General features: G+C 62.4%; 107 protein-coding genes (2 of these 107 only partly in view). 33 read left to right on the top strand and 74 right to left on the bottom strand.

All coding sequences use genetic code 11. The features are described 5' to 3' along the window. The 7 genes from ACIOJF_RS12920 to argC form a co-directional block, all read right to left on the bottom strand. A protein-coding gene (locus ACIOJF_RS12920; RefSeq protein ID WP_402741701.1) for an HNH endonuclease signature motif containing protein crosses the window boundary here: on the bottom strand, positions 1–1643 show its 5' portion. The gene continues 211 nt to the left of window position 1, outside the view; only the first 1643 of its 1854 coding nucleotides appear in the window; the start codon lies at positions 1641–1643; its stop codon lies off the left edge, out of view. Positions 1644–1742: 99 nt separating this feature from the next. Further along, complete coding sequence (locus ACIOJF_RS12915) at positions 1743–2246, bottom strand: arginine repressor (protein WP_105658129.1); 504 nt, start codon at positions 2244–2246, stop codon at positions 1743–1745. A gap of 1 nt (position 2247) precedes the next feature. Then, positions 2248–3207 (bottom strand): ornithine carbamoyltransferase, encoded by a 960-nt coding sequence (gene argF / locus ACIOJF_RS12910; protein WP_105658130.1) that lies wholly within the window; start codon positions 3205–3207, stop codon positions 2248–2250. A gap of 52 nt (positions 3208–3259) precedes the next feature. Continuing rightward, entirely contained in the window at positions 3260–4519 is a 1260-nt protein-coding gene (locus ACIOJF_RS12905; protein WP_402735609.1) for an acetylornithine transaminase, read from the bottom strand. Then, positions 4516–5451 (bottom strand): acetylglutamate kinase, encoded by a 936-nt coding sequence (gene argB / locus ACIOJF_RS12900; protein ID WP_105658132.1) that lies wholly within the window; start codon positions 5449–5451, stop codon positions 4516–4518. The genes ACIOJF_RS12905 and argB overlap by 4 nt, the downstream gene beginning before the upstream one ends. Before the next feature lie 21 nt (positions 5452–5472). Further along, a complete protein-coding gene (gene argJ / locus ACIOJF_RS12895; RefSeq protein ID WP_402735608.1) occupies positions 5473–6687 on the bottom strand; it encodes a bifunctional glutamate N-acetyltransferase/amino-acid acetyltransferase ArgJ in 1215 nt (404 codons plus the stop codon). Beyond that, positions 6684–7715 carry an N-acetyl-gamma-glutamyl-phosphate reductase gene (gene argC, locus ACIOJF_RS12890; protein WP_133832936.1) on the bottom strand — a complete coding sequence of 344 codons (1032 nt, stop codon included), beginning with the start codon at positions 7713–7715 and terminating at the stop codon, positions 6684–6686. The genes argJ and argC overlap by 4 nt, the downstream gene beginning before the upstream one ends. Before the next feature lie 181 nt (positions 7716–7896). Between argC and ACIOJF_RS12885 the strand changes: the two genes are divergently transcribed. The 4 genes from ACIOJF_RS12885 (at position 7897) to ppk2 (ending at position 15420) form a co-directional block, all read left to right on the top strand. Continuing rightward, positions 7897–8865: a quinone oxidoreductase family protein gene (locus tag ACIOJF_RS12885; RefSeq protein ID WP_402735607.1), complete on the top strand. Its 969-nt coding sequence runs from the start codon at positions 7897–7899 to the stop codon at positions 8863–8865. Positions 8866–9141: 276 nt separating this feature from the next. After that, the gene (locus ACIOJF_RS12880) at positions 9142–13077 is read left to right on the top strand and encodes a Pls/PosA family non-ribosomal peptide synthetase (protein WP_402735606.1); all 3936 of its coding nucleotides are present in this window, start codon (positions 9142–9144) and stop codon (positions 13075–13077) included. A gap of 13 nt (positions 13078–13090) precedes the next feature. After that, positions 13091–14392, top strand: a complete 1302-nt coding sequence (locus tag ACIOJF_RS12875) for a M1 family metallopeptidase (RefSeq protein WP_402735605.1) — start codon at positions 13091–13093, stop codon at positions 14390–14392. 131 nt (positions 14393–14523) lie between these two features. Then, on the top strand, positions 14524–15420 hold the full coding sequence (gene ppk2 / locus ACIOJF_RS12870; protein ID WP_105658137.1) for a polyphosphate kinase 2: 897 nt from the start codon (positions 14524–14526) through the stop codon (positions 15418–15420). Positions 15421–15442: 22 nt separating this feature from the next. Here the strand turns inward: ppk2 and ACIOJF_RS12865 are convergent, their stop codons facing one another. Both ACIOJF_RS12865 and ACIOJF_RS12860 read right to left on the bottom strand, forming a co-directional pair. Then, positions 15443–16123 carry a 4'-phosphopantetheinyl transferase gene (locus ACIOJF_RS12865; protein WP_402735604.1) on the bottom strand — a complete coding sequence of 227 codons (681 nt, stop codon included), beginning with the start codon at positions 16121–16123 and terminating at the stop codon, positions 15443–15445. Next, positions 16123–17637 (bottom strand): DUF5129 domain-containing protein, encoded by a 1515-nt coding sequence (locus ACIOJF_RS12860; protein WP_402741700.1) that lies wholly within the window; start codon positions 17635–17637, stop codon positions 16123–16125. Before ACIOJF_RS12860 ends, ACIOJF_RS12865 begins: the two co-directional genes overlap by 1 nt. A 294-nt stretch (positions 17638–17931) precedes the next feature. On the opposite strand from ACIOJF_RS12860, the gene ACIOJF_RS12855 reads away from it, so the two are divergent. Next, positions 17932–18453 carry a phosphoribosyltransferase gene (locus ACIOJF_RS12855; RefSeq protein ID WP_105658140.1) on the top strand — a complete coding sequence of 174 codons (522 nt, stop codon included), beginning with the start codon at positions 17932–17934 and terminating at the stop codon, positions 18451–18453. A 207-nt stretch (positions 18454–18660) separates the two neighbouring features. Continuing rightward, entirely contained in the window at positions 18661–19143 is a 483-nt protein-coding gene (locus ACIOJF_RS12850) for a GNAT family N-acetyltransferase (protein ID WP_402735602.1), read from the top strand. On the opposite strand, the gene ACIOJF_RS12845 is transcribed toward ACIOJF_RS12850, so the two are convergent. The 9 genes from ACIOJF_RS12845 to infC form a co-directional block, all read right to left on the bottom strand. After that, complete coding sequence (locus tag ACIOJF_RS12845) at positions 19140–19349, bottom strand: hypothetical protein (RefSeq protein ID WP_105658142.1); 210 nt, start codon at positions 19347–19349, stop codon at positions 19140–19142. The two genes, ACIOJF_RS12850 and ACIOJF_RS12845, sit on opposite strands and share 4 nt — an antisense overlap. Before the next feature lie 153 nt (positions 19350–19502). Beyond that, a complete protein-coding gene (gene pheT, locus ACIOJF_RS12840) occupies positions 19503–22046 on the bottom strand; it encodes a phenylalanine--tRNA ligase subunit beta (RefSeq protein ID WP_402735601.1) in 2544 nt (847 codons plus the stop codon). A gap of 3 nt (positions 22047–22049) precedes the next feature. Continuing rightward, positions 22050–23129: a phenylalanine--tRNA ligase subunit alpha gene (gene pheS, locus ACIOJF_RS12835; RefSeq protein ID WP_105661889.1), complete on the bottom strand. Its 1080-nt coding sequence runs from the start codon at positions 23127–23129 to the stop codon at positions 22050–22052. 142 nt (positions 23130–23271) lie between these two features. Next, positions 23272–23913: an LppM family (lipo)protein gene (locus ACIOJF_RS12830; RefSeq protein WP_388023849.1), complete on the bottom strand. Its 642-nt coding sequence runs from the start codon at positions 23911–23913 to the stop codon at positions 23272–23274. Positions 23914–23985: 72 nt separating this feature from the next. Then, positions 23986–24426 (bottom strand): (deoxy)nucleoside triphosphate pyrophosphohydrolase, encoded by a 441-nt coding sequence (locus ACIOJF_RS12825; protein WP_402735599.1) that lies wholly within the window; start codon positions 24424–24426, stop codon positions 23986–23988. Next, on the bottom strand, positions 24416–25330 hold the full coding sequence (locus ACIOJF_RS12820; protein ID WP_105658147.1) for an RNA methyltransferase: 915 nt from the start codon (positions 25328–25330) through the stop codon (positions 24416–24418). The genes ACIOJF_RS12825 and ACIOJF_RS12820 overlap by 11 nt, the downstream gene beginning before the upstream one ends. A 111-nt stretch (positions 25331–25441) precedes the next feature. Continuing rightward, positions 25442–26092 (bottom strand): 50S ribosomal protein L20, encoded by a 651-nt coding sequence (gene rplT, locus ACIOJF_RS12815; protein WP_105658148.1) that lies wholly within the window; start codon positions 26090–26092, stop codon positions 25442–25444. A gap of 104 nt (positions 26093–26196) precedes the next feature. Further along, positions 26197–26391 carry a 50S ribosomal protein L35 gene (gene rpmI, locus ACIOJF_RS12810; protein WP_013348480.1) on the bottom strand — a complete coding sequence of 65 codons (195 nt, stop codon included), beginning with the start codon at positions 26389–26391 and terminating at the stop codon, positions 26197–26199. A gap of 165 nt (positions 26392–26556) precedes the next feature. Then, on the bottom strand, positions 26557–27207 hold the full coding sequence (infC, locus tag ACIOJF_RS12805; protein WP_388023856.1) for a translation initiation factor IF-3: 651 nt from the start codon (positions 27205–27207) through the stop codon (positions 26557–26559). Between the two features lie 330 nt (positions 27208–27537). On the opposite strand from infC, the gene ACIOJF_RS12800 reads away from it, so the two are divergent. Both ACIOJF_RS12800 and ACIOJF_RS12795 read left to right on the top strand, forming a co-directional pair. Further along, the gene (locus ACIOJF_RS12800; protein ID WP_013348478.1) at positions 27538–27903 is read left to right on the top strand and encodes a DUF1844 domain-containing protein; all 366 of its coding nucleotides are present in this window, start codon (positions 27538–27540) and stop codon (positions 27901–27903) included. Between the two features lie 97 nt (positions 27904–28000). Continuing rightward, positions 28001–28552 (top strand): GNAT family N-acetyltransferase, encoded by a 552-nt coding sequence (locus tag ACIOJF_RS12795; RefSeq protein ID WP_402735598.1) that lies wholly within the window; start codon positions 28001–28003, stop codon positions 28550–28552. Here the strand turns inward: ACIOJF_RS12795 and ACIOJF_RS12790 are convergent. The 8 genes from ACIOJF_RS12790 to ACIOJF_RS12755 form a co-directional block, all read right to left on the bottom strand. After that, a complete protein-coding gene (locus tag ACIOJF_RS12790; RefSeq protein WP_105658151.1) occupies positions 28549–29886 on the bottom strand; it encodes an MFS transporter in 1338 nt (445 codons plus the stop codon). The two genes, ACIOJF_RS12795 and ACIOJF_RS12790, sit on opposite strands and share 4 nt — an antisense overlap. A gap of 41 nt (positions 29887–29927) precedes the next feature. Next, positions 29928–30809: an SseB family protein gene (locus ACIOJF_RS12785; protein WP_402735596.1), complete on the bottom strand. Its 882-nt coding sequence runs from the start codon at positions 30807–30809 to the stop codon at positions 29928–29930. Positions 30810–31030: 221 nt separating this feature from the next. Beyond that, on the bottom strand, positions 31031–31768 hold the full coding sequence (gene priA / locus ACIOJF_RS12780) for a bifunctional 1-(5-phosphoribosyl)-5-((5-phosphoribosylamino)methylideneamino)imidazole-4-carboxamide isomerase/phosphoribosylanthranilate isomerase PriA (RefSeq protein ID WP_105658153.1): 738 nt from the start codon (positions 31766–31768) through the stop codon (positions 31031–31033). A 27-nt stretch (positions 31769–31795) separates the two neighbouring features. After that, positions 31796–31945, bottom strand: coding sequence for a hypothetical protein (locus ACIOJF_RS12775; protein ID WP_166650645.1), 150 nt, complete (start codon positions 31943–31945; stop codon positions 31796–31798). A 2-nt stretch (positions 31946–31947) separates the two neighbouring features. Next, positions 31948–32583, bottom strand: a complete 636-nt coding sequence (gene hisH / locus ACIOJF_RS12770; protein WP_105658154.1) for an imidazole glycerol phosphate synthase subunit HisH — start codon at positions 32581–32583, stop codon at positions 31948–31950. Beyond that, complete coding sequence (gene hisB, locus ACIOJF_RS12765) at positions 32584–33204, bottom strand: imidazoleglycerol-phosphate dehydratase HisB (RefSeq protein WP_013348471.1); 621 nt, start codon at positions 33202–33204, stop codon at positions 32584–32586. Positions 33205–33226: 22 nt separating this feature from the next. Beyond that, positions 33227–34333, bottom strand: coding sequence for a histidinol-phosphate transaminase (locus ACIOJF_RS12760; RefSeq protein WP_402735595.1), 1107 nt, complete (start codon positions 34331–34333; stop codon positions 33227–33229). Positions 34334–34414: 81 nt separating this feature from the next. Continuing rightward, complete coding sequence (locus ACIOJF_RS12755) at positions 34415–34768, bottom strand: LysM peptidoglycan-binding domain-containing protein (protein WP_105658156.1); 354 nt, start codon at positions 34766–34768, stop codon at positions 34415–34417. Between the two features lie 258 nt (positions 34769–35026). On the opposite strand from ACIOJF_RS12755, the gene lexA reads away from it, so the two are divergent. Then, on the top strand, positions 35027–35746 hold the full coding sequence (gene lexA, locus ACIOJF_RS12750; protein WP_105658157.1) for a transcriptional repressor LexA: 720 nt from the start codon (positions 35027–35029) through the stop codon (positions 35744–35746). A 56-nt stretch (positions 35747–35802) separates the two neighbouring features. Here the strand turns inward: lexA and ACIOJF_RS12745 are convergent, their stop codons facing one another. The 3 genes from ACIOJF_RS12745 to hflX form a co-directional block, all read right to left on the bottom strand. Continuing rightward, positions 35803–36882 (bottom strand): glycoside hydrolase family 76 protein, encoded by a 1080-nt coding sequence (locus tag ACIOJF_RS12745; RefSeq protein ID WP_402735594.1) that lies wholly within the window; start codon positions 36880–36882, stop codon positions 35803–35805. Positions 36883–36987: 105 nt separating this feature from the next. After that, on the bottom strand, positions 36988–38985 hold the full coding sequence (locus ACIOJF_RS12740; protein ID WP_105658159.1) for an ATP-dependent DNA helicase: 1998 nt from the start codon (positions 38983–38985) through the stop codon (positions 36988–36990). Continuing rightward, positions 38978–40639: a GTPase HflX gene (hflX, locus tag ACIOJF_RS12735; RefSeq protein ID WP_388023879.1), complete on the bottom strand. Its 1662-nt coding sequence runs from the start codon at positions 40637–40639 to the stop codon at positions 38978–38980. Before hflX ends, ACIOJF_RS12740 begins: the two co-directional genes overlap by 8 nt. A gap of 326 nt (positions 40640–40965) precedes the next feature. Here hflX and ACIOJF_RS12730 point away from each other — a divergent pair, with 326 nt between their 5' ends. Beyond that, entirely contained in the window at positions 40966–41571 is a 606-nt protein-coding gene (locus tag ACIOJF_RS12730; RefSeq protein WP_332487909.1) for a methyltransferase, read from the top strand. 68 nt (positions 41572–41639) lie between these two features. Here the strand turns inward: ACIOJF_RS12730 and dapF are convergent, their stop codons facing one another. From dapF to miaB, 3 genes are read right to left on the bottom strand one after another with little or no spacing between them, the layout of a single operon-like run. Then, positions 41640–42575 carry a diaminopimelate epimerase gene (dapF, locus tag ACIOJF_RS12725; protein ID WP_133832953.1) on the bottom strand — a complete coding sequence of 312 codons (936 nt, stop codon included), beginning with the start codon at positions 42573–42575 and terminating at the stop codon, positions 41640–41642. A gap of 32 nt (positions 42576–42607) precedes the next feature. Next, a complete protein-coding gene (gene miaA / locus ACIOJF_RS12720) occupies positions 42608–43510 on the bottom strand; it encodes a tRNA (adenosine(37)-N6)-dimethylallyltransferase MiaA (RefSeq protein WP_105658163.1) in 903 nt (300 codons plus the stop codon). A 4-nt stretch (positions 43511–43514) separates the two neighbouring features. Beyond that, positions 43515–45044 (bottom strand): tRNA (N6-isopentenyl adenosine(37)-C2)-methylthiotransferase MiaB, encoded by a 1530-nt coding sequence (gene miaB, locus ACIOJF_RS12715; protein ID WP_332728295.1) that lies wholly within the window; start codon positions 45042–45044, stop codon positions 43515–43517. Between the two features lie 159 nt (positions 45045–45203). Here miaB and ACIOJF_RS12710 point away from each other — a divergent pair, with 159 nt between their 5' ends. Continuing rightward, positions 45204–45527 (top strand): hypothetical protein, encoded by a 324-nt coding sequence (locus ACIOJF_RS12710; protein ID WP_332487905.1) that lies wholly within the window; start codon positions 45204–45206, stop codon positions 45525–45527. Here ACIOJF_RS12710 and ACIOJF_RS12705 read toward each other — a convergent pair. The 21 genes from ACIOJF_RS12705 to ACIOJF_RS12605 form a co-directional block, all read right to left on the bottom strand. Further along, positions 45521–46309, bottom strand: a complete 789-nt coding sequence (locus ACIOJF_RS12705; RefSeq protein WP_402741699.1) for a regulatory protein RecX — start codon at positions 46307–46309, stop codon at positions 45521–45523. The genes ACIOJF_RS12710 and ACIOJF_RS12705 overlap by 7 nt on opposite strands. 98 nt (positions 46310–46407) lie before the next feature. Beyond that, positions 46408–47460, bottom strand: a complete 1053-nt coding sequence (gene recA / locus ACIOJF_RS12700) for a recombinase RecA (protein ID WP_105658167.1) — start codon at positions 47458–47460, stop codon at positions 46408–46410. Positions 47461–47701: 241 nt separating this feature from the next. Then, positions 47702–47926, bottom strand: a complete 225-nt coding sequence (locus tag ACIOJF_RS12695) for a DUF3046 domain-containing protein (protein ID WP_105658168.1) — start codon at positions 47924–47926, stop codon at positions 47702–47704. A 111-nt stretch (positions 47927–48037) separates the two neighbouring features. Continuing rightward, positions 48038–48451, bottom strand: a complete 414-nt coding sequence (locus tag ACIOJF_RS12690; protein WP_105658240.1) for a helix-turn-helix domain-containing protein — start codon at positions 48449–48451, stop codon at positions 48038–48040. Positions 48452–48647: 196 nt separating this feature from the next. Next, positions 48648–49130 carry a CinA family protein gene (locus ACIOJF_RS12685; RefSeq protein ID WP_105661877.1) on the bottom strand — a complete coding sequence of 161 codons (483 nt, stop codon included), beginning with the start codon at positions 49128–49130 and terminating at the stop codon, positions 48648–48650. 10 nt (positions 49131–49140) lie between these two features. Further along, the gene (gene pgsA, locus ACIOJF_RS12680) at positions 49141–49743 is read right to left on the bottom strand and encodes a CDP-diacylglycerol--glycerol-3-phosphate 3-phosphatidyltransferase (protein WP_402735590.1); all 603 of its coding nucleotides are present in this window, start codon (positions 49741–49743) and stop codon (positions 49141–49143) included. 5 nt (positions 49744–49748) lie between these two features. After that, positions 49749–52739 carry a DNA translocase FtsK 4TM domain-containing protein gene (locus tag ACIOJF_RS12675; protein ID WP_402741698.1) on the bottom strand — a complete coding sequence of 997 codons (2991 nt, stop codon included), beginning with the start codon at positions 52737–52739 and terminating at the stop codon, positions 49749–49751. Between the two features lie 97 nt (positions 52740–52836). After that, positions 52837–53088, bottom strand: a complete 252-nt coding sequence (locus ACIOJF_RS12670) for a hypothetical protein (protein WP_105658172.1) — start codon at positions 53086–53088, stop codon at positions 52837–52839. A gap of 135 nt (positions 53089–53223) precedes the next feature. Next, on the bottom strand, positions 53224–53685 hold the full coding sequence (locus ACIOJF_RS12665) for a hypothetical protein (RefSeq protein WP_402741697.1): 462 nt from the start codon (positions 53683–53685) through the stop codon (positions 53224–53226). 94 nt (positions 53686–53779) lie between these two features. Next, positions 53780–55183, bottom strand: coding sequence for a mycothione reductase (gene mtr, locus ACIOJF_RS12660; protein WP_402741696.1), 1404 nt, complete (start codon positions 55181–55183; stop codon positions 53780–53782). Positions 55184–55261: 78 nt separating this feature from the next. After that, complete coding sequence (locus tag ACIOJF_RS12655; protein WP_402741695.1) at positions 55262–56059, bottom strand: ABC transporter ATP-binding protein; 798 nt, start codon at positions 56057–56059, stop codon at positions 55262–55264. A 30-nt stretch (positions 56060–56089) separates the two neighbouring features. Then, positions 56090–57196 carry a FecCD family ABC transporter permease gene (locus tag ACIOJF_RS12650; RefSeq protein WP_402741694.1) on the bottom strand — a complete coding sequence of 369 codons (1107 nt, stop codon included), beginning with the start codon at positions 57194–57196 and terminating at the stop codon, positions 56090–56092. After that, positions 57193–58446, bottom strand: a complete 1254-nt coding sequence (locus ACIOJF_RS12645) for an MFS transporter (protein ID WP_402741693.1) — start codon at positions 58444–58446, stop codon at positions 57193–57195. The genes ACIOJF_RS12650 and ACIOJF_RS12645 overlap by 4 nt, the downstream gene beginning before the upstream one ends. Further along, the gene (locus tag ACIOJF_RS12640) at positions 58443–59738 is read right to left on the bottom strand and encodes an opine metallophore biosynthesis dehydrogenase (protein ID WP_402735583.1); all 1296 of its coding nucleotides are present in this window, start codon (positions 59736–59738) and stop codon (positions 58443–58445) included. The genes ACIOJF_RS12645 and ACIOJF_RS12640 overlap by 4 nt, the downstream gene beginning before the upstream one ends. Positions 59739–59741: 3 nt before the next feature. Then, positions 59742–60575, bottom strand: a complete 834-nt coding sequence (locus ACIOJF_RS12635) for a class I SAM-dependent methyltransferase (protein ID WP_105658179.1) — start codon at positions 60573–60575, stop codon at positions 59742–59744. Then, on the bottom strand, positions 60568–61482 hold the full coding sequence (locus tag ACIOJF_RS12630) for a hypothetical protein (protein ID WP_402735582.1): 915 nt from the start codon (positions 61480–61482) through the stop codon (positions 60568–60570). The genes ACIOJF_RS12635 and ACIOJF_RS12630 overlap by 8 nt, the downstream gene beginning before the upstream one ends. Beyond that, positions 61482–62501 carry an ABC transporter substrate-binding protein gene (locus tag ACIOJF_RS12625; protein ID WP_332594695.1) on the bottom strand — a complete coding sequence of 340 codons (1020 nt, stop codon included), beginning with the start codon at positions 62499–62501 and terminating at the stop codon, positions 61482–61484. Before ACIOJF_RS12625 ends, ACIOJF_RS12630 begins: the two co-directional genes overlap by 1 nt. A 236-nt stretch (positions 62502–62737) precedes the next feature. Continuing rightward, a complete protein-coding gene (locus ACIOJF_RS12620) occupies positions 62738–63640 on the bottom strand; it encodes an ABC transporter substrate-binding protein (protein ID WP_402735581.1) in 903 nt (300 codons plus the stop codon). After that, entirely contained in the window at positions 63637–64374 is a 738-nt protein-coding gene (locus ACIOJF_RS12615; protein ID WP_402735580.1) for an ABC transporter permease, read from the bottom strand. Before ACIOJF_RS12615 ends, ACIOJF_RS12620 begins: the two co-directional genes overlap by 4 nt. Then, positions 64371–65057, bottom strand: a complete 687-nt coding sequence (locus ACIOJF_RS12610) for an ABC transporter permease subunit (RefSeq protein WP_332731422.1) — start codon at positions 65055–65057, stop codon at positions 64371–64373. The genes ACIOJF_RS12615 and ACIOJF_RS12610 overlap by 4 nt, the downstream gene beginning before the upstream one ends. After that, positions 65054–65881: an ABC transporter ATP-binding protein gene (locus ACIOJF_RS12605; protein WP_105658185.1), complete on the bottom strand. Its 828-nt coding sequence runs from the start codon at positions 65879–65881 to the stop codon at positions 65054–65056. The genes ACIOJF_RS12610 and ACIOJF_RS12605 overlap by 4 nt, the downstream gene beginning before the upstream one ends. A 221-nt stretch (positions 65882–66102) precedes the next feature. On the opposite strand from ACIOJF_RS12605, the gene ACIOJF_RS12600 reads away from it, so the two are divergent. Next, positions 66103–66393 carry a hypothetical protein gene (locus ACIOJF_RS12600; protein ID WP_402735579.1) on the top strand — a complete coding sequence of 97 codons (291 nt, stop codon included), beginning with the start codon at positions 66103–66105 and terminating at the stop codon, positions 66391–66393. Positions 66394–66483: 90 nt separating this feature from the next. Here ACIOJF_RS12600 and ACIOJF_RS12595 read toward each other — a convergent pair whose 3' ends face one another. Then, positions 66484–68190 carry a ribonuclease J gene (locus ACIOJF_RS12595; protein ID WP_105658187.1) on the bottom strand — a complete coding sequence of 569 codons (1707 nt, stop codon included), beginning with the start codon at positions 68188–68190 and terminating at the stop codon, positions 66484–66486. A 19-nt stretch (positions 68191–68209) separates the two neighbouring features. Beyond that, positions 68210–69121, bottom strand: a complete 912-nt coding sequence (dapA, locus tag ACIOJF_RS12590) for a 4-hydroxy-tetrahydrodipicolinate synthase (protein ID WP_400342829.1) — start codon at positions 69119–69121, stop codon at positions 68210–68212. Positions 69122–69188: 67 nt separating this feature from the next. On the opposite strand from dapA, the gene ACIOJF_RS12585 reads away from it, so the two are divergent. Continuing rightward, on the top strand, positions 69189–70361 hold the full coding sequence (locus ACIOJF_RS12585) for a heparan-alpha-glucosaminide N-acetyltransferase domain-containing protein (RefSeq protein WP_402741692.1): 1173 nt from the start codon (positions 69189–69191) through the stop codon (positions 70359–70361). A gap of 57 nt (positions 70362–70418) precedes the next feature. On the opposite strand, the gene ACIOJF_RS12580 is transcribed toward ACIOJF_RS12585, so the two are convergent. Further along, positions 70419–70871, bottom strand: a complete 453-nt coding sequence (locus ACIOJF_RS12580) for a tetratricopeptide repeat protein (RefSeq protein WP_105661863.1) — start codon at positions 70869–70871, stop codon at positions 70419–70421. Beyond that, the gene (gene dapB, locus ACIOJF_RS12575) at positions 70868–71626 is read right to left on the bottom strand and encodes a 4-hydroxy-tetrahydrodipicolinate reductase (protein ID WP_402741691.1); all 759 of its coding nucleotides are present in this window, start codon (positions 71624–71626) and stop codon (positions 70868–70870) included. The genes ACIOJF_RS12580 and dapB overlap by 4 nt, the downstream gene beginning before the upstream one ends. Positions 71627–71821: 195 nt before the next feature. Here dapB and ACIOJF_RS12570 point away from each other — a divergent pair, with 195 nt between their 5' ends. Together ACIOJF_RS12570 and ACIOJF_RS12565 are read left to right on the top strand one after the other, a co-directional pair. Next, positions 71822–72232, top strand: coding sequence for a hypothetical protein (locus ACIOJF_RS12570; RefSeq protein ID WP_105658192.1), 411 nt, complete (start codon positions 71822–71824; stop codon positions 72230–72232). Positions 72233–72347: 115 nt separating this feature from the next. Next, positions 72348–73058, top strand: a complete 711-nt coding sequence (locus tag ACIOJF_RS12565) for an alpha/beta fold hydrolase (RefSeq protein WP_181149035.1) — start codon at positions 72348–72350, stop codon at positions 73056–73058. Positions 73059–73128: 70 nt separating this feature from the next. Here the strand turns inward: ACIOJF_RS12565 and ACIOJF_RS12560 are convergent, their stop codons facing one another. The 3 genes from ACIOJF_RS12560 to ACIOJF_RS12550 all read right to left on the bottom strand — a co-directional run bounded on the left by ACIOJF_RS12560 (position 73129) and on the right by ACIOJF_RS12550 (position 75691). Next, the gene (locus ACIOJF_RS12560; protein WP_332487865.1) at positions 73129–74499 is read right to left on the bottom strand and encodes a pitrilysin family protein; all 1371 of its coding nucleotides are present in this window, start codon (positions 74497–74499) and stop codon (positions 73129–73131) included. A 177-nt stretch (positions 74500–74676) separates the two neighbouring features. Continuing rightward, positions 74677–75171 carry a hypothetical protein gene (locus tag ACIOJF_RS12555; RefSeq protein ID WP_146112930.1) on the bottom strand — a complete coding sequence of 165 codons (495 nt, stop codon included), beginning with the start codon at positions 75169–75171 and terminating at the stop codon, positions 74677–74679. A gap of 28 nt (positions 75172–75199) precedes the next feature. Beyond that, positions 75200–75691, bottom strand: coding sequence for an S-ribosylhomocysteine lyase (locus tag ACIOJF_RS12550; RefSeq protein WP_105661860.1), 492 nt, complete (start codon positions 75689–75691; stop codon positions 75200–75202). 121 nt (positions 75692–75812) lie between these two features. Between ACIOJF_RS12550 and ACIOJF_RS12545 the strand changes: the two genes are divergently transcribed. Both ACIOJF_RS12545 and ACIOJF_RS12540 read left to right on the top strand, forming a co-directional pair. Next, on the top strand, positions 75813–76373 hold the full coding sequence (locus ACIOJF_RS12545) for a purine-nucleoside phosphorylase (protein ID WP_402741690.1): 561 nt from the start codon (positions 75813–75815) through the stop codon (positions 76371–76373). Positions 76374–76447: 74 nt separating this feature from the next. Continuing rightward, a complete protein-coding gene (locus tag ACIOJF_RS12540; RefSeq protein WP_105661858.1) occupies positions 76448–77320 on the top strand; it encodes a PaaX family transcriptional regulator C-terminal domain-containing protein in 873 nt (290 codons plus the stop codon). 73 nt (positions 77321–77393) lie between these two features. Here ACIOJF_RS12540 and ACIOJF_RS12535 read toward each other — a convergent pair whose 3' ends face one another. Then, the gene (locus tag ACIOJF_RS12535) at positions 77394–77813 is read right to left on the bottom strand and encodes a RidA family protein (protein WP_105661857.1); all 420 of its coding nucleotides are present in this window, start codon (positions 77811–77813) and stop codon (positions 77394–77396) included. A 145-nt stretch (positions 77814–77958) separates the two neighbouring features. Between ACIOJF_RS12535 and ACIOJF_RS12530 the strand changes: the two genes are divergently transcribed. From ACIOJF_RS12530 to ACIOJF_RS12505, 6 genes are all read left to right on the top strand, one after another. Further along, positions 77959–78819, top strand: coding sequence for a fumarylacetoacetate hydrolase family protein (locus ACIOJF_RS12530; protein WP_105661856.1), 861 nt, complete (start codon positions 77959–77961; stop codon positions 78817–78819). Positions 78820–78860: 41 nt separating this feature from the next. Beyond that, on the top strand, positions 78861–79343 hold the full coding sequence (locus tag ACIOJF_RS12525) for a cupin domain-containing protein (protein ID WP_105661924.1): 483 nt from the start codon (positions 78861–78863) through the stop codon (positions 79341–79343). Then, a complete protein-coding gene (locus ACIOJF_RS12520) occupies positions 79340–80230 on the top strand; it encodes an acyl-CoA thioesterase II (protein ID WP_105661855.1) in 891 nt (296 codons plus the stop codon). Before ACIOJF_RS12525 ends, ACIOJF_RS12520 begins: the two co-directional genes overlap by 4 nt. A gap of 34 nt (positions 80231–80264) precedes the next feature. Then, positions 80265–81896 (top strand): AMP-binding protein, encoded by a 1632-nt coding sequence (locus ACIOJF_RS12515; protein WP_402735576.1) that lies wholly within the window; start codon positions 80265–80267, stop codon positions 81894–81896. A gap of 63 nt (positions 81897–81959) precedes the next feature. Further along, entirely contained in the window at positions 81960–84356 is a 2397-nt protein-coding gene (locus tag ACIOJF_RS12510) for a bifunctional salicylyl-CoA 5-hydroxylase/oxidoreductase (RefSeq protein WP_402735575.1), read from the top strand. A 256-nt stretch (positions 84357–84612) separates the two neighbouring features. Continuing rightward, complete coding sequence (locus tag ACIOJF_RS12505) at positions 84613–85950, top strand: amino acid permease (RefSeq protein WP_402735617.1); 1338 nt, start codon at positions 84613–84615, stop codon at positions 85948–85950. On the opposite strand, the gene ACIOJF_RS12500 is transcribed toward ACIOJF_RS12505, so the two are convergent. The 3 genes from ACIOJF_RS12500 to ACIOJF_RS12490 form a co-directional block, all read right to left on the bottom strand. After that, positions 85947–87599, bottom strand: coding sequence for a thiamine pyrophosphate-binding protein (locus ACIOJF_RS12500; protein ID WP_332595227.1), 1653 nt, complete (start codon positions 87597–87599; stop codon positions 85947–85949). The two genes, ACIOJF_RS12505 and ACIOJF_RS12500, sit on opposite strands and share 4 nt — an antisense overlap. Beyond that, positions 87596–88411 carry a cyclase family protein gene (locus ACIOJF_RS12495; RefSeq protein ID WP_332727755.1) on the bottom strand — a complete coding sequence of 272 codons (816 nt, stop codon included), beginning with the start codon at positions 88409–88411 and terminating at the stop codon, positions 87596–87598. The genes ACIOJF_RS12500 and ACIOJF_RS12495 overlap by 4 nt, the downstream gene beginning before the upstream one ends. Positions 88412–88620: 209 nt before the next feature. Beyond that, a complete protein-coding gene (locus ACIOJF_RS12490) occupies positions 88621–89100 on the bottom strand; it encodes an acyl-CoA thioesterase (protein WP_402735573.1) in 480 nt (159 codons plus the stop codon). 113 nt (positions 89101–89213) lie between these two features. On the opposite strand from ACIOJF_RS12490, the gene ACIOJF_RS12485 reads away from it, so the two are divergent. After that, on the top strand, positions 89214–90557 hold the full coding sequence (locus ACIOJF_RS12485) for an aromatic acid/H+ symport family MFS transporter (RefSeq protein WP_332489234.1): 1344 nt from the start codon (positions 89214–89216) through the stop codon (positions 90555–90557). Between the two features lie 391 nt (positions 90558–90948). Here ACIOJF_RS12485 and ACIOJF_RS12480 read toward each other — a convergent pair whose 3' ends face one another. Together ACIOJF_RS12480 and ACIOJF_RS12475 are read right to left on the bottom strand one after the other, a co-directional pair. Next, a complete protein-coding gene (locus ACIOJF_RS12480; RefSeq protein WP_402735572.1) occupies positions 90949–92424 on the bottom strand; it encodes an MFS transporter in 1476 nt (491 codons plus the stop codon). Then, on the bottom strand, positions 92421–93455 hold the full coding sequence (locus ACIOJF_RS12475) for an MBL fold metallo-hydrolase (protein ID WP_105658207.1): 1035 nt from the start codon (positions 93453–93455) through the stop codon (positions 92421–92423). Before ACIOJF_RS12475 ends, ACIOJF_RS12480 begins: the two co-directional genes overlap by 4 nt. 227 nt (positions 93456–93682) lie before the next feature. Here ACIOJF_RS12475 and ACIOJF_RS12470 point away from each other — a divergent pair, with 227 nt between their 5' ends. Together ACIOJF_RS12470 and ACIOJF_RS12465 are read left to right on the top strand one after the other, a co-directional pair. Beyond that, complete coding sequence (locus ACIOJF_RS12470) at positions 93683–94171, top strand: cupin domain-containing protein (protein WP_105658208.1); 489 nt, start codon at positions 93683–93685, stop codon at positions 94169–94171. Between the two features lie 73 nt (positions 94172–94244). Next, positions 94245–94988, top strand: coding sequence for an alpha/beta hydrolase (locus ACIOJF_RS12465; protein ID WP_181148899.1), 744 nt, complete (start codon positions 94245–94247; stop codon positions 94986–94988). On the opposite strand, the gene ACIOJF_RS12460 is transcribed toward ACIOJF_RS12465, so the two are convergent. After that, a complete protein-coding gene (locus ACIOJF_RS12460; protein WP_105658210.1) occupies positions 94965–95846 on the bottom strand; it encodes a PaaX family transcriptional regulator C-terminal domain-containing protein in 882 nt (293 codons plus the stop codon). The genes ACIOJF_RS12465 and ACIOJF_RS12460 overlap by 24 nt on opposite strands. Before the next feature lie 620 nt (positions 95847–96466). After that, positions 96467–98698, bottom strand: a complete 2232-nt coding sequence (locus ACIOJF_RS12455) for a polyribonucleotide nucleotidyltransferase (RefSeq protein WP_332731277.1) — start codon at positions 98696–98698, stop codon at positions 96467–96469. Positions 98699–99256: 558 nt separating this feature from the next. Here ACIOJF_RS12455 and ACIOJF_RS12450 point away from each other — a divergent pair. Then, the gene (locus ACIOJF_RS12450; RefSeq protein ID WP_402735571.1) at positions 99257–100300 is read left to right on the top strand and encodes an NAD(P)-dependent alcohol dehydrogenase; all 1044 of its coding nucleotides are present in this window, start codon (positions 99257–99259) and stop codon (positions 100298–100300) included. 95 nt (positions 100301–100395) lie between these two features. Here ACIOJF_RS12450 and ACIOJF_RS12445 read toward each other — a convergent pair whose 3' ends face one another. Then, entirely contained in the window at positions 100396–100998 is a 603-nt protein-coding gene (locus tag ACIOJF_RS12445) for a hypothetical protein (protein WP_133832980.1), read from the bottom strand. Between the two features lie 473 nt (positions 100999–101471). On the opposite strand from ACIOJF_RS12445, the gene ACIOJF_RS12440 reads away from it, so the two are divergent. After that, positions 101472–101783 carry a DUF1883 domain-containing protein gene (locus ACIOJF_RS12440; RefSeq protein WP_166650648.1) on the top strand — a complete coding sequence of 104 codons (312 nt, stop codon included), beginning with the start codon at positions 101472–101474 and terminating at the stop codon, positions 101781–101783. A 22-nt stretch (positions 101784–101805) separates the two neighbouring features. On the opposite strand, the gene ACIOJF_RS12435 is transcribed toward ACIOJF_RS12440, so the two are convergent. Then, complete coding sequence (locus tag ACIOJF_RS12435) at positions 101806–102780, bottom strand: ADP-ribosylglycohydrolase family protein (protein WP_402735570.1); 975 nt, start codon at positions 102778–102780, stop codon at positions 101806–101808. An 824-nt stretch (positions 102781–103604) separates the two neighbouring features. Further along, the gene (locus ACIOJF_RS12430; RefSeq protein WP_402735569.1) at positions 103605–104924 is read right to left on the bottom strand and encodes a YjiH family protein; all 1320 of its coding nucleotides are present in this window, start codon (positions 104922–104924) and stop codon (positions 103605–103607) included. Between the two features lie 417 nt (positions 104925–105341). On the opposite strand from ACIOJF_RS12430, the gene ACIOJF_RS12425 reads away from it, so the two are divergent. Genes ACIOJF_RS12425 through ACIOJF_RS12415 form a run of 3 tightly spaced genes read left to right on the top strand, consistent with a single transcriptional unit; the run spans position 105342 to position 109956 of the window. Then, positions 105342–106367 (top strand): 3-oxoacyl-ACP synthase III, encoded by a 1026-nt coding sequence (locus ACIOJF_RS12425; RefSeq protein ID WP_013348415.1) that lies wholly within the window; start codon positions 105342–105344, stop codon positions 106365–106367. After that, the gene (locus tag ACIOJF_RS12420) at positions 106364–108952 is read left to right on the top strand and encodes an alpha/beta fold hydrolase (protein WP_402735568.1); all 2589 of its coding nucleotides are present in this window, start codon (positions 106364–106366) and stop codon (positions 108950–108952) included. Before ACIOJF_RS12425 ends, ACIOJF_RS12420 begins: the two co-directional genes overlap by 4 nt. Further along, positions 108949–109956 carry an NAD-dependent epimerase/dehydratase family protein gene (locus tag ACIOJF_RS12415; RefSeq protein ID WP_402735567.1) on the top strand — a complete coding sequence of 336 codons (1008 nt, stop codon included), beginning with the start codon at positions 108949–108951 and terminating at the stop codon, positions 109954–109956. Before ACIOJF_RS12420 ends, ACIOJF_RS12415 begins: the two co-directional genes overlap by 4 nt. 32 nt (positions 109957–109988) lie before the next feature. Here the strand turns inward: ACIOJF_RS12415 and ACIOJF_RS12410 are convergent, their stop codons facing one another. Further along, complete coding sequence (locus ACIOJF_RS12410) at positions 109989–111083, bottom strand: hypothetical protein (protein ID WP_400342815.1); 1095 nt, start codon at positions 111081–111083, stop codon at positions 109989–109991. A gap of 256 nt (positions 111084–111339) precedes the next feature. On the opposite strand from ACIOJF_RS12410, the gene ACIOJF_RS12405 reads away from it, so the two are divergent. Next, positions 111340–112200, top strand: a complete 861-nt coding sequence (locus ACIOJF_RS12405; protein WP_400342814.1) for a prephenate dehydratase — start codon at positions 111340–111342, stop codon at positions 112198–112200. 516 nt (positions 112201–112716) lie between these two features. Next, positions 112717–114111 (top strand): NAD(P)-binding domain-containing protein, encoded by a 1395-nt coding sequence (locus ACIOJF_RS12400; protein WP_402735566.1) that lies wholly within the window; start codon positions 112717–112719, stop codon positions 114109–114111. A gap of 84 nt (positions 114112–114195) precedes the next feature. On the opposite strand, the gene ACIOJF_RS12395 is transcribed toward ACIOJF_RS12400, so the two are convergent. Beyond that, positions 114196–114870 (bottom strand): response regulator, encoded by a 675-nt coding sequence (locus ACIOJF_RS12395; RefSeq protein WP_400342810.1) that lies wholly within the window; start codon positions 114868–114870, stop codon positions 114196–114198. A gap of 10 nt (positions 114871–114880) precedes the next feature. Then, a protein-coding gene (locus ACIOJF_RS12390; protein WP_105661847.1) for a sensor histidine kinase crosses the window boundary here: on the bottom strand, positions 114881–115343 show its 3' portion. 1148 nt of this gene lie beyond the right edge of the window; the window shows 463 of its 1611 coding nt (coding positions 1149–1611); its start codon lies off the right edge, out of view; the stop codon is at positions 114881–114883.

Raw genomic sequence — 115343 nt, 5'->3', positions numbered from 1 at the left:
GCCGGGTCTGCCGTGCAGCCTGGGACCAGGCAGCCGCCGTCCCGGTCGCGGGCGGCAAGTTTCATCCAGCGCGGGAAGAGCCGGGCGTCGCGTCCGATATCCATGATCACCCCGTCCGCGTTGTAGATCGGGCTGATCACCTTGGCTTCGCACAGCATGGTGCGCAACTGGGGCGCGGAAATTCTCACGCCGTGCGCGCTGATGCCGGTGAGCGATGCGAGATCCTGGAGATCCTCGAAGCGCGCGTGCACCACGATTTCGGGGGTGATGCGCTTGCCCCGGCTGTCGGGGCCGATATTGCGCAGGATTGCATTCAGCGCATTGAGCCGGCGTTCGGGCACCGAACAAGTTGCCTGCAAGCCCGGCAGTGGTGTGCCCGGCGGGTTCGGCGGGTCGGGATCTGGCGCGGCATCATCCGCAGGAGCTGGCAGGCCAACGCCCGCCCCGTCCGGAGCAGGTTGGTCGCTGTTCCAGAGGTGCTCCGCGGGTACTTCCCACTCGGCCTTGCCATCAGGCGCTTGCTGGCCGCCGTCGAATTCCGGGTCGGGGTCGGGCTCCGAGCCGGGGTGTCCGCTGGAAGACGGCTCTGCGGTATCGCCGTGCTCATCGCCGGAAGGGCTGTCGCTGGCGGCGCCTGCGGCCTTGCGGGCGGCGGCGCCGGCCTTGGTGCGCTTGTTGTCGGCCTGCGTGATCAGCGATTCCCAGAGTTCCGCGTCGATCTCCCGGACACGGACGATGAATTCATGAACCCCGTTGACCACCTTGCCGCGGAAGAGGCCCAGCTTCGGGGTCGTAGCCTGGTCGTGCGCGTCCTTGTACTCCTTGATCAAGCCATTGATGCGCTTCTGCCGGATGCGGATCTGGTCTTCCCTCAGGTGCGCGGCGGCATGCTCCTCGAGCAAGGTGCCGTCGGCGGCCTTGGCAGTGGCCGTGGTGGGCAGGCCGTCGAAGGTGGTGTCCTCGGGTTCGAACTTGTCCAGCGCGCGGGCGGTTTTCAGCACCTCGCGGGGATCCGGCGTGCTGTGCAGGCCCGGCAGGGCCCAGCCGGCCGGCGACAGCAAGGCCTCCGTGGACGGATCTGCGACTGGCGTGCCTGGCGCGGGGGTGCCGGCGAAGTGTTCTGCGAGCAGGGTGAAACGCGGGGCGCAGGCAGAGCCGGCGATATCCTTGCGGGCGTGGACCAGATGGGCGTCCTTGACGCGGCGGTCGGCCTCGAAATAATTCACATCCAGCATCTGGGACAGGACGGTGGCCGCATCGAGGTAGAGGGTGCGGCCGGGCGCGAATTGCGCAGGGGCGCTGAAATCGGTGGTGCCTGCGCGCAGGTGGTCGAATTCGGCGAGGTCCAGGGCGTGGGCGGCGCTGGTCTCCACCTGGCTTGCCGCCATGACGACGGTGCGGGCGGCTTGCCGGCTGAAGGCTTCGGCGAAGTGGGCGTGGGCCAGCGCGAGGCGCGGATCGGCGCAGCCCGAGGCCTGGGCGCAGAGGTTCTGGAACAGCAACAGGCACGCGGCTTCGGCGCGCAGCAAGCTGGCGGCGTCCAGCGGGGTGCCGCTGGCCAGCTGCTGCGCCACGGTCCCCAGGCTGGCGGCCAGTGCGGGTCCCGCGGTGCTCGTGGCGCTGGCGCTCTGAAGTGGTTCCATGCCCCGATCATCGGGCGCCATCTCGACCGGCATGGCAAAGCCGCCGCGGACTGTGGAGAAGTTCGCGGCGGCAAGCGCCCGATGGACTGGCGGCGCCGGTCAGCGCGGCTCGGCCAGCTGCAGGAAGCGGGCGGCCACTTCGGCGCCGCCGTCGGCCGCGCGGGTGGTGACCATGATGGTGTCATCCCCCGCGATGCAGCCCAGGATCGAGGGCATCTGCGAGTGGTCGATGGCCAGGGCCAGCAGGTTCGCCGCGCCCGGCGGGGTGCGCAGCACCACGATATTCCCGGAGGCCTCGGCGGTGACCAGCTGCTCGGCGCAGATCTTGGCCAGGCGCGCGTCGAGCACTTCCTGGGTGATCGCGGTCTTCGGGGAACGGTCCCCGCCTTCCTGGCGCACCGCGTAGATCAGCTGCCCGGAGTTGTCGCGGATGCGCACCGCTCCGATTTCCACCAGGTCACGCGAGAGCGTGGCCTGGGTGACTTCCAGCCCGTCGTCCTTGAGCAGGCCGAGCAGCTCGGCCTGGGACTTGACCGAGTTGTTGCCCAGGAACGCGCGGATGCGGGCCTGGCGGGCGGTTTTGGTGCTTGGCTGGGCGGACATCCTAGAGCTCCACTCGTGGATCTTCGGCCAGGCCGGAGGCGACCATCAGCCAGGCCATCACGGCCTTCTGCGCGTGCACGCGGTTCTCGGCCTCGTCGAACACGACCGACTGCGGGCCGTCGATGACCTCGGCGTCGATCTCGTAGCCGCGGTAGGCCGGCAGGCAATGCAGCACGATCGCGTCGTCCTTGGCCAGCTTCATGGCTTCGGCGGTTACCGAGTAGCCGGTGAACAGCTGCTGGCGTTCGGCCTTCTCGGCTTCCTGGCCCATGGACACCCAGGTGTCGGTGACGACCACGTCGGCGTCTTGCAGCGCGGCGGCGGCATCGGTGGTGATCGTGGCCGATCCCCCGGTCAGCGCGGCGCGCTGCTGCGCGGCCTCGATGATGCGGGCCTCGGGCAGGTAGCCCTCGGGGCCGGCGATGCGCACGTGCATGCCGGCGGTGACCCCGGCCAGCAGGTAGGAGTTGGCCATGTTGTTGGCCGCGTCGCCCAGGTAGGCCATGGTCAGCCCGGCGGTCTTGCCCTTGTGCTCGCGCACGGTGAGCAGGTCGGCGATCAGCTGGCAGGGGTGGTAGTCGTCCGATAGCGCGTTGATCACCGGAACCGAAGAGTTCGCGGCCATTTCCTCCAGGCCGGACTGGGCGAAGGTGCGCCACACGATGGTGGAAACCATGCGCTCGAGCACCTTGGCGGAATCGGCGATGGACTCCTTGTGGCCCAGCTGCGAATCGGCGGAGTTGATGATCAGCGGCGAGCCGCCGAGTTCGGCGATGCCGGCGTGGAAGGACACGCGGGTGCGGGTGGAGGTCTTGTCGAAGAAGACCGCGACGCTCTGCGGGCCGGCGAACGGCTGGTAGCCGTACTTGTCGGCCTTCATCGCCGCGGCCAGGTCCAGCACCTTGGACTGCTCGTCGGGGGTGAAATCCAGGTCGGTCAGGAAGTGGCGGGTTGCGCTCATGGTGTTAGTCCTTTGCTGTCGCAGGGGGTGGTCGCGAAGTTGCTGCCGGCCGCTAGCTGGCGGCGCTGATCAGCTGCGGCAGGGCCGCGATCAGGGTGCCCAGCTGCTCGGTGGTGATCACCAGCGGCGGGGCCAGGCGGATGGTCTTCTCGTCGGTGGCGTTCACGATGAATCCGGCATCCAGCGCCGCGGCGACCAGCTTCGGCGCGTTGGCGGCGGCCAGTTCGAAGGCGGTGAGCAGCCCGGCGCCGCGCACGGCGGCAATGCCCTCGACGCCTGCCAGCTGCTCGCGCAGCCAATCGCCGGTGGCGCGCACATGGGCCAGCAGGTTCTGGGATTCGATGGTGTGGATGACGGCCAGGCCGGCGGCGCAGGCCACCGGGTTGCCGCCGAAGGTGGTGCCGTGGTCGCCCGGGGCCAGCCAGCGGGTGTTCTCCTCGCCGAACACGATCATCGCGCCGATCGGGAAGCCTCCGCCCAGGCCCTTGGCCAGGGTCATCACGTCCGGGATCACCGGGGCCGAGGCGAAGAACGCCCCGGTGCGGCCCATGCCGGTCTGCACCTCGTCGAAGACCAGCAGGGCGCCGGCTTCGCGGGTGATGTCGCGGGCGGCCTGCAGGTACTGCGCGGAGAGCATCTTCACGCCGGCTTCGCCCTGGATCGGCTCGATGAAGACCGCCGCGACGGTTTCGTCCACCGCGGCACGCAGCGCGTCGATGTCCCCGGCCGGGATCCAGCTGACGTTTTCGGGCAGCGGGGCGAAGGGCGCGCGGTACTTTTCCTTGTAGGTCAGCGACAGCGCGCCCAGGGTGCGGCCGTGGAAGGAATGCTCCAGGGCGATCACCTTGGTGCGCGGGGCCTGCGGCGTGCCGGCGTTGCGCCGGGTCAGCTTCAGCGCGGCCTCATTGGCTTCGGTGCCGGAGTTGGCGAAGAAGACCTTGGAGCCGGCCGGGGCGGCGGAGATGTCCAGCAGCTTCTCGGCCAGCGCGATCTGGCTGGGGGAAGTGAAGAAGTTCGAGACATGGCCCAGGGTGGACAGCTGGCTGCTGATCACGGAAGCCAGCAGCGGGTGCCCGTGGCCCAGGGTGTTGACCGCGATGCCGCCGAGCAGATCCAGGTACTGGTTGCCATCGGCGTCCCAGACATGGCAGCCGGCCCCGCGCACCAGCACGCGCTGCGGGGTGCCGAAGACGCCGAGCAGGGAGCTGGAGTAGCGTTCGGCCAGGGCGGCCGAGGACAGCTGCGCCAGCCCGGCAGCTTCAGCGGTTCCAGCCAGGGCGGAGGAGGTGGTTTCAGCGGCGTGCTCGCTCACTTGGCGTCCTTCTTTTGTGCGGTGGCCGGGAGCACCTGGGTGCCCACGCCGGCGGTGGTGAAGATTTCCAGCAGCATCGAGTGCGGGGCGCGGCCATCGACGATGTGGGCCTGGCCTACGCCCCCGTCGACGGCTTTGAGGCAGGCGCCCATTTTCGGGATCATGCCCGATTCCAGCGACGGCAGCATGGTGCGCAGCTCGTCGTTGGTGATCGAGCTGATCAGCGAGGACTTGTCCGGCCAGGCGGCGTACAGGCCCTCCACGTCGGTGAGGATCACCAGCTTGGCGGCGCCCAGCGCGGTGGCCAGCGCGGCCGCGGCGGTATCCGCGTTGACGTTCAGCACCGCTCCGGTGGGCTCGCCGGATTCGTCGAATTCCGGGGCGACGGTGGAGATGACCGGGATCATCCCGGCATCCACCAGCGAGTCCACCTGGTCGGTGCGCACGGTGGTGACCTCGCCGACCAGCCCCAGGTCCACGGGCAGGCCGTCCACGACCGTGCCGGTGCGCACTGCCTGCAAGGTGGCGCCGTCCTCGCCGGACATGCCCACCGAGTAGGGTCCGTGCGAGTTGATCAGGCCGACCAGGTCGCGCTGCACCTGGCCGGTGAGCACCATCCGCACCACGTCCATGGCTTCGGGGGTGGTCACCCGCAGCCCGCCGCGGAATTCGGATTCGATCCCGAGGGTGTCGAGCATCCTGTTGATCTGCGGTCCCCCGCCGTGCACCACCACCGGGTTGATCCCGGCGTGGCGCAGGAACACGATGTCCTCGGCGAAGGCGCGGCGCAGATCGTCGTTGACCATCGCGTTGCCACCGTATTTGATGACCATCGTGGTCCCGGCGAAGCGCTGGATCCAGGGCAGCGCCTCGATGAGCGCTTCGGCCTTGGACTGGGCGATGCCCAGGTTGGTGCGGGCGGTGTGGGCCATGGGAGTGTTCCTAGTTTCTGCCTAGCTGGAGTAGGCGGAGTTCTCGTGGACGTAGTCGTGGGTCAGGTCGTTGGTCAGCACGGTGGCTTCCTCGGTGCCCGCGTTCAGGTCGATCTCGATCAACACGTTGCGTTCTTCGAGCGAAACCAGGCTGCGGTCCTCGCCCACCCCGCCGTTCTTGCAGACCATCACGGAGTTGATCGACACGTTCAGCTCATCGGGTTCGAACGCGGCCTTGGTGGTGCCGACCTCGGAGAGCACCCGGCCCCAGTTCGGATCCTTGCCGAAGACCGCGGTCTTGACCAGGTTGGAGCGCGAGACGGCCTTGGAGACTTCCAGGGCGTCGGCCTCGGTAGCGGCATTGAAGGTGCGGATCGCGATGGTGTGCTGCGCGCCCTCGGCGTCCTCGATCAGCTTCGCGGCCAGCTCGCAGCAGGCGTCGGTCAGCGCCGCGGTGAACTCGGCCAGGTCCGGGGCGGCGCCCGAGGCGCCGGAGGCCAGCAGCAGCACGGTGTCGTTGGTGGACATGCAGCCATCGGAGTCCGCGCGGTCGAAGCTCATCGCGGTGGCGGCGCGCAACGCGGCATCGGCCTGTGCGGAGGTCAGCACCGCATCGGTGGTGAGCACCACCAGCATGGTGGCCAGCGCCGGGGCGAGCATGCCCGCGCCCTTGGCCATGCCGCCGATGATGACCTGGCCGGAACCCGGTGCCCCGACGATGCGGGAGACCAGCTTCGGCACGGTGTCGGTGGTCATGATGCCCGCGGCGGCCGCATCGGCCGCGTTCTGGTCGTCGGCCAGCGCCCCGGCGGCAGCCTGGACCCCGGGCAGCAGCTTGTCCATGGGCAGCTGCATCCCGATCAGCCCGGTGGACGCCACGGCCACGTCGCCGGCGGAAACCGAGAGCAGCTGCGCGGCGTATTCGGCGGTCTTGTGGGTGTTCGCGAAGCCTTCGGCGCCGGTGCAGGCGTTGGCCCCGCCGGAGTTGAGCACCACGGCGTCGATGCGGCCGTCGGACAGCACCTGCTTGGACCAGTGCACCGGGGCGGCGGCCACGCGGTTGGAGGTGAAGACACCGGCGGCGGTGAACTGCGGGCCGAGGTTCTTGACCACGACCACGTCGTTCTTGCCGGTGGACTTCAGGCCTGCCGGGACGCCGGCGGCGGCGAAGCCCGCCGGTGCGGTGACCCCGGTGGCGGCAGCGGATGGGTGGGTGTTGGTGTGCGCGAGGCTCACGGTGCAACTCCTTGCATGAGCAATCCGGTGTTTTCTTCCAGTCCCAGTGCGATGTTCATCGACTGGACCGCGGCACCTGCGGTGCCCTTGGTGAGATTATCCAGTGCGGCGGTGACGATCACGCGGTTGGCGTGGGTGTCGAAGGCCAGCTGCAGCTGGACGTGGTTCGATCCCTGCACCGCCCCGGTGGTCGGCCATTGGCCCTCGGGCAGCAGGTGCACGAAGAGCTCGTCGGCATAGGCCGCGGACCAGGCTTCGCGCAGCTGCGCTTCGCTCACCTCGGGCTTGGCCTTGGCGGTGGCGGTGGTCAGGATGCCGCGCGGCATCGGGGCCAGGGTGGGGGTGAAGGAGACGGTGACCGGTTCGCCGGCGAGCTGGGAGAAGCCCTGCTCCATTTCCGGGATGTGGCGGTGGGACCCGCCCACCCCGTAGGTGCTCATCGAGCCCATGGTTTCGCTGCCCAGCAGGTTGGGCTTCAGCGACTTGCCGGCGCCCGAGGTGCCCGAGGCGGAGACGATAACCACGTCGTCGGCTTCCAGCAGGCCAGCGGCGAAGCCCGGAGCCAGGGCCAGCTGCGCGCCGGTCGGGTAGCAGCCCGGGACGGCCACGCGCTTGGTGCCCACCAGCTTTTCGCGCGCACCGGGAAGTTCGGGCAGGCCATAGGGCCAGGAGCCGGCATGCGCCGAACCGTAGAATTTCTCCCAGGCCTCGGCGGATTCCAGCCGGTGGTCCGCGCCGGCGTCGATGACCAGGGTGGATTCGGGCAGCGCCGCGGCCACGGCGGCCGATGCGCCGTGCGGCAGGGCCAGGAACACGACGTCGTGCCCGGCGAGGTTTTCCACGGTGGTGTCCAGCAGGACGCGATCGGCGAGCGCATGCAGGTGCGGGGCGATCGAGCCGAGCCGCTGCCCGGCCTGCGAATGCGCGGTGATCGCGCCAATCTCTACTTCTGGGTGGGCCGCGAGGATGCGCAGGACCTCGCCACCGGCGTATCCACTGGCGCCGGAAACAGCTACTGAAATCGTCATGACCAGATTCTACCGCGAAATATTCATGCACGCTAATAAATATTCATAAAATTCTTCGTCACGTAACCAGACATCCACCCCCAAGGTGCCCGTGCAGCGGCCCGAAGTCCTAAACTGGCCGTAAGACCGTCCCCGGCATCCAGCGCCGGGATCGAAACACGCAGCTAAGGAGCGCCGCACTATGCAGCAGCAAGCCATTCTGGTTCACGAACCGTCCGATGCCAGCGGATTGGTGCCGGGCGAGATCCCGGTCCCTGCCCCGGGCCCGGGCCAGCTGCTGGTGAAGGTCGCGGCCACCGGCGTGAACTTCATCGAGACCTACCAGCGCAGCGGCGTGTACACGGTGGACTACCCCTTCACCCCGGGCACCGAGTTCTCCGGCGTGGTGGAGCAGATCGGCGACGGCGTGCAGAATTACCAGGTCGGCGACCGGGTGGCCACCGCCTCCGGCTCCCGGGGCTACGCCCAGTACGCGCTGGTGGAGGCCAAGCGCGCGGGCAAGGTGCCCGATGCGGTGAACCTGAGCATCGCCGCCGCGCTGCCACTGCAGGGCATGACCGCGCATTACCTGGTGCATTCGAGCTACATGGTGCGCTCCGGCGATGTCGTCTTGACCTACGCGGGCGCTGGCGGCGTGGGCCTGATCCTCACCCAGCTGCTCAAGCTCAAGGGCGCCACCGTGATCACCACCGCCTCCACGCAGGAAAAGAAGGACCTGGCCAAGGCGGCCGGAGCCGACTACGTGGTGGATTACGACCAGGTGGCGGACACCGTCGCGCAGGTCACCGGCGGCGCGGGCGTGCACGCGGTCTACGACGGCATCGGCAAGGACACCTTCGAGACCTCGCTGGCAGCCCTGCGCCGGCGCGGCACCCTGGTGCTCTTCGGCGGGGCCAGCGGCCAGGTCCCGGACTTCAACCTGCAGCGGCTGAACGCCGGCGGTTCGCTGAGCGTGACCCGGCCGAAGCTCGATGACTTCCTGGCCACCGAGCAGGAGCTGCACTGGCGCTTCGGCGATATCTTCGGCTGGGTCGCCACCGGGGACATCGATGTGCGCATCGGCGCCGAGTTCCCGCTGGCCGAAGCCGCCGCGGCCCATGCCGCGCTGGAATCGCGCGCCACCACCGGCAAGGTCATCCTGGTTCCCTAGCGATGGCCGGGCATCCGCAGGCTGGGCATGCCGGCATCTGCCCCGAGAGCACCGGGGCGATGCCGGCATTCACCGCGCGCTCGTTGCTGCCGCCGGTCCGCAACAGTTGAGAGATGCATGACACTTCAATCAAATTTTTCCGCTCTTAACCCGTAACACGCTTTAATGGTGACTGGAACCCTTGCGTTCCACCCCTCCAGGATCCACTTCACTTCTGGGACGCTCTCCCCCAGCGACCCATCTTGCACTCTTAGTGAAGGGACGGATCCGATCAGCATGGACAACGAACGAACTCCAGCGCCGGATGCACCAATCCATCCACCCCAGTTCCCCTCCGGAACCCTGGCGCCGGCTGCGCGCACCCTTATGGACATCCTGCAGGCCACCGCCCAGGCTCATCCCGATGCGCCGGCCATTGACGACGGCGAACGCGTAGAGAGCTACGCGGAGCTGCTCGAAGAGGTCAAGAACAAGGCCCGGCGGCTGCATGCCCAGGGCCTGGGCGCCGGCGACCGCATCGGCGTGCGCGTTGAATCGGGCACCCGGCACCTGTATGAATGGATCCTCGCGATCATGTGGGTTGGGGCCGCCTATGTCCCGGTCGATGCCGATGACCCCGACGAGCGCGCCAAGACCGTGTTCACCGAGGCCGAAGTCGCGGGCATCATCAAGGGACGCGATACCGTCGTGGCCGATAGCCAGCGCCCCAAGCCCTTTGCGAACCCGCGAATGCCTGGACTGGAAGATGACGCATGGATCATCTTCACTTCCGGTTCCACCGGCAAGCCCAAGGGCGTCGCGGTCACCCACCGTTCGGCAGCGGCCTTCGTGGATGCCGAAGCGAAGATGTTCCTGCCCGGCGATCCGCTGAACACCACCGACCGGGTGCTCGCCGGACTGTCGGTCGCCTTCGATGCCTCCTGCGAGGAAATGTGGATCGCCTGGCGCAACGGCTCCTGCCTGGTCCCGGCCCCGCGCGCCCTGGTGCGCAGCGGCATGGACCTGGGCCCGTGGCTGATTTCCCGTTCCATTACCGCCGTTTCCACCGTGCCCACCCTGGCGGCGCTGTGGCCGGCGCAGGCCCTGGACTCGGTGCGCCTGCTGATTTTCGGCGGCGAGGCCTGCCCGCCGGAACTGGCCGGGCGGCTAGCCACCGAAGGCCGCGAAGTCTGGAACACCTACGGACCGACCGAAGCGACCGTGGTAGCCTGCGGCGCCACCATGGACGGCAGCGTGCCGGTACGCATCGGCCTGCCGCTGGACGGTTGGGATCTGGCGGTGGTTGATACCGAGGGGATCCCGGTCGCCGAGGGCGAATCCGGGGAGCTGATCATCGGCGGCGTGGGCCTGGCCCGCTACCTGGATCCGGAAAAGGATGCCGAGAAGTACGCGCCGATGCCCACCTTGGGCTGGGAGCGGGCCTACCGCTCGGGCGATATGGTCATCAATGACCCGCTGGGCCTGATCTTCATCGGCCGCGTGGATGACCAGGTGAAGATCGGCGGTCGGCGTATCGAGCTGGGCGAAATCGACGCCGCGCTCAACTCCCTTCCCGAAGTTTCTTCCGCGGCGGTAGCGGTACGCGAGACCGCCACCGGCAACAAGGTCCTGGTCGGCTACCTGCAGGCAGCGGAAAACTATGATCTGGGGGCAGCGCGCACCCGCTTGCTTGCCGACCTGCCGGCGCCGATGGTGCCGATCCTGGCGGTGATGGGCAGCCTGCCGATGAAGACCAGCGGCAAGGTGGACCGCAATGCGCTGCCGTGGCCGTTGCCGGGCGCCGAACTGGCTGCCGAGGGCTCCGGCCTGCCCGAACTCGATGAGACCGGGCAGTTTCTTGCCGAAGCTTGGCGCGGCGCGCTGGGCGCTTCGGCCGCCGGCCTGGACGCCGATTTCTTCGCTTCCGGTGGCGGGTCGCTGGCCGCGGCCCAGCTGGTTTCGGCACTGCGTGCCCGCTACCCTGACCTGACCGTCGCGCAGCTCTACGACTACCCGCGTTTTGGCGCACTGCTCGAATACCTCGGCGGCCAGCAGCAATCCGTGACGCCGGCGCAGCCGCGCACGGTCGAGCGCACCCAGCGGGGAACCCAATGGGCGCAGTCCCTGGCCGCCGGGCCGCTGTTCATCCTCTCGGGCCTGCGCTGGTTCACCTACCTCATGCTCGGACACCTGTTGCTGGTGTTCCTCGGTGTTTTCGAGGCGCACCTGCCGACCCCGTGGTACGTGCTTGCCGGCCTCTGGCTGGTCTTCGTGACCCCGGTAGGGCGCATGGGCCTGTCCATCGCGGCCACGAAGCTCTTGCTCCGCGGCTTGAAGCCGGGGACCTACCCCCGCTCGGGTTCGGTGCACCTGCGCCTCTGGCTGGCCCAGCACATCGCCGACGTGGTCGATCCGGTGTCCCTGGCGTCCGCTCCGCTGCTGCCTTGGTATGCGCGGATGCTCGGTGCGCAGATCGACCGCACCGCGACCATGCACACCCTGCCACCGGTCACCGGCATGCTGCGAGTCGGCCCCGGAGCCTCCATCGAGCCCGAGGTGGATATCTCGGGCTACTGGATCGACGGGGACAAGCTGCACGTGGGCACCATTGAGATCGGCGCCCACGCCTCCATCGGCGCCCGCAGCACCCTGGCCCCCGGGGCAGCCATCGGTGCGCACACCATCGTTGAAGCGGGATCCGCGGTCTACGGCCAGGCCCGGAGCCATTCCCGCTATGCCGGTTCGCCGGCGCAGCGCGAAGGCAAGGCCAAGCCGAAGTGGCCAACGCAGGAACCGGAGCACAAGGCGCTGCCCCGTATTCTGGGCGGCATCGGTTCCATGGCGTTGAACCTCGCACAGTGGCTTCCGGTGATTGCCGCGTTGCTGGCCATAGCCCCGGTACTTGGCAGCGCGCAATCGCTGGCCGGGATCGGCTGGCGGTTCATTCCGGCCGTGCTGCTGGGCGCCACCGTGTGGTTCTTGGCCACCATGGTGCTGACCATCGCCATTGTCCGCCTGCTTTCCATCGGCCTGGCAGAGGGGTGGCATCCGGTCACTTCCCGCGTTGGCTGGCAGGCCTGGGCTACCGAACGCGTCTTGGATACCGCCCGCGACCTGCTCTTCCCGCTCTACGCCTCGCTCTTCACCCCGATCTGGCTGCGCCTGCTCGGTGCCAAGGTGGGCCGCGACGTGGAGATCTCCACGGTGCTGCTGATTCCGAAGATGACCACCATTTCCTCGGGTGCGTTCCTGGCCGATGACACCATGGTTGCTTCCTATGAGCTCGGTGGCGGCTGGATGCACATTGCCCCGGTTCGCGTGGGCAAGAAGGCCTTCTTGGGCAACTCCGGCATCCTGCATGCCGGGCGCCGGGTGCCCAAGCGCTCGCTGATCGCGGTGCTGTCGGCCACGCCGAAGAAGATGAAGGCCGGCACCTCGTGGATCGGCTCGCCCCCGCACAAGCTGCGCCGCACCACCGTGGAAGGCGAATCGGATCTGACCTACCGCCCAACCCTGAAGCTCAAGGCGATGCGGGCGGGGTGGGAGCTGACCCGTGGCCTCGCGGTGTTCACCACGGTCGGAATTGCCGGCGGCGTGCTTTGGGCGCTGTCCGCCTTGACCGTCTACTTCAACCCGCTGGTCGCGATCCTGCTTTCCGGCGCGGTGCTGGTCCTGGCCGGAGCAGTCGCCGCCCTGGTGGCGGTCGCCGCCAAGTGGCTGGTGGTTGGCGTGATTCGCCCGGGCGAGCACGCATTGTGGAGTTCCTTCATATGGCGCACCGAAATGGTGGATTCCTTCACCGAGCTGGTCTGCGCCCAATGGTTCGCCCGCTTGGCTTCGGGCACCCCGGCCTTGGTCTGGTTCCTGCGCGCGCAGGGGGCAAAGATCGGCCATGGCGTGTGGTGCGAGAGCTACTGGTTCCCGGAAGCGGACCTGGTGACATTGGAAGACCACGCCACGGTGAACCGCGGCAGTGTCCTGCAAACCCACCTGTTCCACGACCGGATCATGTCCATCGACGCGGTGTCCCTGGGCGCCGGGGCAACGCTCGGCCCGCACAGCGTCATCCTGCCCGCCGCGCGGATCTCCGAAGGCACCACCACCGGGCCAGCCAGCCTGGTGCTGCGCGGCGAGGTGCTTCCGGCAAATACCTACTGGCGCGGTAATCCGGCGGTACGCTGGAACATCGAACCCGAGACCAAAGCCGAGCAACCGGCTGACCAACAAGCCTGAGGATTCCCCGCCGATGCCCCACCACATACTCGATGAGTACACCAAGCACCATGGGTCCCCGACGTACACGGTGGAGCACTATGACCTGTCGTTGGTCATCAAGCTCGCCAGCAACCTGCTCGATGGCCGGGCCATGCTGCGCATCCGCGCCGTGGAGGATATCAATGAGGTCGCGTTGAACCTCAGCGGCTTGAAGATCATCAAGGCCACCTGCCAGGGGCGCAAGGTGCCGGTGGCCAAGAAGCACCACCGGATGGTCGTTTCCCTGCCAGCAGTGGTGAAAGCCGGCGAGCGCGTGGAGCTGAACCTGCGCTATGCCGGCAGCCCGCAGGCAGAAAACGGGCTGTGGGGCGAGCTTGGCTGGGAAGAGCTCACCGATGGCATCCTGGTCTCCGGCCAGCCAGTAGGCGCCTCGACCTGGTACCCGTGCAACGACCACCCCAGCCACAAGTCCAGCTACCGCTTCGAGATCTCGGCGGATGCCGGCTACCGCGTCGTGGCCAATGGCCAGCTGGTGGACCATCGCCGTTCGGCCAGCCGCGAGATGTGGGTCTACGAGCAGCGTGAGCCGATGGCCAGCTACCTCGCCACCGTGCAGATCGGCCGTTATAGCCAGATTCCTTTCGATGAAGGCGGCCACCTGGTGGCCTACTCGGTTCCGGGAACCGAGGTGCCGGTGCGCGGCGCGTTCGCGAAGCAGACGGCGATGGCCGAGCTGTTCGAGCGGAAATTCGGCCCGTACCCGTTCGAGAGCTACAAGATCGTCGTGGTCGATGACGAACTGGAGATCCCGCTCGAAGCCCAGGGCCTGAGCATCTTCGGCAAGAACCACTTGTCGCTGCAGTGGGAAGACCAGCGCCTGATCGCCCACGAGTTCGCGCACCAGTGGTTCGGCAACTCCCTGACTCCGGGGCGCTGGAAGGATATCTGGCTCAACGAGGGTTTCGCTTGCTTCAGCGAATGGGTGTACTCCGAAAAAGCCCAGGTGATGGCGTTGGACGAGCGTGCCCGCCACGCGTGGGCCCTGCTCGAAGGCTTGCCGCAGGACATCATGGTCGGGGACCCCGGGCCCCAGGACATGTTCGATGACCGGGTGTACAAGCGCGGAGCGCTGGCCCTGTATGCGCTGATGCGGCGGTTGGGCGAAACGGACTTCTACACGATGCTTCGCCAATGGACCGCCACGCATCAGCATTCGACGGTGAGCACGCAGAAGTTCGCTGACCTATTGGGCCACTACGCACCGGCGGAAGAGATCCAGGCCATCCTGGACGCATGGCTGTTTTCCGAGGCGCTTCCGCCCTTCCCTGCCTGATCGGCGCACGGCGCCATGATGTTCCGGCCAGGTCCGCAGGGCTGTTGTCCTTCATCACAAACAACCCTCTGGCTTGGTCTTGTTCAGCATTTGTTCACAAGCTGTTCACCGGATGGCTCTACGGTCATTGCATGACTGTAGAGATCCCCCTGCTCGATGAAGCCTTCCAGGGCTATTCCGTCCTCGATAACGACGATGACGATCCGGTGCTGGTCCGCGCCGATGGAAGCATCGTCGATACCTGGCGGGAGAACTACCCGTATTTCCAGAAACTGGATCGCGCCACCTACGAGGCTGAAAAGCGGGCACTGCAGATCGAACTGCTGAAACTGCAGAAATGGGCGAAAGCCCATGGCCGCCGGATCATGATCGTTTTCGAAGGCCGCGATGCGGCCGGCAAAGGCGGCACGATCAAGCGTTTCACGGAACACCTGAACCCGCGTGGCGCCCGCGTGGTGGCCTTGGAAAAGCCGAGCGAGCGCGAGTCCACCCAGTGGTACTACCAGCGCTATGTGCAGCACTTCCCGTCGGCTGGCGAGATCGTGCTCTTCGACCGCTCCTGGTATAACCGTGCCGGCGTCGAACGCGTGATGGGATTTTGCACCGAAACCCAGGTGGACCACTTCCTGGAGCAGACTCCCGCCTTCGAGAAGATGGTCGTCGACGAGGGCATCGACCTGGTGAAGTTCTGGTTCTCGGTGTCCGCCAGCGAGCAGCTGACCCGATTCACCATCCGCCGCATCGATCCGGTGCGCCAGTGGAAGCTCTCGCCCATGGATCTCGAGTCCCTGGATAAGTGGGAAAAGTACACCCAAGCCAAAAAGGAAATGTTCCTCAAGACCGATACGGAGCATGCCCCGTGGACCGTGGTGAAGTCCAACGACAAGAAGCGCGCCCGGTTGCAGGCGATGCGCCACGTGCTGAACCTTTTCGAGTACAAGGGCAAGGACCACCACTTAGTGGGCTCCCCCGATCCGAAAATCGTGGGCCGCGCGGCCAAGGTGATTACCCACGGCGAAGAATTCTAGATCCGTTCCCGGTGCACCGCTGCTAGGGAACGATGACGCAGGTGCCCAGCAGCCCTTGGCCGCGCGGTCCTTCGGCGATCCAGCGACCGCTCATCGATGCGAGAGCATGCTGCGCGGCAACCGGTCCCGTAGCCCGGATTCCGGCATGGAAACGGCGGGACTGCGCATCGACGCGAATCTCGCATTCCAGGAAATCCAGCCACTGCCTGGTCAGCGGGAACCACGCCTTGAAGATGCTTTCCTTGGCGCTGAAAATCAGCCGGTCCCAGGCGATGCCCGGATGGTGCGCCGATAGCTCGGCGGCCATCACCTGCTCTTCGGGAAGCAAGATGATGTCGAGGATTTCTGCCGGCAGCGGAGCATGCAGTTCGGCGTCGATGCCAAGGCCGCGAATATCGCTGGTGGAGGCTACTGCCGCTGCACGGAAGCCAGCGCAATGGGTCATGCTCCCCACCACGCCAGCTGGCCAGATCGGTGCCCGTTTTTGATCTGGAACCAAGGCAACGCCCGCATAGCCCAGTTGTGCCAGCGCTCGGCGAGCGCAGACACGGACAGTACGGAATTCCTGCTGCCGCTCAGGCACCGCCTCGGCGATGTACCGTTCTTCTTCCCCGTAGGATCGGCCGTCTTCCAGCTCGGTACGCGACTGGACCAAATGTACCGAAGACGGCAGCAGCTCTGCGAAGATATCGTTGCCTTCCATCAGAAGCGCGAAGATCCGCCAGCGCCGGAGAAGCTTCCGCCACCAGAGTATCCGCCGGAGACTCCGCCCGACGAGCTCGCTGCTTCACGCGACTCAGCCACTGCGCTGACGCCCGCGGAATATCCGTGGTGGTAGCCACCCACGCGCCAATACATCGATGCGGGATTCAAAACGTCCAGGATGGTGCCGGAACGGCCGTCATATGCCCCGGATTCATAGCGGGATTTCTTCAATGCCGATTGCATGTCGGCCTTCTCTTCGGCACTTTCCGCATACACTTCGATTTGAGCTTGGGCGAAGACATCCAGCTTTTCGGTCAATTCGGCACGCAACTCCGATAATCCATCGAGCGCTTGATCCACCGTGATCGATTCTTTCTTCAGCTGCACTGACAATTCGCCGAGCTGCCTGGTTGCCATTTCCCGGTAGGAAGCCAAGGCGGCCGCGCTGCCCATCAGTTCCGGCTCTACGTCGTTGAGCAACTCCCTGATCTCGTCGAGGTCCTCTTCTAGCGGCTCGGTCTGTGCATGCCACGCCTCTTCCCAGGATGCTGAACGGGTATAAAGCGCCGCCGCGGCAATGATGGCGTCATCGGTCAGGTCCAGGGACTGCGCTGTTTCGCGGAATTCCTTGGCGAAGCGAACGCCTTCGGAGCCGGACCGCTCCTTCTTGCCCGAGTCTTCCAGTGCCTGCTGCGCTGCAAAACAAGCACGGTATTTGGCCATGAACTTGGTGAAGCGCTGCTCCAGCTCGGCTGCATGCCCTGAAGCCGACGGCAGCGTACGAGCCGCCAATTCGGTTTCTTCCAGATCCATCGTGACGTTGGTCAGGTGCAAGGTCCCCTGATGCAGTTCTTCCGCGAAAGTTTTCCGACGCGTTGACCGAGTGTGCAGTGCGACGCCGCCGATAATGGCAGCCACGAGGCCTCCGACGCCCGTGGATATCCACAAGGCCGGGTGCTGGTACCAGGGCAGATTCATGATCACGGCCGCCTGATCGGCTACCGCAATGACGCCGTCGGTCCACCGGGATAGATTGAAGTCGTCGTAGCCGGCTTCGTGGATGCTCTCCATGGAGCTCTCTGAGACCTTGCGGTCTTCGCCGAAGTACGTGCCGATCTGTCCATCTCCTTCTCCTTCGATGGACAAGGTGATGATGAACAGGCCGTCGGCCCAGTAGTCGCCGTAGTCTTCGGGCTTTCCTGATATCCATTCCGGATGGGATGACTTGGCGTATTCCAGCGTCTTGGTGTTGATGTCATCGGAGTATTCTCCGTTGCGGGCGTAGATTGCCACATCCGTGGGCTCGTTGAAATCGAGCTCGTCCAGTGCGTCACGCAGCCGCTGCTCATTGAGCTTGCCGGTGGAATCCTCGATGGTGACCGATTCCAGGTTCTGCCCGGCCACGACCTGCACACCGGTGGCAGCTTGCGCGGCAGGCAGGGCGCCAGCCAGCCCCAAGGAAAGTGCCGCTGCGGTACCGGCTATTCGAATGCTCCGGGTTCGTGGGCCCACGATGCGTCTCCTTCTTTCGAGTTCCGGGTTATCTCCGGCTGATGGCCTTTCTCCTATCCTAGCGAGCCGGGGTGTGGCATCGATCATCCTTAAGACGGCTTTCGGCGCATTGGGGCCGCAACGCGCTTGTTCCAACCGGGATTCGCCGAAAAGTGATGGATTCCTCAAGCAGGTGCATTGCATGCCTATTCATGCCTGATCAACGGATGGGAATCCTCCGGGCATGGGAGGAAAAAATGATCGATTGGTTTGAACTGGACAGCACCGCACCAAATTCGGGGCTAAAATTGCAGAATGACTAGCATTGACGATTCCGGGGCATCCGTCCTTTCAGAACCAGAGCGCGAGATCCTCACTTGGGACACCTTCGGTGAAGCTTCCCGCGAACTGGCACAGACCATTGTCGACGACGGCTTCGAGCCGGACATCGTTCTGGCAGTAGCACGAGGCGGCCTGCTGCTGGCCGGCTCGATTTCCTACGCTCTGGGCGTCAAGGCCTGCGGTGCGCTGAACGTGGAGTTCTACACCGGCATCGGCACCGTCCTGCCGGAGCCAGTGGTTCTTCCTCCAATGCTGGACGATGGCCACCTGCGCGACAAGAAGATCCTGATCGTTGACGATGTCTCCGACTCCGGCCGCACCCTTGAAAAGGTTGTCGATCTGGTGTCCGCCTGGGGCGCCGAGGTCAAGACCGTCTGCCTGTACACCAAGCCGCGCACCATCATGGTCCCGGATTACGAATGGCGCCGCACCGACAAGTGGATTACCTTCCCATGGTCGGATCTGCCACCAGTTACCGCTGGCGCAGCCAAGTAAAGTACTTGAATATCAGCAGGGAACGGCGAGCTTTCGCCGTTCCCTGCTTTTGTTTTGAAGCTACTGCCGCGGGCGCAGGTCCAGGCTGAATCCGGGGCATTGCGGAAAGTCCCCGGTGAAGTCGGCTTCCATCCCGAAGGACTCGTAGAAGAACTACGGCCAATGAAACAAGTTTGCGCGCGCTTCGTTCCCGCATAGGCTGAACCCATGGGTCCTTCACTGCTGCTAACGCCAATGACCGAGGCGGATGCAGATTTCGTTGCGCGCCTGGCTGCAGACGAACGCGTCATGGCCCATATCGGCGACGGAAGCACCTGGAGCCTGGAGTACACCGCGCAACGCGTGGATCATGCCCTGAGCAGTCCGGAGATCTCCTGGTTTATCGCGCGCCGCCAGAATTCTCCGGTTGGACTTTTCACCACTACCGAACGCAGGCATGCCACCGAAATCGGCTATTGGATCGCCCCGGAATGCTGGGGCCAAGGCTTGGCGAAGGAAATAGTCAGCGAGGGGCTCGCGCAATTGCAGGAAACCGGTCGAAGCGCATTTATCGCTCGTGCCGATGCCTCGAATATCGCCTCGCTGAAAGTGCTTGCCCGTTACGGGTTCATCGCGCAGGCGAAGGAAGGCCCTGGGCTCATAACGTTGACACGGGTTCTTCCCACTGTACCGGTGCCACCTGCCAGCTAGGGCGTGTAGGTTTCCGATGGGCGGAGCCTATCGGGTGCTTCTTCCTCTACCGTAGCGCTCGGGGTCGCCGGTTCTTCGAGGTGGGTTCCGGCGCCACGCTGGATAAACAGCACCGCTGCCCAGCCTGCCGCGATGAGGACGGCAACGGCCAGGATCCCGAGGAAGAACACCAGCAGCACAGCACCGCATGAACGCAATCCCTTCACTTCAAGCCTCTTCCCTCATCTAGTCGCCTTGTCGGGATATCCCAGATCAAGTGTAGTCCTCAACCTGGCCAACCCGGGCATGGCGACAAAGCAAAATGCCCTGCCGCTTCCCGATCATCGGGAGAGCAGCAGGGCATCTGGCAGGCCGAAAGCCTAGCGCTGGGAAGCGCCGAACTTCTCGGTAGCCGCAGCCACCGCGGCGGCACGAGCCTCGGAGGCCTCGTCGGCGGTCAGGGTGCGGTCGGCGGCACGGAACCTCAGGCCGAAGGCCAATGACTTCTTGCCGTCTTCGATGCCCTGGCCCTGGTACACGTCGAACAGCGCGATGTCTTCGAGCAGTTCACCGGCGCCTTCGCGAAGGGCGGCAAGCACATCTCCAGCCACGACGTCCTGGTCGACAACCAAGGCCACGTCCTGGGTAGCCAGCGGCTGGGCGGACAGGTGCTGCTGGGCAACAACCACTGCAGGTGCAGCAGCCATCAGTGCGGCAGCATTCAGTTCCATGGCCACGGTACGTGCTGGCAGGTCCTGGTCCTTGAGCAGCTGCGGGTGCAGTTCACCGGCGTAGCCAACGACCTGCCCGGAAACCTTCAGTACTGCAACACGGCCCGGGTGGAAGGCCTGGTGGCTGCCCTGGGCAACCTCAAGCTCAACGCCGAGGACATCTGCTGCGCAGTGCGCCGCATCCAGCGCGTCGGCCCAGTCCCAGGCACGCGGTGCGAAGCCGGCCGCAGCCGATGCTTCGCGGCCGGTGAGAACCGCGGCCAGGTGCCATGGCTGGTCAGGGACGCCGTTGAACAGTTCGGCCAGGACCTCATCGCTTGGCTTTTCACCTAGCGGAGGCAGAACCGAGGAACCCAGCTGCGTACCTGGCAGGAAGACGAGGCCGCCTTCATACAGTGCCAGGTCGCGGAAGCCACGGCCGATGTTGCGGCGAGCGGTTTCCAGCAAGCCCGGCAGCAGCGAGGTGCGCAGGAAGCGGAATTCCTTGGAAATCGGGTTGGCCAGCGAAATGGCCTTGACCTCGGTACCGGCTTGCGCAGCACCAAAGGTGCTGTTCTGCGCTTCGGAAACGAATGGGTAGTTCAAGACCTCGGTCAGCCCTGCATCTGCCAAGCCCTGCAGCAGGCGGCGGCGCTGGGACTGGGCGCGGGTCAGGCCACGGCCCGGAGGGGCCACAGGCAAGGTCGCCGGGATCTTGTCATAGCCGACTACACGGGCTACTTCCTCGACCAGGTCTTCCTTGATGTCCAAATCCGGGCGCCAGCTTGGTGCGGTGACCAGGAAGCCCTCGGCGTTCTGCTCAACGCTCGCGCCGATGCCTTCCAGCGCGGTGATGGTCTGCTCATCGGTGTAGTCCACGCCGATCAGGGCTCCAGCGAAACCTGCCGGCAGCTGGATCTGGGTGTCGGAAGGAATCTGGCCCGCGTCGGTGGCCTTGGTGGTTTCGGTGCCGCCGGCCAGCTGCACCAGCAGGTCCACGGCACGCTGGGCCGCGATTTGCATGATGCGTGGGTCCACGCCACGCTCGAAGCGCTTGGAGGCTTCGGAAGGCAGCTTGTGGCGACGGCGCGAACGGCCGATGGACACGGTGTCGAAGTGCGCGGCTTCGATCAGCACGCGGCTGGTCGAATCCGAGACCTCGGTGGCCGCGCCGCCCATGACGCCGGCAATGCCAATGGCGCCGGACTCATCGGTGATCAGCAGGTCCTCGACCGACAGCTCGCGTTCCTTGGCATCCAAGGTCACCAGCTTTTCGCCGGCGTTGGCGCGGCGCACGGTAATCGCACCGGCAAGCTTGTCAGCATCGTAGAAGTGCAGTGGCGCGCCGAGTTCCAGCATGACGTAGTTGGAGATATCGACTACCAGCGAGATCGAGCGCATGCCGGCCAGCTGCAGGCGCGAAGCCATCCAGCGCGGGGTCGGGAGGCTCGGGTTGATGCCGGAGACCTCGCGGGTCACGAAGCGGGTGCAGCCCGGTACGCCGTAGATCGGCGCTTCGTCGCGGAGAACTACTTCATGGCCGGCTTCGGTGGCTTCCGAAACGGTCACGATCGATGCGGGATCGGTGAAGGAGGTGCCGGTGGCCAGCGCGTATTCGCGCGCTACGCCGCGGATCGAGAAGCAGTAGCCGCGGTCCGGGGTCACGTTGATCTCCGCCGCCTGGTCATCCAGGCCGAAGAGCTCGAAGACGTCGGTGCCCAGTTCCGGGTCCAGGCCCAGCTTGGACAGGACCATGATGCCGTCGTGGTCTTCGCCGATGCCCAGCTCGCGGGAGGAAGCGATCATGCCCGCCGAGGTGTGGCCATAGGTCTTGCGCGGGGAGATCTTGAAGTCCCCTGGCAGCACGGCGCCGGGCAGGGTGACAACGACCTTGTCGCCTTCGACGAAGTTGTGCGCACCGCACACGATCCCCTGCACGCCCGAGGGGTCGATGCCCTTGCCGGTCAGGGTCTGCTCGGCGCCTTCTGGAACCACGCGAACCTGGCACCAGTTGATGGTCTTGCCATTGGAGGCAACTTCCTTTTCCAGGGAAATCACCTGGCCGACCACGATGGGGCCCGAGAGCTCATCGCTTGGACGGTGGACATCTTCTTCTTCGAGGCCGACCTTGACCAGGTCTGCCATGACGTCTTCAGCCGATGCGTCGGCTGGTACCTGCGCGTATTCGCGCAGCCAAGATAGTGGAATACGCATTGCTTAGATCTCCATCCCGAAGTGCTGGCTGAAACGGATGTCGCCCTCGATCATGTCGTGCATGTCTGGGACATCGTTGCGGAACATGAGCGTGCGCTCGATGCCCATGCCGAAGGCGAAGCCGGAGTACTCTTCGGGATCAATGCCAGCTGCGCGCAGCACGTTCGGGTTGATCATGCCGCAGCCACCCCACTCGATCCAGCGCGGTCCGCCCTTGGCACCTGGGTGCCAGATGTCCAGCTCTGCCGATGGCTCGGTGAACGGGAAGTAGGCAGGGCGCAGGCGGATCTGCGCTTCGGCACCGAACATCTGCCGGGCGAAGTGCTCCAGGGTGCCGCGCAGGTCGGCCATGGTCAGGCCCTTGTCCACGGCCAGGCCTTCGAACTGGTGGAAAACCGGGGTGTGGGTGGCATCGAGCTCATCGGTGCGGAAGGTGCGCCCAGGGCACAGCACGTAGACCGGCACATCGCGCTCGAGCATCGAGCGGACCTGCACCGGGGAGGTGTGGGTACGCAGCACCAGGTGCGCGTCGGCAGGCTCCACGAAGAAGGTGTCCTGCATTTCGCGGGCAGGATGGTCCGGCTTGAAGTTCAGCGCGTCGAAGTTGAACCATTCGGATTCGACTTCCGGGCCCTCGGCGATTTCCCAGCCCATGCCGACGAAGATGTCGGATACACGGTCCTGCAGGACCGAGAGCGGGTGGCGGGCGCCAACGCTGCGGCGGCGGGCGGCCGCGGTGACATCCACGGTTTCTTCGACCAGGATGCGGGCGGCTTCGGCTTCTTCGAGCACGGTGGTGCGGGCAGCCAGGGCCTTGTTGACCCGTCCGCGGGCACCGCCGACGAGCTTGCCGGCAACAGCCTTCTGGGTCTTGTCCAGCTTGCCGATCTGGCGGTTGGCCAGGGACAGCGCGGACTTCTCGCCGGTGTGGGCCAGGCGCGCTTCCTTCAGCTCGTTCAGGTCGCCAGCGGCCTGGATGGCTGCCAGGGCGGCATCGACCGCGCCCTGGATGCCGGCTTCATCGGTTGGGTGCGGAACATTGGACTCCCCGACAGGAGCTTGTTCAGTTGTCTGATCAGACATGGGATCGATCGATCCTTACTCTTATCTTGTACTTACGCGTAGAACACTTTGCTTCCATTCTATGGCTAAGGGCCCGTGATCGTTTCACCGATGACGGGCCCTTGGCGTGAAGCTTCTTACCTTGAAGCAGGATTGCTGCTAATTAATGCGATTCCTTGGCACCCTTTGGCGCGAAAGCGGCAACGAAGACGAAGGTCAAAACCAGCAGCGCCCCGCCGAATACTGCGGAGTAGAACATGGTGTGGTCGACCTTGGCGGTGGCCTGGTAGGCGGCGGCGCCCTTGATCATGTCGAAGGTGACGGTGTGGTGCTCGACGGTGCCCGGGGTGTGCGAGGTGACTGCGCCGGGGAAGGTGACGTGCAGGTTCGCTTCGGTGAAGGAAGAATCCACGGTGGCTTTGTCGCCCGGCATCGAGAAGGAGTATTCCTTCCCGTCATCGCCCAGGTTGATTTCGAAGCCGAAGACGCGGAATGCGTCAGCCAGCTGGACGTAGGTCATCGGGCTGGTGGTTTCAAAGCGCAGGCCGACGTTTTCGCCATCATCGATGTTGCTGTAGCTCCACTGGTCCCCCAGCTGCTGTTCCATCATTTCGATGTCGATCTGGCTCTCGAGGACTTCTTCAAAGCTGACGCCATTGAGCGTCGACTTGTGCAGGGTCAGCTGCATGGCCCCGGCGACCTTGTCTTTGCCCAAGACGTCGACTTCTGCGTTCATGTTGACGCAACCAGAAAGTGCTAGGACGGCGGCGAAGGCCAGAGCGATAACGCTCATAAATCGCTTCACGAAAAGTGCTCCTCAAAATATCGGCTATAGGCACAGTGCCAGAAGTTGGCGCGGTAACAAGCTTACGGGTGTTTAGTGCTGCGCCCCGGCACGTGCCTGGGCCAGGCATGCCGCCACGATCGGCGCATCGGCTGGAATCCACGGGACGACGGCGGACAGCGAGTCATCGAGTTCCAGCCAGGCCAGCTGGTCATGCCCGTCCAGGGTCGCTGGCTCGCCCTCGGTGATCTGGGCGAACCATATGCGCATGGCGGCCTTCTCGTTCAGCTGCCACCCTTGGGGATGCGGGCCTGGGATGGGCGCGCCAAGACGCATCTGCACCCCGAGTTCCTCGCGCAGCTCGCGGTGCACGGCCTGGACTTCGCTCTCGCCGGGTTCGACTTTTCCACCAGGGAATTCCCAGAGCCCGGCAAGGGCTTGAGGGCGGTTGCGGCGCGCGGCCAGGAGCTTGGTGGGCCGGGCCAGGTCATCGACGATGGCCACGGCAACAATTTGCTTGAGTTCAGCTGCCATGGGAGTCCAGTGCGCTCCGATTCGCTGAGCGCTGGGCGCGGGCCGAAGCGTACAGGCAGACGGTGGATGCGGTACCCACGTTCAGGGATTCGGCAACACCGTAGAGCGGCACGGCCACGCGGTAGTCGGCGGCGTCCTTCTCGTGCTCCTCCAGCCCCTGGCCTTCATTGCCGAACAGCCACAGGGTTGGCGCTTCCAGCACCGGCTGTGCTTCTGGCGCTTCGGTGCCTGGCTGGCTTGCACGCAGCACGGCGGCATCCTGCAGGGTGTCCAGGTTGTGGGCAGCATAGCCGTCGGCGGCCAGGATCTGGCTTCCGGTGGTCTTCGCGGCGGCGACCAGGTGGTCGAATTCGATGTTGTTCAGCACCGGTACGTGGAACAGCGAGCCGGCGGTGGAGCGCACGGCCTTCGGGTTGTAGATATCCACGCTGCCCTTGGTCAGGATCACCGCATCGGCTCCGGCGGCATCGGCGGCACGCAGGATGGTGCCGGCATTGCCCGGGTCCTGGATGCGGCAGAGCACGGCGATCAGCTTCGGCTTGGTGTCCAGCACCTCGCTCAGCTGCGGCTGGGACATGGCGACCACGGCAAGAATGCCCTGCGGGGTCTGGGTGTCAGCCATGGCGTGCAGCACTTCGCCGGTGACGATGCGGGTTGGAACCTTGGCGCTATCGAGCAGCTGCACGAATTCTTCGTGGCTCTCCAGAAAGCCGCCGACAACATAGACGCCCTGGACCAGGTTGTCGTCCTCCAGATGGGCCTTGAGTGCTTCGCGTACCGCCTGCGGGCCCTCAACGAGGTATTCGCCGGTGGCTTCGCGCCCCTTGCTCTTGGCCAGACGCGCGATGGCCTTGACTCGTTCGGCGCGTGGATTGGACATCACTTCTGGAGGAAAACTGCTCATGTCTCGAGAATACCGGTAGAAACACGCAAAGGGCGGGTCCGCGCTGTGCGCGGGACCCACCCTTCGGTGTGATCTGTCCTACCTGAGCCTCAGCTCAAAGGGAGAAGAGATTTACTTCATCTGCTGACGGGATTCGCCGCCAGCTGGTTCGAAGCCTGCAGCCTTGGCAGCTTCGATGGAGTTGAACCAGAACTCGGCTTCGGTCTGGTCGTACCAGGTCGAGCCTGGAACGTGGTACTTGTTCGAGCCGGCGTTGCCCTTGATGATGAAGCCCTCAGGTGCGTCTTCGCCTTCAACGGCCTTGACTACGCCTTCGCCCTCGACGGACTTGGCAGCAGCCTTTGGAGCCTTGGCAGCCTTAGGTGCAGCAACCTCAGCAGCGGCAGCCTTTGGGGCGTTGACGTCAGCTGGAAGTGCATCCTTGGCAAGCTTTACCAGGGTAGCGAAAGCGTTCGAGTCCGAAACAGCCAGCTCTGCGAGCATACGACGGTCAACCTCGATCTGAGCAGCCTTCAGGCCCTGGATCAGACGGTTGTAGGTCATGCCGTTGGCGCGGGATGCAGCGTTGATGCGCTGGATCCACAGGCGGCGGAAGTCGCCCTTGCGCTTACGGCGGTCGTTGAAGCTGTAAACGAACGAGTGGAGCAGCTGCTCCTTGGCCTTACGGTACAGGCGCGAACGCTGACCGCGGTAACCCTTTGCGCGTTCCAGAACGACGCGACGCTTCTTGTGGGCGTTTACTGCCCGCTTCACACGTGCCACGTGTGTACTCCTTCAAGTCAGTTCCCCAGTGCCCGCGATTTTGCGGGATGGGTGAAATCTATGGGTGGTGGGGTATTGCTTCCCCGTATTGCGAAAGGGAGAGCTTAGAGGCCCAGCATCCGCTTGATGGTCTTTACATCGGCCTTAGCGACGATCTGGTCAGAAGCCAGGCGACGGGTAACGCGCGAGGACTTGTGCTCCAGGTAGTGGCGACGGTTGGCCTGCTGGCGAGCGAGCTTACCGCTACCGGTGAGCTTGAAGCGCTTCTTGGCGCCACTGTGAGTCTTGAACTTCGGCATAGCTGCCGTTCTCCTTACGTGCTCCACCCGGTAAAGCACCGGGTGGGGATCATCCGAAGCGGGCCCCGATAAAGGTGACCGCTGTTGTTCTCTTGTAGTTGGACCTTCCCGGAAGAAGATCCTTCACCGTGAACGGTGACGGGCTCGAAAGCCCAACAGGCTTGGCTAGGCGTCGCCTTCAGCTGCCTGACGTGCCTGCTCCAACTTGGCGCGGGCTTCATCATCCATGGAAGCTGCGACATTCTGGCCCTCGGTCTCAGCCGGAGCGTCGGTGCGGATCTTGCGCTTGGCCGCGCTGCGGCCACCCGACTTCTGCTGCTGTTCGCGGCGAGCCTCTGCCTTGTTCTTCAGCGGACCAACAACCATGACCATGTTTCGGCCATCGATGCGCGGGCTGGACTCAATGATTCCAACTTCGGCGACGTCTGCTGCAAACTTTTCAAGCAAGCGAATGCCCATCTCTGGACGCTGCTGCTCACGACCACGGAACTGGATCATGGCCTTGACCTTGTCGCCGGCGCCCAGGAAGCGCAGTGCGTGGCCGACCTTGGTCTCGTAGTCGTGGGTGTCGATCTTCAGGCGGAAGCGGACTTCCTTCAAGACCGTGTTGGTCTGGTTCTTACGAGCTTCGCGAGCCTTGACAGCGGCTTCGTACTTGTACTTGCCGAAATCCATCAATTTGCACACTGGAGGCTTGGCGCTGGGTGCCACCTCGACCAAGTCCAGATCGGACTCGAGAGCAAGACGAAGCGCGTCCTCGATACGGACGATGCCTACCTGCTCGCCATTAGGGCCGACGAGACGTACCTCTGGCACGCGAATGCGCTCATTAATGCGTGGATCGCTGATGTGTCACTCCTGAAATTCGTAATCCATGACCGCAAACAAAGAAGGCCCCCGTCTGCGATTGCAGGCGAAGGCCAAAAAGAACGACAAAGCCGAACACGGGATTGCTCCTGCGTAAGCGCTTGGGGAATGCATTGCTGCAATCCTGCCGAAATACCCGGAAGCCTGGAAACGGCGACAGCGGGTGGGAGTTGGCCTCCACTTGCATGGCTCAATACTAGTACGAATCCCACATCCAGTGCTAGCTGGAGAACTGCGAGAAGTACCGGCATCGAGTCGGTCTGTGACAAGCTTAGCAGTATGACTAACGAAGACACCAACTCGCACCAGCACGCTGTCGACCAGCAGGTGCGCGATATCGCAGAAGTTGCAGCCGTTGAAATCATCACCACGGCCGCCGTCCACCTGATGAGTGCAGCAGCAGTCAAGTGCGGACTTGCAGAGGGCGAAGATGCCAATGAGCTGAAGGATCTCGATGAGGCCCGCAAGCTGATCACCGCACTGGCAGGCCTAGTCACCGCCGGTGCGCCTGAGATCGGCTCGCAGCACGCAGCGCCTTTGCGTGACGGCCTGCGCAGCCTGCAGCTGGCCTTCCGCGAAGCTTCAATCATCCCGGATGCACCAGGCAAGGGCCCGGGCGAGAAGTTCACCGGACCGGTCAACTAGGTAATATTGGCTGAATTTTAAGAGATTAACATCATGGACTCGTTTCCCCAGGGAAACGGGTCCATTGTTGTTCGGATCACCAAGCTAGGTTGGAATCATGCAGATGCTGGAACAACCAGTGATCGACGCCGGCGCTTTCCGGCTCCGCCCCTTCCAGCCCAGCGACATTCCTGCCGTGAGGCAGGCCTCCACGGACCCCTACATTACGCAAATCACCACGGTCCCGGCGCAAGGAACTGAAGCCGGCTATGCGGCATTCATCGAGCGCCAGCACCGCCGGGTGGCCGAGGGCAGCGGGTATTCATTTGCCATAGCCGAAACGGCCACGGATTGTGCCGTTGGGCAAATCGGCTTGTGGCTGCGCAATGCCGACCACGGCAGGGCCAGCATCGGGTATTGGATCGCACCGGAGCACCGCAGGCGCGGCATTGCCAAGCACGCGTTGGCTGCGCTCGGCGCCTGGGCATTGGAGCATCCGGGAATCGACCGGATCGAACTCTACGTGGAGCCGTGGAACGAGGGGTCGTGGCGGGCCGCTGAAGCGTGCGGCTTCCAGCGTGAAGGCTTGCTGCGCAGCTGGGAACAGGTGGGCACCGCACGCAGGGACATGTACATGTACTCGCGGCTCAGGGCGACTCCAAGAGCCTAGGCGATCGTTTCCAGGCGACGGCGGCGGGCGCGGCGAACGCGGCGGCGGATCTGCTGCGCAATCAAGGCAATCACCACGACCACTGCAGCCATGGCGCCGATGCCAAGGAAGGCCGGGGCGGGTCCGAGGTTGTCGACGAATATGCCGGTGATCGGCGATCCCAACGCGGTGCCAGCGGTCATCGCAGAGCCATACCAGCCCATGGCTTCGCCGCGACGCTTTTCGGCCACCAAGTCGGTGAGCCACTCAGAGGCCGCCGACAGCGTCGGCGCGCACAGGAAGCCGGGGAGTGCGGAGAACAGCGCCAATGACCAGGTATCCCACGCGAAGTACATGGGGATCGTCAGCACGGCCATGCTCAGCAGCAGCACCAGTGGAGAAATAACCCGCTTCATCGACCCGTAGATCAGGCCGCCGACCAGCGAAGCTCCGCACCAGAAGAAGAACACCAGACCCAGCTGGTGGCTCTGCGCCGACGCATCCAATTCGGCCACGATGGCCACTTCTGTGCCGGTGAGCAGCATGCCTGCTCCGGCCGCGGCAATGAATACTGCCAGGACCGAAGCGCTGACCCAGTTGAAACGGTTCTTGAAGTTGCGACCACGCTGCTTGATGCGGGCGCGGGCAGACTTCATGCCGGCTGCGATCAGCTCGCCCTCGACTTCGGGTACACCCATCGGCGCGGCCGCAATGAAGCTGGCCTCCGCCCCCAAGCGTTCCTCGTGCACGTTGGCCCGCGAGGCGATCGCCTTGGGATCATCGCTGCGCGTTGGCGGATTCAGGATCATCAGCGCCAACCCGGCAACCGTCGAGGTCACGCCGATGACGCTCAATCCAATGACGCTGCTGATCTGGGTGGCGACAATGCCGGCGCTTGCAGGTCCGACGATGAACACCAGTTCGGTGGCGGTGGCATCCAAGGCGAAGGCGGTACGGCGTTGTTCGCCGGTGGTCATGATGCCCAGCGCGGTACGCACCACTGAGAAGACCGGTAGCGCGAAGAGTCCGCCGATGAAGGCCAGCGGGTACACCCAGACCAGTGGAACATGCGGCACCGTGCACCAGACGAGTGTTTCGACGATCACCGATGGGATCATCGCGCGGCGCAATCCCCAGACATCTACGCGGGCACCGCGCCACGGGGCGCCAATGGCGATGCCCAAGGTCATGACGGCCGTGACCAGACCGGCCGAAACCCAGGATTGGCCGAGGTTGTTCACCAGATGCAGGAGCAGCAGCATGCTCAATGCGGAGTGCGGAAGTCGGGCAATCATGCCAATCAGCAACAAAAGTGAGATCTGCGGTTGACGCAAAATCTGCCAATAGCTTTTCATGCCCGGAAAGTTCCTTGTCTGGTCGAAAGGAGCCCGCCGGTTTAGTTCGGCGCGCTGTGCAAACTGAGTTCGAGGGAATCCACTGCTTCAGCGAATTCGGTGTTTTGGGACAAACGTCCGTGGATTGCGCGAGTCGTCTCGCGAGCGTCGTTCTCGCTCGTTCCGGGAGCAAAAACAAACTGCAAGTTCAGTTCCGGTCCGGGACCTCCGCCAAGGACCACTTGCCCGTCCTTGCTGCGTGAGCCGACTCCCCTGCCCGGGGCAACCTTGACGGTCTGCAACTGGCCAAAGCCTTCGGTTGCATCCTGCACCACGTTGGCGATCTGCTGGTTCTGATAACTCGGAATCCAGTCGATCTGCTTGGCCAGGTTCCAGACCCCCGGTCGTCGAAGCACGAAGGTGAATTCGCTTCCGGGATCGAGTACCAGCAGCTGGCATTCCTCGCTGACTGCCGAGAGGGCCGCCCGCGGGGCGTAAACCGCCACTGGTCGAGCTTCCTTGTGCCAAGCCTGCAATCGTTCGACGGTCGTGAAGATCGGCAGGGCCATGCGGCCATCTGGAGCCTTGATTTTCACCAGCGCCATATCGGCTTCCTTGTCGGATGCGAAGCCGTGTTCCGTCATGGCTTCTTCGCCGAGCTGGGCTACCACCGCAACGAAAACGCGTGCCTCGGACAAGGATTTATGCACCTCGCCCTCCCCTGCGCTGCCATCGCGCAAGGCCGCCAGTGCGGCAACGACGTTGGCGTCGGCCTTGCCGTCGTCCTTGTCGAAATTATGCAGGGGGTTGCCTTCACCGCTCAGGTCCCGGCCTTCCCAGTCCTGACCGGCAGAGTCGGTGCTAGAGCCTGCCTGCGCCAGTGCAGCGACAATATGTCCCGGCAGGTGGCGTTTGGGTGCAGATTCAGGTTGCTCGGTACTCATAGCTCCATGCTATCGGTGGTTTCGGGGTTGTTGGAGGGAAGTTTCAAAACTGCAGTCATGAGCTTGGACACCCCTATCCGATGATTTCAGATTTCTTTCCCAGCACCTGCGCGCAGTCGCGGGCCCGAGGAGGGAAAGACCGGGATCCGCTTTCACGAATAAAAAAAGACGATTCAAAAGCGCGAGCTCCTGAATCGTCTTTCCCTGCTGCAGCATGGGGCCTAGCGGCGACCTGCTACATCGAGCGCTTCTTGCAAGGTGAATTGGCCCGAGTACAGCGCCTTGCCCATGATGGCTCCTTCGATGCCTTCTGGAACCAGCTCGCGCAAGACCCGGAGGTCTTCGAGCGAGGAGATGCCGCCCGAGGCGACAATCGGCTTGCTGGTCTTGGCAGCGATTTCGCGCAATAGTTCAACGTTCGGTCCGCGCAGGGTGCCGTCCTTGGTCACGTCGGTGACGACGTAACGGGCGCATCCGGCATCTTCGAGGCGGGCCAGAACATCCCACAGGTCGCCTCCGTCCTTGGTCCAGCCGTGGCCGGACAAGGTGGTTCCGCGCACGTCCATGCCCACGGCGATCTTGTCGCCGTGGCGGGCAATGGCCTGCTTGGTCCATTCCGGGTTCTCCAGCGCGGCGGTTCCGAGGTTGACGCGGGTAGCACCGAATTCCAGGGCCCGGTCAAGTGAAGCGTCATCGCGGATACCGCCGGAGAGCTCGACCTTGATATCCAGTTCCTTGGCAATGCGCTGGACAATCTCAACATTGCTGCCACGGTCAAAGGCTGCGTCCAGGTCGACCAGGTGCAGCCATTCAGCGCCGGCATTCTGCCAGGAGAGCGCAGCTTCCAGCGGGTCGCCGTATCCGGTCTCGGAACCGGCTTCGCCCTGGACCAGGCGCACTGCCTGTCCGCCAGCGATATCTACTGCAGGCAAAAGTTCGAGGATTGGTTGCTCGCTCATGATGTCCTTAGTGAAGAAGTAATGTGATTAGTAGGTCAAGGACCAGGCTGCGATCAGGCTCAGGCCTGCAAGTACCCACAGCGCGATGATCCATGAGATATGGGCCTTCTGGCTCTTCAGCGAAATGGCTCCGCCAATCAGGAAGGCCCCGACAACGCCCAGAATAAGGGTCCACATGCCTAGAGCGTCCCCAACCAATTGCGAAGCAGCTGCGCGCCAGCGTCCCCGGACTTCTCCGGGTGGAACTGCACTGCCGATAGCGGGCCGTTCTCGACGGCGGCCACGAAGGGCGTTCCGTGCGTCGACCAGGTCACCTGTGGCGGGGTCATCGCTGGCTGCGTTACGTCGAATTCCCACTTCTGAACAGCGTAGGAGTGCACGAAGTAGAATCGTTCACCCTCGATGCCGGCGAACAGCTTGGATCCCTCCGGCGGGCGTACCGTGTTCCAGCCCATGTGCGGGATGACATCTGACTGCAGGCGTTCAACCTTGCCCGGCCATTCGCCAATGCCTTCGGTTTTCACACCGTGTTCCACGCCTTCTTCAAAGAAGACCTGGTGTCCCACGCAGATACCCAAAACCGGCAGGCCCCCGGCAATGCGGCGACCGATCCAACGCAGGGAACCGGTTTTGGCCAGCTGCTCCATGACCGAGGCGTAGGCGCCAACACCGGGGACTACCAGGCCGTCGGCGGCCACGATCTTCTTCGGATCTGCGGTCAGTTCCACTTCGGCGCCGGCGGCTTCCAAAGCGCGCACAGCGGAGCGGACGTTGCCGGACCCATAATCCAGGACAACTACTGTTTTCTTTTCCACTTACAGTGCACCCTTCGTGGATGGGATCTTGTCGCCCATGCGCTCATCGCGCTCTACCGCTTCGCGCAATGCGCGCGCGAAGGACTTGAACTGCGCTTCAACGATGTGGTGCGGGTCGCGACCCGAGAGCACCTCGATGTGAGCACAGATCTGTGCGTGGAAAGTGATGGCTTCGAAGACGTGACGGGTCATCGAACCGGTGAAGTGACCACCGATCAGGTGGTATTCCTGGCCCGCAGGCTCGCCGGAGTGCACGAGGTATGGCCGGCCCGACACATCGACTACCGAACGGGACAGGGCTTCGTCCAGTGGAGCGTAGGAGGTGCCGAAGCGGCGGATGCCGGCCTTGTTGCCCAGTGCCACGCGCAGTACTTCGCCAATGGTGATCGCGGTGTCCTCGACGGTGTGGTGAACGTCGATGTGGGTATCGCCGGTTGCACGCACGGTGAGATCGATGAGCGAATGCTTGGATAGCGCAGTCAGCATGTGGTCGTAGAACGGCACCGAGGTGCTGATCTCAGAGACACCGGTGCCATCGAGGTCCAGTTCAACGAATACGGACGATTCGCTGGTCACGCGTTCCATGCGGGCGCGACGTGCGCCAATCAATTCGGCAGACATGTCTTCCTTCGCTTGTCTTTGATTACTTCTGCGAGCCGAGCAGTTCGGCAAGTCGTTCCAAGAAGGCTGTGGTTTCCGATTCGGTTCCTGCCGTAACACGCAAGGTTCCCGGGATTCCATTGTCGCGGATGATGATGCCGGCTTCCAACAGGCCTTCCCAAATCTTGTGGGGGTCTTCGACGCCACCGAAGAAGACGAAGTTGGAGTCGGAGACCGATGGCTTGAGGCCAAGTTCCTTCAGGCGCGCGACGATGCGGTCCCGCTGGGACTTGATGTCCTCGACCTGGGCCAACAGCAACTCGATGTTCTTCAAGGCCGCGATGGCGGTTGCCTGGGTCACTGCCGACAGGTGGTACGGCAGTCGCACCAAGCGGATGGCATCGGTGACTTCTGGCGCAGCGGCCAGGTAGCCTACGCGCGCACCGGCCAGGGCGAAAGCCTTGGACATGGTGCGCGAGACAATCAGCCGCTGGCGGCCTTCGAGCAGGCTCAGCGCCGAGGTGGTGCTGGCCAAGGAGAACTCGGCGTACGCCTCATCCACGATCACCATGCCGTTATGCTCGCTCATGGCTTCATATACCGCGGTGATGACGTCCAGGCCAAGGGCCGTGCCGGTGGGGTTATTCGGAGAGCAGAGGAAAACGATGTTCGGCTTGTGCTCGCGAACCTGTGCGGCTGCGGAATCGGCGGACAACGTGAAATCTGCGGCGCGTTCACCGGCGATATATTTCGTGTCAGTACCACTGGCAAGCAGCGGGTACATGGAGTAGGTTGGGCCGAAGCTCATCACGGCACGGCCGGGGCCGCCAAAGGCTTGCAGGATTTGCTGCAGGATTTCATTGGAACCGTTAGCGGCCCAGATATTGTCCTTGGTGAGCGAGTGGCCGAGGTAATCGGCTAGGAGTTCGCGAAGCTCGGTGAACTCGCGGTCCGGATACCGGTTCAACATTGCCGCCGCCTTGGCCACCTCTTGTGCAATGGCATCGACGACTGTCGGTGGCAACGGATGGGTGTTCTCGTTGACGTTCAGCTGGATGGGCACGTCAATTTGTGGTGCGCCATAAGGGGATAGCCCGCGGAGATTCTCACGCAAGGGCAGCTGACTCAAAAGTTCACTGCGGTCATTCACGCATCAAGTCTACGTGCGCAGCGCGCCTGCCGGTGAATCCGCTACGGCCACAGGTAACAAACTCGAAGCAGGCTGGGGAAGCTAGCCGGCAAGGACCGGAATCGACAAGGTTTCGCCAACCTGGATTTCGCTGCCGGTCAGGGCATTGAGTTCGGCGATGTGGCCCACTGCCGAGGTCACGTCGTAACCGGTGGCGTAATCCCGGGCCAGGCTCCACAGCGTATCCCCTGGAATAACGGTGACATCAACGGTTCCGACTCCAACAGGAGTATCGGCTGCGGCATGCGCGTCAGAGGCAAACATGGAGATGAAGAAAGCTGCGGCGATGGTGAGTGCGAAAATGGGCATACCCACAAGCACGGCCCATCCGCGACGGTTGATGCGGATCTTCAGTGGTGCCTGGGTCTGATTTGAGTCAAGTGCGACGGTTGCCATGACTTTGTCTCCTCAAGAAATTCAAGTGATGCGAATTTGTATTCGAAAGCGTAGATTCGAAAACTTGTTCGAACCTCGTATATCTGTTCTAACAGAGGTTTGCGGAACTTGTCCAGAAGTTTTCGAACAAATCTTTGAAAGAAGCTCGCTTATCTACTAAGATTTCGAAGTAGACGAGCAATGAAAACATCTCACCATCTAGCGCCGACAGTTTGGACTTACGAACTTTCGAATGATTGCTAGGGAAGGCAAAATCTCATGTCAGCTTCACAACGCACTCCCCGATCGAATGCACGTTCGCTGACGATTCGCCAAAAGAAGATCCTGGAGACGATCCAGCGGTCAATCGGCAAGAACGGTTATCCACCATCGATGCGTGAGATTGGTGACGCAGTAGGGCTCAAGAGCCTTTCGAGCGTCACCCACCAGCTGAGCCAGCTGGAAAAGCTCGGCTATATCCGTCGAGATCCACGCCGTCCGCGCGCAATGGAAATCCTGCTGCCTCTGCAGCTGGCCGAAGACGCCGAGAAGGCCGAAGTTTCGAAGCCGGTCGAGCCAGATGCCAGCGAAGACGCCAAGATCATTGAATTGAGCACTTCCGCTGACACCACCATGGTTCCCCTGGTTGGCCGTATCGCTGCCGGCGGTCCGATCCTTGCCGAACAGTCCGTCGAAGATGTTTTCTCGTTGCCTCGTCAGCTCGTAGGCCACGGCGAACTGTTCATGCTCAAGGTTTCCGGCGATTCAATGGTTGACGCTGCGATTTGCGATGGCGACTGGGTAGTTGTCCGCCGCCAGCAGACGGCGGACAACGGCGACATCGTAGCTGCCCTGCTCGATGAAGAAGCCACGGTAAAGACTTTCCGGCAGCGTGACGGGCATACCTGGCTGCTTCCGCAGAACTCGCGCTACGAACCAATTTTGGGTGATGCCGCAACGATCATGGGACGCGTCGTCTCGGTGATGCGCTCGCTCTAGAATACGTACGGTCATTGCGCTGGTGCTTGGCACCAGCGCAATTCTCGTTTAACCCGCTATTGGCCGGCGTTCAACTCGAATTGAGCGGCCGCCGAGAAGATCATCCAGCGTTGGATTGCCGCCGAAAGCCGGCGTGGTTCCTGGTCAGCCAGATGGCGCGCCGTTGCCATGACCAGCCTCCTGGCCTGCTCCCGGCTCCGGGCTTCCAAACGGCCATCATTACCGGCGAGGGCCAGATATCGGCAGAGTATCCCCGCGAACAGGTTGCCGTCTCCCCCGCTGTTGAACGAGAGGACCCCGGCAGCAGTTGACAGCGATTTCGTGGTGGCATCGATCAGTACTTTAGCGTGAGCCAGATCAGCAGGCTCGCCAAGCTCAAGCAATGCCCCGAGCACCAGGCCCTGGTTATAGGTGTAGACCGCTGGTTCCACGGCGTGTCCCTGCGTGGTCAACCGAAGTCCGTCCAGATACAGTCCTCGCTCCACGCTGAACAGATTCTTTTCCAGCCACTGGAGAAGCTCTCGCGCGGTCTCTTTCTCCCCGGTACGGGCAAAGAACAGTGCCGCCGGCGCGTTGGCTGGCGTGTTCTTGAAATCCCGCTTTCTGGACCAGTGCAGGCCGCCGTCCAGCACCCCATCCATGCCGGCATGGAGCTGCCGTCCCAGCGTCCGAACTGCCGCCTCGGCAGGACGGCTCCTGTGTCCCGTCACCAGCTGCGTGAACTCTGACAGGCGGCCGCTGGCCAGGGCAAGCCAAGCCATGTCGTCGAAGAAGTAGTTGGGCAAGATCCCGAAGTTTCGAATTCGAATGCCGCGCAATAGGCCGTTGGCCCGGGCAAGCGCTTCGCGCGCCCGGTGTTCGTTGCCTTCGTCCCAGTACGATCGGCCCTCATCGATGATGGCATCCAGATAGTGCGCCTGCCACCAATAGTTCCACTCCGCAAGCGGGTGCGCGAAACCATTGAGATTGCTGAGCATGCTTCCGTCGCGCAACCGATGCGCTTTGCTGTAGCTCTGTCCAATCCACGTTCCGGGCAACCCCATGAGGCGATGCCCGAACCGCTGGTGGGTGTCGATCGCGGCTTGGTGCGCCAATTCCTGCATGGACTCCATGGTGCCTTCCGATTCGAGCTTCATCAGTTCTTGTCACAGACCTTAGTGCATCTGGAAGCATCATGCTGGTACCGGTTAAAGAACTTGAGCTGTCCCGAAGGACAGCTCAAGTTCATATTCTGGCCGCGGCTATTTCCCGCCCGGGTTCAATCGCTTGAGAACACCAGTGATGACCTTCTTATCGACAGTCGGCCACATCGGCGGCAGGGTAGCTTTCAAGAAGCTGCCGTACCGCGCCGTGGCCATGCGCGAATCAAGGATCGCCACAACGCCCTTATCCCCGACCGAACGAATCAAGCGCCCAGCACCCTGGGCCAGGCGAATCGCCGCATGGGTGGCGGCAACCTGCATGAAGCCATTTCCGCCATGCTTGGCCACGTCCTCGGAACGGGCCTTGGAGATAGGATCATCCGGGCGCGGGAAAGGAATCTTGTCGATGATGACCAGCCGGCAAGAATCGCCTGGCACGTCCACGCCCTGCCACAAGGTCATGGTTCCAAACAGGCAGGTGTCGCGTTCGCTGCTGAACTGTTCGACCAGCGACTTCATGCTGGCTTCACCCTGGCACAAGATTTCCACGTCCAGGCGCTCGCGCAAGATGCTTGCCGCTTCCTCGGCGGAACGCTTGGAAGTGAACAGCGCCAAGGCGCCGCCACCGGAGGCCTTGATGAGATCTTCGATCTCATCCAGCGTCTCCGCCGCCAGTTGGCGTCCTGGCTTGGGCAGGTGCTTGGCCACGTAGAGGATGCCCTGCTTGGGGTAATCGAAAGGGCTGCCAACATCTACGCCGGTCCATGATGGAGCGCCGGCGCCCATCAGGCCCAAGGAGCCTGCTACCGAGTCGAACTGCGAGCCAATGGCCAAGGTGGCGCTGGTCAATACGACCGTGCGCCCGTCGAAGAGGCCCTCGCGCAACTTGCCGGCCACCGACAACGGTGCCACGTTCAAGGTTGCAGGCTGGCTCTCATCGGCCTCGACGTAGCCCCGGCCTTCGACAAACTCCCGCGGACGGGTGGTGTACAGGACCTCGCGGCGTTCTTCGGATTCGAGCATGCGAATCGCATCATCCATCACTGCCTGCAGCTGGGAGCGGGCAGTCTGGCGGCCGCCATCGGCCGGTGCATTGGCTTCGGGCTTGGACAGCGCCAGAGCCAGCCGGGCCTGCTCCACGATGTCGTTCAGGGCAATGCCCATGTCTTCGCGCAGACCATGTTCCAGCAAGCCTGTCGGCAACCCGGTCAACGACTTTTCCAGGCGGTTTGCGGCCTTGACCATCTCATCCGCATTGATACCGCAATGGCGCTTGGCACCGCCAGCGGCGGTAAGCACCATGCGCGAGGAGAGCGCGCCCGAAACCGAGCTGGTCACGCGATCTTGCAGTTCGTGGGCCTCATCGATGATCGCGACTTCGAAGTCCGGGAGAACCGAAAGCCCCTCGAAGGCCGAAACCGCCAGCAACGCATGGTTCGTAATGACCACGTCGGACTCGGCGGCACGGGCACGCGCCATTTCCGAGAAGCATTCGTCCGCCATCGGGCACTTCTGCGAGCCGAGGCACTCCATGGCCGAAACCGAGACCTGCTTCCAAGCCTTGTCACTAACCCCGGGCACCAGTTCATCGCGGTCACCCGTGTCGGTCTCTTCGGCCCATTCACGCAGTTTCATTACTTCGCTAGCCAGCGGCGAGTAAGTGGTGCCGGCAGGTATTGCCGGCTCGTCCATGGAAAAAAGAGTGCCTTCGTCATCCGGGTATCCGCCGCCGAGCTTGTACTGGCACAGGTAGTTCGAGCGCCCCTTGAGCAGCGCGACATCCATCGGGCGCGAGAGCTTGCCCTTGAGCGAGTCGAGTAATCGCGGTACGTCACGGCCGACAATCTGCGATTGCAGCGCCAATGTCGCGGTGGAGACGATCACTGGCTTGGCGCTGGTTTGCGCGTGGGCCAGTGCCGGAATCAGGTAGCCCATGGACTTGCCCGTTCCGGTACCGGCCTGCACCAGCAAATGCTTTTCGTCTTCCAACGCGCTGACCACGTGCTTGACCATTTCCTGCTGGCCGGTGCGCATGGCGCCGCCCATGGAAGTGACCGCGGCCTCCAGGAGCCCCAGGGCCTGCTCTTGCTTATCCATGAAGGTTGAAGGTCTCCAACTCTGCAGCAAAGGAATCGCGCACCTTGACGATCAGCCGGGTGCCCTCCTCCAGGTGTTCGCTTTCCAGGATCTCGGATTCGCTCTGGTGCAGCTTGGCGATCAAATCCCCCCGGTTGTAGGGAATGAGTACCTCAAGCTGGACTCCGGGGCGTGGAATCGAGGAACTGATCTTTTCCAGCAGCTCCTGGATGCCTTCACCGGTATGCGCAGAGACAACCACAGTGTTGGATTCCTTGTTGCGGATGCGTTCGATAACGAACGGATCAGCCACATCAGCCTTATTCACCACGATGATCTCTGGGATGTTCAACGCGTCGACTTCGCCGAGCACGGTGCGCACGGCCTGGATCTGCCCTTCGGGATCCGGATGGGACCCGTCAACGACGTGCAGGATGAGATCCGAATCGGCGATTTCCTCCAAAGTGGAACGGAAGGCTTCCACCAGCTGGGTCGGAAGGTTGGAAACGAATCCCACGGTATCGGCCAGGGTGTAGGTCAGCCCGTCTTCGGTCGCCGACTGGCGAACGGTCGGGTCCAGGGTAGCGAACAGCGCGTTCTCCACCAGCACACCGGCGTTGGTCAGTCGGTTAAGCAGCGATGACTTGCCAGCGTTGGTGTAGCCGGCAATGGCTACGGCCGGAACCTCATTGCGCTTGCGGTTGGCACGCTTGGCTTCGCGCGCAGGCTTCATGGCCTTGATCTCGCGGCGCAGCTTCGCCATGCGGTCGCGAATGCGGCGGCGGTCCATTTCAATCTTGGTTTCACCCGGTCCACGCGAACCGATACCGCCACCGGCGGCACCCACGCGGCCACCGGCCTGGCGGGACATCGATTCTCCCCAACCGCGAAGGCGCGGCAGCAGGTATTCGAGCTGGGCCAGTTCAACCTGCGCCTTGCCCTCTCGCGACTGGGCATGCTGCGCAAAGATATCCAGGATCAGGCTGGTGCGGTCGATCACCTTGACCTTGACGATATCCTCCAAGGCGCGACGCTGCGAAGGAGCCAGCTCTGCATCGACAACCACGGTATCGGCGCCAGTGGAAGCAACAATTCCGCGCAGCTCTTCAGCCTTGCCCGAGCCGAGGAAAGTCGATGGGTCCGGCTTGCTGCGACGCTGCACCAGCCCGTCCAGGACCTCCGAGCCGGCGGTCTCTGCCAAAGCGGCGAGCTCACGCAGAGAATTCTCGGCGTCGGTGACGGTGCCGTCGCTCCAGATGCCAGCCAGCACGACGCGTTCCAGGCGCAGCTGGCGGTACTCGACTTCGGTGACGTCTTCCAGTTCCGTGGACAGGCCTGCGACGCGGCGCAGCGCACGGCGGTCGTCCAAATCTTCCTGGTCCCCGTCGAAATGGGTGAGGCCGGAGGAAAAACGGTTCAGTGCAGAGGCTTGCCCGGCGAAGATGGAACTCTCTTCTTCGCCGAAGTGCTGAACCTGCGGGCTCTGCGCATCGTCGGCTGCGAGGATTCGATCGATGGCGGCCTGGATCTGGGCATCATCCATAGATGCCGAATCGTGCTCGTGTGACTCGGAGTTAGTCATGGTCTCCTTAGAAGTACTTCGCTTTCCAGAATAGTGCGGGTGGGCCCCACTTTGCGACGTGGCGCGTTCAGTTTCGGTTGGTTCATCAAACATTCGTGGTCCTTTGCAAGGATTAAAGGTCTATGAGCAGACAGGTGAATGCATGGTTACCGGTGAGCAAAGGCGAATGCGGGGTTCCAAAAAGAAGAACTGCCAAGAAGGGGAAATGACTTTGCTGTCTGCTGATTCATGCAGGTGGGCGCGCAAGAAGTGCACGGCCAGCTCGTGGAATCGCGGGTAACCAAGAGGATTACGTATTAGACGAAAATGAAAGTCATAGGGAAAACTCTATCAGTGATATCGTGTCGTGCCTATATCGCTTTGCTCACGTTGGAGACCCTGTTCTTTGGGGTAACCGTACTGGGCGATAAACTTTGCCTATGACCTCGGATCACTACTTCACCGCCAGCCCGGCCTCGGCAGACGAACGTCGCACCATCGAAGTCGAGCTCAATGGCTCGCTGCGCAAAGTGCAGACGGCCTCCGGCATTTTCTCCCCTGCCGGGCTGGATAAGGGCACAGCGGTATTGCTGCAGTACGTGCCGGCCCCTCGCGGACGCATCCTGGATATCGGGTGCGGCTGGGGGCCCATCACCTTGGCCGCTGCCGAGCAGTCCCCGCAGTCCGAGGTCTACGGCGTCGACGTCAATGAGCGTTCCATCGATCTGGCCCGCTTGAACGCCACGGCGTTGGGCTTGTCCAACGTTGTTGTCGGCACTCCTGATTCCGTGGATCCGAACCTGGAATTCGACACCATCTGGTCCAACCCGCCCATTCGCATCGGCAAGGATGCCCTGCATGAGCTGCTGATGCTGTGGTTGCCGCGTTTGGCCCCGGGCGGCGAGGCCTGGATGGTGGTGCAGAAGAACCTTGGCAGTGACTCCTTGCAGAAGTGGCTGGTTGAGCAGCTTCCCTCGGAGTGGAAGATCACCCGCGAAGCGACCGCCAAGGCCTTCCGCGTGCTGAAGGTAGCGCGCCCGGCCTAGAGGACCGAAGGCAAACCGCAGATCGGCTGCCGAGCCAATCTGCGGTTCTGCGAAGAACCGGATCAGTTCTACTGCGCACCGAGGATCCCGCGCGCCACCAGATCCGCTGGGCCGCTGAGGATCGTATCTTCTCCGCCGCTTGCATTGCCGCGGAATTCAACGCCGACCACGCCGCCTGGCACCGCAACAGCCCACTGGTTGATCAGCGCGGTGCTGCGCGCCCAGTAGCGTACGGCAGCTGCAGCCGCGCAGGCACCGGTACCGCAAGAGAGGGTCTCGCCTACCCCGCGTTCATGGACGCGCATCTGGACCTGGGCAACTCCGTCTTCTTCAATCAGCGGTTCGGATGGAACCACGAATTCCACGTTGGTGCCGTGGGCAGGAACGGGAGATACCTCTGGTGCCTGGAACAGGTCCAATTCTTCGAGCATTCGGGCATCGGGCAACGCCACAACGGTGTGCGGATTGCCCATGGTGATGCTCAAGGCCGGCAGGGCCTGTTCCCAGCCACGCGGCTTGACCATGGAGTCCACGGATTTTTCGGCCGCGTCCTGCTCGAAGATCAGGCCCCAAGGACCCAGGTTCACTGCGTAGCCATCGACCAGGCGGGTAATTTCCTTGACCCCTGCACGGCTGCCGATTTGGAAGCTTTGCCCCACCTGGAGGCTCACCAGCCCCTCGGCAATCAGGTAGTGCGCGAAGGCACGCACGCCATTGCCGCACATTTCGGCGATGGAACCGTCGTTGTTCCGGTAATCCATGAACCAGTAGGCCTTGGGGTTCTCCAGGAACTGCTCTTCGTATCCCGGAACCTTGGAGGTTGGCACGGCACGGATGAGCCCGTCGCCGCCAATGCCGAAGCGGCGATGGCACAGGGCCGCTACCTGTTCGGGGGTGATGTCGAGCTTTGCTTCAGGGTCTGCAACCAGTACGAAGTCGTTGCCGGTAGCGTGGCCCTTGGCAAAATGTTGTCCAGCCAGCTGTCCTAGTTCGGTGCGGTACATCAATGCTCCTAGAGTTTTCCTGCGTATGTTGGCTAGCCAATGATCTTCAGCGTTTTTTCCAGCAGTCCCGGTTCGATCGGGTTCAGCCAGTTGACCCGCTGGTCTGCATTGAACCAGGTGATCTGCCGTCGCGCGAACTTGCGCGTGGCGATGATCGTCTGGTCGATGGCTTCGGCTCGGGTGATCAGCCCATCCAAATAGTCAATGTACTGCTGGTACCCGATGGCACGCGAAGCGGTCTTGCCTTCGCGTAATCCTTGTTCAAGAAGTCCTGCGACTTCTTCGGCTAATCCCATGGCATCCATCTTGTGCACGCGGGCCTCCAGGGCTTCGTGCAATGCATGCCGGTCATAGTTCAAACCGATCTGGATTGCCGGTGCGGCATACTCGCGTTGCGGCATGAAGGAGCTGAAGGCCCGCCCGGAAATCTCGTAGACTTCAAAGGCCCGGATCGCGCGGCGCAAATCCAGGTTGCGCCCAGCTGACACCGGGTCCACCTCGGCCAAACGGCGGCGCAGGGGTCCGTCGCCTTCGGCCTCGACCTCAGCCTCCAGCCGTTTCCTGACCCCGGGATCCGTCGGCGGGAAATCGATGACGTCAAGTGCTGCGCGCACATACAGTCCAGAGCCGCCGACCATCACCGGAATCTTGCCGCGGGCCTGGATTCGGGCGAAGTGGTCGCGGGCTTGGGCTTGGAAGGCCGCGACGGACGCTTCCTCGGTGATGGCCATGGTGTCGAGCAAATGATGCTCGATGCCGCCACGTTCATCCACCGGCAGCTTCGCGGTGCCGATATCCATGCCGCGGTAGAACTGCAGGGCATCTGAATTGACGATTTCCCCGCCCAGTTCCCGGGCCAGGGCAATAGCCAAATCTGACTTGCCGGTGCCGGTGGGGCCGACGATGGCGATGACCGGCAGGTTCGAATTGGTCATGTACTTAGCTACGCACTTTCAAGGTTGGCATGCCCAAGCTCGTGCGGCCGATGGAACCGTTCGCAGCTGGGGAAGGTACCCCGCAGCTTTCGGCTTGGGCACGGTCCCAGGCATCCCCGGCACGCGAACGGCGCAGGGAGTACTGGTCAGCGGTGGGATCAGAAATCAGGTGGAATGATGCCACTTCGGTAATAGGCAGGGTGACCAGATCGCCTGGGCGCGGGGCTTGGGCTCCGTCAGGCACAGAGAAGTGCACCAGGCGCTGGTCCTGCGAGCGTCCGGACAGGCGCCGGGTTTCCCCGGACTTGCGTCCGGACTGCTCGGTGGCCATCACTTCTACGGTACGGCCCAGCTGCTTCGCATTCTCTTCCTTGGCAATGCGGTCCTGGAGCGCGGTCAGTCGCTCGTAGCGTTCCTGGACCACGGCCTTGGGCAGCTGGTCTTCAAGTTCGGCTGCCGGTGTTCCCGGCCGCTTGGAATACTGGAAGGTGAATGCCGAGGAGAATCGCGACGCTTCAACCACGTCGAGGGTGGCTTGGAAGTCCTCTTCGGCTTCGCCCGGGAAGCCAACGATGATGTCGGTGGTGATTGCCGCATGCGGGATGCGTTCGCGAACCTTTTCCAGGATGCCCAGGAATTTCTTGGACCGGTAGGAGCGGCGCATTTCCTTGAGCACCCTGTCCGAGCCGGACTGCAGCGGCATATGCAGCTGCGGCATCACGTTCGGGGTCTCGGCCATGGCATCGATGACGTCATCGGTGAAGGCCGCTGGGTGCGGGCTGGTGAAGCGCACGCGTTCGAGTCCTTCTATTTCGCCGCAAGCGCGCAGCAACTTGCCGAAGGCCAAGCGGTCTCCGAATTCCACGCCGTAGGAATTCACGTTCTGGCCCAGCAGGGTCACTTCGATGGCCCCATCATCGACCAGGGCCTGGATTTCGGCGAGGATCTCGCCCGGGCGGCGATCGCGCTCCTTGCCGCGCAAGGATGGGACGATGCAGAAGGTGCAGGTATTGTTGCAACCCACGGAAATGGAGACCCAGCCTGCGTACACGGATTCGCGTCGAGTCGGCAAGGTGGATGGGAAGACATCCAGTGATTCCAGGATCTCCAGTTGCGCCTCCTGGTTGTGGCGCGAGCGGGCCAGCAGCGTAGGCAACGAACCGATATTGTGCGTGCCGAACACCACGTCTACCCATGGGGCTTTCTTGACGATCGTGTCCCGGTCCTTCTGGGCAAGGCACCCGCCGACGGCAATTTGCATATTGGGGCGTTCGGCCTTCAGGTTCTTCAGCAGGCCCAGATGCCCGTAGAGCTTGTTGTCTGCGTTTTCACGCACTGCGCAGGTATTGAAGACGACGACGTCGGCTGCTTCTTCGGCCAGCTCTTCGGATTTGCGGCTTAGGCCCGCATCTTCCAGGAGACCGGAGAGCCGCTCGGAATCGTGCACGTTCATTTGGCAGCCGAAGGTACGTACTTCATAGGTACGGGGTAGTTCTCCACTGCCGATGTTGCTCAAGGTATGTTGCTCAGTCACTCTTCAAGATTACCGAAGATTGGGTACTGCTGAAATACAGGTGACCCTGGGACGCGCTCCGGCGTGCTGTTCGCAGCGCGTGCCCGCTAATCGCCGGATTCACCGCTTCCCTCGGAAGGGTTAGGATTGAATTAGACTATCAACTAGCCAATTCGGCCTATGAGAGAGATTTCCGTGGAAAACCATTCACCCCGCCCACAACCGGAACCCGAGAAATCCCGCCCATTGCGCTTGTCACGCGGCATGAAGGTCTTCCATATCTGGATGGTCGGAATATCCGCACTTTTCCTTTTCGCCATCCCGATCGCCATCGGCCTCCTCCCGCCGATGGACCACGAGACCGATGACCTGCTGTTCAATATCGGTGTTGGCTCGGTGCTTGCCGGGATCGCCGCCTTGATCCTGTGGGCATACCAGGGCATTGACGATTGGCTTGGACGCCGCAGCAAAGCACCTGCCCAGGATCCGAAGCGCAATCAGTAGCGGCTACCGAAGCGCTCTTCCCATTCTTCGCGCGCGACCTTGAAGGCCAAGCCGCCGTTGTAGCCTTTACGCCCCAGCATCCCTACTAGTCGGCGTAATGCCCTATCCCGATCTGCGCCCATGGATTCCGGGCGCAGTTTCGCGCGAACCAGTTCACGGGCCCGCTGCTCCTCGGCCTCATCATCAATCTGCTCAAGCGCTTCAGCGGCCAGTTCATCGTCTACGCCCTTGGTGCGCAGCTCGCGCTTGATCGCCCCACGGGCCAAACCGCGCGAGCGCGCGCGGGCAACTACCCACGACTTCGCAAAGCGTTCATCATCAACGAGATTGATTTCGGCATACCGGTCGATGACTTCATCAGCGATATCCTCAGGGCATTGGTTGTCAAGAAGCTTGTCCTTGAGCTGTTTCGCGGTCTTGTCGCTGGCTGTGAGCTGGCGCAGCAAAATGCCACGCGCCTTTTCCCGCCACTGGTCATCGCTGAGCTCTTCGGGCTCCCCGGCTTCGCGCGCCGCTTTTCTCGCTTCGCGTGCTTCGCGGCGTTCCTGCTTCGAGGGTTTGGCCGGTGCGGGCGCGGCAACAATCTGTTCCATCGCCGCACGCAGCTCTTCAATACTGCCCGGTTTCCTGGATTCCTCCGGGAAGCTGGCAATGGTGCGGGAGGTGCTGCCCGCTGGCATGGCTGGGGTTGCGGCGCGCCGGGCGGCGCGTTCCCGCCTAGCTGATTCCTCAGCCGCTTGTGCTTCCACTTCTTCCGGGCTGGGTTTTGCCCAGTCCGGCATGTCCTCGGGATCCCCCTGGAACTCTTTGGAAACGGACGTAGCGTCCGACCCGGAATTCTTTCCGGGTCGGACGCTACGTCGCTGGAAGCCTGGGGCCACTACTTATCGCCCTCGACGACTCGCAGTTCGGTCTCGTCTTCTTCAACTTCTTCCTGTGGCAGAACGCCGAGCTTCTGCAAGATCTGGCGCTCGAGTTCGTCGGCCAGATCCGGGTTGTCGCGCAGGAAGCGGCGGGCGTTTTCCTTGCCCTGGCCCAGCTGGTCCCCGTCGTAGGTGAACCAGGCACCGGACTTCTTGACCAGGTTATGCTCGACACCCATATCGATGAGCGAACCTTCGCGGGAGATGCCGTGGCCGTACAGGATGTCGAATTCAGCCTGCTTGAAAGGAGGAGCCATCTTGTTCTTGACGACCTTGCAGCGGGTGCGGTTGCCGACCGCATTGGTGCCCTCTTTCAGGGTCTCAATGCGGCGGATGTCGATGCGGACCGAAGCGTAGAACTTCAGCGCCTTGCCGCCAGTGGTGGTTTCCGGGCTGCCGAAGAAGACGCCAATCTTTTCACGCAGCTGGTTGATGAAGATTGCGGTAGTCTTCGAGGCCGAGAGGCGGCCGGTGATCTTGCGCAGAGCCTGGGACATCAAGCGGGCCTGCAGGCCGACATGGCTGTCACCCATTTCGCCTTCGATTTCGGCACGTGGAACCAGCGCTGCCACGGAGTCGATGACGATGATATCCAGCGCGCCGGAGCCCACGAGCATATCCATGATTTCCAGAGCCTGCTCGCCGGTATCCGGCTGGGAGACCAGCAGTGCGTCGGTGTCGACGCCCAGCTTCTTGGCGTATTCCGGATCAAGCGCGTGCTCAGCATCGATGAAAGCCGCAACGCCGCCGGCCTTCTGCGCGCTGGCGACTGCATGCAGGGCAACCGTGGTTTTACCCGAGGACTCAGGGCCGTAGATTTCAACCACGCGGCCGCGTGGCAGGCCGCCAATGCCAAGGGCGACATCCAAGGCAACCGAACCGGTAGGAATTACTTCAATGGGTGCACGGGTTTCATCGCCCAGGCGCATGACCGAGCCCTTGCCGTAGGCCTTGTCGATTTGGCCCAGGACAGCCTCTAGCGCCTTTTCCCGATCATTTTTTGCTGCCATGGTTCACCTTTGCTCTTGCAAGCCTGCTACGTACTTGCTCATGAATTTTGTCCTGCAATAGACAGTATGCTTGCCCACCGACACTTTGGACTCCGATAGCCCTCAAGTGTGGACAGTCTCAGTGCTTAAGTTCTTGGTGCAGTTTCCTGCGTTGCTTCTAGGATAACCCTATCCGAACAGGTGTTCGAAATTCAACACGGCATGTTCGAAGATCCAGTGCCGGGACTTTCGAACGGAGTCGCTACGATTCCTTCGGCTCGATATCCACGCCAAGCCAGCGTTCGGCCGGAATGTCTTGCGCCTTGCACAGGGCTTCCCAAATCTGCTTGGGCTTGATGCCCTTGTCCAGCGCCTGCGCGGCGGTAAGGCTGCCAAGTTCGGTAAGGGCCATGGAATCGGCCAGCACGTGGGAGTACCGCGCGCCGAACTCGTTTTCCATGTTGCGCCAGAAATCGCTGATTTTCACCTAATTATTCTCCCACGCATAGGCAAGGAGCCCACGCATTTCACGCAGGCTCCTTGCACGGCTGCCGGCAGTCTCGATTACTGAGTAGCGGTAGCCCTAAAAAATTTGGTTCTAGACCGAGGCCAATGGCTTGTTGCCGCTCTTGGCCGCAAACTCGTTGGCCATATCCGTAGGGACGGTATCCGGGATAGCAATGCCCTCTGCCAGGGCAACGCGCTCGGATACTTCACGGAGCATCAGGGACAATGGGATTTCCAGCGCCACGCAGATCGAGGAGAGCAGCTCCGAAGAGGCTTCCTTCTGGCCACGCTCAACCTCGGACAGGTAGCCAAGGGAAACACGTGCGCTATGCGAAACCTCGCGAAGGGTACGCCCCTGGCGCTGACGGACGTCGCGCAGAACATCGCCGATTTCATGACGGAGTACTACCATTTTGTGCTCCTCCTTCTCGGGCTGGACCATATGGGCTTCTCCCATATCGCGCCAACGGACGACACCATTGACAGTTACGGGTTGCTTGACCATGAATTTAGCCTCTGCTCCTAGGTCCATCTCGAAGATCTAATCAAATACGGGGGCCATCCTTGCGGCCCTGCAATTCGTACAACGACAGGTCATACGATTTTGTTCCCGTACATTCACCCTAATCACTTAAATGCGACCTACGCCACATATGCCGTGATTTTTGCGTAACATCTCGGGAAGAAGAGTATTTCGCGTCTTACTGTGAAGAAGCTTTATCCAAGATGGCAGCGAACTGGTGAAGTGCCGCCAGGGTGCTCTGCTCGCGGATCTGTGCCCGGTCTCCCACGAAGTGGTGGACTTCGGATCCCGAGTCAGCGCCCATGGCCCACCCAATATACACGGTTCCCACCGCCTTGCCATCGTGCGGGTCCGGTCCAGCGACCCCGGTTGCAGAAATCGCCGCGTCTGCACCGCAGGCACGCTGCGCCCCTACGGCCATCTGCCGGGCAACCTCGGGATCCACCGATCCGTTGGAGGCAAGCAGCATCTCGTCGACGCCCAGCAGCGATGACTTCACCGCCGAGGAATAGCTGACAACTCCCCCGCGCAGCACCGCCGAGGCGCCGGGCACCTCGGCCAGGCGCGCGGCAATCATGCCAGCGGTCAGCGATTCGGCCGTAGCCAGCTGCACATCGCCTTCAATGGCCTTGGCGATCACCTCGGGTGCCTGGGGCTTCATGGTGCCGGCCCTACTTCTGCTTCTTGGCCGCGGCTGCCAGCTGGCCGGCCTTGACCAGGTATTCCAGTCCGGTGACCACGGTGACGGCCAGGGTCAGCAGCATCAGGTACCACGCCACGGTGCCCAGCCAGTCAATGGTGTGGGTGTAGGGCAGCAGGTACAGGCCGATCACGATGGCCTGCAACACGGTCTTGATCTTGCCGCCCATATTCGCGGCAATCACGCCGTAGCGGATGACCACCACGCGCAGCAAGGTGATGCCCCATTCGCGCGCCAGGATCACGATGGTGACCCACCAAGGCAGCTCGGCCAGGATCGAGAAGCAAACCAGCGCCGAACCGGTGAGCAGCTTGTCGGCGATCGGGTCCGCGATCTTGCCGAAGTTGGTTACCAGCCCGCGGCTGCGCGCCAGGTCCCCGTCGAGCTTGTCGGTGTACATGGCCACCACGAAAAGTCCCAGCGCGACCCAGCGCCACAGGCCTTGCTCGTGGTTATCGGCCATCAGGGACCAGACGAAGAAAGGCACCATGATGATGCGGATGGTAGTGAGCACGTTGGCGATATTCAGCGTCGGTACCGGTGGCTGGGCACTGCGGCCAGCTTGCTCGCTCATGGGTTTCAGTTTCTTCCTGTCAGGTCCCAGGCGTCTTCGCCAGGTTCGTCGGAGCCATCGAAGTAGTCGACGGCTTGCGGGCGATCTTCCAGATCCTTGGCAACCAGGTCCTCGGCATAGTCGGTGACCGGCTCGGCGTGGTTCACGTTGGCTTCGGCCACCAGCGCGGCCTCGGTGGCCGACGGGGTGCTGGTCGCCGGGTCATCGCCGCGCATCGCGGCCAGGACCATGGGCAGGTCATCGGGCTGGATCAGCACATCGCGGGCCTTGGAGCCCTCGGAAGGGCCGACAACGCCCCGCGATTCCATCAGGTCCATCAGGCGTCCGGCCTTGGCGAAGCCCACGCGCAGCTTGCGCTGCAGCATCGAGGTGGAGCCGAACTGGCTGGTGACCACGAGCTCGGTAGCCTGCAGCAGCAGATCCAGATCGTCTCCGATGTCCTCATCGATCTGCTTCTTCTTCTCGGCAGCCGGGATCACGTCTTCCCGGTACTCGGGCTTCAGCTGGCTCTTGACGTGCTCGACCACGCGGTGGATTTCGGATTCGGTCACCCAGGCGCCCTGCACGCGCATCGGCTTGGAGGTGCCCATCGGCAGGAACAGGGCGTCGCCCTGGCCCAGCAGCTTCTCGGCCCCGGGCTGGTCCAGGACCACGCGGGAGTCGGTGACCGATGAGGTCGCGAAGGCCATGCGCGAGGGCACGTTGGCCTTGATCAAGCCGGTGACCACATCCACCGAGGGGCGCTGGGTGGCCAGCACCAGGTGGATGCCGGCGGCACGCGCCAGCTGGGTGATGCGCACGATGGACTCTTCGACATCGCGCGGGGCGACCATCATCAAGTCGGCGAGCTCATCGACGATCACCAGCAGGTACGGGTAGGGCTTGAGCACGCGCTTGGAACCCTCCGGAGGGTGCACCTTGCCGGCCTTGACCGCCTTGTTGAAGTCGTCGATGTGCTTGAAACCGAAGTTGGCCAGATCGTCGTAGCGGGTGTCCATTTCGCGGACCACCCAGCCCAGTGCCTCGGCGGCCTTCTTCGGGTTGGTGATGATCGGGGTGATCAGGTGCGGCACGCCTTCGTAGGCGGTCAGCTCCACGCGCTTGGGGTCGACCATGACCATGCGCACCTCGTCCGGGGTGGAGCGCATCAGGATCGAGGTGATCATCGAGTTCACGAACGAGGACTTGCCCGCGCCGGTGGCGCCTGCCACCAGCAGGTGCGGCATCTTGGCCAGGTTGGCCACGACGAAGCCGCCTTCCACGTCCTTGCCCACGCCCATCACCATCGGGTGCTCGGTCTTGCGGGCATTGGAGCTGCGCAGCACATCGCCCAGCGCCACGACTTCCTTGTCGGTGTTCGGGATCTCGATGCCGATGGCGGACTTGCCCGGAATCGGCGAGAGGATGCGCACATCCGAGGAAGCCACCGCATAGGAGATGTTCTTGGACAGCGCGGTGACCTTTTCGACCTTGGTGCCCGGGGCCAGCTCGATCTCGTAGCGGGTCACCGTGGGCCCGCGGGAGAACCCGGTGACCTTGGCGTCGACCTTGAACTGCTGCAGGGTGTTGGTCAGCGCATCGACTACCACCTGGTTGGCCTCGGAGGCTTCCTTGGCCGGCGGGCCGGCAGGAAGGTAGTGCTCCTCGGGCAGGGTGTAGGTGACATCCCCGGACAGCTGTAGCTGCTCGCTGCGCGCGGGGATCGGGGCCTGCGGGGATGCGGCGAGCCCGGCGGCGCGCGAGGAGACCTGGTCCATCGCGGAGGTGGTGGCCTCGGGCTCGGCCTTCAGCCCGATATTGGCCATGATCTCGGCCATCTCGGATTCGGCCTTGGTCGGGCGCTTGACCCCTGGCGGAGGACCGGAGGGCTTCGGGATGGCCACCGTGGCGGTGTCTTCCTGGGCCGGGGCGGCGGCGGACTCGAAGTCCGGGCGGGCGATGGCCTGGGTGGCGGCCTCGTCGGCGTCGAAGATCTTGCCGGAGTTGCGGTTGACGGCAGGCATCGCGCCGGTGGACTGCTCGGCAGGATCATCCTGGCCGATGACCGCCTTGTCGTAGGCGACATCGCCGGGGCGTTCAGCGTGCTCGCCGCCGTCCACGTCGTAGACCTCGGTGACCTTGCGGGCGGCCGCGGCCCGGCGTTCGAAGAAGCCGGGCTTCTTCTTCCTGGCAGCGGGGGCCGGAGCCTCGTCCTGCGGGTAGAGGTAGGACTGGTCATGGTCCTCGCCGGCTGGATCAAGTTCCACTGCGGCCGTGGGTCGGGTGGCACGGGGTGCATCCGGGTCCTGGCCCAGCAGGCGGTTGTAGCCCGAACGCACGCGCGAAGGGATCTGCGTAAATGGCGTGGCGGTGACAATCAGGATGGACATGACCACCAGGAAGATGAACACGGCCATGGCGCCCGGGACCGAGATCAGCAGGCCCAGCGGGGTGCCCAGGATGGAACCGGCCATGCCGCCGGCATTCCAGAGTGCCTGGAAATCGTCGGAGACCGCTGGCGAGCCGTTGGCCAGCGAGGCGATGGACGAGCCGGAGAGCGTCATGATCAGCAGGCCGATGCCGATGCGGTTGTTCGCGGTGACCGCCTCCGGGTAGCGGAAGAGCCGGAAGGCGCCGAGGAACAAGATCACCGGCAGCAGCACGGCCATGAAGCCCAGGGTGCCGCCGGCGACCGCGTGCACGCCGGTGCCGAACCAGCCCGCATCGCGCAGGCCCCACCATTCGATGATCGCGACGATCATCGAGATCAGCGCGAGGAACAGTCCGGTGCCGTCGCGGCGCAGCTCGTAGTCAGGCTTGACGGTTCCGCCGATGCGGCGGAATGCGCCGCCGAAGATCCGGGCAATGCCCATCCACACGCTGCGTATTGCGCGCAGCGGCAGGGCGAGTTCCGCATCCGGGTTCTCGGGCGTTTTCTTGGAGGACGAGGAGCCAGGCGCCTTGGGTTTGCGCGCCGCGGTCTTCTTCGTCCCCTGAGACTGGGTACGTGGGGCCATACTCCAAGGGTATCGCCCCCGGCTGGATGCGCCCCGAATTTACACGTCTGCACGGGGTGCGCCAGCAGCTAGATAATCGTCACGTGGCGCCCGGGAACTATTGCGAGTACTCGATCACCAAGGTGTAGCGGCCATTGCCTTCCAGGCAGGCGTGGCTGCCGACTTCGTACCCGGACGCCTTGAAGGCATCCACCGTGGCGGTTTCCATCATGGCGCAGGTAGCGGCGCTGGAGACCTCTTGGGTGTAGGTCGTGCCGCTGGCGTGGGCCCCCGGGATTCCGGCCAGCCCCACCGCCCCGGCCAGCAGGCCGGCCACGGCGCATGCGGCGAGATGGCTCTTGAACTTCATTTGCACTCCTGGTCTGCTTTCGTGCCGGGCGCTTGGGCCAAGCGCCCGCTTCCAAAAGTGCCACAGCACGCCCTGCACTGCCAGCGGCGTCCAGCCAAGATCCAGCCAGCGCCTGGCTGCGCAGCCCGAATGGACTCAGCCGCGGGCCGCGCAGCGGTTGAGCCCGGCCCGGATGGCGAATCCCGAGGCGAAGCACACTGCCAGCAGCCCCAGGGCTGTGCCCAGGAACGGGGCCGGATCGATTTCGCCCCAGCCCAGCGCGGCCACTGCCGACGCCGGAAGCAGTGCAGCGATGCCCGCGCCGATCCCGGCAGCGGCCGATTGCCTGGCTGCCGTGGCCGGCTGGTTCCCCATGGCCTGGATTTCAATGGCCGCATACGCACCGCTGCAGCAGATCAGGCCCACCACCACTCCTGCGAGCGCGCCGTAGGCCAAGGGCAGGCCGAGATCACCCAGACCGCTTCCATAGCCGTCCCCGCGGATCGGCCAGAACATCCAGAGCACCGCCAGCGCACCGAGCGCCATGCCCACCCCTGCAGCGAGCGCGAACATGCTTCGGGTCATCGAGGCCACGGTCCTTGAAGTTTTCCCATTCATGGCTACAGCCTAGGACGACTAGGCAATATTTGCTACTGCCTCCGGGGTCAGCTGCCAGTTGGCCTCCGTTCGCTGCCGGGAGGCCAGGCCGCCGCTAGGAGAAGTCCAGGCCGAGCAATGCGTTCTCGGTGACCTCCGGCAAGGCCGGGTGGATCCAGTACTGCTGCGTGGCGACCTCGCGCACATCCAGCCCGAAGGCCATCACCGTAATCATCTGCTGGATCAGCGTTGAAGCCTGCGGTCCCATGTAGTGCGCGCCCAGCAGCTTGCCGGTTTCCCGGTCAGCGATGAGCTTGGCGATACCGGTGCTGTCTTCCATCGCCCAGCCGTAGGCCACATCCCCGTACTTCTGCACCTTGGCGGTAATGTCATGGCCTGCCTCGCGGGCTTCGTCCTCGGTCATGCCGACGTAGGCGATCTGCGGGTGGGTGAAGACCGCCGCCGGCACGTGCTCATGGGGCATCTGCTTCATGTTCTGCGGGTTCAGCAGGTTATGGCGTACCGCGCGCATTTCCGCGTTGGCCACATGCTTGAGCAGGAAGGGCGAGGAAATATCGCCCAGCGCCCAGATGCCCTCGGCAGATGTCGAACGGCCGTACTCATCCACGCTGACCCGGCCGTCCTCGGAGTCGATGCCGGCACGGTCCAGATCCAGCTGGTCGCCATTTGGGATGCGCCCCGTGGCCACAAGCAGCACCTCCGCACTGGCGGTGGAACCGTCATCCAGGGTCAGCTTCACCCCGTCGGGCTCTTGCACGGCGCTGACCATGCTCCTGCCCTGGCGCACGTCATAGCGTTCTGCGGCCATCTGGTTGAATGGCCCGCGCAGATCGGCATCCAGCTGGCGCATGAGCTCGGAACGGGCCAGGATGGTGACCTTGGTGCCCAATGCTTCGAAAACGTGGGCGAACTCCATGGCAATGTAGCCGCCACCGATGATCACGATGGACTTGGGCTGACGGGCCAAGCGCATGATGTCCTCGTTGGTGTGGAAGGCTACGCCCGAATCGATGATTTCCTGCGGAATAAACGGGCGCGACCCGGCGGCCAGGACAATCTGGTCCGCGCTGATGGTCCTGGCTTCTGTTCCCTGCCCGGTACGCAGCGTGCGCTCGCCGACAAAACGCGCGTGCTGGTCGTAGACGTCGATATTCGGTGTCTGCGCGCCACGGCGGTAGTCTTCGCCGCCCTGGGCAATGGGATCGATGCGCTTATCGAAGACCCTGCTCACGATGCCTGGCCAGTCCACGGAATTGACCTGCGCGTCGATTCCCAGCCGTGCCGCTTGCCTGGTTTCCAGGGCGACGTCTGCGGCGTAGACATACATCTTGGTGGGGATGCAGCCGACGTTCAGGCAGGTACCGCCGAAAGCGCCCTTCTCGATGATGGCAATGGATTTTCCATCGAATTCTGGACCCGGAATGGAGTTGCCAGAACCGGTGCCGAGGATGATCAGATCGTAGTGCTTGTCTGCCTCGATTGCGGCGGAAGACGTCATGGCAGTGGTACCTTTCACGGTCAATGCTGGGGCCCGGCAGGCAGGCGCTTGGCCATTGCTTGCCTACCGGGCAGGCTATCATCCGGGCACTGAACTGCCACTATGTTGCAGTGCTGGCTCATCTGCCAGGCTGAAGACCAGTTGCACGATGCCGTTCACGAGCACCGGCTGCGCATGGATCCCGTAGACCTGCAGCAGAAGTTCAGGGTCCAGCACCTCCTGGGGCGTCCCCGCAGCGATGACCCCGCCGTTGGCCAGCATGACCAGCTTGCTGCAGTAGCGGGCGGCCAGGTTCAATTCGTGCAGCACCACCACCGTGGTGGTTCCCAGTTCCCCGACCATGCGCAGCAGCTCATGCTGGTAGCGGATATCCAGGTGGTTGGTGGGTTCATCCAGTAGCAAGTGCTCGGCCTGCTGGGCCAATGTCCGGGCAACCAGCACGCGCTGCTTTTCGCCGCCGGACAGGGTCGAGTAGCGGCGGTCGGCCAAGTGCCGGGCGCCGACCCGGGACAATGCCGAGGCAACTGCCTGGTGGTCCTCGCGGGCAAAGGCGGCCAGCGCCTTGCGGTGCGGAGCCCTGCCCAGGAGCACCATTTCGGCGACACTGACCGGCAGCTCGGTGGGCGTTTCCTGGGCCACGACGGCAATCCTGCGAGCAAGGTCGTTGCCGCGCAGCTCGGTGACGGGGCGCTCGTCCACGAGCACCAGTCCTGCCGTGGGCCGCAGCGCCGCATAGAGCGTGCGCAGCAGGGTGGATTTGCCGCTGCCGTTGGGGCCGATCAGCCCCACCACTTCCCCGGGGCCTGCCTGCAGCCCCGCCGATTCAATGACCAGCTTTCCGCCATAGCCCACGGAAATATCTGTAGCAGTAATCATGGTTCTTGCCTTCTTCCAGGTCCTTGGTTCCTATTGGGCCGCATTGAGCTTGCGAACCAGCGCGAACAGCAGCGGGGCGCCGAGCAATGCGGTGACGATTCCCAGCGGCAATTCCTGCGGTGCCATGGCCGTCCGGGCCAGCACATCGGCCCAGACCAGGAAGATCGCGCCGAGCAGGGCGGCTACCGGAATCAGGGTGCGGTGCGTGGCACCGACGCACAGCCGGGCTACGTGCGGAATCACCAGCCCGACGAATCCGATGCCGCCGGAGGACGCGACCAGCGCGCCCACGCACACCGCGGTCACCACCATGACGGCCGCACGCAGCTTCGCCGGAGATATTCCCAGCGCTTGCGCGGTGCCATCGCCGATGGCCAGCGCGTCCAGCGGCCGCGACCAATAGGCCAGCAGCGTGGCGGTCCCGAGCACCACGATCCAGGTGATCATTGCCGATTGCCCGGTTGCCTGCGCCAATGAACCCAGCGTCCAGAAGAGCACCGAACGGCCCGCATTGGGGTCATCCGAAGCGAAGATCAGCAGCGAGGTGAGCGCGTGGAGCACATAGCCCACGGACACCCCGGCCAGCACCAGCCGGGTGGACGTCATCTCCGAACCGACCCGCGCCAGCAGGTAGACGAAGATCCCGGCGGCCAGCGCGCCGGCAAAGGCGCTCGTCGCCAGCGAGGCCGTGCCGATGCCGGCGGTGGCGCCAAAGAGGATCGAGGCCGCCGAGAGCGTGGATGCCCCGGAGGTCACGCCCAGCAGGTAGGGTTCGGCCAGGATGTTGCGGGTCAGCGCCTGCAGCGCCACCCCGGCCAGGGCCAGCCCGGCCCCGACGGCGGCACCCAGCAGCACCCGCGGTACGCGCAGCAGCAGGACGATGGACTGGTCCGAGGCGCTGAATGCACCAGGTGCGGGCATCCCGGAAAGGTGCACCTTGAGGATCTGCAGCACGGTGCCCGGCTCGATGGACACCGGGCCGAGCCCTACGGCCACCGGCAAGGTGGCCACGAGTACGGCCAGCAGCCCGGCGATCCACAGCCACGTGTGCCGGGCCCGCCGGTCATGGTCCAGGTCATCGCCGGCGCAGGCCAGCGGTTCCCGGGGTTCTCGCAATGCAGGTTCCAACGGGGTCATGGTTGCCTTTCGGGGGTTTCGCCAATGGAATCGGTGCGCAGGCTCAGTGCCGCAGCCAGCGCAATCAGGGTCAATGCGCCAAGCACGGCAGCGGCGGTCAGGTAGCCGGCGGCGCCCAGCGCCGCTCCGGAGGCTGCTGTGCCCAGGAACAGGCCCAGGGACATGCCGGCCGCGTTCAGGCTCAGCGCGGTGCCGCGCACCTGCGTGCAACGGCTCACCAGCAGGCTCATCACGGCGGCCGAGACCACCGCGTGGCTGGCCGAAAGCACCGCCGTGCCGGCCACCGCCAGCGGCAGCACCGGCGACAGGTAGACGCCGAACAGCGCCACCAGCGAAATGCCCAGGCTGAAAACCATCACCGCACGGGTGCGCCGCTGCGAATCCCCGGCGTTGAGCACCCGCCCGGCCAGCAGGTGCCCCAGGAAGAAGGCCCCGCCGCTGACCGACCAGATGAACGCGAACCAGCTGGCGGTCAGCGCGAACTTCTCCGCGTACAGCGGGGCCAGGAAGGCCAGGTGCCCCATGAAGGCGCCGGCGCGGCCGAAGGAGACCAGCAGCAGCGACCGGGCTCCGGGCACGCCGGCCAGGGTGCGGAAGGCAGCCAGGTAGCCCAGCCGGGCTGGAGCCGGAGCCGGGTCTGCCGCGCAGTGCCCGGCGCCGCGGCGGCCGTAGCGCAGCACCGCCGGGATCAGGGCGATGCTGATGGCGGCGATGGCGACCAGGTTTCCCTGCCAGCCCCAGAACATCGCCGGCAGCACCAGCAGCGGCGCGCCGATCGTGGAGGCCAGGGTCTGGGCCGTCATCACCAAGGTGGCTGCCCGGCCCGCGGCCGGGGTGGTGCCGAAGCGGTCCGCGGCCGCGGTGGACAGCGCCGGGTAGAGCAGCGCGTTGGACACCCCGGTGGCCAGGCAGAAAACTGCCAGTGCCGCCAGGCCCGAGAAGGTCCCCGCGATGGCGGCGGCGCCCATCAGCCCCAGCGCCGCGGCGGCCACGGTGCCCGGGGCGATGCGCCCGATCAGCGGGGCCAGCGCAACCCCGGCGAGCACCGCGCCGACGCCGGCCAGCCCGCGCAGGGTGCCGGTTTCGGCATAGCCGGCCCCGGCCCAGTCGGCGATGGGCACCAGGAAGGTGCTCAGCACCGTGAAGGGCAAAAGGCCCAGCGCCGAGGCCAGCAGCGCCGGCCAGATCTCGGCGATGATGCGCCGTTCGCTGGGCAGCTGCTGCGCTGTTTCGACTTCTGGCTGGCTCATGCCGCACTCCCGATTCCGGCGCTGATCATGGCCAGGTCCTCGGCGAAATCCTGCACCGCGAAGGCCGGCGAGCAGCCCTGGCCCTCCCGGGCCGAGGCCGCTTGCACCAGGGCGTCTTCGTAGGCGGCGAGCAGCGTGTCGATCATCGGGCAGGCCACGGCCAGTTCCCGGGCCAGGCCGGCGATGATCCTGGTGCGGTAGTAGTCTTCCTTGGGCATCCGCGGCACATCCCACTGGCCCTGGTCATCGCGGAAGACCGGGCGGAAGGCGATGGCCGAGAAGTCGAAGTAGCGGCCCTGCGCGTCGGGCTGCGAGAAGGGGTCGATGAGCAGCGAGGCGTAGCGCACGTAGAGCAGGTACTCCTGCTCGATGGCCGGCAGCTGCTCGAAGCTGGCCGCTTTCCCCGGGTCGATGCTCTGGGGGTGCACCGGATACCCGTCATCGAGCATGAAGGCCAGCAGGTTGACCGGCTGGCCGCCCAGTGCGGCGGTGATGGCCGACAGTTCCCGCCAGGCCTCGGCCATGGAGTGGATCAGCGCCGGGGTGACCGGGCCTTCGGGATAGAGCTTGTAGACGTACTGGACGGGCGGGGCGGGAGCGAAGACCGCGCGCAGCGCCAGCTCGTTGAAGAACAGGGCCGGATGCACGTACAGCGACATGTTCCGCGCCTCGGCTTCAACCGGCGATCCCGCCAGCTGCACTTCGGTGCCGGCTGCGGCATGCACCGCACGTAGCCGCTGCAGCGCGGGCGTGGCCACGCCGGTGGAGCCGGCGTAGATGCGGGCCTTGGCGCCGGCGGTCAGCACCAGCGCTCCGCCGGTCCCCTCCACCTGCCGGGTGTCCCCCAGATAGCTGGAGAAGCTGATGATTTCCGGGTCGGCGCCGCTGCGGCGGGCGAATTCGCGCACCAGTGCCGCCGAGCCCAGCGTGGGCGAGAGCAGCACGATCCGCGCCAGCGATGCGAGCACCCCCGGCGGCAGTTCGCGCAGCACCGGCAGGTAGGCGTCGGCGGTGGCCGCCAGTACCAGGGTGTCCCAGCCGCCGCGCACCTGCTGGTAGCCGCGGTAGCGGTGCTCGATGCGCACCTGCCCGGCCAGTGCGGCATGGGAGGGGTTTTGCACCTGGACGCGGGCGGTGCCGGCGTTGGCCTCCAGCGCGTCGAAGAAGGCGGCGCAGCGCTGCGAGGCGCGCCCGGCAATGCCCAGTTCCCCGGGCAGCGCCCCGAGCAGCACGGCGCTTTGCACCGCAACCGGTCCGGTTCCGGCAATGAGGATATTTCCCAGTTCATCCATGGGCTAATTGCTTTCCGTTCTCGTGCGCGCCTTGGTGTACAGCGCGATGTCGAAGACCTGCCCGGGCTGGCGGATCGTTCCGTCCAGCTGCCACCGCCGGGGGTCCACTGGTTGCATCGGGTAGTTGAACAGTGACTTCAGCCCGTCGCCGAAGCGCATTGCGACCACCACGTCCTGCCGGGTGCGCGCGTGCAACTGGTGCAGCAGCTCGTATTTCACGGCTACCGTGGAGCTGAAGACGATGTGCGTGGCCTGCGGCAGGAAGTCCAGCTGGTGGATTTGATCGCCCTGCAGGCCGATGTCCAGGCCCTGCCCCAGCTGCGCCACGACCCGGCGGCCCAGCTCCAGCGCTTCGGGATCGATGTCGATCCCCACGGCGCTGGCCCCGGTGCGCGAGGCCAGGTTCAGCAGGGTCATCGGGAAGGAACCCGAGCCGACCAGCAGCACCTTGGAGCTGGAGTCGGGGGCGACGGCGCCGAATTCCCCGGCGATGCACGATTCGATGTTGGCGAAGTAGCCCTCGGCTCCGCTGCGGCCTTCGAGCAGGCGCAGCGCCCGGTACTTCTCGATGACTGCGACGCAGCGCGCCGATTCGGTGCGCAGCGCCGCCACCAGCGCCGTGCCCTGGTCGGTGGCGGCCATCTGGGCATAGCCCGGTTCATTGGCCGGGTCGGTGACCAACTGCGCATAGCCGGCCAGCAGCTCTTCGAGCGCCGCCGCGTGCCGCGTCGATCCGTCATAGTCTCGGGCGGCTTCGGCGAACCGTCCGAGGTAGCCGTGCAGCACGCCGGCCAGGCCGGCGGCGGCGGCCTGGGTGGCCAGTGGTGTTTCAGTCATGGATATATGCAGTCCCTTCGGCCACGATGCTTACTTCGGTGCTGATCTGCAGCGCGGTGGCCTTGGCGCGGCTGCCATCGGCGTGCACCTGCACGGTGCCTCCGGGCTGTTTCACGCTGGCATTGACCGGAGCCCCGGTTTTCGCTGCCAGGTAGGCGCCCAGCGCGGCGCTTCCCGAGCCGCAGCTGCCCTCCCAGATGAGGCTGCCCAGCGCCGGGACGCTGACCAGCGGGGCCAGCTGCCCGCGGTCCGGATCGTAGAGCATGATGCCCACGACGGACACCGCTTCGCTGGCGCCCAGGTCCAGGGCCAGCTGCTGCGCACGCCCGCGCAGCTGGGGATCCGAGCCGTCGCATTCGGCGACCAGGTGCACCGCATCGGCGTAGCGCACCAGCCCGGCGCCGGCGACGCCCGGGAACGGGTACGGGTCGATGCGCAGCGGCCAGGGCATTTTCAGCTGGCAGCGGTAGACGGCACCGTCCGGCTCGACCCGGCAGCCCAGCAGCTGCGCGGCGCCGGAAGCTTCGATCAGCAGCTCAAGCGGGCCGCTGCGGGCGCGGCGCGCGGCCTGCAGCGCGGCCAGCGACAACGCGGCATTGGCGCAGAATTCGCCACCGGCCATGTGCAGCCGGGCCTGGGCCCGGGGCGAGCTGGGAGGCAGGATGAACCCGACTTGCTCGGCGTGCACATGTTCGGCGCGCAGCAGCCGGTCAGCGATGCTGCGGTAGTGCGCCGCCGGGTGCCGGCTGGTCACCAGCACGGTGGTATTCGATGCCGGACTGAGCTTGACGAATTCCACGGGGGTGGCGCCCCGGACCAGGCCACGGCTGGGGCCGCGTCCGTGCCCCGGGCGGGCCGCGCGGCGCGAAGAGGCCGCTTGCCGGCGCAGCGCCGCTTTCTGGCTCATCAACGGGCCAGCCGGTCGGCGATCAGCTCGACCCCGTCCACTGCCAGCGGACCGGGCGAGGAATAGTAGTAGTTCAGCGGCACGATGGCGCTGTCCTGCTCGATGGCGGGCAATCCGGCCAATTCGGGGCGGTCGCGCAGCGCCTCGATGACCTGCTGGTCGGTTTCCAAGTTCGAGGAGCCGGTCGGCAGGTACATGGCGAAGACCTTGTCGGCGCCGCTGTTCACGAGTTCTTCGGTGGAGGGCTCGAAGTAGCGCTTGGGCACGTCGTTGAAGACGTTCTGAAGGCCAAGCAGTTCCATCTGCTCGGCAACCAGCGATTCATGGCCGTAGGATCCCAAGGTGCCTGCGGTGGGCACGTACAGCGGCATCCCGCGCTGCTGGCTTTCCTGCTTGACGCTGCGCGCGGCTTGCTCGACGCGTGCTCGCATCTGCTGCACGGAGTCCTCGGCCGCCTGCTCGGTGCCGAAGAGCTGGCCGTAGGACTGGACGTCCTTGTAGATCTGGTCGAAGCCGCTGAGCCCGCCGGTGGATCGATCCTCGAATCCGGCGCAATATCCGCTGACGGTCAGCATCTTCACTCCGGCGCTTTCCAGGCGTTCAGCCAACGAGTCGAGATCGATTCCAGCAGCGATATCGGTGCCGATCACCACGTCTGCTCCCGAGTCCAGGATCATTTCGTAGGAGACATCATGCGAGTCCTCGGTAATCCGCTCCGCGTTGCGCACTGCCGCCATGGTTTCTTCGTCGAAAGGCACCTGCCAGCTGCCTGCGTAGTGCGTGAGCTTGTCTCCCGCTCCAGCGGCGGCCAGCAGGGCCGGGGCTTCCGACCCGACTGCAAGAACGCTGTCCGGCGCCTTGTCGAAGACGACCTGCCTTCCGCAACTGTCCAGGGAAATGCTCTTGGCGCCGGTGCCCTGCGGTGCACCGCTGGCAGATCCGGCTGGCGCGCCGCATCCGGTGGCCAGGGCCAGGATGGCAACCGGCACGGCCAACTTCCAGGGATTGAGTTTTTTCATCTATCAGTGCTCCATTCATGGCGGGCAGGCCTCGGCCGCCGAGATCCGGCGAGCTCCTCTGCCAACAGAGCTAAACACTAATGAGAATCATTATCAATTGTCAAAACGAGCAAGCCACGGAATACCCCTCAGCCAAGCCGCTGCCGTTTCCGGACAAGGAAAAGCAGCCGCACTGCCCGTCATTGTGTGGGCGGTGCGGCTGCGGTGAAGCTATGTTCTTATGCTGGCTTGCCGGGCTACAGCCCCTCGGAAGTCAGCCATGCCGAAGCGATGTCGGCGGCAGACTTCTTGTCCACGGTGCTCTGCACGTTGAGGTCCACCAGAACCTGCGCTGTCAGTTTTTCGCTGACCGGATTCAGGACTTCTGCCAATTCCCCGGATTGATCAGCGGCCACCAATGGCACCACATTCGATGCCAGGAATAGCGACTTCGGGTCTTCAAGGACTACCAAGTCCTCCGTCTGGATCCGCGGATCCGCGGTAAAGACGTTGGCGACATTCACCGTGCCGGCGGCCAGGTCTTCAACGGTCGTGTCGCCAGTTGCCGAGAATTCGGCCTTGACGCCATATGCGCTCTCCAAGCCCTTGGGTCCATAGGGGCGTTGCGCCAATTCAGGCGGGCCGCCCACGGTCAAGGGTTCGGAAATGCCGGCCAAATCCTCGATGCTCGCAAGCTTATTGGCTTCAGCGAATTCCTTGGTCACCGTGTAGGAGTCCTGATCCGATGCTGGCGCGGCTTCGAGCACGGCCAATGATTCCGGCAAGGATTCCTTCAGCTCGCTGTACACCTCATCGGCGGAGCGTGCTTCGGTGTCTTCCTTGTAGAACTGCAGCAGGTTGCCGGTGTATTCAGGGAAGACATCAATGCTGCCGTCTTCCAGCTGGGGCATGTAGGCATCGCGCTGCCCGATGCTGAATTTCCGTTCCACTTCCATGCCGGCTCCTTCAAGCGCCTGGGCATAGATCTCAGCAACGATTTCATTGGAATAGTAGGCCTGCGAACCGACAACGATCGCTTCCCCACCCTCCCGGGTGGCATCGCTTTCGGTGGCCAACGGATCCGCACCGGAGCATCCAGCGAGTGCGAGGCTTCCGGCCAGCACGAGAGCACTCGTGGACAATATCTTCTTGGTTCTCATGACATTTCCCTTTCGCGGGTGATTGAGTCATCGGTATCTTGGTAAGTTTTCTTCTTCTTCTCCGAGGGCACGCCCAGCCCGTGGGGTACAGCCGCTTTCTGCGCGATGGCAAATGCCAAATCCAGCACCAAGGCCAGCGCGGCAACCATCAAGGCGCCGCCCAGGACCATGTCGAAGCGCCGCAGGTTCAGACCGGTGATGATGGGCAGTCCCAGGCCGCCGAGATTCACGTAGGCGGCAACAGTAACGGTGGCGACTACTTGAAGAACGGCGGAGCGGATCCCGCCTACGAGCAGCGCAAGTCCCAGTGGGATCTCGACTTTGACGAGGATCTGCCATTCGGTCATCCCCATGGCCCGGGCAGCATCGATGGTCTTGCGGTCAATTGCTTCGAAGCCGGTATAAGCTCCGGCCAGCAGTGATGGAATTGCCAGCACGACGAAGGTCAGCATGGCCGCTTCTGGCTTGTGCAGAACTCCCAGAAGCAGCACCAGCAGAATCAGCAGTCCGAAGGATGGCACCGCACGCGCAACGCCGGCCAGCCCGACGGCCAATTCCCTTCCTCGCCCCGTATGCCCAATGGCCCATCCCGCAGGGATGGCAATCGCGCTAGCAATCAGCACAGCAACCACCGTGAACAGCAAGTGCTGCCCCAGCAAGCTAGCCAGTCCCCCATCGCCCTGCCACTGCTCGGGAGCGAAGATCCACGCCAGCGCATCGGAAATCAGATTCATGAGGACACCTTCTGCGTGGACGGCTGCGCTGCAGTTCGTTTTTGCCTGGTGCTCGTTGCAGCCCAAGGCATCAGCCAACGGCCGGCCAGGAGCAACAACAGGTCAACGAGCAACGCGATCGCTGCCACCGCGATGATCCCCGCCAGGACTTCTTCAATGATGCGACGCTGCAGACCGTTGGTGAACAGGTAGCCCAAGTTGGTTACCCCGACCAGGATGCCGACGGTTGCCAGCGAGATGGTGCTGACCGCTGTCACTCGCAGACCAGCCAGAACTACGGGACCGGCCAAGGGAAGGTCGACAGCGAAGAAGCGGCGTGCCGATCCGTAGCCCATGGCAGTTGCGGCCGACCTGGTTGCCGGGTCCACCGAGTTCAGCCCATCGACCACGCTGCGCACCATGATCGCTATCGCGTAGATCGCCAAGGCGAGAATGAGATTGGCTTCGCTGATCGCGCTCATCCCGGTGAGTACGGGCAGGATCATCAGCAGAGCCAGCGAAGGGATCGTGTAGAGCAATCCGGTGATGCTCACGACCGGTCCGCGCACCAGTTTGTAGCGCCAGGCCACCCAACCCAGCGGAATCGACAGAATGAATCCGAGAATGATTGCTATCAGGGACTGGCGCAGGTGCTCCAGCGATAGCGAACCAATGAGTCCGAGATTTTCCAGGACCCAGTTCACTGGACTGACCCATCCTCGACGAGCTTGCCTTGAGTCCGGCCTTGCGCATCAACCAGGACGGTTCCGTGCTCGGTCTGCTTCAAGCTCAGCGCCCGTGCCCCACGCTGCGCGCCAATGAAGGAGGCGACAAAATCATTGGCCGGATTTTCAATGATCTCACTCGGGCTGCCGACCTGGAGCTTCTGTGCGCCCGCCGCCAGAATTACCACCTGGTCCCCCAGGAGGAAGGCTTCATCAATATCGTGGGTGACAAAGACTATGGTCTTATCGAGTTCTCTTTGGAGACGAAGCAATTCTTCTTGCAGCTCGGCGCGAACGATAGGGTCCACTGCGCCGAAGGGCTCGTCCATGAGCAGGATGTTCGGATCGGCGGCCAGCCCGCGTGCCACGCCAACGCGTTGCTGCTGGCCTCCAGAGAGCTGATGCGGATACCTGTCGGCCATGGAGCCGGCAAGCCCAACCGTGCCCATCAATTCCAAGGCACGCGCTCGTGATGCCTTGCTCGTTTCACCCATGAGCCGCGGCACGGTCGCAATGTTCTGTGCGACAGTGAAATGAGGCAGCAGGCCGGAGTTCTGCATCACGTAGCCGATGCTGCGGCGCAGGCCCACCGCCGGCTTGCTGGCGATGTCCTCGCCGTCGATACGGAGCGTACCGCTGCTCGGATCAACCATGCGGTTGATCATCCGCAGCAATGTTGTCTTGCCGCAGCCTGAGGAACCGACGAAGACAGTGGTGCGGTGGGCCGGAATTTGCAGGCTGAAATCCTTGACGGCAACGGTGCCATCCGGATAGTGCTTGGAAACATTATCGAACTCAATCATGCACATTCCTCCACAGCGGCTTCGATCCAACCCATTGGGTGATGCCCGGGCATATTCCGTCTCCTTGAGCTGGCGTTGAGCCCAATTCTGCCTTAAAAGTGCTGTGACAGCACCAGATGTCCGGGAAATAGCCAGTTTCATACTGCGTGGTGGTGCCCGGTTTCCTTCGGGAACATCGGTAGAGTCAGTGAAAATCATCTTTACTGCATTGGGAGAAGACCTTGCGCATACGCACAATTGGCATCGCGACAGCAACCTTAATCGTTGGCGCCCTGGCACTCTCATCACCGGCACTCGCTGGCCAGCAAGACGTCGCCCCATCCGGTGATTGGGACAGCTCAGTGTCCATGGAAGCCCGCACCGGCGAGGTGCTGGAGCAGATCGATATGGACCAGTGGGATTCGGTCGTCGTAGTAGACGCGCAAACAGGGCAAATCCTGCCGCAAAGTCCCGCCCCGGCAATCGAGCTCGATGACTCGCCAAGTCCTGCATACCTGGGCTTCTTTGGCTGACGCTTGAGCTGTGGTGCATGCCTTGCGCTTGATTTCCCATAAAAATATTGCCTCGAACCTTAATTGGTTCGAGGCAATATTTTTGGAAGCCTAGGCTTCGAGCACTACAGGAACGATCATTGGGCGGCGACGCAGCTTGCGCGATACCCACGAGCCGATCACGCGGCGCGTGATCTGCTGCAGCTGGTGCGTGGAGTGGTTCGGGTTGTTGCCCACCGCTTCCATAATCGCAGCTGCGATCTTCGGCTTGATCTCGTTGAAGACCGAGTCCTCTTCGGCTACGCCACGTGCGTGGATGTCCGGGCCGGAGATGATCGTGCCGTTCTGGCGGTTGATGACGGTGATGACCGAGATGAAGCCTTCTTCACCCAGGGTGACGCGGTCCTTCAGGTCATCATCGGTTATGGTGCCGACCTTGGAACCGTCAACGTAGACGTAGCCGCATTCGACCTGGCCAACGAGCTTTGCAACGCCGTCCTTCATGTCGATGACCGAGCCGTCGTCTGCCAGCAGCACGTTGTCCTCCGGGACACCGGCCTGCGCGGCCAGGCGGCCGTTGGCAATCAGGTGGCGGGTTTCGCCGTGCACCGGAAGCACGTTCTTCGGGCGCAGGATGTTGTAGCAGTAGAGCAATTCGCCAGCCGATGCGTGACCGGAAACGTGGACCTTGGCCATGCCCTTGTGGATGACCTCGGCACCCAAGCGCATCAGGCCGTTGATCACGCGGAAGACCGAGTTCTCATTGCCCGGGATCAGGCTGGAGGCCAGGATGACGGTGTCGCCCGGGTTGATCTGGACCTTGTGCTCGCCGTTGGCCATGCGGGACAGTGCAGCCATCGGCTCGCCCTGCGAACCGGTGGACATCAGCACTACCTTGTGGTCTGGCAGCGAATCGATCTGCTTCAGGTCGACCAGGACACCCTGTGGCACTTCGAGGTAGCCCAAGCGTTCGGCGATGCCCATATTGCGCACCATCGAGCGGCCGATGAAGGCCACCTTGCGGCCGTGCACCGCTGCGGCGTCCAGAACCTGCTGCACGCGGTGGACGTGCGAGGAGAACGAAGCGACGATGATGCGGCGGCGGGCGCGCGCGAACTTGGCCTCGAGTACCGGGCCGATTTCGCGTTCGGCAACGGTGAAGCCCGGAACTTCGGCGTTGGTGGAGTCCGGCAGGAACAAGTCCACGCCTTCCTCGCCCAGGCGCGCGAAGTGGCGCAGGTCGGTGATGCGGCCGTCAAGTGGCAGCTGGTCCATCTTGAAGTCGCCGGTGTGCAGCACGGTACCGGCTTCGGTGCGCAGGAATACTGCCAAGGCATCCGGGATCGAGTGGTTCACAGCTACGAACTCGCATTCGAAGTTGCCAACCTGCGCGATCTCGCCCTCCACCACGATATTGGTGTTGGCCTTGATGCGGTGTTCTGCCAGCTTTGCTTCGACGAAGGCCAGGGTCAGCTTCGACCCGTACAAAGGGATGTCTTCGCGCAGGCGCAACAGGTACGGAACAGCACCGATGTGGTCCTCGTGGCCGTGGGTCAGCACGAGGCCCACCACGTCGTCCAAGCGGTCCTTGATGTAGGAGAAGTCTGGCAGGATCAGATCCACGCCAGGCTGGTGCTCCTCGGGGAAGAGCACGCCGCAGTCGATGATCAACAGTTTCCCGTTGAGTTCGAAAACGGTCATGTTTCGGCCGACCTCGCCCAAGCCGCCGAGGGGAACAATTCGCATTGTTCCCTTCTTCAGCTTCGCCGGAGTCTGCATACGCGCAGCGTCAGCCTTGCCTACTGAACTCTCAGTCATATGTGGTTAGTCCCTTTCGTTACAGATCCCATCCACCTTCACGTAGGTCCGCGCGGATGGCATCGAGCTCTGCGTCCGACGGTGCCAACAGCGGCAGTCGGACGACGGTGTTCGGCAGGACACCCTGCCAGTGAAGTCCATATTTTGCGGCCACGGCGCCCTGAATGTGGCCCATGATGCCGCGCTGGATCGCGTCCAGCTCAAAGTGTGTGGTGCGTGCAGTCGCCAGATCTCCTGCATGCATTGCATTAACAAGCGTACGGTACTTAGCGGCCGCAACGTGAGCGGTGACCGAAACCACGCCGACAGCACCTGCCGCCATCAGCGGCAAAGTCAGCCCATCGTCGCCGGAGTACACGTGCAGATCGGTTGTGGCCAGCACGGTGGTGGTGGACTGGTAATCCGCCTTGGCGTCCTTCAGGGCAATGACCTGAGGAATCCTGGACAGTTCAATGATGGTCTCGGGCGCCAGCGCGATGCCGGTGCGTCCCGGGATGTCGTAGAGCATGATGGGCAGCTCAACGGCTTCGGCGATGGCCTTGACGTGGGCGATGACGCCGGCCTGGCTTGGCTTGTTGTAGTAGGGGGTGGTCAACAGCACACCGTCTACGCCCGCTTCCTTGGCAGCCAGCGAGAGCTTGATGGAGTGACGGGTGTCGTTGGTAGTGGAACCGGCCAGCACTGCGGCACGGTCCCCCACCGCCTCGGCGACGGTACGGAACATCTCGATGTTCTCTTCATCGGTCAGGGTCGAGGTCTCGCCGGTGGTGCCGGTGACGACCAGTCCGTCGCAGCCATCATCAACCAGCTTCGTTGCCAGTTTGGCAGCCATCGCGTAATCGACTTCACCCGCTTCATCGAAGGGCGTGACCATAGCGGTCAGCACGGTACCGAACGGGTATGCCTGATTATCAATTGCACTTGTAGCCATGGCATTAAATCTACACTCGCGCATGTTGCAATGGCATCCCCCGCGCAATTCGTGGTGCGATGATTCCATGAACGATTTGGGTAGTTCCCAGCGGTTGCTGGGCGTGGACGCGGCACGGCTTGCCGCCATCCTCGGGATGTTCGCCGCGCACGTTTTCGCGCTCTATGAAACCAGCGGCGCACCCGCCTACTCCCCAACATTTACCGGGACTTTCGCCTCCGGCCGAGCATCTGTCCTGTTCATGGTGCTGGCGGGTTTATCCCTGGTCCTGCTCTCGAAATCCTTGGCTCGAAAGGGCTGTTCCCACCCTAAGGTTTACTCAGTCCTTGTGCTGAGAGCATTAATTATTGCCGTGCTCGGAATGGCAATTGGGTCAGTAAATGAAGCCATCGCGGTCATTCTTGTCCACTATGGGCTACTGTTTCTATTGCTTCCACTGGCGATGAAGCTGTCGAGAACAACCATTTGGGTAGTCTCGGCCCTTTGGCTGCTGCTTATGCCGGTTCTTTGGCGACCGCTGGCCAGCAACTGGATTGCGGACTCGCTGGACCATAATCCGAGCTTCGGCGACATTCTCACCCCGCAACTGCTCCTCAAGGATCTAACGGTCACCGGATACTACCCATTGATGGTCTGGTTCGGTTTCGGCCTTCTTGGAATAGCCATCGCAAGATGCAACCTGCACAGCACGAGGACTGCGAGCCTGCTTGCATTGGGCGGTTCGATTATCGCGGCGGCAACCCAATGGGCGGGCCATTCGGTGAGCATGCACAATGCCGGGCTCATAGCCCGTGAACTGGGCCTGGAATTATCCCTCGTTCCCACAATGATCACCACCGGGCGTTTGCCGGGCGCCAACCTGGATCCGTTCCTGGACAATCCAGCCTATCTTTGGCTGCCGACCGGTCACAGCAATTCTTCGCTCTCCACGCTGCACAACGCCGCCTGCGCTGTCGCTATCATCGGCCTGCTCCAGCTGATTATTGGTCGGCTGGGTGCGCTCGGCCGGATTCTGGCTGGCGCCGGCCGGGCCCCGCTGACCCTGTATGCAGGGCACATTATCTTGCTGCCGGCGCTGAAAGAGCACTTGGACCCAATGGTGATTTGGTGGGTTCTCTGTGCAACGACGGCCGTCTTCGGAATTTGGCTTGGCTTCAGCAAGGCCTCTGGCCCTTTGGAATATGGCGTCCGGGTGTTTAGCGGAGCTGACAGCACCCCCGAGACGAAGAGCAAATTCTAGAGCGATGGCCCGGACTCTCGTGAGTCCGGGCCATCAACATGATGCTGCTTTATGCAATTACTGACTGACCTTCTGGTCTGCTCGCCAGAATTCGATCGCAGTACGCATGGATTTGCGGGCGCGCGGCTTGTCACCGCAGGCTTCATACGCCAGTGCCAGACGGTACCAGGATTTCCATGATTCCGGGTTCTCTTCCACATCCTGCTGATGGATAGGGAAATCAGCGTCGGCGGCCGAACGGAGGAAACGTCCCGACGGCATGCGGGGAAGATCCTCTGGCAGCTCACCTGAGGAGGCCAAGGACTTGCCCATTTTCTCAGTGCGCAGCCCGAAGAGCACCTCGCGAATGAGGATCCAGACGCACAGTGCAGGAATAACCAGGATTGCAATGCCCATGACCTGCGCGACCAGTTCCCCGGTTTTTAGCAGACGGATCGCCTGGGTGAAGGTCATTCCAATGTACAGCGCGAACAGCAGCAGAATGCCGCCTACCCAAAGTTTCGTTTTCACTGGCCCAACTCCAGGAAGCCATCAAGGCCATAGGTCAGGCCCGGGCGGGAGGCAACAGTACGCAGGCCCAGGAGGACGCCTGGCATGAACGAGGCACGGTCGAAGGAATCATGGCGCAAGGTGAACTGCTCCCCCGGGCCGCCAAAGAGCACTTCCTGGTGGGCTACGAGGCCGCGCAGGCGTACCGAATGAACGTTGATTCCATCGACGACTGCGCCACGGGCGCCATCGAGCTGGGTCTCGGTAGCGTCCGGGCTCGCGGGGACTCCAGCGGCTTCACGCGACTTCGCGATCAGTTCAGCGGTACGCACCGCGGTGCCGCTAGGCGCGTCCGCCTTGTTCGGGTGGTGCAGCTCAATGATCTCTACGGATTCGAAGTACTTGGCTGCCGTAGCCGCGAAAGCGCTGGCGAGCACCGAGCCCAGGGCGAAGTTGGGCGCAATCAGCACACCTGCCTGCGGATGCTTGCCCAGCAGCCCTTCCAAATTCGCGCGGCGATCATCATCCCAGCCAGTGGTGCCAACCACTGCATGAAGCCCGTTCTCGACGGCAAAACGCACATTGGCCTCGGTGGATGCCGGCACAGAAAGGTCAACAATGTGCGTTGCGCCGGCTTCAAGGATCTGCGACAAATCGTCGCCTCTTCCCAAGCTTGCTACCAATTCCATGTCTGCAGCCTCAGTTACGGCCTTGACCGCTTCCGAGCCCATTCGTCCGGCCGCGCCGAGCACGGCCACCTTGATCTGTGCACTCATGGGCTTAAGCCTATCGCCCTGCAGGCACCTGCCTTGCCAACGATTACGTGATCTCACGCGAGTTTTGCAGCGAATACCCTGAGGCGATTTCCCAGATATTTGATTCTGCTTGTTCCCTACGGCCAGCCCAACTTGTTTTGCCTAGCAAATAGGGGAAAAATATGTGTCAGGAGTCTCCAAGTAGTAAGCAGGGCCATGGGTCAGAAAATTAAGCGCTTTGGTTTCGGCATCGGCGCAACGCTTGTCGCGACCTTTGCAATCACTTCCTGCGGTTCAGGCGATGAACCGATCACCCTGTCCGATGACGAGCGAGCAACTATTACTGATGTCGTCCAAGAACAGGGAACGGTCATCGATTCGCCGACTTGCCAGGTTGAGGTTTTCCGTATCGAGGACTCCACGACCTACGGCTGGGCTACTTGCGCACCCGATAGCCAGGACTCGGCGGACACCGCTGCCCAGGCGGATGCCTTCCCGTTCCGCATTGACGGGCAGGAACTGCGCCGTCCAGATGACGGTTCCAAATACGAGGAAGGCGTGCAGGAGCTCTTCCCGGAAGACCTTCGTTCCGCTATTACCCAGCATTCGACCGGGGCGGGCGGTTAATTCCTTTTTGCCTGTCTCGCCATTTCAGGTGAGCGTGCCGATTTTCCCTACCGATAGTGTGTGCGCACTTTTCGCACGATGAAAGGCTGGCGTGCGCCACGATTACTTTGGGCAATTGCCCGAATCCCTCAGGACCAGGCTTTCGGTTCGTGTCGCGGGCCATGGCCCTGACGTGGTGCTGATTCACGGGCTCGGAGCATCCAGCCGCTATTTCACTCCGCTGGCCAACATCTTGGCTAAGAAGTATCGAGTGATCGTTCCCGAACTTCCAGGCCACGGCAAGAATCTGGATGATGGCCGCCCGGTGACCGTACCGCGTTTCGCGCACGAAGTAGCATTGGCGTTGCGCGAGCTGAAAGTTGAGAACGCTATCGTCCTCGGGCATTCCATGGGCGCGCAGGTTTCCATTGAGCTAGCTCGCGCGTGGCCGGATCTGGTCAAGCACCTGGTCATTGCAGCTCCTGCGGTCAACGACCGTGAAGCGACGCTGTTCAGGCAGGCCCGCCGGCTCTTTGAAGATTTCCCGCACGAGTTGAACTCGGTGAAGGCAATATTGCTCGTCGATTACCTGCGCTGCGGCATCCCATGGTGGGCCAAAAGCTGCGCCCAGATGCTGGACTACTCCACCGTTGAATTGCTTCGTACGGTCCAGTGCCCGATTGATGTCGTGTGCGGCACCCGGGATCCGCTGTCTCCACCGGAGTTCGGTCTTCGCCTGGTCGCAAGAACACCGCAAGCCAAGCTCACCGTCATGCGTCATGGTGCGCATGGCTTCAATTTCTCTCATGCGCCCGAGCTTGCAGCGCTAGTAGATGCCGCGGCATGACCCAGAGAAAACGGCGATGCCCCTAGAATCGAAATCCTCGGATTCGATTCCAGGGGCACGGCATCCAGCTCTAGAGGCCTAAGTCGGCTTCACTTTCAAACGGTCCCACCACGGTGATCACTCGATCCTTGGAGGCCAGTTCCTGGGCCAGATCCTGAACTTCCTGGGCCGTGACGGCATTGACGCGAGACAGTGCTTCGTCGATGTCCTGGAATTCTCCGGTAATCATTTCTGCCCGGCCCAAACGGGACATGCGGCTTCCTGGATCCTCCAGTGCCAGCACCGTTCCACCAGATAGCTGGCCCTTGGCTTGCGCCAATTCAGTTTCGGTGATGCCGTCCTTGGCCAACCGATCAAGCTCGGCCCCCAGCAGCCCGATAACCTGAGCAGCCTTAGCCGGGGCGCAGCCCGCGTACATGCCAAAGTAGCCGGCATCGGTGTAGGCGGCGGAGAAGGAGTAGGTCGAGTACACCAGTCCACGCTTCTCGCGAATTTCCTGGAACAACCTTGAGCTCATGCCGCCGCCGAGAACAGCGTTCAGCACTGCGAGAACCTGACGGCGGTCATCATGTCCGGTGATGCCGGAGCATCCCATGATGATGTTGGCTTGCTCGCCCGGACGGTTGATTACTTCCAGCCCGGCCTTCGAAGTGATCTGCGCTGGTTCACCCATGCGGCGTGGTTCTGGCACAGCCATCGGGTCCAGTTCCCAGCCTGCTTCGGTCAGCGCCTTGAGAAGCAGCTCGCACAGCTTGTCGTGCTCCAGGGATCCGGCGGCAGTAACAATCAACTCGCTTGGGCGGTAGTGCGCACGATAGTGCTCCATGACTGCCTCGCGGGAGATCTCCATGATCTCTTCAGGAGTTCCTCCAATGGGACGTCCCAATGGGTGATCGCCCAAGACATTGGCAACGAACCGCTCGTGGGCGACATCCATCGCGTCATCTGCATCCATGGCCAGCTCTTCGATGATCACCCCGCGTTCCTGTTCCAATTCCTGCGGGTCGATAACTGCAGAGGTAACCATGTCGGCGATGACCTCAAGGGCCATTGGCAGCTCCGTGTCCAGGACGCGGGCGTAATAGCAGGTCGATTCCTTGGCGGTGGCTGCGTTTGATTCGCCGCCCACGGCATCGAAGGACTGGGCGATTTCCAAGGCAGTGCGCTTGGCAGTGCCCTTGAACAGCAGGTGCTCCAGGAAGTGCGTGGAGCCGAAGTGCCCTGATTCCTCGTCGCGGGAACCGACCGGTACCCAGAAGCCCACTGTGGTGGACCGCTGTCCGGGCATCGCTTCTGTCAGGACTCGTACGCCACCGGGCAGGATGCTGCGCCGGACTTCAGAGCCGCCTTCGCCTCGGTGGACCAACGTCGGGTCCGCCGGGTCAATCGGAGAAAACTGCGTGGTCTCCACCGAATGCAACGGCAATGGAATCATGGCCACGAATATACGTCCTTAAGTCGTCGAGAATAGCCATTTCAAGCTAAGTACACTGTCTTTCATTCTCCCATAGAACCGCGGTTTGAAAGCAATAGCTCAGTGGTGACGGAGCCATCACATTCTGGGAAATTACGCGATCGGACCGCGACTGCGGCAATACTCACTAGCTCGGTTGGTGGGCTAAGTTGCGTCGAGATATCCGCGTTTCTCGGCGTCAGCGCACACTGGGGTCTGCCGTCCTGGGTCACTTGAAGCGCAGGCTAGATAAACAGTGTTCGCTGCATTTTCTGTGCTCAATTCCGGATATCCCATTGATCCGGGATTATAGGAGACGGCAGTGCTCCACTCATCGAGGTTCTTGCAAGCATTGAGCGCCATTTTCTCTGCTTCGCTAATCTTAATTTGCGGCGTTTCATGATCAGACCAGGCTTCGTTCTGCTTTTGAATTGCCGACTGGCATTCCTCGCCGATATTAGATGTCCTAGCCGCATCGAAATTCTCGCATCCACTGATAGCTAATGCCACGGCGCGCAGTGCTGCAGCTAAGAAGTGAACTCTGCGCATAGTCTCCATGCTACCGACGGGATCCTGCAAGTTGGCGAATCGGCGGCCATCATTTCCTTTCGGCGAAGGGACAACAAAGCAAGAAAATCCCGCACGTTCCAAACGGAACACGCGGGATTTCCAGATCTCAAGCTATTGCTCAGGCAAGCTTGGAACGATCGAACGCATCAAGGCTGATGCCCTGCTCCAAGACGACCTTGGCCCACTCGCGAGCAGAGTGCAGGGAATGGTCGCGGTAGTTGCCACAGCTTACGGCTTCGGTTCCTGGAACATCTTCCCAGGTAACCTTCTCCGCGATATCTTCCAGCGAGCTCTTGATCGCAGCGGCGACGACCTCCGGTGTCGGCTCGCCCCACAAGATCATATGGAAGCCGGTGCGGCAGCCAAATGGGGAGAAATCGATCAGGCCATCGATGCGGGTACGCAGCAGACCAGCCATGGTGTGCTCGATGGTGTGCAAACCTGCCGTTGGAATCTCACCGTGGTTCGGCTGCACTAAACGGATGTCGTAGTTGGAGATGGCGTCTCCCTTGGGACCGTGCTCCACCCCGATTTTGCGCACATACGGCGCCTTGACCTTGGTGTGGTCCAGTGCAAAGCTTTCAACTTCAGCAAGTTCAATATCACTCATATGCAAAGTCTATCTGCTCACCGTCTGGCGAATCGAGAGCTTATCGAAGGAGGTAACCGATAGACTTCTTAGGACGTTCGGGGCAGCAATCCCCGAACTGATTTCTTTAGAGGGGAAGTTCATGTCGGACCAGAAGTCCTTGCTCGTCTTTGCGCATGCAGACGAAGCCGTAGCCTTTGCAGATGTCGAGCACCTGATTTCTGGTGTTGGCAAGGTCAACGCGTCGGTAGCCTTGGCTGGCGCGCTTGCTGAAGGCAACATCAAAAACGTCGTCGTGCTTGGCACCGCTGGAGTTGTTGGCCATGCCGGTGAAGACCGCCCGAGCTTGGACACTATTTACCAGATCACCAAACTGATCCAGCATGATTTACCGCTGCCATCGGCAGATGTGGACCCTGCCGGCGCCATCCTGCTTCCTGATTTCCAGGTCACCATGGCTACCGGCGACGTGTTCGTCTCGAATGATGAGCAGCGTATCCACATCAAGTCCTTGGGCGCTTCGTTGGTCGATATGGAAGGCTACGCCTACGCAAGCATCTGCCAACGCTTCAACGTGCCGCTGCAGATCTTCAAGATCCCTTCCGATTACGCGGATGATTCGGCGTCGATCGACGAATGGGATGATATCGCCAAGCAGAAGAGCGTCCAGCTGCGCGAGTTCTACGACCAGCACCTGGGGTAGCAGACTGCCGCCGGGACCTTCCACCGAAGGTTAGCTCTAGAATTGAAACACCAGCAGCGAACGGAGATTGTTCCATGACAGCACAGGCAAAACCACACGTCGGTGCAGCAGAGCTCTCCATGCCCCGCCACCACCAGCTGATCGTTTCGCTTTTCGGCATGCATGCCCGCCAGCACGGCGGCGCCTTGCAGGTGGCGGCAATCATATCCCTGATGCAGGACGTGGGAGTCGAGCCTGCAGGCACTCGTTCCTCGATTTCCCGATTGAAGAAGCGCGGCATCATCGACAGCGTGCAAGTCCGCGGTCGCAACGGATACTCGTTGTCCGAATCGGTGCTGACCACCTTTGCCGAAGGCGACGAGCGGATTTTCCATCCACGCCGCGCAACGGCCGAAGACCGCTGGCTGCTGGCAACCTTCACGGTCCCCGAAACCCAGCGCAACATCCGGCACAAGATCCGTTCCTCCCTGGTGCGCATGGGTTTCGGTTCGGTGGTCCCCGGGCTCTGGATTGCACCGGAACATGCCAAGGATCCTGCCTTGGCCTACTTCGCCCGGCACGGCCTGGACAAGTACTTCGAGTTCTTCCTGGCCGAGCACATCGGCGGCGCGCAGCTGCGCGAGAACCTGGATTCCTGGTGGGATTTAGGGACCCTGGAAGCTATGTACTCCGAATTCCTGAAGGAGAACCAGGGACGGTTGGAATTCTGGAAGGAACGCGCCGGCACGCAGCACAGCCCTGAGATCGATGCCCAGGGCTTCGCGGACCATCTGGTCCTGCTTACCCAGTGGCGCCGATTCCCCTATTCCGATCCCGGGTTGCCGGCCGAGCTGCTCCCGGAGGATTGGAACGCGTTGAAGGCTGAAGCGCTGTTCAAGGACCTGCATACGCTGCTGTCGCCACTGGCTTCGCGCCATGTACAGCGGGTGATCGGCGAGCAACGCTGATCTTTGCGCCTCGACCGATAGGAACAGGGCTGCGAAACCAATTGGTTTCGCAGCCCTGTTCCGCATCCAGGGACTAGTTGCGGTCCTGGATGACAGCCACGCCCTGGATTTCAATCAAGGCTTCCTGCTGCCAAAGCCGGCTTACCCCGATCCCTGCCATCGCAGGATATTCCGAACCGGCCATCTCGCGCCAAAGGCGCCCGATTTCCCTGCCATGGGCCATGTAATCATCCACATCGGTCAAGTAAATGGTCACGCTGGTCAGGTCCTCGGGGCGGCCCCCGGCTTCAACCAAGGTGGTCAGCACGTTGGAGAATGCCTGCTTGAACTGTTCCACGATGCCGCCGGGCACGATCTTCATATCCTTGTCCAGAGCGGTTTGCCCGCCGAGGTAGACCGTATCCCCCGCCTTGACTCCGTGGGCATAGCCAGAGGGCTTCGCCATGGATGCGGGGTTGATTGTCTCGTTGCGGTGCAACTTGGTTTCAGTCATTTCCTACTCCTTGTACCGGGTGCATGAAATTTGCCCCAATTGGCTCTAGCGCCATCTTTGTGATGCGTGCTACATTGAGCTTACGTGACGGCGGTAAAAAAGTCGACACATAGCTTTTCACCCAACTGACAAAGGGAATCCACACATGAAACTCGCAACGATCCGCGCCGGCGGGAAGAGCCTGGCGGCAATCCAGACCGATCAGGGATATCTGCCCCTGCCAGCTGGCGATCTCAGCGAGTTCCTCAAGCACCAGGACTGGAAAGCAATCGCCTCCGAAGCCCTGGAATCCAGTACCGCAGGCGATCTTATCCCCGCGGAGCAGGCCCGGCAGCTTAATCCGCTGCCAGCGCCCGCCAAGGTGATCTGCTGCGGGCTGAACTACAGCGACCACATCCTGGAAATGGGAAGGGAACTGCCCGAATATCCCACATTGTTCGCAAAGTTCGCCGACACCCTGGCAGATCCCGACGCCGAGATTTCCAGCGCTTCCTCCGCCAATGTCGACTGGGAAGCTGAATTGGCAGTAGTGCTTGGTTCAGATGCATGCTCAGCGTCCTTGGAAGAAGCCCAGGCCGCCATTGCCGGATACACGGTAGCCAACGACGTCTCGATGCGCGACTGGCAGCGCCGGACCCTGCAGTGGTTCCAAGGCAAGGCCTTCGACGGCACCACTCCCCTGGGTCCCGTGCTGGCCACGGCAGATGAGATCGACCCGGTGGCCGGCGCGGAGGTCATCTGCCGCATCAACGGCGAGGAAGTGCAACGCGGCAACACCTCGACGCTGGTGTTCTCCGCGGCGCGGCTGGTCAGCTACATTTCCGAATTCACCACGCTTCGTGCCGGGGACATCGTGCTGACCGGGACCCCCGGCGGAGTCGGAATGGGCATGGTTCCGCCTCGCTTCCTCGCTGACGGGGACCGGCTCGAAACCGAAATCCCTGGCATCGGCATCCTCTCCAACAGGTTCCGGCTCCGAGTGAACAGCCCGGCCCTGTCCCAATGACCATCAGCAACATCCCTCTACCGAATTTGAAGGAGCACACCATGACCGAAGCACCCATAACCTACCGCACCGAAGGCGACAATTCGATCTATGCCTCGGAAAATGGCCAGGTTGTCCCCGTAGTCACCCGGGCAGGATCCGAGGACACCAACACCGCCCAGTCCGGGGACTGCATCCGCGTCTCGGGCGTCAGCATCCAGCACACGCCCGCCACAAAGATCTGGTTCGGCCAGGTCTCCAATGTCCCGGGCTACCGTTCCCTCCCCCACCACCATGGTGAAGCGGAAACCGGCGGCTACGTGCTGCGTGGCCACGGCCGGATCTACTTCGGCGAGAACTACGAGCAGTACGCCGACATGAAGGCCGGCGACTGGGTCTTCGTCCCACCGTTCATGCCCCATGTCGAGGCCAACATGTCGGTCACCGAGGAGCTGGTGTGGCTCACTGCCCGGACCCCGGAGAATATCGTGGTCAATCTCGCTGATGTCGCTGACGAAACCTTGGAAGGATACCGCCGAGCATGAGCACCACAGCATTGTCCGCCCAGGTCTTCCTGGATGCCATCAACCTGACCGAATGCGCTGCGGAGGTCTTCGACCAGGCGTTCACCGCCATCCCTCAGTACGTGCCCTGGCCCAAGGCCTACGGTGGCGACATGGTTGCCCAGGGTGCCCTTTCGCTGATGAAGTCGGTGGGTGCCGACCGCAGCCTGCACTCCATGCACTCCTACTTCCTGCGGCCAGTGGATATGCACCAGCCGGTCCGCTACGAGGTGGAGCACCTGCGCGATGGCCGCGGCTATTCCACCCGCCAGGTGCGCGCCTTCCAGAACGGCAAGCCGGTCTACTGCGCGCTAGGCTCTTTCCACGTTCCGGAAGACGGGGCCGAATTCGCGCTCGATGCCCCCGGCGCTTCGCTGGATCTGGATCCGCAGTCCCTGGCCAGCGCCGCCGAGGCCCTGCAAGGCGTGGAGGGCGACGCCGCCAAGTACTGGGCCGGCGGCCGCAGCTTCGACATGCGCCATGTTCCCGAAGCCATCTACCTTCCCGGCGAGCGCGAAAAGTCCGGCAGCCAAGCGGTCTGGATCCGGGCCTTCTCACCGTTGCCCGATGATGCGGTGATTCAGAAGGCGGCCTTGGCCTATGTCTGCGATTACACCATCCTGGAGCCGATCATGCGCGGTCTCGGGCTGAGCTGGGGCGATGAGGGCCTGGTGACCGCCAGCTTGGACCATTCCATGTGGTTCCATCGCGAGGGGCGCATGGACGACTGGGTGCTTTACGCTCAGGAAGCCATTTCGAGCCAGGACAACCGCGGACTGGCCATCGGGCGCTTCTATGCCCGCGATGGCAAGCTGCTGGCCACCGTAGCCCAAGAAGGAATGATCCGCCCCGGGCGGAACGCCAACTAGGACTTCCCACCGAACCTGCCAACGGAGTTGCCTTATGGAACTTTCACCTTCTGTACATGTCGATAGCTTTACCCGCGACCATCTTCCATCCCCCGAATTGTGGCCGACGCTGGAATTCACCTTGCCCGAGCTGCAGTACCCGGACCGGCTCAATGCCGCCGAAGTGCTGATCGACCAGTCCGTCGAGAAGTTCGGCGCCCAGCGCACGGCGCTGCTGGCCCCCGATGGCACCAGCCTGAGCTACGGGCAGCTGCTCAAGCGGGCCAACCAGGTAGCCCAGGTGCTGGTCGAGGACTATGGCTTGGTGCCGGGCAACCGGGTAATGCTGCGCGGTCCGAACAACGCATGGCTGGTAGCTTGCTGGCTCGGAGTGATCAAGGCCGGCGGTGTTGTGGTCACCACGATGGCTGCCCTGCGCGCTGCGGAAATCTCCAAGCTGGCCACGCTGACCGGCCCGGTGGCGCTAATCACCGACCACCGCTTCGCCGAGGACGCGCTCAAGGCCAGCGGCGGCGGCTATCCGGTCATCAGCTACGGCGGCACGTCCCGCGACGATCTGGCCCAGCAGGCAGCAGGCAAATCCGGCGAATTCACCGCGGTGGCCACAGCCGCAGATGATGTGGCATTGCTGGGACCGACTTCGGGAACCACTGGCGTCCCTAAGATCACCATGCATTTCCACCGGGACATCCTGGCCAATGCGGACACTTTTGCCCGCTACATCCTGGAACCCACCAAGGACGATGTCTTCGCCGGTTCCCCGCCGCTGGCTTTCACCTTCGGACTGGGCGGGCTAGTGGTCTTCCCCTTCCGCTTCGGCGCCAGCTCGCTGCTGACCGAACGCGCCACCCCGGTGCAGTTGGCCGAGCAGTCCCACGCGGCCGGGGCAACCATCCTGTTCACCGCCCCCACCGCCTACCGGGCCATCTTGAAGAACGGCAAGGCCGACCTGCTCAGGCCCCTGCGCGTGGCGGTCTCCGCCGGCGAGCACCTGCCTGCCGACACCTGGCACCATGTCAGGGAGGCAACCGGGCTGGAACTGGTCAACGGCATCGGTTCCACCGAAATGCTGCACGTGTTCGTCTCCGCCGCCGGCAAGGACATCAAGCCGGGAACCACAGGCAAGGCCATTCCCGGTTTCCGCGCCACGGTGCTGGATGCCGAGGGCAACGAAGCCGCGGCCAACGAGCCGGGGCGCCTGGCGGTTATCGGGCCGACCGGCTGCCGCTATCTCGATGACCCGAGGCAGCGCAATTACGTCGAAAGCGGCTGGAACATCACCGGGGACATCTTCTCCCGGGACGAGGACGGTTTCTTCACCTACCAGGCGCGCAGCGACAACATGATCGTCTCTTCCGGATATAACATCGGCGGCCCGGAAGTCGAGCAAGCCCTGGACCAGCATCCCGAGGTGCTGGAAAACGCGGTGGTCGCCCGCCCGGATCCGAACCGCGGATCAATCGTCTGCGCGTTCGTGGTTCTGGTCGAAGGCGCCGAAGCCGATGAGGCGAAGGCCAAGGAATTGCAGGACTTCGTCAAAGCCACGATTGCCCCGTACAAGTACCCGCGGGAAATCCGCTTTGTCACCGAGCTGCCTCGAAATCCCAGCGGCAAGCTGCAGCATTTCAAGCTGCGCGAGGCCTTCAACGGCTCCCCGGTCGCATAAACTCCCCAGATATTTTTCGGGCCCCGGCCCAATCGCCCTCCGGGGCTGATGAAAGGACACACCATGAAGATTGCAGTTATCGGCGGCGGCCCTGGCGGCCTGTACTTCGCGGCTCTGATGAAGCAGCTGGATGAGAACCACGATGTCACCGTGTGGGAACGCAATGCCGCATCGGACACCTTCGGCTTCGGCGTGGTGTTCTCCGATGAGACCCTGGGCGGCATCGGCAACGCCGATCCGGTGGTGGCCGAATACATGTCCCGGCGCTTCGCCCGCTGGAGCGATATCGACATCCACTTCCGCGGCCAGATGCACACCGTGGGCGGCCAGGGCTTCGCGGCCATGAGCCGCAAGGAACTGCTCCAGCTGCTGCAGCGCCGCTGCATCGAACTGGGCGTGGATGTGCTCTTCTCCACCGTTGCCCCGGATGTGGAGCAGCTGGCGGACGAGTACGACCTGGTGCTGGCCGCTGACGGGCTGAACTCCGCGGTGCGAACCAAGTACGCGGACTCCTTCAAGCCCTCCCTTGATCCGCGGACCTCGAAGTACATGTGGCTGGGCACCGACCAGGTCTTCGAGGCCTTCAAGTTCTTTGTCAAGGAAACCGATGCCGGAACCATGCAGATCCACGGCTACCCGTACTCGGACGAGGGTTCGACCTTCATCGTGGAAATGCACGAAGACGTCTGGCGTGCGGCCGGATTCGACGAGACCGAGGACGAGGTCTTCGGCCCGGGCGTGAGCGACCAGAAGTCGGTGGACAAGGTGGCCGGGATCTTCGCCGAGGAACTGGCCGGATACCAGGTGCTGACTAACAACTCCAAGTGGATCAACTTCACCACGGTGCGCAACGAGAACTGGCGCCATGGGAACATCGTCCTGCTGGGCGATGCCGCGCACACTGCCCACTTCTCCATCGGCTCGGGCACCAAGCTGGCCATGGAGGACGCTCTGGCCCTGGCTGCCTGCCTGCATGAGCATGCCGAGGTTGATTCGGCGCTGGCCGCCTACGAGACCGAGCGCCGCCCAGTGGTCGAATCCACCCAGCGCGCGGCCCAGGCCTCGCTGGAATGGTTCGAGAACATCGGGCAGTACAAGGACCAGGACCCGGTGCAGTTCTGCTTCAACTTGCTCACCCGCTCCCGGCGCATCACCTACGAGAACCTGAAGCTGCGGGATACCGGATTCGCTCAGCAGGTCGATGAGAACTTCGCCCGGCTCAACGCTTCACCTTCCGTTGCACCGGCGATGTTCCAGCCGCATAGGCTCGGCAACACCGAGCTGGCCAACCGCGTGGTGGTTTCGTCCATGGACATGTACTCGGCCACCGACGGGGTGCCCGGGGACTTCCACCTGGTCCATCTGGGCTCCAAGGCCATGGGAGGGGCCGGGCTGGTGATGACCGAAATGATCTGCGTTTCCGATATCGGCCGCATCACCCCGGGCTGCACTGGCCTGTACACCGATGAGCAGGCCGCTGCCTGGAAGCGCGTGACCGACTACGTGCACGGAAATTCGAACGCCAAGATCGGCGCCCAGCTCGGCCACTCGGGTCGCAAGGGTTCGACGAAGCTGATGTGGGAAGGCATCGACCAGCCGCTGCAAGAAGGCAACTGGGATGTGCTCGCTCCCAGCGCACTGCCCTATGGCGAAGGCTGCCATGTGCCGGTGGAAATGGACCGTGCGCAGATGGACGAGGTGCGCGAGCAGTTCGCCGCCGCGGCACGCCGCGCCGATGAGGCAGGATTCGACGTGCTGGAAGTGCATATGGCCCACGGCTACTTGCTCTCTTCCTTCCTTTCGCCGCTGTCCAATCAGCGCACCGACGAATACGGCGGAGGCTTGGAGAACCGGCTGCGCTACCCGCTTGAGGTCCTGGATGCGGTCCGCGAAGCATGGCCGGCAAGCAAGACCATCGGCGTGCGCATCTCGGCTACCGACTGGTCGCCAGGCGGGAATACCGAAGAAGATGCCGTGGACATCGCCCGGGCCTTCATCGCCCACGGCGCCCAGTTCATCGACGTCTCGTCGGGGCAGATCGTGAAGGACGAGAAGCCGGCTTTCGGGCGCAGCTACCAGACGCCATTCGCCGACAGGATCCGCAACCAGGTCGCCGCCGAGGCAGGGGTCTCGGTGATCGCGGTGGGTGCGGTGTCCTCCTACGACGACGTGAACTCGATCCTGCTGGCAGGCCGCGCGGATCTGGTGGCGCTGGGACGCACCCACCTGTACAACCCGCAGTGGACCTTGCAGGCAGCCGCCGAGCAGGACTATACCGGTGACGGCGCCACCTGGCCGCTGCCTTTCAAGGCCGGACGCCGCAAGCCGCCCGCCGCCCGCACCGACGCGGTCCGCCCGCGGCTCTCGCTGGTTCGGGAAGCCGAGGAGCAGGAGCAAACGCACCTGCGCTGGATTCCGGCCAGGAAATCCGAAACCTCCAATTTGGTAACCAGCGCTTAGCTGTTGCTGCCAGCCGCAGGATTGGCGGCCCTGTTTGGGCTGCCGATCCTGCGGCTTTTTGCCGGGCACGGGAACCGCTTGGCGGCTCGGCTCGGATCCCAAATCGGCCACCAAACCACCTTTGGATAATTCAATGAAATCTTCCCTGGATCAAATCGCACAGCGAGAAGCCGGCCTGTCGAAGGAGCTAACTTCGCGCCAGCTGAGCATGATTGCGCTTGGCGGCGCCATCGGCGGGTAGATCGCCGTGCTGCTCATGGGGGCGTTGGCCGAGATGATCCTGGCGCACCCGACGACCGGCTCCTTCGGCGCCTTCGCCGAGCACTACATCAACCCATTCACCGGGTTCCTGCTCAAATACCTGTACTGGTCCTGCCTCGTACTGGCCGTAGGCACCGAAATCACGGCGGTGGGTGGCTGCATGCGAATGTGGTTCCCGGATTTGCCCGCAGTGGTGTGGATCATCGGCCTATCGGCCTTGCTGATCGGGGTGAATATGTTCAATGTCAAAGCCTTCGGCACACTGGAATACTGGTTCTCCGCCACCAAGGAATTCGCTATTGCCGCGTTCATCCTGCTTGCTGCCTATCTGGTCTTCGGCCAGAGGGGCAATGATTTCGGATTCCAGAACTACACCGCGGAATCCGGATTCTTCATGTGCGGGGCCCAAGGTGTCTGGTTTGCCGTTGTCGTGGCGATCTTCTCCTACCTGAGCATCGAAATGATCGCCGTCGCAGCCGGTGAGGCAAAAGATCCCGAAGTCGCAGCGAAGAAGGCCTTCAAGGTGACCTTGTTCAGGCTCTTCCTCTTCTGCATCCTGACCCTGTCGCTGATCCTTGCCATCGCACCGGTCAGCGAGATCCTCGAAGGCGACAGCCCGTTCGTCACGGTGATGCAGGTGATCGGCATTCCGTTTGACGATTCCACTCTCCATTTCGTGGTCATCATCGCCGCGCTCTCCGCCATGAACTCGCAGCTGTACATCTCCACGCGAATGATCTTCTCTCTATCCCGCGGCGGGCAGGCTCCGAGCAGCTTGGGTAAGTTGAAGAAGAACGGCGCGCCGGTCAACGCCCTGCTGCTCTCGGCTGGCGGAATCGCCGTGGCCGCCATCATCTACGCATCGAATCCAGAATCCGGTTTCACAATAATGATGGCGCTGTCGATGTTCGGCGCAATGATGGCCTGGATGCTGATCTTCATCACGCACTTGTTCTTCCGCCGTTCCCATCGGCGCAGTGCAGCACCGCTTAAATACCGCCTGCCGTACTATCCCGCTGGATCCGCGGCCGGGGCGCAGCTGATGGCCGCGTTGCTGGTCACGACCTTGTTCACCGAGCAATTCTCCATGACGTTGCTGTTCGGCATTCCCTTCGCCTTGACCGTCTCTGCCCTGTACTTCCTGATGCGCAAGCGCATGAAGCTGGCACAGGCAGGTCCAGGCACCGGGAATGAGGAGACTGGCGGCTCAAGCCAGCCGCGCGAGCCTGAAAAGATCAGCGACGCCTTGAAGGTGCAAGCGAGCCCCGGCGCAGCGCACCATGCGCCGCACCGGGGCCACCCACCAGCAATCGCGGTTCCAGGGCTGGGCTAGTGCCCCTTGAATGCCTCCGCTAGCCACCACGCACCGCCGTCCGAAGCGATTTTCGCGTCGATGACCAGCGGCCCCGTGGGATCCGAGCCGAGCCAGCTGGCTACCGCGTCAAGATCCTCCAGCTTGCGCACCGTGATGCCATCGGCTCCGAAACCGCGGCCGATGGCTGCGAAATCGGTGTCAGGGAAGGTCACCGAGTCCATATTCGGTGCCGTACCCGTATCGCCGAAATGATGTACCTCCGCCCCGTAGGCGGCATCGTTGTAGACGATGCACACCATTGGCAGCTTCAGCCGAACCGCGGTATCCAGTTCGGCGATGGCCATGTGGAATCCGCCGTCTCCGGTGCCGAGCACCGGCAAGCGCCCGGGCTGCGCCAAAGCCGCTCCGATGGCCGTGTAGAGCCCCAGGCCGATCGCCTGGAACGCCTGGGTAAAGCAGAAACCGTGCTCGTCTGGAACGGCGAGAAACTGGCTCGGGTATCCCATGAAGTTGCCCGAGTCCACGCTGACGATGCGCTCGGCCGGCAGCAGCTCATCCAGCGATTTGGTCAGAGTTCGCGGATCGATGCGGTCGTCTGTGGACAGGTCCCGGTAGGCTACCTGGCTCCAGTTGGCCCCCTCGGCGATCTGCTGGCTCACCGCGGAGGTGCGGTAGCCTTCGCGCGCCGGCATCTTCTGCGCTTCCAGATATTCCAGCGCATCGCGTGCGCTTTGCGCCGAGTCGCCGATCACGCCCAAGTCGATGCGCCGGTTCGCCCCCAGGGCGGACTCTTCCAGGTCCACCTGCACTACCTTGGTGCCCTCGGAAATGAGCCGACCGTGGCGCATGGTCCACATGTTCAGCGCGCAGCCAAAGCCCACAATCAGATCTGCTCCAGCAATCAACTCGGCGGCCAGCGGCGACGAGAACCCGCCGGAGATCCCGAGACTGAATTCCTCGTCGTTGAACAGGCCCTTGGCCACCGCCGAGGTCGCCACCAGCGCCCCGCTGTGCCGGGCCAGCGCCAGGATTTCGGCCTTGGCCCCGCGTCCGCCGCGCCCTGCGACGAACACCGGGCGCCGGGCATTTTCGATCAGTACCGCCAGCGCTCGCACCGCGGCACGCGAGGGGCGGACCGGCTCCGCCGGAACCACCTCGGCTGCCACCGGGGATTCCGGAGCTTCGAGCCCTTGGATGTTCAATGGCAGGTTCAGTACAACCGTCCGCCGGTCGTTCACTGCTCTGCGGTAGGCGCGAACTGTATCGGCCACTGCCGTGCGGGCGCTGTGGATTCGTTCGGAGACGGCGTAGACGGAGGTTGAGAAGGAGCCCTGGTCCATGGCGAAGTTCGAATACACGGCGCTCGGGGCGGCTTCGGCGGCCAGCACGATCATCGGGGTGCGTGACTTGGCGGCTTCTCCAATGCCGGTGGCCGCGTTGGTCAGGCCGCACCCCTGGTGCACCGAGACCACGCCGATCTGGCCGCTGGTCCGTGAGTAGGCATCGGCCATCGTTGCTGCGCCGCCCTCATGCCGCGCTGCGGTATATGGCACCCCGTTGGCAATCAGTGCATTCGTGACATCGAAGTTCCCGCTTCCCACCACGCCGAAAGCGTGCCCTACGCCCAAGTTTGCCAGCGTCTTGCCGACCAGTTCAGCAACGTTCACGATTGTGCCTCCATTTTCTTGGTGTTTTGGGGCGCTAATGCCAGCACCCGGGTCGGTGCGCCGGTACCGCCAACTATGGGCAGAGGGGCAACCACTAGCATCGCTCCGAACACGGGCAGCTTGTCCAAGTTCTTCAGCGAGGTGATCCCGTATTTGTCTGCACCGAGCAGGAAGTAATGCATGGGGAATGGCGGCTCCAGTGCTCCGGCATTGCCGGAATCGATCCCCACCGTTTCCACGCCGATGCCGGAAATGTCCAGCTTCTCGGCAATGTATCTGGCGCACTCCGCAGTAAACCCGGGAGTATGCGATCCGGTGGCATCGACATTCAGGAAAGCTGTCTTGTCATCACCGTATTGCTCCCATCCGGTGCGGAAAAGCAGCCACGCTTTGGAAGGAAACCGCCCATATTCCGATTGCCACGTTTCCAAATGGTGCACATCGATGAGAACATCCGGATCATCTGCTGCTAAGGATCTGAAGTCCAACACGACGGCCGGACCTACCAGGCGTTGCGGATCAATCTGCGACACGTCCTTGCCTCCTCGTCCCGAAATCCAGTGGATCGGCGCATCTATATGCGTTCCGATGTGCTCACCAGTATGGATATTGTGGTGCTTCCAATATGGTCCGGGCTCGTTGTAGGCCGAGACCTCTTCGAGACTGAAATCAATGAGGTTCGAGAACGGATCGGGCAGTACTAAGGTTGGAGTCCTGTCCGACAGCGGGGCAGTCAGGTCATGGACTTGGACAGTCCCGGAGGCCAGAGCGGACAATATCGCGCTCGTGCAAGTTTCTTCGGCAGCAGGCATTGTTTCTCCTTGGGCAGAGACGGTCCAGGACACATTCCGACGATAGAGAGATCCTGACGGTCGTCACATTCGCGGAATTAGCTTCAATCTACCAGCACCACCTCTGCTAGCCAACAGGTCACCCGAAGGAGAACCAGGGGCGAAGACCTAGTTCCGCAAACCTGGCTCGCACATATATCCACCAGCTCGCACGGAGCGCGGTGCCGCGCTCAGGAACCGGCATCAATGCCAGCGAGGATTTCACGGGGCCAGGGGGCAGATGACTCACCGCCAACTGGAACGCACACTGTCACGAAACGGCCTTCAGCGGCCAGCGCGAACCCGCGCCCTTGGTGCGCACTCCCCCAGACCTTGAATCCGAATGACATCGAACTGGCCCCGACCTTCTCCACGCGAATCGCGGTGGTCACCGCTTGGCCGAAATACAGCTTGGCCCGATAGTCGACCTCATGGCGGACTCGTGGCGAGATGGCGAAGTAGGACTCCGCGCCAGCCTCGCGAAACAGTTTGGCTTCGGCCGCCTCGACGAAGCGCAAGATGGCTGAATTATGATGATGCCCCGCAGCATCGGTATCAACCCATTCAATGGTTCGCTCCAACGCCGTTCCTGCGATTCCCGACGCAATGAAGTCTGCGGCGAGCTGCTGCAACAACTGCCCGGATTCGTCCATTCCCGCGAATGTAGGCATCAAGATCCCCCTAATTAAAAAGTGTATAGCTATTGTAACGCACGTCACTTTAACGTGATAATCCTATTGGTGTTCCAAGAACTCCGCCCTACCCACACAAGGAGATTGAACAAATGCCGAAATCCCCCGCAGCCGCGGATTGGAAAATCCCCAAACGAACCACTTCAATGGTGCTCTTCGCCTGCTGGCTGGCCATCCTGGCCGAAGGCTACGACGTCGGCGTGCTCGGTGCAGTGCTCCCGGCATTGGCCGAATACAAGGAATGGTCGCTGAGTCCCATGGAGCTCGGCGGCCTCGGAGCCTACGCGTTGGTGGGCATGCTCTTCGGCGCACTGTTCATCGGCACGCTCAGCGACATCATCGGCCGTAAGCGCATGCTCCTGCTGGCCATGCTAGTCTTCACAATCACCCAAGCCGGTGCCGCGCTAGCTCCTACTCCCGAGATATTCGGCCTCTTCAGGCTGATCGGCGGACTGGGTATGGGCGGCATCATCCCGGTGGCCGCCGCGCTGACCATCGAGTATTCGCCACCCAAGAAACGCTCACTTAACTACGGCATCATGTACTCAGGCTATTCCCTGGGAATCGTCGCCGCTGCCTTGGTCGCTATGTCGCTTCTGCCCGCGATAGGTTGGCGCGGGGTTATCGCGGTGGGCGCATTACCTGTAGTTCTACTTCCCTTAGTTGCCTGGATGCTTCCCGAATCCCTTGAATATCTGGTATCCAAGGGGCGGATCAGCGAAGCCAAAGCACTGGCCGCCCGGCACAGCATCCCCGATTACGAGCCCGTGGCGCCACCGGTTCGCACCGGCAAGGCCCCCTGGCGCCAGGTCATGGCTTCCATGTTCTCCGCAACGTACTTGCGATCAACCATCTTCTTCTGGATCTCGCTATTCTGCGGCATGGTCCTGGTCTACGGCTTGAATACCTGGCTGCCGCAGATCATGCGCAGCGCAGGGTACAACCTCGGTTCCTCGCTAACATTCCTGCTGGTCTTCTCCCTCGCCTCAGCCGCCGGCGGACTGGCCCTGGGCTTCCTCGCCGACAAGTACGGGCAGAAGACCATTCTGGTGATTTTCTACCTGCTCGGTGCGGGAGGCATCCTCCTGCTGATGTTCCCCAATACTATGCTGGTCAATCTGTTCTTCGTGGCCTTCGCCGGCATCGGCTCGATTTCCACGTCGCTGGTTCTCACCGGATACATTGCCGATTACTACCCGGCCGCGCAGCGCGGCACGGCCACGGGCTGGGCATTGTCCTTCGCCCGCATCGGCGCCATCTCCGGCCCCATCATCGGCGGCTGGATCGCGGCTTCGGGCATCAGCTTCGAGTTCAATTTCGTATTCTTCGCCATCGTCGGCGTAGTCGCCGCCATTTCCGTGGCGATGATTCCACCACGCATCAAACCAGATGCTGCCCGATCTGCCAAGGCCAAGCAGGCCTTCGCGTCCGATTAGCCCTGGCTCCGCGCACCTTCCAGCACGAACGTCCTGAACCGTGGCACACCGCGCACAGCGGTGTGCCACGGTTTTATCCTTTTCCAGCACCCCCAGGCCTGCCAAGGGTCCGCTTGCCGGCAAGATCGCACTTGCGAAATGCAAGTGCGCTGGCACCGGGGAAACGATGGCCGGGTGGAATGCAAAGGGATTTTCCAAAAGGCGAAACAGCCATGCAGGCATTGCAGCGCATTCCATGAATGCCTGCCCTGAGTGCGGCCATGCTTCCTGCGCCATCACTCCCACCGGCATCCATAGGAGCTAGGCCGCGGATCGCCATGTGCAGCAGAATCCCATCGGCCGTTGCGACTTGGCCGATGGGATCCTGCAGCTCGATCCGGGGCGATCTTGGCTAGCCGGTGAACGTGAAGCTGGTCTGCAGCTTGCGCGCTGTCCGGTCCGGATTGAGCATCAAGACGCAGAAGATGCCAACACCAACCAGGTAGATTCCGATCATCCCGAATGAGGCATTCATGCCCTGAGCCAGCAGCTCGGCCATCTCTGCCGAGTCAGCCACGCCCTTAGGGCTGGGAATATAGCCCGCGCTGTCCATCAGGCCACCGACCATTGCGGGAGCGACCACGCCGCCCACCGAAGCCAGTCCAGTGAGCGTGGCCATGAGGGCCGCGCGTTGCCTGGAGCAGACGCTGAAGGCGATTGCCGTGGGAGCCAAGGGATAGATCATTGCCGTACCGGCACCGAGAGTCAGCATCGCCACGGCGGCGTAGCCGGAGAGGAAGGGCAGGATCGAGAAGCAGATCCCGGAGATCAGCAACGTTGCGCCGAACAGGGCGCCCATGGCCCAGCGAACCGTCACGCCGCGCTTCATCAGGTAGCGGGAGCCGAAGCCCAAAACCAGCAGCGCGATAGCGCCGATCACCCAGGGGAAGGTGGAGACCAAACCGATCATTTCCGGTGTCAGGGCAACGACGGATCCCAGATATTTCGGGGACCACGTGGTCAAGAAACCCTGCGCCCAGAAGCAGCCGGCACCTGCGAGCACCGCTGCCACGAACATCCACGAGCCCAGGACTCGTCGAATCGGCACGATTTTCAGCAGATCGGAGGAATCCGCAATGCTCCCCTTGCCCTGCAGGTCGAATTCGGCGACCGGTTCCGGTTTCTGCCCAGCCTGCTGCTGGTCCTCCGCCAACGAGATGGCACCGGCTTTCGCCTGTGCCTTGCCCGCCGTGGAATGGCTGTACGGGCCGTCGCGGCCCAGAAGCAGCCACGCTACGCTCCAGAGCAGCCCGAAGATCCCCAGGAAACCGAAGGCCCAGCGCCAGCCCAGGGCCGGGTTGGCGATGATCCATGCAAGGGCAGGAGCCGCGAGGATCGGCCCCAGGGTTGAACCGGCAGCGATGACGCTGCTGGGCAGCCCACGTTCCTTCGCATTGAACCAGCCGTGGGCATGCTGCAGCGAAATGGGGGTCGCCGGCCCCTCGGCTCCACCCAGCAGGATGCGTGTGACCAGCAGGATTGCCGCGCCTCCGCCGAAGAGCATCGGGAACTGCAGGACTGCCCAGGCAATGCCCATGGTCAGCAAGATCCAGCGGGTGGATACCTTTCCGGCCAGGAAGCCGACAATAACGCCGACAATGGCGAAGAGGAAGAAGAAGGCGCTGCCGATGAAGCCGAACTGACCGGCAGTCAACCCGAGTTCGCGCATGGCGGGATCAGCCACGAGCCCCAGGACAGCTTTGTCGGCGAAGTTCACGATCTGGAAGAGTACCAGCATGCCGGTCACCATCCAGGCGCGCCGGTTCATTTTGCCGTTGGCAATGGCCGCACGCAAGGTGTGGTCCGCGAGATTCTGTGTCGTACTCATACCAAGCTCCCCTTGGAATCGGCCGCGGAGAGTTCCAGCGCCGCCGGGCCGATGCTGAAGACGTCATTGTCCTCGGCGATGGATACATTCCCCGCGAAATCACCGCGTGCGGTCTCCAGCATAGCTTCCAGATCAGCGGCACCGGGGGTGTTGGGAACGATGTGATGCAGCACCAGCGCGCCGACTTCGGCTTTCGCGGCGACCTTGCCCACCTCGCTGTACGGCGTGTGCGATTCACGCAAATGCACTTCGATGCCATCGCGCGTCGGGCCGTCCGGGAATGTCGCCAGGATGCCAGGCAGATCGATGACCTCATGCAGCAGCAAGTCAGCTCCGCGGGCGAGCCTGATGCAGTTCTCGGAGTAGGCGGTGTCTCCGGAGACCACGACGGAACCGTAGCGCGAGTCGATCCGGAAAGCGAATGCCGGGAAGCACAAGCGGTGGTCGACCAGAATCGCGGAGATCGCCACCAGCTCATCTCGGTAGATCTCAAAGGGCTCCATTTCCGGGTGGCGGTTTTCAACTGCGCAGGCCCCGGATGCCTCGGGGATCTGGATGTTCTGCGACTGGATCCATTCGTGGGGTTCGTCGCGGCCTTCATCGGCCATGCGGATCAACACGTCGGAGGAGAAGACCTTGTCCAGCAGCGCATCGACGATTTCTTCGGTGCTGGTCATTTCCCGCTCGGCGACGCGCGAAGCGATCTGCTGCTCGTGCTCCGGGCCAAGGGCGGGGATGCGATTGGGACGTCCAGGGCCGAAAACTTGGATAGGCCGGGCGAAAGACTCCCCCGGGACCTGCCACCCGGTCACCAGATAGGCGCCGAGATCGTAGATGTGGTCCGAGTGGTGATGGGTCAGCAGCACCGCGCGCAATTCGCCCCATTCGGCATGCGACCGGTAATTGCGGATGCTTCCCATGCCGCAGTCAATCACGTAGGTTGCCCCATCGACCCTAATCGCCGTGCTGGTGCCAGCACGGGAACTGGAAACGATCGGGCCGCCTCCGGTGCCAAGCGTGTAGACGCTCATTCCTTTTACCTGAGTGGTATTCACATTGGTGCCTTACTCGTAGAGTGCAGCAACGGGTCCCATCGACCGCGATGCGTGAATTGCGAGGGTAGTGAAGAGTCCGGCAGCATAGGCCGAAGTGATAGAAATCATATACACCGAATTTTGCGATCGCAAGACCTATTGCATATCTAATGTGATTCATGCCATGCTGGACGCACCAGCCATCTACCCGCTAAGGAGTCATCATGGAACAGCAGCAAGGCCAAGAAATCATTCTGGGCGATCTGCCCAAGGGCATAACTTTGGCCAGTGAATCAATGGGCAACAAGACGTGGAATGTCCTCGGCCACACCTATCTCTCCAAGGTCGAGAGTTCCAGCAGCTTTGCATGGCTTTCCCTTGATCCCACTGGAACCGGTGTGCCTCCGCACGTGCACCCTAAGCAAGATGAGCACATTTACATAATGGAAGGCACTTACACCCTGTACCTGGACGGCGAATGGTTCAAGGCCGGGCCTGGCGATACCGTCCGCATGCCCATGGGACTTCCTCACGCCTACTACGTCAAGGATGGCGCACCGGGCAAATCGCTCTTTTGGGTAAGCCCTTCGGGACAACTGTCCACGCTCTTCGATGAGCTTCACAACTTGTCTGACCCGGAGGAAGTTGTCCGCCTCTCAGCACTGCGTGACGTGGACTTCCTGCCACCGGGATCCGTACCCGGCGCAGACTAGCATTGGCAGGAATTACTACGTAGCCGGCAGGGATACTCCTGCCGGCCGCCGCAGGATGGAAGGAAAAAGCGCAGTGCCGCAAAATACGCGAGAGTCCGAGTTGCTCAAGTACGGGGATCATCCCGACCAGCATTTCATCCTGGCGCACCCGTTCAAACAGCCTTCCCTGGGCACTGCGGTCCTGGTCCACGGCGGCTACTGGCGCCAGCGGATCACCGCCAGCGTGATGCAACCGATGGCTGACGATTTGCTGCGCTCTGGCTGGAGCGTGGCCAACGTGGAATACCGGCGCGGTCCGGACCACCCGTGGCCCACCCCATCTTTCGATGTGGCCGCGGCAATCCAGCTCGTGCGCAGCACGTTGCGATACCAGGGCCAATCCGAGGCAGCTATTCTTATCGGACATTCGGTCGGCGGTCAATTGGCGCTGCTGAACTCCAATTTCGCCGATGCCGTGGTAGGCCTCGCTCCAGTCACCGATGCTTCCAAGGTGCATGCAGAATCCCTCGGCGATGGTGCAGCAATGGAATATTTCGGCGATTCTCCGGCCGGGATTCCGGCAATCTACCACGATGCTTCGCCAATCCAGGCCCCACCGCCTTCGGTGCCAACGCTCTTGGTCCACGGGTTCAACGACGACCGGGTACCGCTGGAGCACACGCGGGAATACCTGGATTCCCTGGCCGGACACGTTCTGCCGGAACAAATGATCCACCGGTCGCTGGACCACTTTGAAATCATCGACCCGCAGCAGCATCATTGGCAGGCCGTGCAGACCTGGATGCGGCAGGTACTAGTCGACGCGCGAGCCGAGTAGCCGACTCGCGTATAGCTCCGCATGCGGGGACAACAGCGCGTGCAACGCCAGGAAGGTCTTCTTGGCCTGCGGAGCTTTCCACCCATCAGGCAGGTATTCGAAGGGCAAATTCGGATCCCGATAAGGGAAACGCCGCCAGCGCGTGAGCATCGGAATATAGAAGGCGAAAGCCGCCCGCTCCAGTTCCGAGCGCTGCTCGGCTGACTCGACGGGATCAGCTAGCCGTTGCTGCCACGTTCCTAAGCGTCCGACATACAACTGGAGGAAGTCGGTGTACTGATGGTCCAGTGCTTCAAGATCCCACCATTGGGCAACCTTGTCCCGGATATCGGCAGGGGACATGTAGTCAGCCTTGAAGAACTCGACGTACTTGGACAATCCTCGCGCATCCAAGCGGACCTTAGCCTGCTCGAATGCCAGATGCGGCCCCACGGCCACTCCTCCGGAGACCATCCCGAACCCTAAGCTAGCCAGCTCGGTGCGCAGTTCGTACCGGCGATTCCGCTCGCTCTCGGGTACGGAAAAAATAGCCAGCACCAAGGAGTCCCCGGAGGTTGAACGCGAAGGAGCAAAGATCCGTTGGTCGTCCTTCCGGAAGCTGTCCATAACCTCGGCGGAGAGCTGGTACTGGGATTCGTTCCCTGCGCGTTCGTTAATTAGCACGCCGCGGCTTTTCAACCTTGAAATGGTGGAGCGGATTGCTTGCGACCTGATACCCAAGGCATCGAACATCTCGACGATGATAGAAACAGGGAAAGAGCCACTGGCCGATTCGCCATACAGGCCGTACAGCGTCACCAGCAGATTCTGATGCTGCAGTTTCGTTCCCCCGATATCCACTGGTTCAACGTCCTTCATTTGCGCTACGGCTACTTTTTCTATTCCTCGTTCCTATCCTAGGTGGCCAGCGATCGAATCAGGGGTATCAGCGCCTTCCCGCCTGCGGCTCTGCGCCTGAGCGAACCGGAACGAGTACACTCTGGACACTAGGACCGCTGGTTCAACTCTCCGCAGTCCATCTGACCCAGATGGTTTTATCTGGTTAAGGTCAGTGCTTGCCTCCGCCCAAAGCCAACGTGGCTGGAAAGCGGCAATGGGGTACAGCACGTGTTGTCCGGCGCTAGCTGCGGCCCGCAAGGTACTGGGTATCAGGCTGGCAGCTAGCGCCTGAGAAACTCCACTGAGGTCGTCCGAAAGGGCAGCGCGGCGCAGTGGAAATGCCTTGCGCACAATTTCTCGCGAGGCACTGCAGATGCTTCTTGAATTGGAAGCGTGAGCCCCCGCGATAGGTTCTCTCCGCCAAGCGGCACGCGCTTTGGAATATGAAGAAGATCTGCGAGAGTCCAATGGGCTGCGTCATCAGGTCTTGCCTCCAACCAGGACCGCCAAAGACTTTGGCAGGAACCAGCTCCCGGGCAAGAATAAGCAAAAACCCCGATTCGCCAAGCGAATCGGGGTTTTCAGCAAGAATCTAAAGACTACTCAGCAGCAACTGCTTCTTCAGCTTCTTCCTCGACGACTGGAGCCAGCGACAGCTTGCCGCGGTCATCAATCTTGGTGATCTCCACCTGCAGCTTCTGACCAACGCCGACGACGTCTTCGACGTCCTCGACACGCTTGCCATCGTTGATCTTGCGCAGCTCGGAGATGTGCAGCAGGCCGTCCTTGCCCGGGGTCAGCGAAACGAACGCACCGAAGGTGGTCAGCTTCACGACGGTACCCAGGTAACGCTCGCCGACCTCAGGAACCTGAGGGTTGGCAATAGCGTTGATGGCCGAGCGGGCGGCTTCAGCGGACTCGCCGTTGGTTGCGCCGATCAGCACGGTGCCGTCATCTTCGATCGAGATGTCAGCGCCGGTGTCTTCCTGGATCTGGTTGATCATCTTGCCCTTAGGGCCGATGACCTCGCCGATCTTGTCCACTGGAATCTTCACGGAGATGATTCGTGGAGCGTTGACGTTCAGTTCATCCGGGGCGTCGATAGCCTGGTTCAGAACGTTCAGGATGTGCAGGCGTGCTTCGCGAGCCTGGGTCAGCGCGGCGGCCAGAACCGATGCCGGAATACCATCCAGCTTGGTGTCCAGCTGGATCGCGGTAACGAACTCGGAGGTACCTGCAACCTTGAAGTCCATGTCGCCCATGGCATCTTCGGCACCGAGGATATCGGTCAGGGCAGCGTAACGGGTTTCGCCGTCTACGGTGTCCGAAACCAGGCCCATGGCGATGCCTGCAACGGCAGCCTTCAGTGGCACGCCAGCGTTCAGCAGCGACAGGGTCGATGCGCAAACCGAGCCCATGGAGGTCGAGCCGTTGGAGCCCAATGCCTCGGAGACCTGGCGGATTGCGTATGGGAATTCCTCGCGGCTAGGCAGCACTGGAACCAGTGCGCGCTCAGCCAGTGCGCCATGGCCGATTTCGCGGCGCTTAGGCGAACCAACACGGCCGGTTTCACCGGTCGAGTATGGAGGGAAGTTGTAGTTGTGCATGTAGCGCTTGGTCTTCACCGGCGACAGCGAGTCGATCTGCTGTTCCATCTTCAGCATGTTCAAGGTGGTGACGCCCATGATCTGGGTTTCGCCACGCTCGAAGATTGCCGAACCGTGAACGCGAGGCAGAACCTCGACCTCGGCGGAGAGCTGGCGGATGTCAGCAAGGCCGCGGCCGTCGATGCGGATCTGGTCGGTCAGGATGCGCTGGCGCACGATGTGCTTGGTAACAGCGCCGAATGCCTTGGAGATTTCACCCTCGCGGCCTGCGAAAGCGTTGCCTTCGCCAGCCAGCGATGCAACGATCTCTTCCTTGTATGCGCTGGCAGCGTTGTCGCGCTCCTGCTTGTCAGCGATGGTGTAGATCTCCGTCAAGCGGGTCGAAGCAGCAGCCTCGACAGCGGCGAAGGCATCTTCTTCGTAATCGCGGAAGACCGGGAATTCAACGGTTTCCTTGGCAGCGCGAGCAGCCAGGTCGGCCTGGGCCTCGCACAGGACCTTGATGAATGGCTTCGCAGCCTCAAGGCCCTCAGCGACAACCTCTTCGGTTGGAGCCTGGACGCCGCGTTCCTTGATCAGTTCCCAAGCGTTGTCGGTAGCTTCAGCTTCCACCATCATGATGGCAACGTCGTCGCCAGCGATACGGCCGGCAACAACCATGTTGAAGACAGCGTTCTTCAGCTCGGAGTGGCGTGGGAAGGCAACCCACTGTGCGCCGTTTCCGTCATCAACCAGTGCAACGCGAACGCCGCCGATTGGGCCGGAGAATGGCAGACCCGAAAGCTGGGTGGACATCGACGAAGCGTTGATCGCTACGACGTCGTACAGCTCATCTGGCTCGATGGACAGCACGGTGACGACAACCTGGACCTCGTTGCGCAGGCCCTTGACGAAGGCTGGGCGCAGTGGGCGGTCCATCAGGCGGCAAGCCAGGATGGCTTCGGTCGATGGGCGGCCTTCGCGGCGGAAGAAGCTGCCTGGGATGCGGCCGGCTGCGTACATGCGCTCTTCAACGTCCACGGTGAGTGGGAAGAAGTCGAAGCCTTCGCGTGGGTGCTTGCCAGCGGTAGTTGCCGAGAGCAGTGCGGTCTCGTCATCGATGTAGACCATTGCCGAACCTGCAGCCTGCTTGGCAATGCGGCCGGTTTCGAAGCGAATGGTGCGGGTGCCGTAGCGACCGTTGTCGATCTGTGCTTCGGCGAATTGGATTTCTGGACCCTCCATTAAGGGGGTGCTCCTTTCGATCGCTCCCACGTGGTGGATGAGCGAACCGTGTGGCCCTACCCAGATCTGGTCTTCGATCGAGACCCGCGCTGAGGCGCATATTTGCCCTAGCGAAAGTCACTACCGAGGACCGCGAAACTGGCGGTCGGGACCAACGGTCAGTCAGCCCTGGGAGTTATTTTCTTTTGGGGCCCGCATAGAACATGCAGACCCAGGTACTAGCCTACCGGGAATTGGCAAAAGACGCAGTTCTTGGGCGATAGGCGCGTGCCAGCCACTTGCGTCGCTGCCATTCATCGTTTGAGAGCGGCCTTGCAGCCTGGGCAACCAGCGAAGATCATGCGGCGCTGCTGCCCTGGCGATCCCCGGGCGCAACCAGCACGGTGCGCGTTGATCCTCATTTAGGCAGGGAAACCTGCGGAAGGAAATTTTCTCCAGCCGGGATTATTCATAGCCTGTCGATTGTTGTTCTCCATGGGCTTTGCCCTGACGGACCGCGGCAATCGCCGCAGTCCAGAACATTTCCAGTCGCAACCCGCAAGACAAAGGAAAAACCTGATGGCAACTATGGTCAATGCATACGCAGCGCACTCTGCGACTGATGGACTCATTCCGACGCAGATTGAACGTCGTGCAGTAGGTCCGCACGATGTCTTGATTGATATCAAGTTCTCCGGCATCTGCCACTCCGACATCCACACGGTGCGCGGAGAATGGGGAAACCAGAACTATCCGCTGGTCCCGGGCCACGAAATTGCCGGCATCGTTGCCGAAGTCGGGCCAGAGGTAACCAAGCACAAGGTGGGCGACCGCGTTGGCGTGGGCTGCATGGTCAATTCCTGCATGGAATGCGAGAACTGCCTTGCCGGAGACCAGCAATTCTGCGAGCAGAGTGTTGGTACCTACGGTGCTCTTGACCGTGATGGCAGCATGACCCAAGGTGGCTACGCCACGCATGTCGTGGTTACCGAGAACTTCGCCCTGAACATTCCTGAAGGCATCGATCTGGATGTTGCCGCGCCCCTGCTTTGCGCCGGCATCACCACCTTCTCCCCGCTGAGGCACTGGGGTGCAGGGCCGGGCAAGAAGATTGCCATCGTGGGACTCGGCGGCCTGGGCCACATGGCGGTCAAGATCGCCAGTGCCATGGGCGCTGAGGTCACCGTTCTGTCGCAGTCGCTGAAGAAGAAGGATGATGGACTGAAGCTGGGCGCAACCGACTACCGGGCCACCAGCGATGAGAACACCTTCAAGGATCTGCAGAAGAAGTTCGACCTGATCATCAACACCGTCAGCGCTTCCATCGACGTCAGCGCCTACCTCGGACTGCTGCGCGTGAACGGCACCATGGTCAACGTTGGTGCTCCGGCAGAACCGTTGCCTGTCAATGCCTTCGCACTGATCGGGGGACGCCGTTCCTTCGCAGGTTCGCAGATCGGCGGCATCGAGGAAACCCAGGAGATGCTGGATTTCTGTGCCCAGCATGGCATTGGCGCAGAGATCGAGGTCATCGGTGCCACGCAGATCAATGAGGCTTACGAGCGCGTGCTGGCATCCGATGTCCGCTACCGCTTCGTAATCGATACCGCGACGTTGGCCTAGTTACCCCAGCTCACTCGGGTCGCAGAGAACGGTGCCGGTCTTGTCCAGCAGTGCAGGACAGATCCGGCGCCGTTTCGCGTCTGGCTAATTAACGTTCATTCGCCCCGGCGCGATCTACGAGTGCCTGCGTTCTCCCGTTGGCTGCCCTGTTCTGGAGCCTCGGCCGCAGTGCCCTGCTCAGACAAATTCCCCTTGATCGCGGCAAGCTCGGATTGGAGTTGCGCCACGGCACCACTGAGGTTCTTCAGTTCCTGCCTGCGGCGGCTGGCAGCCCTGAAAGTCTTGATCATCATGGCGATGATCAGCGGAATGGCCGCGAGCAGGGCCCAGCCGCTGCGTTCAAAGAAGTCGAGGGCCACCGGCAGGGCCTGATTGAATTCCCAGAAGGAATTCACTCCCCCGGCAATCGATTCCAATGCAGATTCCACGGGAGCCAGTTGCTTGCCCACAACTGGTATTCCGGAAAGATCAGGGGCATTCACCGGAGGCTCGCCCATGGTCCATCGCGGATCACCTGGCCGCTTCAGGATATAGATCCCGGCACCGGCGCTGGCAGCGGCGAATAAGAGCACCGAGGCCAGGGCGACCGCCACTAGCTGGTGCCGCCGCCATAGCCCCGCCGCCACGGCAAAACCAATGACCAGAATCCAAATCCACATTCGCAGTTGTTCCAGGCCAATGCCCGTCAGTAAATCCATGAACTTTGCCTCATTGCTCTGGGCCGCCATGACCCAAGTTGTGCGTTACTTCATCCCACTTAGGTACGCTATCGCGAGCAGCGGATTAATTGCCGCCTAGCACGTCAATCCGGTTGAGATCGAATCGTTCGAGTCGTCATATTGCTTCCTTGCCCCGGTATCCGGGACCCAATAGCCGATGGCTTCCGGCTCGTCCAATGCAGCGATCGGCTCATGCCACCTGCCGGCAGCTCGAATGGTAATTGCCACTAGCCGTCTTGCGATCGCGGATCTGGCATCGGTTGAGGTGGCAACGCGACGCACCCCAAAGACCAGAAGACCCCGTTCTCCAGACTCCTGCAGCTTTGCCGTTGCAAATGCCCGAACCGGTACAGTGCTCTTGCCTCGGGTGCGTTGGCGACACTGGCCTGAATTTGAGTTAATGGGTCTGGATCCGCTGCTCGGCGGATCACCTGGGATCGAGGAGGCTGGCATTGGCGGAGCCTAATTTTGCTGAACATTATTGGGATTTCATTGAGCGGGGAAGCATCTTGGTAGTGACTCTCAGTGGACCGGCTCATCTGCGGTTGATGGATCCGGAAAATTTCGCGGCATTCCAGGACGGAGAAGAATTCGAAGCATACGGTGGACTGGCACGCCGTGCTCCATACCGAATCAAGGTGCCCCATTCCGGACCCTGGTTTCTAGCGATTGATCTGACTGGCCTCGGTGCGCGTGGGGTGCGCCACGAAGTCAGCATCGTGCTGCCACAGAAGCTGGAAGCTCGACGACCAGCCCGGGACTAGAAGCAAGATCCCGCAGGAGAACTTAGCCCGCGAGCGCACTCGAAATATCGACAAGCTGTTGCATCCTCATTCCGGGCCAACCGTGGACCATATCCACCCACTGCGCCGGAACACTCGAGAACCCTGAAGCTGCGCCAATGAGCGATCCGGCGATGGCTGCCACGGTGTCGGTATCCACGCCTCCGCGAACAGCCGCTTCCAGCACCGGAACCAAGCGAGCGTTCCCGTCTTCCGGTTCGGCGGTGGCGATCGCGCTCCAAGCACCTTGGAATGCTTCAACGACCCAACCGTTATTTGTGAAGTCCCGAGGTCGATGGTTTTCGGCCTGGTGGATGCGCTGCTCCCATGCTTGTGCGCGTTCTGGTTCAAGCATCGCAAGACCACTGCGAATATCTAGTTCGCCGGTGAGCACAGCGTGGTGAATGGCTACTGTCCAAAGCCCGCAGGCCTCAGCGGCTTCATCATCAAAATGGGTCAGCTTGCTGATAGCTGCCGCAGCTTCGAATGCGGCAGCAGGCGGTTCAGACAGATAAGCCAGCGCCACGGGCGCTGTGCGCATGAGACTGCCGTTCCCGCCGGAGCGGCCAGTTCTCCGGTGAATCTGTTCAGAACCAGCTAGCGCATCATCAGCGGTCGGCTCGGCTCTTCCGTCAGCAGACGCAACATGCTGGGCGTGGGCAAGTACAGCCCGCGTCTGGTTGCCGACGTCCGGTGCGTTCGTGGCCCATTTGGCCCATTCCCGAACCATGTAGTTGCTCGCGTCACCATCAAGCTTGCCGTTGGAATCCAGCAGGCCCTGGGCAATGACTATGGCCATTGAGGTGTCGTCGGTCCACTCCCCGGGCGCAAAATCGCCCAACCCGCCACCAATCATCGAAATTTTGGCGGATTCGGGCAACGGTGCGTTGAATTCGTAGCCCGCGCCCAGGGCATCTCCGGCAGCCATCCCGGTCAGGACTCCACGAATTCGATCTTTCACCTGTACTGAATGTGCCATTTGCGCCTTTCACAGGGTGGTCGCCAATGCAGAGTAATACTGCTTGGATCCACTGTACCGATGCGCGGCGACAGTAGAGCTACCTGAGCGGCCCCGATAGCGTTCCCACGGTTGATTTGCGTCCTTGCGTCGTCGACCGGAATAGCGAACGAGGACATTGATGCGGTCACGATAACCGTTCCGCTTCTACCTGCGATCCCGACTTCGGCAAATAGCTCACCCGGTTGGCTTCGTCGCTGTCCCGGCTTGCTGCAAGCGCTCACGGGCATCGCCGAGCGGAGGCAGATCTCCTTGATCTCGATAGGCGTTTGACCCAACTTCTTGCAGTTATGGCCAATGCCCTGCAGGAACCAGGTTCCTGCAGGGCATTGGATGTCGCCAGCCTCGGTCGTTGCGCCTAGGCGAATGCAGGCGGTGGCGGAGTCGTGGGGTCAGTTGGGTGCCCCGGCGCCGGCTCAGTGGGATCCTGCGGGCCCGGGGGCGGGATCGGCCCATCCGGATGCGAAGGGCTTGGTGGTACGTCCGGCTGCGCCGGGCTTGGCGGAGCATCTGGTGTCGGCGGTTGCGCTGGCGGTTCTGGCTGGTCGGGAATACTCGGATCACCCTGCATCGGAGCACCTGATTCGTGTAAGTGATTCATTGGAACCTGCTTTCCGTCGTATCGGTTCGACCATTCAACGACGGATCGTCTCCGCCTTGCAACGGCATTCAGGAATCGCAAAGCTGCAACAGTGCCGCGACATGGCGTGGTCGCGTCGAATCGGAAAGCATCACTCGGTTCAACCCATTGGTTTCGCAAGCTGCCGTGCGCCAGCGCAGCCGACCTATAGCAGCATGCGCACGATTGGTGTCGCGATGAGGATGGTCAGGACAACGCGCACGAACCAGATAGCTACCATCTGCGGGATGTTCAGCGGAATCTGCGTCGCCAGGACGCATGGCACCAATGCTGAAAAGAAGATGATTGCAGAGACGCAAACGATGGCGATCACCATGCGCAGCTCGATGGATTCGTGTCCCGCAATGAGGGTTGCTGGAAGGAACATTTCAGCAATGCCGGTAGCCGAAGCCTTGCCAGCCAGCAACGGGTCATCCAGCCCGACGATCCAGGCAAATGGGACAAACAGGTATCCTAGCCAGTCGAAAACTGGAGTGAAGCGGGCAACCACCAGTCCGAGCAATCCGACAGAGAGAATGGACGGCAAAATTGCCATGGCCATTTTCAGCCCATCCCATACGTTGGCGCCGACATTCTTGAGCAGCGATGGCGCTCGCCGCGAGGCTCCCATGGCTTCGCTCCAGGCAACGCGTGCACGATTGCCCGTGACCAGTTTTTCCTTGTCATGTTCCATGCCCAGGTACGTCGTGTCTGGAATCCGGCTCAAAGGCGGAATGCGCACCGAAATGGCGGTCACCGCAAAGGTGACTACCAGCGACAGCCAGAAGTACAGGCTCCAGTGGTCCATCAGGTCCAGCGCCTTGGCAACAATAACCATGAAGCTGGCTGACACCGTGGAAAAACCGGTAGCGATGATGGCAGCTTCGCGACCCGTGTAGCGGCCGCCACGGTACATGCGGTCGGTGATCAGCAGACCCAGCGAGTAGCTTCCCACGAAGGAAGCCACGGCATCCACGGCCGAACGTCCCGGGGTGCGCCAAATTGGAAGCATGACCGGTTGGCAGAAGACACCAAGGAACTCCATCAGCCCGTAGCCAACTAGCAAGGCCAAGAAGATGGCACCTACTGGAACGATCAAGCCAACGGGAATGACCAATTTGTCCAGCAGAAAAGGACCCATGTCCGGATCGCTGAGCCACGCCGGGGCAAAGTTGAAGAGCAGCGAACAGCCGACAGCCAGCCCGAAGATGTTCAGGAATGCGAATATGCCACGTACCTTGGATGCCTTCCATCCTCCGGTGACGAAGGGAATAACTGTCCCGCAGATGAGCATCAGCAAGATAATGTACGGAACGACCGGTGCCGCGGCAGTTTGAATCCACGTCACCAAGTGATCCAACGGGATGGTGCTCTTGCCGTTGATGGTGATGGGGAGGAAGAAGAACAAGATACCGATAAGGCTATAGATCACGAATCGCAGAACGACCGGAAGAGTGCTTTGTGCTTCAACGCTTGAAGTTGTCATTGGATACCGCCTTGTCGATGAGGGCGAGGGCATCAGCGTGATTTGATGCGCTATCCATACAACGCGACTCTGGCCCAGCAATGTGACGGGGATCGCTTTTATTGTCCGGAGTTTCAGACTTCGCGCAGATGAGCGCTTCTGCGCGCTTCCTGTGGCTGCGCAGATGGAAGCAGGCCCACAGAACGATCGCCCCCACTTGCCATGATTCTCATAGGACTAGTCTGTAGGATCGATATAGTCTGCATAGGCACTGATTCCAGCTTTCGGCTGAAAACATGCGCTCAAATAGGTCTTGGCGTCATGCAGGGAATAACCTAGGGAGAACACATACGCAACCGATGGCGCACACCCATCGGCCACGACGTTTCAATGCAGCACGCAGCACATAGATAGTCCAGCAGAAACGAAGGCACCATTTTGAACGGCAATGCCACCTTTAAGCACCACAACGTTGCGCTTTTATCAGTGAACAGCGTCCTCGCACCCGAGGTGGTGAGCTCTGCAGAATTCGACGAGCGACTTGCTCCTAGCCTGAAACGCCTTCGCCTGTCCAAGAAGCTTCTGGAACGAGTTTCCGGGGTCAAGGAACGCCGCTGGTGGTCCGATGGCGTTGAATTCGACGACGCTGCAATTCTTGCCGGCAAGAAGGCGCTGGCCCAGGCCGGTGTCGATGCCAGCGAAATCGGCCTGCTGATCAACACTTCGGTCACCCGCCGCAACTTGGAGCCGTCGGTGGCTTCCAAGGTGCACAACGGCTTGGGCTTGCCATCCTCCGCCATGAATTTCGACGTGGCCAACGCCTGCCTCGGCTTCGTCAACGGCATGAGCCTGGCAGCGAACATGATCGACTCCGGCCAGATCAAGTACGCCCTGATTGTTGCCGGCGAAGACGCCAAGCCAACGCAGGAAACCACTTTCCAGCGGCTGAACGCTGAAACTTCCACGCGCGATGACTACATGCGTGAATTCGCCACGCTGACCTTGGGTTCCGGCGCCGCCGCTGCGGTCATTGGCCCAGCGGATGCGCACCCGGAAGCGCACCGCATCGTCGGCGGCGTATCGCGTGCCGGCACCGAGCACCACGAGCTGTGTGTCGGCGGACCCTCGGGCATGTACACGGACACGAAGGGCTTGCTGGATAACGGCCTCGAACTGGTCGTGGATGCCTGGGATGAAGCCCATCAATCCGGTTGGAATTGGAAGTCCATGGACCGCTACGTGACCCATCAGGTTTCCAAGTCCTACACCAATGCCATTATCAAGGCCGTCGGCCTGGTCAAGGACCGCGTGCCAATCACTTTCTCCAAGTGGGGCAATGTCGGACCGGCTTCCCTGCCCATGACCCTGTCCCAAGAAGCCGACTCGCTGAAGAAGGGCGACCGGGTGCTGTGCATGGGTGTGGGTTCCGGCCTGAACACCGCGATGATGGAGATTGCCTGGTGACCGAGCTTTTCCCCGGTGTAGATGCCATTTATTCTAAGTATCTGGAAGTACCGTCCACGTCGCAGGTGGACTCCCCGGGCACTAGGCACCGGTGGCACGTCCTGGATAACAACGAAGAACTGAAGCAACGCGGAATTGAGCCGGCCGGCACCTTGCTCTGCGTGCACGGCAACCCCACCTGGTCCTACCTCTGGCGCAGCCTGCTGAACCACGTGTCCGAGCACGGGCTGCTGTGGCGAGTGGTGGCAGTGGACCAGCTGGACATGGGCTTCTCCGAGCGCAGCGGCAAGTTCCGCCGCCTGGCCGACCGCGTCAACGATCTCGGCGATCTGACTGGCGCACTGGGGCTAACCGGCAAAATCACCACCGTAGGCCATGACTGGGGCGGCATCATCTCCCTGGGCTGGGCCGTCTCCCACCCGGACCAGCTGGAGAACGTGGTGTTGACCAACACCGCAATCCACCCTGCAGGCTTCGAGCTTCCCGCCGCGCTGAAACTCGCGTCCCATCCCGCGGTGCACGGTTGGGGCACCAAGACTTCCCCTGCCTTCTTGCAGGTAACCCACTCGTTGGCGCAGCCGGCCTTGGCCCCGGATATCCGCAAGGCCTTCATGGCCCCGTACACCAACGCTGAAAAGCGCGAGGGCGTAGCCAACTTTGTCGCCGATATCCCGTTCTCCCAGGATCACCCAAGCCGTCCGGCCTTGGACGAGATCTCGGAAGCAGTGCGCTCCTTGAAGGTCCCGGCCCTGATGCTCTGGGGACCCAAGGACCCGGTCTTCTCCGACCGCTACCTGCGCGATTTGATGTCGCGACTGCCCCACGCCCAGGTACACCGCTTTGAAGGCTCCAGCCATTTGGTGGGCGAAGACAACGATATTGCCACCCCGATCTTCCAGTGGCTTGCCGGCGAGAAGAGTTCCAAGAACACCTCGCGTGCCCAATCCCTGGGCGAATACCGTCCGATGCTTGCCGAACTCGATTCGCGCACCGAGGACCAATCGGCCGCGGTGGTGGACATCAATCCTGCGCGATCGCTGTCCTGGGCCGAACTGGGCGAGCGCGTGAATGCCCTGGCCGCAGGGTTGCGGCAGATCGGAGTGGAGGCCGGCGACCGGGTGAACCTGCTGGTTCCACCGGGAATTGAACTGACCACCCTGATCTACGCCTGCCTGCGCCTGGGTGCGGTCATTGTGGTGGCCGATGCCGGCCTTGGCACCAAGGGCATGGGACGAGCCATCAAGGGCGCTGGCCCGAGCTACCTGATTGGCATCGACCGTGCGCTCACCGGTGCGCGGCTGTTCGGCTGGCCGGGAACCAGGATTGCCGCTGGAGACCTGCCTGCTGCGAAGCGCAAGCTGCTGGGGGTAGCCCATACCCTGCCCGAGCTCTATGAAGCCGGCAGCCAGGCCGCTTCCGGGTCCAGGGTTTTCGAGCCATCCGATCCGGATGCCGATGCGGCGGTCCTGTTCACCTCCGGCTCCACCGGTCCGGCCAAGGGAGTGGTGTACACGCATCGCGAACTGGCCGCCATGCGCGATACCCTGCGTGAAACCTACAACCTCAAGGCCGGCTCTGCGCTGGTGGCAGGCTTCGCGCCGTTCGCGCTGCTGGGCCCTGCTTTGGGTGCCACCTCGGTCACCCCGGACATGGACGTCACCGCACCGCGGACCTTGACTGCCGCCGCGTTGGCAGACGCCGCCCTCGCAGTGGATGCAACCACCGTCTTCGCCTCCCCCGCCGCGCTGGCTAATGTCCTGGAAACCCAGGATGCGCTGAACCAGGCTCAGCGGGAAACCTTGGAAGGCGTCTCGCTGATGCTGTCCGCCGGCGCCCCGATTCCCGAGCATCTGCTGGCCAAGGTGCAGGACCTGGTTCCCAATGCCCGGGTCCACACCCCGTACGGCATGACCGAGGCCTTGCCAGTCACCGATATCGACTTGGCCGGCATCCGCGCTGCCGGAGCGGGCAATGGCGTGTGCGTGGGCACCGCAGTCGCCGGAGCCACCGTCGCCATCGCACCGATTGACGCCCTGGGCGTGGCCGGAGACAAGCCGGAATACACCCCGAATGCCACCGGCGAAATCCTGGTCCGCGCCCCGCACGTCAAGGACCGCTACGACCGGCTGTGGATCACCGAACAGCTCAGCGTCTCCATCCCCGGCTGGCATCGCACCGGCGATGTCGGGCATCTGGATGAGCAGGGACGCCTGTGGGTCGAAGGACGCCTTGGCCACGTACTGCGCACCGCCAAGGGCGCGATTACCCCGGTGGCCGCCGAACATGCTGTCGAGTCGGTTGCTGGCGCTGGCCGTGCCGCGCTGGTCGGCGTGGGACCTGACGGAACCCAGGCCGCGGTGGTCGTCATGGAAACGGTGCCCGCGGCCCGCAAATCCGGTCCGGCCGCCAGCGATCTGGCCCGCCAGGTTCGCGCCGCGGTCGCGGCCACCGGCACCGAGGTGGCAGCGGTCCTGGTAGTCCCAAGCCTGCCCACCGATATCCGGCACAACTCCAAGATTGACCGGGCCGCGCTCGCCCACTGGGCTGCCGCGACCCTCGCAGGTGGAAGGATCCGCAATCCGTGAGCCCATCGAAAAATGAAGACGCTGCCCGTCGCGTTCTGGTCACCGGAGCCAGCGGCATGCTGGGTGGCGCTGTAGCCCAGCTATTGCGCGACAAGGGCCACCATGTGCGCACCTTCCAGCGCGGCAGCTCGGCATCAGCCACTGATGAAGTCCGCGGCTCGCTCACGGATCCGCAGGCTGTCGCCGCGGCCGTGGAGTCCATGGACGCGGTCATCCACCTGGCAGCCAAGGTCTCCTTCACCGGTGCATGGGAAGACTTCGCCGCCACCAATATCGCGGGAACCAGCAATCTGCTCGAAGCATCCAAGCGCGCAGGAATCAAGGATTTCGTGTTCGTCTCTTCCCCTTCCGTGGCGCACTTCGGCGATTCGCTGGCGGGCGCCGGTGCGGGTGAGGCCGATCCGGCCAAGGCGCATGGATTCTATGCACGCTCCAAGGCAGCGGCCGAGCTCAATGCCCTGGGCGCCGATTCGCCAGCACTTCGCGTCACCGCCATCCGCCCGCACGTTGTGTGGGGGCCCGGCGATACCCAGCTGGTGGAACGCGTCATCCAGCGGGCCAAGGCCGGACGGCTGCCCCTGCTGGACCAGGGCGCAGCGCTGATCGACACCACCTATATCGACAATGCCGCTGCGGCGATTGTCCGCGGCCTGGAACGCATGGACCACGCCCACGGGCGAGCCCTGGTAGTCACCAATGGCGAACCTCGGCCGGTGGGCGAGCTGATCGCCGGCATCTGCAAGGCTGGCGGCGCCCCGGCTCCGAAGCTCAACGTTCCGGGCTGGCTGGCCCGTGCGGCCGGTTCGGTGATCGAGAAGTTGTGGTTGGCAGCCGGTTCGCGCAACTTGGTTCATGATGAGCCGCCGATGACCCGTTTCCTGGCCGAGCAGCTGTCTACCGCGCATTGGTTCGACCAGCGCGAAACCCATGAAGTCCTGGACTGGAAACCTGCGGTAGGCATTGACGAGGGTCTGGAGAAGCTGGCGGAGCACTACCGGCGGTGAGCAAGCTTTTCCTCCGGAGGAAAAGCTCCAGCTCAATAGGATTGCTGCGATCCAAAGCTTGTAAAAATCCTTAGCGCATTGACGACGCGTTGCACCGAATCCGGGGGAATCTGCGAGAGCGGAACGTTAGGCTTTCGACTGGCAAAGCTGCTGCGCCGCAGGCTCCTTCCGACCTCTTCCAGTCCTGGGATTCCAATCAGCTCATTCAAGAAGAATTCTCTGGCCTCAGATTCAGGCGCTTCTTCGAGTGGCAACTGGGAAACAGGCTTGAAATTGAATTCCAGGGACAGCCCTTGCACACTGAAATAGAATATCGATACGGTGCCAAGCCGAGTTCCCATTGAATCGAAAATGGGAATCGTGCCCGCGGGGTATTTTGACCTCGACCCTAGGAATGGCAATTCCGACTTGAGCGCAGAATTAATCAGTTCGTCGAACGCTTCCAGGCTTTGCCTGTCACTCTCAAGAAGCCAGGAGCGGATGCTGCTTGCTTCCCACCGGGTGGTCTGGCGATTCTCCGGTGTTGATTTCGCATTGGCCAATTCTTCGCCGAATACGTGAGGCAACAGGAGTTCAAGCTCCCCATGCCGCCTCCGGGCATATTCGACTGCAACGATCGATGTCCCTGGGCCGGCCATCATATTCAAGTATTCAACCATGAGTCTCAACTGGGCATTGATTGCATCGACCGCTAGCACGATTCGAAAATTTCCCTGCGTCAGGTTCAGCGCAAGGGACTCTTTCAGTGTCGTCGCCGTCTCAGTATTTTCATCCCAAAGCGGCGTGGAAGAACGGTCTCTCCAGCGCTGCGCAAATTCGTCGACGTCCATCTTCCATAGACGCGAGGCATAGTCGAACATCTGGCCAACGATTTCACGCCTGATCTGCGGATTAGACGCCAACTTGCATTCGACGAGGGTGACTTCCCCTCCGGCATCCACCACGACAATATCTGCGGGGCCGACCTCGGACTGGAATTCGCGACAGGCTTTCGCTTCGGAACTCACGCCTGGAATCAGTTCCGGGTGGTTCGCAAGGATCTCCTGTAATTCTGATTCCAAGGCATACCCAATTTTTTGGGGTTCAAACCATGCCCCGTCATCTTGCCGAACCAATATGCTCGCCATGGTTGATGCTCCTTTGCACTGTGGTCTACAGCATAACGACCGCAATTGGCCCAGGAGCAGAGGAACGGAACTATGTTCGCGTGAAAATTCGTCGCCGATCCGCATACCTTGCCGTAATTCATCAGCACTCCAAGCTCCGTTCGGCAAGGGGCGCAAGCATCGTCAGGTGTCGCGCCCTCGACGTCCAGAAGCCCCGTCCCCGCAACCTTGACACAAGTTCTTCATCAGGAAAGGGGCACTGGGTTATGTTGATTCAATGCGCAACAAGATTTCCTATCAGGGCGAAGCCGGTTCCAATTCCAATATGGCTTGCACAGAACTTTTTCCCGATATGGAAGCCGTGCCCTGCGCCAGCTTCGAGGATGCTTTCGCCCTGGTGGAAAACGGCGAAGCTGAGTTGGCCATGATCCCCATCGAGAATTCGCTGGCCGGACGCGTTGCCGATATCCACGTCCTGCTGCCCGAATCGCAGCTGCAGATCGTGGCCGAGCACTACCTGCGAATCCGATTCGATCTGCTGGGGCTGCCAGGCAGCACCATTTCGGGCGCTACTGAAGTGCACAGCCACATCCATGCGCTGGGCCAGTGCCGCAAGATCATTCGCGAGCATCAGCTCACTCCGATCATCGCTGGGGATACCGCAGGTTCCGCGCGCGAGGTGCGCGATTGGAATGATCCCACCAAGCTGTCCTTGGCGCCACCTCTGGCAGCAGAACTCTATGGCTTGGAAGCGCTGGCTACAGGGGTGGAGGATGACCAGACCAATACAACTCGTTTCGTTGTACTTGCACGCCGGCAGGATCTCCCGAGTCGCTCCACCATGCCAGAATCAGTGATCACCACATTGGTCTTCCAGGCTCGCAACGTTCCTAGTGCGCTGTACAAGGCCCTGGGCGGTTTCGCTACCAACGGCGTGAACCTCACCCGCTTGGAAAGCTACATGGTGGGTTCCGGCTTCGCGGCCACAACTTTCATGGTTGATATCGAAGGACACCCCGACGATCTTCCGGTACGCCGAGCCCTGGAGGAGCTGGACTTCTTCACCTGGGAAATCAAGATCCTCGGCTCCTATCCGGCCAGCGAGCACCGACAGAATACTGTAGCGTCCTTCGTTTGATCCCTGGAGCTAATTCCTCCGGACAGGTCCCGGCACCGCGACGAAGCTGCTGGACCCTTCAGCCCTGCCACAGCTCCCCTTTCAACGAGATGATTACGCGCGGTTTTCAACGTTGCGCCCCTGTATTTTCAGACTCTCGCAAAAGTTCCAGCACCCGCATTCCGCTGTGCAGCTGATCCGGGTTCCATCGGGGCTGCACCACAGCGTTCACTTCTGCTCTGTACCAACTCCTGACCACCCTCTTTGGCATTCGATTGCACGCTATTCTTCCGGCTGACTCATTCCGAAAATACCCACTGACCTCTGCATTCAAGATCCATATAATTGACGGCTGGTAGAATGGGGATTTATAGCCTGTGCCTATGGAAGGTTTTCATATAGAAATCTGCACCTCCCGTCCGCACGGCTAGAGAACTGGTTTAGAGCACATTTGTTGTAACGCGCGGCCAAATATCCCGGATTCCGGTACTGCGGCCTGCGCGAGATTTTCAAGGCTTACAGGCCGGAGAGGAACGCTTGACTCAACGCGTCGCAATCATTGGAGCAGGACCCAGCGGCATCGCCCAGCTGCGGGCTTTCGATTCTGCCAAGAAAACAGGGCAAGATATCCCAGAAATCGTCTGCTTCGAAAAGCAGGATGATTGGGGAGGCCAGTGGAACTACAACTGGCGCTCCGGGATCGACAAATACGGCGAACCAGTGCACTCGAGCATGTACCGCAATCTCTGGTCCAATGGCCCGAAGGAAGCCCTGGAATTCGCCGAGTACACCTTCGATGAGCATTTCGGCGGGCCGATTTCGTCTTATCCGCCACGAGCCGTGCTCTGGGATTACATCAATGGCCGCGCAGAGAAATCCGATATAAAGAAGTACGTGCGCTTTGCCACCGTGGTCCGCTGGGTAGATTACAACGAAAGCACCGAGCTCTTCACCGTCACCACCGAAGATCTGAAAACCGGCAAGACTGCGTCCAGCGACTTCACCCATGTCGTGGTCGGAACCGGCCACTTCAGTTTCCCTAACGTTCCTGAATTCGCAGGAATAGGCACTTTCCCCGGCGAGCTCATGCATGCCCACGATTTCCGTGGAGCCGAGCGCTTCGCCGGCAAGGACATCCTGCTCATCGGCGCCAGCTACTCTGCCGAGGACATCGGCGTCCAGTCCTTCAAGATGGGTGCGCGCTCGGTCACCTACAGCTACCGCACCGCTCCGATGGGCTTCGACTGGCCCCAGGGCATTGAGGAGCTTCCGCTCATCGATCGCTTCGAAGGGTCCACGGCCCATTTCAGCAATGGCGTATCACGCAAGTTCGATGCGGTAATCCTGTGCACCGGCTACCTCCACCATTACCCGTTCTTGCCCTCCGGGTTGGCTCTGGACTCGCCGAACAATGTCTATCCGGATACCTTGTACCGTGGTGTCGCATCCGAGAACAACAACAAGCTGTACTACCTGGGCGCCCAGGACCAGTGGTTCACCTTCAACATGTTCGATGCCCAAGCATGGTACGTCCGTGATCTGATTACCGGGAAGGCCTCGATCCCCGTAGCGGGCGACCAGCGGATGAGCATCGATGCGTGGCTGAGGCGTTTCAATGCCATTGAAACTGCTGAAGACGAAGTGAAGTTCCAGGCCGACTACATTCGCGATCTCATCGAGCAGACCGATTACCCCATGTTCGACCTGGATGAGGTCACCCGTACCTTCATGGCATGGAAGAACGACAAGAAGAAAAACATCATGACCTACCGGGACAAGGTTTATCCTTCGGTCATGACCGGTACCATGGCAGCCACGCACCATACGCCGTGGCTCAGCGAATTGGACGACAGCTTGGAACGCTACATGGCTCCCGTTCCGTCCGAAAGCGTGGAAGACTTGGCCGCGACTGAAAAGGCCACGTCAAAGTAGCGCTGAGCGGAACCGCGCACTGTGGCTGCGTGCTTTTGGACGCAGCCACAGTGCTTCCTGATCTGCAAAACCCAGGTTCCGGGGCTAGCTCCTCCATGAGTAGCGGCGTTCGGGCCTGCCGACTCCCCCGTAGCGCAGGTTCACCTGAGCCAGGTTTTCCTCTGCCAGGTATTCCAGATACCGGCGAGCGCTCACCCGGGACGTGCCCAGCTTCTGCGCGGTTTCGGTGGCCGATATGGGTTCGGCAGCTTCCTTGACGATGCTCTCAACCAGTTCCATGGTTTCGGCGCTGCAGCCTTTGGGAAGAGGCCGGCGCTTTTGTCCGCCGAGCCCGAAGAGCATGTTCACATCGGCCTGCTGCAATTCCTGGTCCGCTGCTTCGCCCAGCGGCTGGTAGGCCTTCGCGTAGTGCTCCAGCCGTTCGCGCAGGTCATCCCGCGAGAAGGGCTTCATCAGATAGTGGACGATGCCGCCACGAAGCGCGCGGCGCACGGTATCCATTTCCCGCGCCGCGCTGATCACCAGGACATCGAGCTCCGGCTGGACTTCGCGCAGGCGCTGCAAGAGGTCCAGGCCGTTCATGTCCGGCAAATGGATATCGAGCAAGATGAGATCCGGCGAGAGCGCGCCGGCGGCCTTGATCGCGTCACCGGCGGAGTGCGCCACGCCGACCACGGTGAACCCCGGTTCGCTGTTGACGAATCCAGCGTGCACCTTGGCGACCATGAAATCATCGTCGATCACCAGTACTTTGATCACTTCTTGCTTCCTACTTCCTGAGCGTGGCGGTAAACCGGGCACCTTGTGCATTGGCCGCGGCCAGCTCTCCACCGCGGCGGCGGCAAACCAGGCGGCTGATGGCAAGGCCGAAGCCCCTGCCGCCGGAAACCGCGCTGTCCTTGGTGGAGAAACCTTGGGTGAAGATCTCGTCCATGGCATCTTCCGCGATGCCTTCTCCATTGTCCCTCACGGTGATTCGCACCAGCTCGCTGGTTTCCTCGATCCCGACCTGGATTTCCGGATTGGCAGCCGCAGCGGCCGCGTCCATCGCGTTATCGACGAGATTGCCGATCACGGTGGTCAGATCCCGCGCCAGCTGGTCCTCGCACCTGCCCAAGGTTGAGCTAGGCGCCATCTTCAGGTGCACCCCTCGCTCGGCGGCCACGCTGGACTTGGCAATCAGCAACGCGGCAATCGTGGGTTCGGCGATGCATGCGGAGACGTCCTCGAAG

The organism is Glutamicibacter sp. NPDC087831 (genome assembly GCF_044742845.1).
Classification (GTDB): domain Bacteria; phylum Actinomycetota; class Actinomycetes; order Actinomycetales; family Micrococcaceae; genus Glutamicibacter.
Note: the sequence above shows the minus strand (reverse complement) of the source record. Positions and strands in the feature narration are given on the sequence as shown.

Coding starts and splice junctions, on each gene's coding strand:
- ACIOJF_RS12915 (WP_105658129.1), bottom strand. CDS start 2,246: ATGTCCGCCCAGCCAAGCACCAAAACCGCCCGCCAGGCCCGCATCCGC.
- argF (WP_105658130.1), bottom strand. CDS start 3,207: ATGAGCGCAACCCGCCACTTCCTGACCGACCTGGATTTCACCCCCGAC.
- argB (WP_105658132.1), bottom strand. CDS start 5,451: ATGGCCCACACCGCCCGCACCAACCTGGGCATCGCCCAGTCCAAGGCC.
- argC (WP_133832936.1), bottom strand. CDS start 7,715: ATGACGATTTCAGTAGCTGTTTCCGGCGCCAGTGGATACGCCGGTGGC.
- ACIOJF_RS12885 (WP_402735607.1), top strand. CDS start 7,897: ATGCAGCAGCAAGCCATTCTGGTTCACGAACCGTCCGATGCCAGCGGA.
- ACIOJF_RS12880 (WP_402735606.1), top strand. CDS start 9,142: ATGGACAACGAACGAACTCCAGCGCCGGATGCACCAATCCATCCACCC.
- ACIOJF_RS12875 (WP_402735605.1), top strand. CDS start 13,091: ATGCCCCACCACATACTCGATGAGTACACCAAGCACCATGGGTCCCCG.
- ppk2 (WP_105658137.1), top strand. CDS start 14,524: ATGACTGTAGAGATCCCCCTGCTCGATGAAGCCTTCCAGGGCTATTCC.
- ACIOJF_RS12865 (WP_402735604.1), bottom strand. CDS start 16,123: ATGGAAGGCAACGATATCTTCGCAGAGCTGCTGCCGTCTTCGGTACAT.
- ACIOJF_RS12855 (WP_105658140.1), top strand. CDS start 17,932: ATGACTAGCATTGACGATTCCGGGGCATCCGTCCTTTCAGAACCAGAG.
- ACIOJF_RS12850 (WP_402735602.1), top strand. CDS start 18,661: ATGGGTCCTTCACTGCTGCTAACGCCAATGACCGAGGCGGATGCAGAT.
- pheT (WP_402735601.1), bottom strand. CDS start 22,046: ATGCGTATTCCACTATCTTGGCTGCGCGAATACGCGCAGGTACCAGCC.
- pheS (WP_105661889.1), bottom strand. CDS start 23,129: ATGTCTGATCAGACAACTGAACAAGCTCCTGTCGGGGAGTCCAATGTT.
- ACIOJF_RS12825 (WP_402735599.1), bottom strand. CDS start 24,426: ATGGCAGCTGAACTCAAGCAAATTGTTGCCGTGGCCATCGTCGATGAC.
- ACIOJF_RS12820 (WP_105658147.1), bottom strand. CDS start 25,330: ATGAGCAGTTTTCCTCCAGAAGTGATGTCCAATCCACGCGCCGAACGA.
- rpmI (WP_013348480.1), bottom strand. CDS start 26,391: ATGCCGAAGTTCAAGACTCACAGTGGCGCCAAGAAGCGCTTCAAGCTC.
- ACIOJF_RS12800 (WP_013348478.1), top strand. CDS start 27,538: ATGACTAACGAAGACACCAACTCGCACCAGCACGCTGTCGACCAGCAG.
- ACIOJF_RS12795 (WP_402735598.1), top strand. CDS start 28,001: ATGCAGATGCTGGAACAACCAGTGATCGACGCCGGCGCTTTCCGGCTC.
- ACIOJF_RS12790 (WP_105658151.1), bottom strand. CDS start 29,886: ATGAAAAGCTATTGGCAGATTTTGCGTCAACCGCAGATCTCACTTTTG.
- ACIOJF_RS12785 (WP_402735596.1), bottom strand. CDS start 30,809: ATGAGTACCGAGCAACCTGAATCTGCACCCAAACGCCACCTGCCGGGA.
- priA (WP_105658153.1), bottom strand. CDS start 31,768: ATGAGCGAGCAACCAATCCTCGAACTTTTGCCTGCAGTAGATATCGCT.
- ACIOJF_RS12775 (WP_166650645.1), bottom strand. CDS start 31,945: ATGTGGACCCTTATTCTGGGCGTTGTCGGGGCCTTCCTGATTGGCGGA.
- hisB (WP_013348471.1), bottom strand. CDS start 33,204: ATGTCTGCCGAATTGATTGGCGCACGTCGCGCCCGCATGGAACGCGTG.
- ACIOJF_RS12755 (WP_105658156.1), bottom strand. CDS start 34,768: ATGGCAACCGTCGCACTTGACTCAAATCAGACCCAGGCACCACTGAAG.
- lexA (WP_105658157.1), top strand. CDS start 35,027: ATGTCAGCTTCACAACGCACTCCCCGATCGAATGCACGTTCGCTGACG.
- ACIOJF_RS12745 (WP_402735594.1), bottom strand. CDS start 36,882: ATGAAGCTCGAATCGGAAGGCACCATGGAGTCCATGCAGGAATTGGCG.
- ACIOJF_RS12740 (WP_105658159.1), bottom strand. CDS start 38,985: ATGGATAAGCAAGAGCAGGCCCTGGGGCTCCTGGAGGCCGCGGTCACT.
- hflX (WP_388023879.1), bottom strand. CDS start 40,639: ATGTTTGATGAACCAACCGAAACTGAACGCGCCACGTCGCAAAGTGGG.
- ACIOJF_RS12730 (WP_332487909.1), top strand. CDS start 40,966: ATGACCTCGGATCACTACTTCACCGCCAGCCCGGCCTCGGCAGACGAA.
- dapF (WP_133832953.1), bottom strand. CDS start 42,575: ATGTACCGCACCGAACTAGGACAGCTGGCTGGACAACATTTTGCCAAG.
- miaA (WP_105658163.1), bottom strand. CDS start 43,510: ATGACCAATTCGAACCTGCCGGTCATCGCCATCGTCGGCCCCACCGGC.
- ACIOJF_RS12710 (WP_332487905.1), top strand. CDS start 45,204: ATGAGAGAGATTTCCGTGGAAAACCATTCACCCCGCCCACAACCGGAA.
- ACIOJF_RS12705 (WP_402741699.1), bottom strand. CDS start 46,309: ATGCCGGACTGGGCAAAACCCAGCCCGGAAGAAGTGGAAGCACAAGCG.
- recA (WP_105658167.1), bottom strand. CDS start 47,460: ATGGCAGCAAAAAATGATCGGGAAAAGGCGCTAGAGGCTGTCCTGGGC.
- ACIOJF_RS12690 (WP_105658240.1), bottom strand. CDS start 48,451: ATGGTCAAGCAACCCGTAACTGTCAATGGTGTCGTCCGTTGGCGCGAT.
- ACIOJF_RS12685 (WP_105661877.1), bottom strand. CDS start 49,130: ATGAAGCCCCAGGCACCCGAGGTGATCGCCAAGGCCATTGAAGGCGAT.
- pgsA (WP_402735590.1), bottom strand. CDS start 49,743: ATGAGCGAGCAAGCTGGCCGCAGTGCCCAGCCACCGGTACCGACGCTG.
- ACIOJF_RS12675 (WP_402741698.1), bottom strand. CDS start 52,739: ATGGCCCCACGTACCCAGTCTCAGGGGACGAAGAAGACCGCGGCGCGC.
- ACIOJF_RS12670 (WP_105658172.1), bottom strand. CDS start 53,088: ATGAAGTTCAAGAGCCATCTCGCCGCATGCGCCGTGGCCGGCCTGCTG.
- ACIOJF_RS12665 (WP_402741697.1), bottom strand. CDS start 53,685: ATGAATGGGAAAACTTCAAGGACCGTGGCCTCGATGACCCGAAGCATG.
- mtr (WP_402741696.1), bottom strand. CDS start 55,183: ATGACGTCTTCCGCCGCAATCGAGGCAGACAAGCACTACGATCTGATC.
- ACIOJF_RS12655 (WP_402741695.1), bottom strand. CDS start 56,059: ATGATTACTGCTACAGATATTTCCGTGGGCTATGGCGGAAAGCTGGTC.
- ACIOJF_RS12650 (WP_402741694.1), bottom strand. CDS start 57,196: ATGACCCCGTTGGAACCTGCATTGCGAGAACCCCGGGAACCGCTGGCC.
- ACIOJF_RS12645 (WP_402741693.1), bottom strand. CDS start 58,446: ATGAGCCAGCCAGAAGTCGAAACAGCGCAGCAGCTGCCCAGCGAACGG.
- ACIOJF_RS12640 (WP_402735583.1), bottom strand. CDS start 59,738: ATGGATGAACTGGGAAATATCCTCATTGCCGGAACCGGACCGGTTGCG.
- ACIOJF_RS12635 (WP_105658179.1), bottom strand. CDS start 60,575: ATGACTGAAACACCACTGGCCACCCAGGCCGCCGCCGCCGGCCTGGCC.
- ACIOJF_RS12630 (WP_402735582.1), bottom strand. CDS start 61,482: ATGAGCCAGAAAGCGGCGCTGCGCCGGCAAGCGGCCTCTTCGCGCCGC.
- ACIOJF_RS12625 (WP_332594695.1), bottom strand. CDS start 62,501: ATGAAAAAACTCAATCCCTGGAAGTTGGCCGTGCCGGTTGCCATCCTG.
- ACIOJF_RS12620 (WP_402735581.1), bottom strand. CDS start 63,640: ATGAGAACCAAGAAGATATTGTCCACGAGTGCTCTCGTGCTGGCCGGA.
- ACIOJF_RS12615 (WP_402735580.1), bottom strand. CDS start 64,374: ATGAATCTGATTTCCGATGCGCTGGCGTGGATCTTCGCTCCCGAGCAG.
- ACIOJF_RS12605 (WP_105658185.1), bottom strand. CDS start 65,881: ATGATTGAGTTCGATAATGTTTCCAAGCACTATCCGGATGGCACCGTT.
- ACIOJF_RS12595 (WP_105658187.1), bottom strand. CDS start 68,190: ATGACTGAGAGTTCAGTAGGCAAGGCTGACGCTGCGCGTATGCAGACT.
- dapA (WP_400342829.1), bottom strand. CDS start 69,121: ATGGCTACAAGTGCAATTGATAATCAGGCATACCCGTTCGGTACCGTG.
- ACIOJF_RS12585 (WP_402741692.1), top strand. CDS start 69,189: ATGAACGATTTGGGTAGTTCCCAGCGGTTGCTGGGCGTGGACGCGGCA.
- dapB (WP_402741691.1), bottom strand. CDS start 71,626: ATGAGTGCACAGATCAAGGTGGCCGTGCTCGGCGCGGCCGGACGAATG.
- ACIOJF_RS12570 (WP_105658192.1), top strand. CDS start 71,822: ATGGGTCAGAAAATTAAGCGCTTTGGTTTCGGCATCGGCGCAACGCTT.
- ACIOJF_RS12550 (WP_105661860.1), bottom strand. CDS start 75,691: ATGAGTGATATTGAACTTGCTGAAGTTGAAAGCTTTGCACTGGACCAC.
- ACIOJF_RS12545 (WP_402741690.1), top strand. CDS start 75,813: ATGTCGGACCAGAAGTCCTTGCTCGTCTTTGCGCATGCAGACGAAGCC.
- ACIOJF_RS12540 (WP_105661858.1), top strand. CDS start 76,448: ATGACAGCACAGGCAAAACCACACGTCGGTGCAGCAGAGCTCTCCATG.
- ACIOJF_RS12535 (WP_105661857.1), bottom strand. CDS start 77,813: ATGACTGAAACCAAGTTGCACCGCAACGAGACAATCAACCCCGCATCC.
- ACIOJF_RS12530 (WP_105661856.1), top strand. CDS start 77,959: ATGAAACTCGCAACGATCCGCGCCGGCGGGAAGAGCCTGGCGGCAATC.
- ACIOJF_RS12525 (WP_105661924.1), top strand. CDS start 78,861: ATGACCGAAGCACCCATAACCTACCGCACCGAAGGCGACAATTCGATC.
- ACIOJF_RS12520 (WP_105661855.1), top strand. CDS start 79,340: ATGAGCACCACAGCATTGTCCGCCCAGGTCTTCCTGGATGCCATCAAC.
- ACIOJF_RS12515 (WP_402735576.1), top strand. CDS start 80,265: ATGGAACTTTCACCTTCTGTACATGTCGATAGCTTTACCCGCGACCAT.
- ACIOJF_RS12510 (WP_402735575.1), top strand. CDS start 81,960: ATGAAGATTGCAGTTATCGGCGGCGGCCCTGGCGGCCTGTACTTCGCG.
- ACIOJF_RS12505 (WP_402735617.1), top strand. CDS start 84,613: ATGGGGGCGTTGGCCGAGATGATCCTGGCGCACCCGACGACCGGCTCC.
- ACIOJF_RS12495 (WP_332727755.1), bottom strand. CDS start 88,411: ATGCCTGCTGCCGAAGAAACTTGCACGAGCGCGATATTGTCCGCTCTG.
- ACIOJF_RS12490 (WP_402735573.1), bottom strand. CDS start 89,100: ATGCCTACATTCGCGGGAATGGACGAATCCGGGCAGTTGTTGCAGCAG.
- ACIOJF_RS12485 (WP_332489234.1), top strand. CDS start 89,214: ATGCCGAAATCCCCCGCAGCCGCGGATTGGAAAATCCCCAAACGAACC.
- ACIOJF_RS12480 (WP_402735572.1), bottom strand. CDS start 92,424: ATGAGTACGACACAGAATCTCGCGGACCACACCTTGCGTGCGGCCATT.
- ACIOJF_RS12475 (WP_105658207.1), bottom strand. CDS start 93,455: ATGAGCGTCTACACGCTTGGCACCGGAGGCGGCCCGATCGTTTCCAGT.
- ACIOJF_RS12470 (WP_105658208.1), top strand. CDS start 93,683: ATGGAACAGCAGCAAGGCCAAGAAATCATTCTGGGCGATCTGCCCAAG.
- ACIOJF_RS12460 (WP_105658210.1), bottom strand. CDS start 95,846: ATGAAGGACGTTGAACCAGTGGATATCGGGGGAACGAAACTGCAGCAT.
- ACIOJF_RS12455 (WP_332731277.1), bottom strand. CDS start 98,698: ATGGAGGGTCCAGAAATCCAATTCGCCGAAGCACAGATCGACAACGGT.
- ACIOJF_RS12450 (WP_402735571.1), top strand. CDS start 99,257: ATGGCAACTATGGTCAATGCATACGCAGCGCACTCTGCGACTGATGGA.
- ACIOJF_RS12445 (WP_133832980.1), bottom strand. CDS start 100,998: ATGGATTTACTGACGGGCATTGGCCTGGAACAACTGCGAATGTGGATT.
- ACIOJF_RS12435 (WP_402735570.1), bottom strand. CDS start 102,780: ATGGCACATTCAGTACAGGTGAAAGATCGAATTCGTGGAGTCCTGACC.
- ACIOJF_RS12430 (WP_402735569.1), bottom strand. CDS start 104,924: ATGACAACTTCAAGCGTTGAAGCACAAAGCACTCTTCCGGTCGTTCTG.
- ACIOJF_RS12410 (WP_400342815.1), bottom strand. CDS start 111,083: ATGGCGAGCATATTGGTTCGGCAAGATGACGGGGCATGGTTTGAACCC.
- ACIOJF_RS12405 (WP_400342814.1), top strand. CDS start 111,340: ATGCGCAACAAGATTTCCTATCAGGGCGAAGCCGGTTCCAATTCCAAT.